General features: G+C 55.4%; 99 protein-coding genes, 2 pseudogenes and 2 riboswitches (1 of these 103 only partly in view). Of the genes and pseudogenes, 70 read left to right on the top strand and 31 right to left on the bottom strand.

What is annotated here, in order from left to right; genetic code table 11:
• Positions 1-968 precede the first annotated feature (968 nt).
• Positions 969-3,350 (top strand): DUF4832 domain-containing protein, encoded by a 2,382-nt coding sequence (locus BM235_RS07885; RefSeq protein WP_158543694.1) that lies wholly within the window; start codon positions 969-971, stop codon positions 3,348-3,350.
• A 486-nt stretch (positions 3,351-3,836) separates the two neighbouring features.
• On the opposite strand, the gene BM235_RS07890 is transcribed toward BM235_RS07885, so the two are convergent.
• The 6 genes from BM235_RS07890 to BM235_RS07915 all read right to left on the bottom strand — a co-directional run bounded on the left by BM235_RS07890 (position 3,837) and on the right by BM235_RS07915 (position 11,146).
• Entirely contained in the window at positions 3,837-4,673 is an 837-nt protein-coding gene (locus BM235_RS07890; protein WP_090111382.1) for a carbohydrate ABC transporter permease, read from the bottom strand.
• Positions 4,674-4,686: 13 nt separating this feature from the next.
• Entirely contained in the window at positions 4,687-5,568 is an 882-nt protein-coding gene (locus BM235_RS07895) for a carbohydrate ABC transporter permease (RefSeq protein WP_090111384.1), read from the bottom strand.
• Positions 5,569-5,660: 92 nt separating this feature from the next.
• Positions 5,661-7,004 carry an ABC transporter substrate-binding protein gene (locus BM235_RS07900; protein ID WP_090111386.1) on the bottom strand — a complete coding sequence of 448 codons (1,344 nt, stop codon included), beginning with the start codon at positions 7,002-7,004 and terminating at the stop codon, positions 5,661-5,663.
• A gap of 95 nt (positions 7,005-7,099) precedes the next feature.
• Complete coding sequence (locus BM235_RS07905; protein WP_090111388.1) at positions 7,100-8,701, bottom strand: response regulator; 1,602 nt, start codon at positions 8,699-8,701, stop codon at positions 7,100-7,102.
• Positions 8,694-10,493 (bottom strand): sensor histidine kinase, encoded by a 1,800-nt coding sequence (locus BM235_RS07910; RefSeq protein ID WP_255374280.1) that lies wholly within the window; start codon positions 10,491-10,493, stop codon positions 8,694-8,696. The genes BM235_RS07905 and BM235_RS07910 overlap by 8 nt, the downstream gene beginning before the upstream one ends.
• Positions 10,494-10,597: 104 nt before the next feature.
• Positions 10,598-11,146, bottom strand: a complete 549-nt coding sequence (locus BM235_RS07915; protein WP_090111393.1) for a TetR/AcrR family transcriptional regulator — start codon at positions 11,144-11,146, stop codon at positions 10,598-10,600.
• A gap of 186 nt (positions 11,147-11,332) precedes the next feature.
• Between BM235_RS07915 and BM235_RS07920 the strand changes: the two genes are divergently transcribed.
• From BM235_RS07920 to BM235_RS07935, 4 genes are all read left to right on the top strand, one after another.
• Complete coding sequence (locus BM235_RS07920; RefSeq protein ID WP_090111395.1) at positions 11,333-11,728, top strand: (R)-mandelonitrile lyase; 396 nt, start codon at positions 11,333-11,335, stop codon at positions 11,726-11,728.
• Between the two features lie 320 nt (positions 11,729-12,048).
• Positions 12,049-15,426, top strand: a complete 3,378-nt coding sequence (locus BM235_RS32840; protein ID WP_158543695.1) for a fibronectin type III domain-containing protein — start codon at positions 12,049-12,051, stop codon at positions 15,424-15,426.
• A gap of 192 nt (positions 15,427-15,618) precedes the next feature.
• Positions 15,619-16,107: a DinB family protein gene (locus tag BM235_RS07930; RefSeq protein WP_090111398.1), complete on the top strand. Its 489-nt coding sequence runs from the start codon at positions 15,619-15,621 to the stop codon at positions 16,105-16,107.
• A 222-nt stretch (positions 16,108-16,329) separates the two neighbouring features.
• A complete protein-coding gene (locus BM235_RS07935) occupies positions 16,330-18,702 on the top strand; it encodes an alpha-L-arabinofuranosidase C-terminal domain-containing protein (RefSeq protein WP_255374202.1) in 2,373 nt (790 codons plus the stop codon).
• A 13-nt stretch (positions 18,703-18,715) separates the two neighbouring features.
• Here BM235_RS07935 and BM235_RS07940 read toward each other — a convergent pair whose 3' ends face one another.
• Positions 18,716-19,996 (bottom strand): adenylosuccinate synthase, encoded by a 1,281-nt coding sequence (locus tag BM235_RS07940; RefSeq protein WP_090112207.1) that lies wholly within the window; start codon positions 19,994-19,996, stop codon positions 18,716-18,718.
• 111 nt (positions 19,997-20,107) lie between these two features.
• On the opposite strand from BM235_RS07940, the gene BM235_RS32910 reads away from it, so the two are divergent.
• Positions 20,108-20,290, top strand: coding sequence for a helix-turn-helix domain-containing protein (locus tag BM235_RS32910; RefSeq protein ID WP_369803486.1), 183 nt, complete (start codon positions 20,108-20,110; stop codon positions 20,288-20,290).
• Positions 20,291-20,436: 146 nt separating this feature from the next.
• Positions 20,437-21,014: pseudogene (locus BM235_RS32915) on the top strand (LysR family transcriptional regulator substrate-binding protein).
• A gap of 30 nt (positions 21,015-21,044) precedes the next feature.
• Here the strand turns inward: BM235_RS32915 and BM235_RS07950 are convergent.
• Entirely contained in the window at positions 21,045-21,926 is an 882-nt protein-coding gene (locus BM235_RS07950; protein WP_090111401.1) for a LysR family transcriptional regulator, read from the bottom strand.
• 109 nt (positions 21,927-22,035) lie between these two features.
• On the opposite strand from BM235_RS07950, the gene aroC reads away from it, so the two are divergent.
• The gene (gene aroC / locus BM235_RS07955) at positions 22,036-23,091 is read left to right on the top strand and encodes a chorismate synthase (RefSeq protein WP_090111403.1); all 1,056 of its coding nucleotides are present in this window, start codon (positions 22,036-22,038) and stop codon (positions 23,089-23,091) included.
• Here the strand turns inward: aroC and BM235_RS07960 are convergent.
• The 3 genes from BM235_RS07960 to BM235_RS07970 form a co-directional block, all read right to left on the bottom strand.
• Complete coding sequence (locus BM235_RS07960; RefSeq protein ID WP_090111405.1) at positions 23,088-24,380, bottom strand: glycoside hydrolase family 27 protein; 1,293 nt, start codon at positions 24,378-24,380, stop codon at positions 23,088-23,090. The two genes, aroC and BM235_RS07960, sit on opposite strands and share 4 nt — an antisense overlap.
• Before the next feature lie 116 nt (positions 24,381-24,496).
• Positions 24,497-25,381, bottom strand: a complete 885-nt coding sequence (locus BM235_RS07965; protein WP_090111407.1) for a helix-turn-helix domain-containing protein — start codon at positions 25,379-25,381, stop codon at positions 24,497-24,499.
• A gap of 30 nt (positions 25,382-25,411) precedes the next feature.
• Positions 25,412-26,278 carry an AraC family transcriptional regulator gene (locus BM235_RS07970; protein WP_090111409.1) on the bottom strand — a complete coding sequence of 289 codons (867 nt, stop codon included), beginning with the start codon at positions 26,276-26,278 and terminating at the stop codon, positions 25,412-25,414.
• A 124-nt stretch (positions 26,279-26,402) separates the two neighbouring features.
• Between BM235_RS07970 and BM235_RS07975 the strand changes: the two genes are divergently transcribed.
• The 6 genes from BM235_RS07975 to BM235_RS08000 all read left to right on the top strand — a co-directional run bounded on the left by BM235_RS07975 (position 26,403) and on the right by BM235_RS08000 (position 32,890).
• Positions 26,403-27,938 carry a glycoside hydrolase family 31 protein gene (locus tag BM235_RS07975; protein WP_090111411.1) on the top strand — a complete coding sequence of 512 codons (1,536 nt, stop codon included), beginning with the start codon at positions 26,403-26,405 and terminating at the stop codon, positions 27,936-27,938.
• Positions 27,939-28,095: 157 nt separating this feature from the next.
• Positions 28,096-28,815 carry a gamma-glutamyl-gamma-aminobutyrate hydrolase family protein gene (locus BM235_RS07980; RefSeq protein ID WP_090111413.1) on the top strand — a complete coding sequence of 240 codons (720 nt, stop codon included), beginning with the start codon at positions 28,096-28,098 and terminating at the stop codon, positions 28,813-28,815.
• Positions 28,816-28,922: 107 nt separating this feature from the next.
• Positions 28,923-29,546, top strand: coding sequence for a zinc dependent phospholipase C family protein (locus BM235_RS07985; RefSeq protein WP_158543696.1), 624 nt, complete (start codon positions 28,923-28,925; stop codon positions 29,544-29,546).
• A 13-nt stretch (positions 29,547-29,559) separates the two neighbouring features.
• Positions 29,560-29,958, top strand: coding sequence for a VOC family protein (locus BM235_RS07990; RefSeq protein WP_090111417.1), 399 nt, complete (start codon positions 29,560-29,562; stop codon positions 29,956-29,958).
• Positions 29,959-30,019: 61 nt separating this feature from the next.
• Positions 30,020-32,164 (top strand): winged helix-turn-helix domain-containing protein, encoded by a 2,145-nt coding sequence (locus BM235_RS07995; RefSeq protein ID WP_090111419.1) that lies wholly within the window; start codon positions 30,020-30,022, stop codon positions 32,162-32,164.
• 66 nt (positions 32,165-32,230) lie between these two features.
• Positions 32,231-32,890, top strand: a complete 660-nt coding sequence (locus BM235_RS08000; RefSeq protein ID WP_090111421.1) for a DUF4386 domain-containing protein — start codon at positions 32,231-32,233, stop codon at positions 32,888-32,890.
• Between the two features lie 6 nt (positions 32,891-32,896).
• On the opposite strand, the gene BM235_RS08005 is transcribed toward BM235_RS08000, so the two are convergent.
• Positions 32,897-33,274: a hypothetical protein gene (locus BM235_RS08005; protein WP_090111423.1), complete on the bottom strand. Its 378-nt coding sequence runs from the start codon at positions 33,272-33,274 to the stop codon at positions 32,897-32,899.
• A 160-nt stretch (positions 33,275-33,434) separates the two neighbouring features.
• On the opposite strand from BM235_RS08005, the gene BM235_RS08010 reads away from it, so the two are divergent.
• The 3 genes from BM235_RS08010 (at position 33,435) to BM235_RS08020 (ending at position 35,598) form a co-directional block, all read left to right on the top strand.
• Positions 33,435-34,427: a cation diffusion facilitator family transporter gene (locus tag BM235_RS08010; protein WP_090111424.1), complete on the top strand. Its 993-nt coding sequence runs from the start codon at positions 33,435-33,437 to the stop codon at positions 34,425-34,427.
• Between the two features lie 143 nt (positions 34,428-34,570).
• Positions 34,571-35,023 (top strand): hypothetical protein, encoded by a 453-nt coding sequence (locus BM235_RS08015; protein ID WP_090111426.1) that lies wholly within the window; start codon positions 34,571-34,573, stop codon positions 35,021-35,023.
• Positions 35,020-35,598, top strand: a complete 579-nt coding sequence (locus BM235_RS08020) for a hypothetical protein (protein ID WP_090111428.1) — start codon at positions 35,020-35,022, stop codon at positions 35,596-35,598. Before BM235_RS08015 ends, BM235_RS08020 begins: the two co-directional genes overlap by 4 nt.
• A 77-nt stretch (positions 35,599-35,675) precedes the next feature.
• Here BM235_RS08020 and BM235_RS08025 read toward each other — a convergent pair whose 3' ends face one another.
• Positions 35,676-37,115, bottom strand: coding sequence for a serine hydrolase domain-containing protein (locus tag BM235_RS08025; RefSeq protein WP_158543697.1), 1,440 nt, complete (start codon positions 37,113-37,115; stop codon positions 35,676-35,678).
• 745 nt (positions 37,116-37,860) lie between these two features.
• Here BM235_RS08025 and BM235_RS08030 point away from each other — a divergent pair.
• The 12 genes and pseudogenes from BM235_RS08030 to BM235_RS08090 all read left to right on the top strand — a co-directional run bounded on the left by BM235_RS08030 (position 37,861) and on the right by BM235_RS08090 (position 47,887).
• The gene (locus tag BM235_RS08030) at positions 37,861-38,394 is read left to right on the top strand and encodes a VOC family protein (protein ID WP_143106650.1); all 534 of its coding nucleotides are present in this window, start codon (positions 37,861-37,863) and stop codon (positions 38,392-38,394) included.
• 300 nt (positions 38,395-38,694) lie between these two features.
• A complete protein-coding gene (locus BM235_RS08035; RefSeq protein WP_090111434.1) occupies positions 38,695-39,234 on the top strand; it encodes a histidine phosphatase family protein in 540 nt (179 codons plus the stop codon).
• A gap of 43 nt (positions 39,235-39,277) precedes the next feature.
• Positions 39,278-40,066 (top strand): class I SAM-dependent methyltransferase, encoded by a 789-nt coding sequence (locus BM235_RS08040; protein WP_255374282.1) that lies wholly within the window; start codon positions 39,278-39,280, stop codon positions 40,064-40,066.
• A 64-nt stretch (positions 40,067-40,130) separates the two neighbouring features.
• Complete coding sequence (locus BM235_RS08045) at positions 40,131-40,934, top strand: class I SAM-dependent methyltransferase (protein ID WP_090111436.1); 804 nt, start codon at positions 40,131-40,133, stop codon at positions 40,932-40,934.
• Between the two features lie 531 nt (positions 40,935-41,465).
• On the top strand, positions 41,466-41,927 hold the full coding sequence (locus tag BM235_RS08055) for an NUDIX hydrolase (protein WP_090111438.1): 462 nt from the start codon (positions 41,466-41,468) through the stop codon (positions 41,925-41,927).
• Between the two features lie 88 nt (positions 41,928-42,015).
• A complete protein-coding gene (locus BM235_RS08060; RefSeq protein ID WP_090112220.1) occupies positions 42,016-43,041 on the top strand; it encodes an aminoglycoside phosphotransferase family protein in 1,026 nt (341 codons plus the stop codon).
• Positions 43,042-43,184: 143 nt separating this feature from the next.
• Positions 43,185-43,714, top strand: a pseudogene (locus BM235_RS08065) (HAD family hydrolase).
• A 185-nt stretch (positions 43,715-43,899) separates the two neighbouring features.
• On the top strand, positions 43,900-44,313 hold the full coding sequence (locus BM235_RS08075) for a type I phosphoribosyltransferase (RefSeq protein ID WP_199408922.1): 414 nt from the start codon (positions 43,900-43,902) through the stop codon (positions 44,311-44,313).
• Positions 44,314-44,554: 241 nt separating this feature from the next.
• Positions 44,555-45,094 (top strand): hypothetical protein, encoded by a 540-nt coding sequence (locus tag BM235_RS31620; RefSeq protein WP_143106651.1) that lies wholly within the window; start codon positions 44,555-44,557, stop codon positions 45,092-45,094.
• Positions 45,095-45,287: 193 nt separating this feature from the next.
• A complete protein-coding gene (locus BM235_RS08080) occupies positions 45,288-45,842 on the top strand; it encodes a 2'-5' RNA ligase family protein (protein ID WP_090111445.1) in 555 nt (184 codons plus the stop codon).
• Between the two features lie 428 nt (positions 45,843-46,270).
• A complete protein-coding gene (locus BM235_RS08085; protein WP_090111447.1) occupies positions 46,271-46,831 on the top strand; it encodes a hypothetical protein in 561 nt (186 codons plus the stop codon).
• Between the two features lie 690 nt (positions 46,832-47,521).
• Positions 47,522-47,887, top strand: coding sequence for a DUF3221 domain-containing protein (locus BM235_RS08090; RefSeq protein WP_158543698.1), 366 nt, complete (start codon positions 47,522-47,524; stop codon positions 47,885-47,887).
• 140 nt (positions 47,888-48,027) lie between these two features.
• On the opposite strand, the gene BM235_RS08095 is transcribed toward BM235_RS08090, so the two are convergent.
• Positions 48,028-49,374 (bottom strand): amidohydrolase family protein, encoded by a 1,347-nt coding sequence (locus tag BM235_RS08095; protein ID WP_090111451.1) that lies wholly within the window; start codon positions 49,372-49,374, stop codon positions 48,028-48,030.
• Between the two features lie 157 nt (positions 49,375-49,531).
• Between BM235_RS08095 and BM235_RS08100 the strand changes: the two genes are divergently transcribed.
• Positions 49,532-49,960 carry a MarR family winged helix-turn-helix transcriptional regulator gene (locus BM235_RS08100; RefSeq protein WP_090111453.1) on the top strand — a complete coding sequence of 143 codons (429 nt, stop codon included), beginning with the start codon at positions 49,532-49,534 and terminating at the stop codon, positions 49,958-49,960.
• Positions 49,961-50,076: 116 nt separating this feature from the next.
• Here the strand turns inward: BM235_RS08100 and BM235_RS08105 are convergent, their stop codons facing one another.
• From BM235_RS08105 to BM235_RS08120, 4 genes are all read right to left on the bottom strand, one after another.
• Positions 50,077-50,856: an SDR family NAD(P)-dependent oxidoreductase gene (locus BM235_RS08105; protein ID WP_090111455.1), complete on the bottom strand. Its 780-nt coding sequence runs from the start codon at positions 50,854-50,856 to the stop codon at positions 50,077-50,079.
• 90 nt (positions 50,857-50,946) lie between these two features.
• Positions 50,947-51,294 (bottom strand): ArsR/SmtB family transcription factor, encoded by a 348-nt coding sequence (locus BM235_RS08110; RefSeq protein ID WP_090111457.1) that lies wholly within the window; start codon positions 51,292-51,294, stop codon positions 50,947-50,949.
• 120 nt (positions 51,295-51,414) lie between these two features.
• A complete protein-coding gene (locus BM235_RS08115) occupies positions 51,415-51,849 on the bottom strand; it encodes a VOC family protein (protein WP_090111459.1) in 435 nt (144 codons plus the stop codon).
• 22 nt (positions 51,850-51,871) lie between these two features.
• Positions 51,872-52,447 carry a helix-turn-helix domain-containing protein gene (locus BM235_RS08120; RefSeq protein WP_177244211.1) on the bottom strand — a complete coding sequence of 192 codons (576 nt, stop codon included), beginning with the start codon at positions 52,445-52,447 and terminating at the stop codon, positions 51,872-51,874.
• 159 nt (positions 52,448-52,606) lie between these two features.
• On the opposite strand from BM235_RS08120, the gene BM235_RS08125 reads away from it, so the two are divergent.
• On the top strand, positions 52,607-52,954 hold the full coding sequence (locus BM235_RS08125) for a VOC family protein (protein WP_090111463.1): 348 nt from the start codon (positions 52,607-52,609) through the stop codon (positions 52,952-52,954).
• Positions 52,955-53,126: 172 nt separating this feature from the next.
• The gene (map, locus tag BM235_RS08130) at positions 53,127-53,873 is read left to right on the top strand and encodes a type I methionyl aminopeptidase (protein ID WP_090111465.1); all 747 of its coding nucleotides are present in this window, start codon (positions 53,127-53,129) and stop codon (positions 53,871-53,873) included.
• Positions 53,874-53,993: 120 nt separating this feature from the next.
• Here map and BM235_RS08135 read toward each other — a convergent pair whose 3' ends face one another.
• Positions 53,994-54,821, bottom strand: a complete 828-nt coding sequence (locus tag BM235_RS08135; RefSeq protein ID WP_090111467.1) for an SDR family NAD(P)-dependent oxidoreductase — start codon at positions 54,819-54,821, stop codon at positions 53,994-53,996.
• 157 nt (positions 54,822-54,978) lie between these two features.
• Here BM235_RS08135 and BM235_RS08140 point away from each other — a divergent pair, with 157 nt between their 5' ends.
• The 4 genes from BM235_RS08140 (at position 54,979) to BM235_RS08155 (ending at position 57,241) form a co-directional block, all read left to right on the top strand.
• Positions 54,979-55,881 carry a LysR family transcriptional regulator gene (locus BM235_RS08140; RefSeq protein WP_090111469.1) on the top strand — a complete coding sequence of 301 codons (903 nt, stop codon included), beginning with the start codon at positions 54,979-54,981 and terminating at the stop codon, positions 55,879-55,881.
• Positions 55,882-55,999: 118 nt separating this feature from the next.
• Positions 56,000-56,356, top strand: a complete 357-nt coding sequence (locus BM235_RS08145) for a YciI family protein (RefSeq protein WP_090111471.1) — start codon at positions 56,000-56,002, stop codon at positions 56,354-56,356.
• Positions 56,357-56,387: 31 nt separating this feature from the next.
• A complete protein-coding gene (locus tag BM235_RS08150; protein WP_158543699.1) occupies positions 56,388-56,846 on the top strand; it encodes a VOC family protein in 459 nt (152 codons plus the stop codon).
• A gap of 56 nt (positions 56,847-56,902) precedes the next feature.
• Positions 56,903-57,241 carry a VOC family protein gene (locus BM235_RS08155; protein WP_090111475.1) on the top strand — a complete coding sequence of 113 codons (339 nt, stop codon included), beginning with the start codon at positions 56,903-56,905 and terminating at the stop codon, positions 57,239-57,241.
• 98 nt (positions 57,242-57,339) lie between these two features.
• Here BM235_RS08155 and BM235_RS08160 read toward each other — a convergent pair whose 3' ends face one another.
• Positions 57,340-58,152 carry a DeoR/GlpR family DNA-binding transcription regulator gene (locus BM235_RS08160; protein ID WP_090111478.1) on the bottom strand — a complete coding sequence of 271 codons (813 nt, stop codon included), beginning with the start codon at positions 58,150-58,152 and terminating at the stop codon, positions 57,340-57,342.
• Between the two features lie 205 nt (positions 58,153-58,357).
• Here BM235_RS08160 and BM235_RS08165 point away from each other — a divergent pair, with 205 nt between their 5' ends.
• From BM235_RS08165 to BM235_RS08185, 4 genes are all read left to right on the top strand, one after another.
• Positions 58,358-59,269: an aminoglycoside phosphotransferase family protein gene (locus tag BM235_RS08165; RefSeq protein ID WP_090111480.1), complete on the top strand. Its 912-nt coding sequence runs from the start codon at positions 58,358-58,360 to the stop codon at positions 59,267-59,269.
• Positions 59,270-59,515: 246 nt separating this feature from the next.
• A complete protein-coding gene (locus BM235_RS08175) occupies positions 59,516-59,947 on the top strand; it encodes a GNAT family N-acetyltransferase (RefSeq protein WP_090111495.1) in 432 nt (143 codons plus the stop codon).
• Between the two features lie 119 nt (positions 59,948-60,066).
• On the top strand, positions 60,067-60,486 hold the full coding sequence (locus BM235_RS08180) for a MerR family transcriptional regulator (RefSeq protein ID WP_090111497.1): 420 nt from the start codon (positions 60,067-60,069) through the stop codon (positions 60,484-60,486).
• A 119-nt stretch (positions 60,487-60,605) separates the two neighbouring features.
• Positions 60,606-61,802 (top strand): MFS transporter, encoded by a 1,197-nt coding sequence (locus BM235_RS08185; RefSeq protein ID WP_090111500.1) that lies wholly within the window; start codon positions 60,606-60,608, stop codon positions 61,800-61,802.
• 24 nt (positions 61,803-61,826) lie between these two features.
• Here BM235_RS08185 and BM235_RS08190 read toward each other — a convergent pair whose 3' ends face one another.
• On the bottom strand, positions 61,827-62,414 hold the full coding sequence (locus BM235_RS08190) for a LysE family translocator (protein ID WP_090111502.1): 588 nt from the start codon (positions 62,412-62,414) through the stop codon (positions 61,827-61,829).
• Between the two features lie 136 nt (positions 62,415-62,550).
• Here BM235_RS08190 and BM235_RS08195 point away from each other — a divergent pair, with 136 nt between their 5' ends.
• Entirely contained in the window at positions 62,551-63,465 is a 915-nt protein-coding gene (locus BM235_RS08195; protein WP_090111504.1) for a LysR family transcriptional regulator, read from the top strand.
• Between the two features lie 641 nt (positions 63,466-64,106).
• Here BM235_RS08195 and BM235_RS08200 read toward each other — a convergent pair.
• Positions 64,107-65,636 (bottom strand): hypothetical protein, encoded by a 1,530-nt coding sequence (locus BM235_RS08200; protein ID WP_090111506.1) that lies wholly within the window; start codon positions 65,634-65,636, stop codon positions 64,107-64,109.
• A gap of 352 nt (positions 65,637-65,988) precedes the next feature.
• A complete protein-coding gene (locus BM235_RS08205) occupies positions 65,989-68,781 on the bottom strand; it encodes an endo-beta-N-acetylglucosaminidase (RefSeq protein WP_255374207.1) in 2,793 nt (930 codons plus the stop codon).
• A 277-nt stretch (positions 68,782-69,058) separates the two neighbouring features.
• On the opposite strand from BM235_RS08205, the gene BM235_RS08210 reads away from it, so the two are divergent.
• Positions 69,059-69,802 carry an EcsC family protein gene (locus BM235_RS08210; RefSeq protein ID WP_090111508.1) on the top strand — a complete coding sequence of 248 codons (744 nt, stop codon included), beginning with the start codon at positions 69,059-69,061 and terminating at the stop codon, positions 69,800-69,802.
• Between the two features lie 134 nt (positions 69,803-69,936).
• Positions 69,937-70,605 carry a TetR/AcrR family transcriptional regulator gene (locus BM235_RS08215; protein ID WP_090111511.1) on the top strand — a complete coding sequence of 223 codons (669 nt, stop codon included), beginning with the start codon at positions 69,937-69,939 and terminating at the stop codon, positions 70,603-70,605.
• A gap of 61 nt (positions 70,606-70,666) precedes the next feature.
• Here the strand turns inward: BM235_RS08215 and BM235_RS08220 are convergent, their stop codons facing one another.
• The 5 genes from BM235_RS08220 to BM235_RS08240 all read right to left on the bottom strand — a co-directional run bounded on the left by BM235_RS08220 (position 70,667) and on the right by BM235_RS08240 (position 75,905).
• Positions 70,667-71,467 carry an SDR family NAD(P)-dependent oxidoreductase gene (locus BM235_RS08220; protein WP_090111513.1) on the bottom strand — a complete coding sequence of 267 codons (801 nt, stop codon included), beginning with the start codon at positions 71,465-71,467 and terminating at the stop codon, positions 70,667-70,669.
• 145 nt (positions 71,468-71,612) lie between these two features.
• Positions 71,613-73,544, bottom strand: coding sequence for a right-handed parallel beta-helix repeat-containing protein (locus BM235_RS08225; RefSeq protein ID WP_143106653.1), 1,932 nt, complete (start codon positions 73,542-73,544; stop codon positions 71,613-71,615).
• 1,035 nt (positions 73,545-74,579) lie between these two features.
• Positions 74,580-75,011: an SRPBCC domain-containing protein gene (locus BM235_RS08230; protein WP_090111517.1), complete on the bottom strand. Its 432-nt coding sequence runs from the start codon at positions 75,009-75,011 to the stop codon at positions 74,580-74,582.
• Between the two features lie 29 nt (positions 75,012-75,040).
• Positions 75,041-75,574: an SRPBCC family protein gene (locus tag BM235_RS08235; protein WP_158543700.1), complete on the bottom strand. Its 534-nt coding sequence runs from the start codon at positions 75,572-75,574 to the stop codon at positions 75,041-75,043.
• Positions 75,561-75,905, bottom strand: coding sequence for an ArsR/SmtB family transcription factor (locus tag BM235_RS08240; protein WP_199408923.1), 345 nt, complete (start codon positions 75,903-75,905; stop codon positions 75,561-75,563). Before BM235_RS08240 ends, BM235_RS08235 begins: the two co-directional genes overlap by 14 nt.
• 226 nt (positions 75,906-76,131) lie before the next feature.
• Here BM235_RS08240 and BM235_RS08245 point away from each other — a divergent pair, with 226 nt between their 5' ends.
• On the top strand, positions 76,132-76,575 hold the full coding sequence (locus BM235_RS08245; RefSeq protein ID WP_255374210.1) for a hypothetical protein: 444 nt from the start codon (positions 76,132-76,134) through the stop codon (positions 76,573-76,575).
• Between the two features lie 103 nt (positions 76,576-76,678).
• Here the strand turns inward: BM235_RS08245 and BM235_RS08250 are convergent, their stop codons facing one another.
• Positions 76,679-77,083 (bottom strand): VOC family protein, encoded by a 405-nt coding sequence (locus BM235_RS08250; RefSeq protein ID WP_090111521.1) that lies wholly within the window; start codon positions 77,081-77,083, stop codon positions 76,679-76,681.
• Positions 77,084-77,341: 258 nt separating this feature from the next.
• On the opposite strand from BM235_RS08250, the gene BM235_RS08255 reads away from it, so the two are divergent.
• The 4 genes from BM235_RS08255 (at position 77,342) to BM235_RS08270 (ending at position 79,317) form a co-directional block, all read left to right on the top strand.
• Positions 77,342-77,911, top strand: a complete 570-nt coding sequence (locus tag BM235_RS08255) for a dihydrofolate reductase family protein (protein WP_090111523.1) — start codon at positions 77,342-77,344, stop codon at positions 77,909-77,911.
• 164 nt (positions 77,912-78,075) lie between these two features.
• Positions 78,076-78,447: a hypothetical protein gene (locus tag BM235_RS08260; protein WP_090111525.1), complete on the top strand. Its 372-nt coding sequence runs from the start codon at positions 78,076-78,078 to the stop codon at positions 78,445-78,447.
• Between the two features lie 29 nt (positions 78,448-78,476).
• The gene (locus BM235_RS08265; RefSeq protein ID WP_090112228.1) at positions 78,477-78,860 is read left to right on the top strand and encodes a nuclear transport factor 2 family protein; all 384 of its coding nucleotides are present in this window, start codon (positions 78,477-78,479) and stop codon (positions 78,858-78,860) included.
• A gap of 73 nt (positions 78,861-78,933) precedes the next feature.
• Positions 78,934-79,317, top strand: a complete 384-nt coding sequence (locus tag BM235_RS08270) for a YkvA family protein (RefSeq protein WP_090111527.1) — start codon at positions 78,934-78,936, stop codon at positions 79,315-79,317.
• A gap of 187 nt (positions 79,318-79,504) precedes the next feature.
• On the opposite strand, the gene BM235_RS08275 is transcribed toward BM235_RS08270, so the two are convergent.
• The gene (locus BM235_RS08275) at positions 79,505-79,834 is read right to left on the bottom strand and encodes a YnfA family protein (RefSeq protein WP_090111529.1); all 330 of its coding nucleotides are present in this window, start codon (positions 79,832-79,834) and stop codon (positions 79,505-79,507) included.
• A 253-nt stretch (positions 79,835-80,087) separates the two neighbouring features.
• A riboswitch (guanidine-I (ykkC/yxkD leader) is annotated at positions 80,088-80,192 on the top strand.
• Between the two features lie 66 nt (positions 80,193-80,258).
• Here BM235_RS08275 and BM235_RS08280 point away from each other — a divergent pair.
• The 6 genes from BM235_RS08280 to BM235_RS08305 all read left to right on the top strand — a co-directional run bounded on the left by BM235_RS08280 (position 80,259) and on the right by BM235_RS08305 (position 90,133).
• Complete coding sequence (locus BM235_RS08280; RefSeq protein ID WP_090111531.1) at positions 80,259-81,602, top strand: APC family permease; 1,344 nt, start codon at positions 80,259-80,261, stop codon at positions 81,600-81,602.
• A 112-nt stretch (positions 81,603-81,714) separates the two neighbouring features.
• Positions 81,715-81,866: riboswitch (guanidine-I (ykkC/yxkD leader) on the top strand.
• A 76-nt stretch (positions 81,867-81,942) separates the two neighbouring features.
• Positions 81,943-82,647: an urea amidolyase associated protein UAAP1 gene (locus BM235_RS08285; RefSeq protein WP_090111533.1), complete on the top strand. Its 705-nt coding sequence runs from the start codon at positions 81,943-81,945 to the stop codon at positions 82,645-82,647.
• Positions 82,648-82,670: 23 nt separating this feature from the next.
• The gene (locus BM235_RS08290) at positions 82,671-83,321 is read left to right on the top strand and encodes an urea amidolyase associated protein UAAP2 (RefSeq protein WP_090111536.1); all 651 of its coding nucleotides are present in this window, start codon (positions 82,671-82,673) and stop codon (positions 83,319-83,321) included.
• A gap of 47 nt (positions 83,322-83,368) precedes the next feature.
• Complete coding sequence (gene uca, locus BM235_RS08295; protein ID WP_090111538.1) at positions 83,369-87,010, top strand: urea carboxylase; 3,642 nt, start codon at positions 83,369-83,371, stop codon at positions 87,008-87,010.
• Positions 87,007-88,869: an allophanate hydrolase gene (gene atzF, locus BM235_RS08300; protein WP_090111541.1), complete on the top strand. Its 1,863-nt coding sequence runs from the start codon at positions 87,007-87,009 to the stop codon at positions 88,867-88,869. The genes uca and atzF overlap by 4 nt, the downstream gene beginning before the upstream one ends.
• 409 nt (positions 88,870-89,278) lie before the next feature.
• Positions 89,279-90,133, top strand: a complete 855-nt coding sequence (locus BM235_RS08305) for an alpha/beta fold macrolide esterase (protein ID WP_090111543.1) — start codon at positions 89,279-89,281, stop codon at positions 90,131-90,133.
• Between the two features lie 29 nt (positions 90,134-90,162).
• Here BM235_RS08305 and BM235_RS08310 read toward each other — a convergent pair whose 3' ends face one another.
• Entirely contained in the window at positions 90,163-91,125 is a 963-nt protein-coding gene (locus BM235_RS08310) for an AraC family transcriptional regulator (RefSeq protein ID WP_090111545.1), read from the bottom strand.
• Positions 91,126-91,205: 80 nt separating this feature from the next.
• On the opposite strand from BM235_RS08310, the gene BM235_RS08315 reads away from it, so the two are divergent.
• The 16 genes from BM235_RS08315 to iolD form a co-directional block, all read left to right on the top strand.
• Entirely contained in the window at positions 91,206-93,263 is a 2,058-nt protein-coding gene (locus BM235_RS08315; RefSeq protein WP_255374218.1) for an alpha-L-rhamnosidase-related protein, read from the top strand.
• 262 nt (positions 93,264-93,525) lie between these two features.
• Positions 93,526-94,731, top strand: a complete 1,206-nt coding sequence (locus BM235_RS08320; protein WP_090111548.1) for a multidrug effflux MFS transporter — start codon at positions 93,526-93,528, stop codon at positions 94,729-94,731.
• A gap of 58 nt (positions 94,732-94,789) precedes the next feature.
• Positions 94,790-95,095, top strand: coding sequence for a DivIVA domain-containing protein (locus tag BM235_RS08325; RefSeq protein WP_090111558.1), 306 nt, complete (start codon positions 94,790-94,792; stop codon positions 95,093-95,095).
• A gap of 131 nt (positions 95,096-95,226) precedes the next feature.
• A complete protein-coding gene (locus tag BM235_RS08330; protein ID WP_090111560.1) occupies positions 95,227-98,169 on the top strand; it encodes a DUF4962 domain-containing protein in 2,943 nt (980 codons plus the stop codon).
• A gap of 895 nt (positions 98,170-99,064) precedes the next feature.
• Entirely contained in the window at positions 99,065-99,457 is a 393-nt protein-coding gene (locus BM235_RS08340; protein ID WP_090111565.1) for a VOC family protein, read from the top strand.
• Between the two features lie 944 nt (positions 99,458-100,401).
• On the top strand, positions 100,402-100,950 hold the full coding sequence (locus tag BM235_RS08345; protein WP_090111567.1) for a PadR family transcriptional regulator: 549 nt from the start codon (positions 100,402-100,404) through the stop codon (positions 100,948-100,950).
• Positions 100,947-101,348, top strand: coding sequence for a hypothetical protein (locus BM235_RS08350; protein WP_090111569.1), 402 nt, complete (start codon positions 100,947-100,949; stop codon positions 101,346-101,348). The genes BM235_RS08345 and BM235_RS08350 overlap by 4 nt, the downstream gene beginning before the upstream one ends.
• A gap of 67 nt (positions 101,349-101,415) precedes the next feature.
• The gene (locus BM235_RS08355) at positions 101,416-101,922 is read left to right on the top strand and encodes a DinB family protein (protein WP_090111571.1); all 507 of its coding nucleotides are present in this window, start codon (positions 101,416-101,418) and stop codon (positions 101,920-101,922) included.
• A 237-nt stretch (positions 101,923-102,159) separates the two neighbouring features.
• On the top strand, positions 102,160-104,412 hold the full coding sequence (locus tag BM235_RS08360) for a helix-turn-helix domain-containing protein (protein WP_090111573.1): 2,253 nt from the start codon (positions 102,160-102,162) through the stop codon (positions 104,410-104,412).
• Positions 104,413-104,890: 478 nt separating this feature from the next.
• Positions 104,891-106,528: an extracellular solute-binding protein gene (locus tag BM235_RS08365; RefSeq protein ID WP_090111576.1), complete on the top strand. Its 1,638-nt coding sequence runs from the start codon at positions 104,891-104,893 to the stop codon at positions 106,526-106,528.
• Between the two features lie 93 nt (positions 106,529-106,621).
• Positions 106,622-107,524, top strand: coding sequence for an ABC transporter permease (locus BM235_RS08370; RefSeq protein WP_090111578.1), 903 nt, complete (start codon positions 106,622-106,624; stop codon positions 107,522-107,524).
• A gap of 27 nt (positions 107,525-107,551) precedes the next feature.
• Positions 107,552-108,424 carry a carbohydrate ABC transporter permease gene (locus BM235_RS08375; RefSeq protein ID WP_090111580.1) on the top strand — a complete coding sequence of 291 codons (873 nt, stop codon included), beginning with the start codon at positions 107,552-107,554 and terminating at the stop codon, positions 108,422-108,424.
• Positions 108,421-109,428, top strand: a complete 1,008-nt coding sequence (locus BM235_RS08380) for a sugar phosphate isomerase/epimerase family protein (protein WP_090111582.1) — start codon at positions 108,421-108,423, stop codon at positions 109,426-109,428. Before BM235_RS08375 ends, BM235_RS08380 begins: the two co-directional genes overlap by 4 nt.
• A complete protein-coding gene (locus BM235_RS08385) occupies positions 109,425-111,179 on the top strand; it encodes a hypothetical protein (RefSeq protein WP_369803487.1) in 1,755 nt (584 codons plus the stop codon). The genes BM235_RS08380 and BM235_RS08385 overlap by 4 nt, the downstream gene beginning before the upstream one ends.
• Positions 111,180-111,214: 35 nt before the next feature.
• Positions 111,215-113,512 carry a glycoside hydrolase family 88/105 protein gene (locus tag BM235_RS08390; protein ID WP_090111586.1) on the top strand — a complete coding sequence of 766 codons (2,298 nt, stop codon included), beginning with the start codon at positions 111,215-111,217 and terminating at the stop codon, positions 113,510-113,512.
• Between the two features lie 55 nt (positions 113,513-113,567).
• Positions 113,568-115,343, top strand: the 5' portion of a protein-coding gene (gene iolD, locus BM235_RS08395; RefSeq protein WP_090111588.1) for a 3D-(3,5/4)-trihydroxycyclohexane-1,2-dione acylhydrolase (decyclizing). Its footprint extends 69 nt past the window's final position; only the first 1,776 of its 1,845 coding nucleotides appear in the window; the start codon lies at positions 113,568-113,570; its stop codon lies beyond the right edge, outside the window.

Genomic DNA, 115,343 nt, shown 5'->3' on the forward strand with positions numbered 1-115,343 from the left:
AGAAGTCGGCATCGCCTGCTGAATAGCAGGCGTTGGGCCTGGGGTGGGCGGAGAAGTCGGCATCGCCTGCTAAATAGCAGGCGTTGGGCCTGGGGCGGACGTAGAAGTCGTCATCGCCTCTCGTAGTGAAGGCGATGGACCCTCCGCGGCCCGCAAAACCGTCATCGCCTCTCGTAGTGAAGGCGATGGACCCTCCGCGCCTCGCAAAACGGTCATCGCCTCTCGTACTGAAGGCGATGGACCCTCCGCGCCCCGCAAAACGGTCATCGCCTCTCGTAGTGAAGGCGATCGACCTTCCGCGGCCGGCAAAACCGTCATCGCCTCTCGTACTGAAGGCGATGGACCCTCCGGGGCCCGCAAAACGGTCATCGCCTCTCGTAGTGAAGGCGATGGACCTTTTGTGGTCGGCGAAGCCAGCATCGCCTCTTGTAGTGAAGGCGATGGACCTTCCGCGGCCCGCAAAACCGTCATCGCCTCTCGTAGTGAAGGCGATGGATCTTTTGTGGCCGGGAATGCCAGCAACGCCCCCGTATAGCAGGCGACAGGCTTCCCGAGGGCCGCAAAACCGAGTCGAAGAACAAGCCTGGGTGTGCGGTTGCCGGCAACCCAGCAATCCAGCGATCTCCTACACCCGGCAACTGGCTGTTTCTAAAGGTCCTAAAGTGACCCGAGAGACAGCCTTTGTTTTGTTTGCCAGGCAACGCCCGATCCTGGATAGCGGATCTAAAGAATCTGGTTTCGATCTTAAAATCGGGGCCTATCAACGCGCAAAACGCGTGATTTATGATGATATCGTAAGCGCTTACGATCGCTTGCGGAGTCTTATGCGGTGCGGATCCGTACGTTGGCGTTGCGATCTGGACGCAGACGCGTGGCCGCGCCGGAGAGGGGGCGAGGAGCAGGGACGGCGGGCAGGCTCGCCGGTCGCTTCGGCAACATAACCCATGCGAACAGGAGTGAACGATGTAATGTCGAACGCAAGACCCGCAAGGCCGGCGCTCATCATGATGGTATTTGTCCTGGTCGGTACGATGCTGTTCATGAACCTCCGGCTGCCTCATGTCGCCGCCTCGGGCGAATGGCAAGCCCAGACGTACGACCCGAACAAGCTGGGGCTGGAGCAAAACCCGCTGAAGGGCTTCCTGCCTTTCTCTAAGCAGCCCTCGGAAAGCGTCGATCCGAATAACAGCTTCCCGCACAGCATGGAGTGGTTCTACGTATCGCTGCGGGATCTCATGACAGGCCCTAACACGTACAATTGGGCGCCGTTGGACGCCTATCTGAACGATATCGCGAGCCGGGGCAACCAGGCGGCCTTCCGCGTATACGTCGACTATCCGGGGCGCACGACCGGCATTCCGCAGTTTCTGATCAACGGCGGTCTGCTGACGCGAGATTACGACCAGAACGGCAACCACGACACGTCGACGCACAGCCTGGCGCCCGACTGGAACGACGCCAATCTGAACACGGCGCTGCGCCAGTTCGTCGCCGCGCTCGGCGCCCGCTACGACGGCGATTCGCGGATCGGCTTCGTGACGGCGGGACTGTACGGCTTCTGGGGCGAGTGGCATACGTGGCCCTACAATGCCGCCCCGAACGACTGGCAGATGAACCAAACGAATATGGACGGTCTGTTGACGGCGTTCAAGGACGCATTTCACACGACGCAGGTATTGGCCCGTTACCCGTACTCCGCGAGCACGGCGACGCTCAAAAACGCCTTTGGCTATCATGACGATTCGTTCGCCTGGGAGACGTTGACCCAGACGACGTGGGATTTCTGGAGTCTGATCACCCAGAACAACCTGCAGAACATTTGGCAGACGCATCCGATCGGGGGCGAGCTCTATCCGCCGCTCCAGCAGGATACGAGCTTCTGGCAGACCTGGCCCAACCAGAACGGCCAGAACTTCCAGACCTCGGTCGAGACGACGCACGCCTCCTGGCTCATGTACGATAAGGTGTACAAATCAACTCTTCCAAGCACGACCGCCACGGCCAATGCGCTTCGGGCGCACAAGATGCTGGGCTACACGCTGTACAACTCCGGCGTGCAACTGCCCGATTCGCCGGCCTCCTCGCTGACGGTCAACGTTAAGCTGCAGAACAAGGGCGTGGCGCCGTTCTACTACAACTGGCCGGTCGAATTCGGCGTGCTGAACGCCTCCGACGTCTGGGTCAAGTCGCTCGGCACGGCGAGCTGGAATCTGAAAAGCGTGCAGCCGGGCGGCTCGGATTATAGCTTTGCCTTCAGCGCGAGCCACAATCTCCCTGCCGGCGACTATAAGCTGGTCATGCGCGTCGTCAACCCGCTATCGAACGGCAAGGCGCTTCGCTTTGCGAACACGCGGCAGGACGCGAACCGCAGCGGGTGGCTGACGCTGTCTGGCTTCCATGTTACCGCGACCGCCACGACGTCCACGACGCTGGCCGACCCTCCTTTAACGGGCGGGGCGACGCCAACGCCGACACCAACGCCAACGCCAACACCGACACCGACACCAACGCCAACACCGCCGACCGGCACGACCTCCTATGAAGCGGAAGCTTCGGGCAACACGCTCGTCAGCCCAGCCGCCGTCTCGAGCTGCGCGACCTGTTCGGGCGGGAACAAGGTCGGCTACGTGGGCAATGGCACCGGCACGCTGCGGTTCAACGGCGTCACCGCGCCTGCCGCCGGCGATTATACGCTGACGATCTACTACCTGAACGGCGACGCGAGCCGTTCGGCCTCGCTCAGCGTGAACGGCGGCGCGGGCGCGTCGATCAGCTTCCCGAGCTCCGGCGGCTGGACGACGGTCGCGGCGAAGACGACGACCGTGCATCTGCAGGCGGGCGCCAACGCGCTGCTGTTCTCGCAGCCGACCGGCTATGCGCCGGACTTCGACCGTATCGTACTAAGCGCTAACGGCGGGGGAGGCGGCACGCCGCCGCTCATCTTCGATAACTACGACAATGCTTCCCAGTACAATACGCTGCTGAAAAACGATATGGGAGGCGGCTATTGGGGAGACGGCACCAGTTCGAGCAACGGCTCTGAGCTGACGCTCAGCGGCGTCAGCTGGTGGGACGCCACGTTCAGCGCCGCCGAGACGAACGTCGACCTGTCCGCCTATACGTACCTTGTATACGTCGTCAAGAGCACCACGAACGGCGCCTCCTTTAATGTGACGATGTGGGATGCTGGAGGAGCCAAGGGGACGAAGACCGTCACCGCGACGACCGCCTATCAGACGATCCGTATCCCGCTGGCCGACTTCACGGGCTTCGACAAGTCGACGGCGAGGAAGTTCAAACACGGCGCATTCTCGGGCAACTTTACGATCGACGAGATCCGGTTCGAATAGGCTTGTTTCAAAAAAACGGCAACCCGACTCGGGAGGCAGCGAATCGTGGACAGGTAGCATGCGGACGGCGGGTCAAAAAAACGGCATCTGTACATGTATTTTCAACCGACTCGAGACATCGGATGAAATGCATGCAAATATGCAGGTAAATTCAAAGCACATGCCGGAAATCCGGCCGGTAGAGGAAAATAACTGCGTTTTTGCATCTTTTATGTCCAAAAGGGTCGACATCGGCAAAAATAGATGTATATTCGCAGGTTTTACGGCGAAGGGTCGACGCGGGCGACGATCCCGTGCACTTATCCGCTGGCGACGATAAGCAGGCCCATCGGAACGGCTGTCGGATGAGCCATCGCTAGGCGATCCGCGCGAATCGAGTTCGGATATCCACCGAATTTAAAAGAACCGTCAGGGCGATCAACGATCGATCTCCCCTGACGGTTTTCTTGCGTTTCGCAAACCCGTTTCGCAAGCGCAGGACTGCAATCAACCTTTTACCGCCGAACCGACGGTCATGGCCTTCTCCACCTGTTCGCTGAAAAAGACGTAAATGAGCACGGTCGGAAGGGACGCGATCATCATGGCCGCACCCATGGCGCCCCAATCGGTCGTGAATTGTCCCTGGAAGAAAAGAAGGCCGAGCGGCAGCGTTTTGAGCGTCTCTTTGGAGATCAGCATCAGCGCGATCGGAAACTCGTTCCACGCCGCCAGGAAGACAAAGATGACCATGGTCGCAATGGACGGCTTGACGAGCGGCAGCATGACGATGCGGAACGTCTGATAGATCGTAGCGCCGTCGATGCAAGCCGATTCCTCGAGATCGTTCGGGATCGTGCGGAAAAATCCGTAGAACACCATGGATGCGAACGACACGTTAAACGCGATGTAGGGAAGGATGAGCGACAAATAGGTGTTGGTCAAATGAAAATCGCGTACCAGGATGGCTAGCGGAATCATGATGACTTGCACGGGCACGAACATCCCGATGACGACGTACATTTGCGCGGCGGTTTTGCCCTTCCAACGCAGCCGGGCGACCGAGTAGGCGAACATGATCGCCAGCGCGATCGTGCCGACGACCGTCGCGACCGATACGAGCACGCTGTTGAGAAAGTACTGGGGGACGTTGAATTGCGACATGGCCGCCCTGTAATTTTCAAATCGGAGATGGGTCGGGAAGCCGAACGGGTTGGTGACGAAAATCTCGTTGTTGTCTTTGAGCGAATAGAACAGCATCCACACTAACGGATAGAGGGAGATGAGGGCGTAAACCCATAAGAACAGCTGGAAGACCGGTTGCTTTTTGCGAATTCTTTTTAACATGGGGCGCCTCCTTCTAGTACACGATTCGCTCGCGGGCGATCAGCTTGTTGATGGCGAACGTGACGATGAGGCACTCGATAACGAGGAACGCCGCCGAGGCGCTTCCGTAGCCGTATTCTCCGACGCGGAAAGCGGATCGGTACATCATGTAAGTGAGCGTATAGGTCTCGGTGCCGGGGCCGCCGCTGGTCATGATGTACATGTTGGCGAAGGCGTTAAGGCCGCCGGTAATCGCGAGGACGAAGCAGAATTTATACGTTTCCGCCATGAGCGGGATGGTGACCTTCCAATGGGCTTTCCAGCGTTCCGCGCCGTCGATCCGGGCGGCTTCGAGATATTGTTCGGGAATGGAACGGGCAGAGGCCAGCAGCAGGGCGAAGTGGTAGCCCATGTACTGCCAAGCGTTGACGATCGCGATCGCGTAGATCGCAGTCTTCCCGTCGGACAGCCAGTCTTGGCGGTAGGATAAGCCGAGTACCTCGAATATTTTGTTGATAAGTCCGTATTCCCCGTTATACATCGCCAGCCACAGCTGACAGACGACCGTCACCGACAGCACGACGGGGATAAAATAGCTGATCCGAAGAAACTTCTTGCCCTTCACGGCCGTGCCGGCGATCGTCAGCGCCAGTATCGTGCCGATGCCGATTTGCAGTACCGCAAGCACGGCGGCGAAGATCAGGCCGTTGTACAGGGAGGTGTAAAATAGCCGATCGCCGAACATGCGCGCGAAGTTGTCCAGGCCGATAAACTGTCCGACGGTCAAGCCGTCCCACTCGTACATGCTCCGATAGAACACTTGCAAAATCGGCCAAAATACGATGACGGTAAAGAGAAGCAGCGTCGGCAGCGTGAACAGCGCGATCGCGCCCTTGTTTCCAAGAAATCGATTCATCAGGTTCCCTCCTTGCTCTTCCAATAGAGAGAGCCATTTATCGCGGGCGGACCGCATAAATGGCTCCCTTCCATGAAGTCGATACGTACCGCTTACTTCAGACCCGCAGCCACGTCCTCGATAAATTGATCTGCCGTGTAGGAGGATCCGCTGAGCAAGTTCTGGGAAGCATCCTCGATCGCCGCTTTGAACTTCGCGTTAGACAGTCCCCAAGCGAAGGCCGTCGTGCTCGTGATGTTCGGGATGTCCTTCGCCAGCGTCTCCATCATCGGGTCGAATGCTTTGACGACCGGCTTGTCGACTTTGGTCGAGACGATGGGACTTCCTTTTTCCGTGTACTTGAATTCGGCGTATTTCAGTGCCAGGAGGCTTGCGACTTCGGCCGCCAGATCTTTGTTTTTCGTGTTGGCGGATACTGCGAAGCCGCCCGGCGTACCGCCGCCGCTGAACGCGAACTTGTTTTTCTCGTAAGTGGCCGCGTCCGATGCCGGGTAGTACATATAACCTGCCTTGTCACCGAGCGCCTTGGTCGAAGCTTCGATCTCCCACTGTCCGTTGATGAACATGGCGGCTTTGCCTTCGTGGAACAGCGCGGCAGCCTGGTCATAGTTCATATTCGTCGAGCCCTTCGCGAGCAGGCCGGCCTTCACCAGATCGATGATGTTCTGCGCGGCTTCTTTATAGCCCGGATCCGTGATTTTCGCCGTGCCCTTGTCGAGAGCGCTGATGCCGCCCGTATTGTAGCGAGTCGCGAACATATCGTAGAAGCCGACGTCGGGCCATTTTTCCTTCGCGAAGATCGACATCGGCGTGATGCCTTTGCCCTTGAACGTATCGACCGCCTTTTTCAGATCGTCGAACGTCTTGGGAACTTCGAGCCCGTTTTGCTGGAACAGCTCCTTGTTATAGAAGATCAGCATGAACTCGTTGCCTGCATAAGGGAAGGCGTAAACGTGCTGGTCGTCCGTGTAGAGCGTATTGAGCGTACTCGGCTGCATTTTGTCCTTAAAGCCGAACTTGTCCACGTACTCGTCGAGCTGGAGAATGTTGTTGGATTTGCGGAACACGTTAATCTGATCCAGTCCGGTATTAAAAATGTCCGGCAGATTTCCCGTCGCGGCGTAGGTTTTAAGCTTCTGGCCGTCGTCCTGCGCCTGAATCTCGAGCTCGAGCTCGACGTTCGGCATTTCCTTGGCAAGTTCTTTGACCGCATAGTCGTAATAGCCTTTGGTGTCGTCGTCCGAGTATTGCGCGTACACCCGCAGCTTCGTTTTTTCGGCAGGCGCGCCGGCGCTTGCGCTGCCTGCCGCTTGCGAGGCCGGCTGGCTGGCCGGCGCGCTTTCCGACGCCTGATTTTCTTTGTTGCCGGACCCGCATGCGGCCAGTGCGGTCGACAGCATCAGACCGGTCATGCCAAGGGCGAGAGCTTTTTTCATGGATGGAACCCCCCGTGGAAATGTTCAAGTTAAGCTGTTCTCAGTATAGCGGGGCGCCGTTTCGATCTGAATGGACGGAACGCTACGGATTTGGACTATCCGCGCTTGTTTGGTTCGAATTCCTTCGGGGATTTGCCGAAGAACTTTTTGAAGGCCCGGCTAAAGTAGGCGGGATCGGAATAGCCGACGCTCTCGGCGATGTCGGACAGCTTGCGCGTCCCTTCCTGGATCAGCGCGCGCGCTTGCTGCATGCGCTTCTGCGTCAAGTAATCCGTGACGGTCATGCCGTGAACCTTCTTGAAGAGGCTTCTCAGGTAGCTGGGATTGATAAATACCTGCTGGGCGATCGTCTCCACGCGGAGCTCCGGTTCGGCATACCGCTCGTCGATGATCTGAAGCGCGGCTTCGGCGATATGGCCGGACTTGGTCTGGCGGTGCAGCTTCATATATTGGATGGCGTCCGAATAAAGCTTAAGAATCCAGCGCTCGGCTTCCTCAAGCGAAGGCAGCTCGGTAATCTCGCTGTACGGGTAAAAGTGTTCGCCGAAGCAATCTTCGATCGGATGTCCTTGCTCCGAGAGCGCAGACAGGCAGTCGGAGACCAGGCCCATGCAAGCCGTATAGACATATTCGATCGACACCTGCTTGGTACGGAGACCCGAAAAGACGGCGCGAATCAGTTGTTCGGCGGCGTCCCCGTCGGTCTTGCGCAGCGATAAGAGCAGCTCTTCGTTAATCTGCGCGTTGAGCAAGTCCGCCACGTCTTCCCAGGATCCCGCCTCTACCGAATCGTAAGTAATGACGCGTCCGTTCCCGATCACGAACTTGTGCCGCAGCGCCTCGAGCGCTTCCGCATAGGATTGCCTAATACCCGCATAGCCTAGTGCGCCGTGGAGCGTGCCAAGACCGATCGTGACTTCGAACCGGAGATATTTAAGAATGAGCGCGCGCAACCGTTCGAAGCCTGCCGCATAATCGACGTCGGCCGCATCGGCGCCCTCCGGCTCGTAGACGCAGATGATGCGTCCTTCGGGGCCGTTAAAAATCATTTGATTGCCCGGCGCGTCGATCGTTTCCCCCAATATGTTCGCCACGGCAAACTTCCATAGTCCCCGATCGTTCGTATCGCTCCAACGCGCGTCCATCCGATCGATCTCGATGCAGGCGACGCGAAAGGCGCCCGAGGCCGGCGGGAATCCAAGGCGTGAAAGCTCGCGCCGCGCGTCGTCTTCGCGGACCGGCTCGCCTGACAGCAGCCGATTCAAAAAGGCTTCCTTGCGCAGATTGTCGTTCTCGCGCTGGGTGACGCGTTCCTCCAACGCTTTATGGATATTGCTTTGCAGCTTGAGAAGCGTCAGCAGCAATTCATCCTTGGAAAAGGGCTTCAGCACGTAATCTTCGACGCCAAGCTTGAGCGCGCGGCGCGCATATTCGAATTCATTGTGCCCCGTGACGAGCACGATGCCGATATCCGGATTCAGCTGTTTTAAGTGAGCCGTTAATTCCAGGCCGTCCATAAAAGGCATGTTAATATCGACCAGCGCAATGTCCGGCAGACGAGCTGTGGCCGCTTCCAGCGCTTCTACGCCGTTTCGCGCTTCGGAGACGATGGCGAAGCCGTATTCCTCCCATGGCAGCACGACTTTCAGATAATCTCGAAAAATAAGCTCGTCGTCGACGATCATCACTTTAATCATGGTCGGTCGCTCCTTCGGCGTGATCGGGAAGAATGAAAGGCAGCCGGATCGTCACGGTCGTGCCCACGCCCTCGCTGCTGTCGATTTGAAGTCCATAGGCTTCTCCAAAAGAGAGCCGGATGCGTTCGTTCACGTTGCGCAGGCCGTACGATCCGTCCGTGTCCGCTTCGGCGGACCGCAAAAGCGTCGGCAGCCGCTCGGCGGATATGCCCGCGCCGTTGTCGATGACTTGGAGCACGATGCAGTCCGTCTCCTTGAATCCGAGCACGCGCAGCATGCCTTTGGACGGCTTCAGCTTTAGACCGTGGTAGATGGCGTTTTCAATCAGCGGTTGGACGGTGAGCTTGAGAATCGGGTAGCCCGCAATGTCGGGATCCACATCGATTTCAAAAGAGAAGACGTCCGCGTACCGGATATGCTGGATGGCCAAGTAATCGCGGGAGATCTTCAGTTCCTCGCCGATCGTGATCATTTCGCGCCCTCGGCCGAGCGTGCCGCGGTAAAAGTCCGCCAGCGCCTTGGTCGCCCGTTGGGCTTCCTTCGCCCGGCCCATCTCGGTCAGCGCATAGACGACATCGAGCGTGTTATATAAGAAATGAGGCTTGATTTGCGCTTGAAAAAGCGCCAGCTCGTATTCGCGTTTTTTCCGTTGTTCCGTCTGAACGTTGTCCAGCAGCGCCTTGACGCGGCGCGTCATCTCGTTGAAGCCGGTAGCGAACAACCCCATCTCGTCGCGCGATTCGACGTTAAGCCGGGTGTCCAGATCCCCTTCCTGGAAGCTCTTCATGCTTCTGGCGAGCCGTACGATCGGATTCGCGATCCGCTTGGATAGCTGCAGTGCGCCGAGTACGGCAAAAAAACAACAGATCCCCGCGATGATCCAAAGGGTTTGCCGGATACGGTCCAGATCCGTGGTGAGCGATTGAAGCGGGGTCGCGCTGACGAGCTTCCAGCCGAGCTGCGGAAAGCCGCGAATGGCAAGCAGCATGCGCTCCCCGCCGATCCGTTCGACTCCGGATGCCGTGACATGCGCGTTGACCCATTCGCGCAGGCCGACATCGGCGATCGGGCGCAGGAGCGGTTCGCGCGCGGAGGATACGACGCTTCCCCCGGCGTCCGCGATAAAATAGCTGGCGGAAGGCTCGGCGTTCATGGCGCTGAGCACGGCGGAAATCCGGCTCTCCTCCATATTCAGAAACAAAACGCCGAGCGTCGTGCCTGTATTGATGTCGACGATCTTCTTTCCCACGGTAAGGAGGGGGACGTCGGGGTCGACCGCCCACCCCTTGCGTTCGCGCATGGGGAGCCATACGTTAATGCCGTTGGTCCGATCGAGATCCCCATACAAAAGAAGCGCTTCTTCGGAAGCACTTTGCGTCTCGAGCCGGGGATGAGAGCCGTACGTCCTGCCGCCGGCGTCGACGAAAATAGCGGAGTCTACGTCCGGGAAGACGAGGCGGGCAAGGCTGAGCTGCGTCGTGATCGCCGTATAGCGAGGCAGATCGAAGCCTTCGTCCGAAGCGGGCTTGCCGGCTACGGCACGATTCAGATTCAAGGACAGCATATTGGCGCAGCTGTCCAGATTGCCCAGCATGCCGCTTAGGCGATTAATGATCAGCGCCGAATTGTCGGCAAACGAATTGGCCGTCTTTTCTACGATGATTTTCGAATACGTCGCGTTTGCGGTGTACCCGAGCACGATAAAGGGCAACACGAGCAGCGGCAAATAAACGAGCATGATCTTGGTGCGGATCCGCCGGTCGCGGACCCAACTATTTAACGTGCGAAGCATGGAAAGCAAGGCAGCTCACTCCCGGGTCCAGTAGCGTATCGATCCATGCAAAATGGGGGGGCGCCGAAGGGCGGCGCTTATGGGCGTGCGTGCCTTCCGGCCGTCTACAGACTTCTCCCCAGCAGCGTTCCGACTTGCTCGGCCATGACTCGCGGCGGATGGGGCATGCCGTTTTTGATCCACCATTCAATGATGCCGACATAGGCGGTCCCGGCATACTGCAGCATGACATCGTCCGTCAGATTCGTATTTCTGCCGCTATCCCGGTCGATCTCGTATTTGAAGCCTTCCATAAAAGAAGTGAGCAGCCGGGTTCGGAACGACGACGGGGCGCCCTTGCTAGCCAGCATGGTCGAGAAGAACAAATAATTTTTCTCGAAATATTCAAAATAAGGGACGAGCGCGTCCTTCCATTCCAATTCGCATGCCCATTCGTCCATTTCGCCCATTTCATTCAGGTGCGATTCGATGAGCCGATCCAGCAGGTCGAATTTGTCCTGATAATGAAGGTATATGGTGCCGCGATTTACGTCGGCCCGGTCCGCGATCTCCTGAATGGTGATGTCGTCGAAATTTTTCTCGGTCATCAGCTCGATCACGGCTTTTTTCAAAGCCTCCTGCGTTTTCGCGATTCTCCGATCCACTTTAACCATCGTCGTTCACCTAGCTTTCCGACATACTTAACACTTTTCGCAGATGCGTTCATCAATGAACAGATCCCGGCGGATTGACCATTGAAACCGATGAATTCGATTATATAATAATAGACATGAGTTGACTATTCGAAATGTTTCGATTAGGTTATGGAAAAGAATACAATTCGAACGGAGGAATGACGCATGGAAATCAGGAGAGTAGGGTCGCAGCCTTCCGGCAAAGGACCTTCCGATTATTTTACCGGCACGGTGCGCATCGATCCGCTGTTCGAAGCGGGCGAGCCCGCTCGGGGAGCCGGCGCGAGCGTGACGTTCGAGCCGGGGGCGCGGACCGCATGGCACACGCATCCGCTCGGACAGACGCTGATCGTGACGGCTGGCGCGGGACGAGTGCAGCGCTGGGGCGGCGAGATCGAGGAGATCCGTCCCGGCGACGTCGTCTGGTTCCCGCCCGGCGAGAAGCACTGGCACGGCGCTTCGCCGACGACGGCGATGACGCATATCGCCATTCAGGAGCGGCTTGACGGCAAAGCGGTCGAATGGTTGGAGCATGTGAGCGACGAGCAGTACGAGGGTTAAGACGCAGCGACTGAAACGAGGACGGCAATCGGCCGCTCCTCGTTTTTCCTGCTTCGCCGTTGCGAGCTTTCCCCCTACTGCCGATTTGGATAGGGTGCAGGAATATACAACTTTCACAGCGGAGCCTCATACCTTTTGTCGTTATTCATAGTTACGTTTTGCGCATTTAAATGTCAAACTGAATCTCGGAGGGGGGTGTAAAGTCGATTTGTCGCAAGCAACATGCAGGACAGTCCCAACCGCAACAACATATGACTCTAACGAAGCGAGGGAACGAACTGATGAGGCGAGAAATGCCTAGGAATGAGCGGACAGGCACCATGAAGTCCAAATTGTTCGGCTTGATATGCGCGGCGGCGATCGTCGTGCCGGTCATACCGGCGCCGAGCGCTTTTGCCGCGACGATAAATGTAACCGCTTTCGGAGCGAGCGGAAGCGACACGGCGGACGATCTGACGGCGATTCAGAACGCCGTCAATTCGGCGGCCGTCGGCGATACCGTGTATCTCCCTGCCGGCACTTATTATTTATCCGCCAACGTGAACGGCAAGACCGGCGTCAAGATCGCCGGCGCGGGACGCGATTCGACGACCGTAAAGATGACGTCGGGCTCCTCTTTCGACAAATTCTTCTACCTGCACAACGTGTCGAACGCGGAGATCGCGGACATGACGCTAGACGGCAACGGCAGCACGACGCTGCTGTCGGCCATCACGTCCGAGTCGGGCGACGGCAATAAGATGCGTCATCTGCGGGTCAAGGACCTGGCCGCATCCGCGGGCTTCGGTCCGTTCGCGCTGTACGGAATCGGCTCCACGCATCTCGAGATCTCGGACAACATCGTAACGAATACGGGCGTGAACTCCGATTGGGGCGGCGGCGTCCGCGTCGGTTGGGGCTCCAGCTATGCCCTCATCGAGAACAATACGATCGCCAATACCGGACGCGGGGGCATCTTCGTCAACGACGACAGCGCCTATGCGGTCGTACGCGGCAATACAGTGACGGGTACCGGCAAAAAGATGGAAGGGCTCGGTATCGAGCTGCATACGAACGCAGACTACTCCATTATCGAGAATAACAACGTCGACCACTGGATCAGCGCCGTGCGTTCCAAGTACATCGCCGTCCGCAACAATGTCGTCAAGGCGAACGACGGTTCAGTGGGCAACATGGGCCTTGAGGTGATGGTCGATCACGGTGTCACGTCGGGCAATCTCGTAGACGGCGGTCAGCAGGTCGGCATGCAGCAGTCGCCGGGCACCGGCTACCAGCTGTGGAACTACAATACGGTCCAGAACATCGTCATGTGGGGCATGCAGCTCCAGGGCGCGGGGACCGGCCAGACGGAGCAATATCAATATTTCTACAAGAACACGTGGAAAAACGGGGCAGCGGGCAATCCTGCCGCCGCTTATCCCGGTTATGACGGCAACGCGGTCCGAATTCACGGCGATACCAAGAACATCGTATTCGACGGCAACCAGATCTTGAACAACGGCCGCAAGGCGATCGAGATCACGACGGCCACCGGCACCGACCGGATCAGCTTTATTAATAATACGATCACCGGAAACGCCGGTCCGTCGATCGACCAATATCCGTCGTCCGCGGCGGATCTGGAGTGGAGCGGGAATACGGTCAGCGGCAACGGCACGAACACGCAGCTGACGAGCCGCGGCTTCTCCGATCCGAAGCCGGTCGCGAACTTCACCGCGCCGCTCACGGTGCAGCTCGGCCAGCCGATCACGTTCACGAATACGTCGACCGACAACGGCACGATCGTCGAGAACCTGTGGGATCTCGGCGAAGGCATCCCGGTGACGACGGCCAGCCCGACGTACACGTATCAGAAGGCGGGCACGTACAAAGTCATCCTGGGCGTCTGGGACAACGGCGGCCGCGCGAGCGTCAAGGAGCAGACGGTCACGGTCAACGCCGGACCGCCCGACACGACGGCGCCGTCCGCGCCGGGCAGCCTGAGCGCTGCGTCCAAGTCCAACGTGACGGTCACTCTCTCCTGGACGGCATCGACGGATAACGTCGCGGTCGTCGGCTACGATGTTTACAAAGGCGGCGTGTTGGTCGGCTCGACCACCGGCGCGACGACCTATACCGTGACGGGACTCACCCCTAGCACGGCATACAGCTTCACGGTCAAGGCAAAGGATGCCGCGGGCAACGTGTCTGCGGCGAGCAACACGCTGAACGTCACGACGGATGCCGGCGACACGCAGGCGCCGACCGCGCCGTCGGGCCTGACCTCCCCGGCGAAGACGGATACGAGCGTCAGCCTGTCCTGGACGGGCTCGACGGACAACGTGGGCGTCACCGGCTACAACATTTACAACGGCACGTCCTTGGTGGGCACGACGACCGGCGCGACTGCTACGACCGTCACGCTGACCGGCTTGTCGACGAACACGACCTATTCGTTCACGGTCAAAGCGAAGGACGCGTCGAACAACCTGTCGGCCGCCAGCAATACGTTGACGGTGACGACCGATCCGGCCGCGAACTGGGTGAACTGCGCCGGAGAAAACAACCTGTGCTCGTTCTCCGGCACGAAGCAGGTGCGCTACGGCGCCGCAGGCAGCTACGCCTACGGAACCTACACGAATTCGGTCATGTGCTCCAACAACGCTTTCGGCACGGACCCTGCCCCAGGTCAATACAAGACCTGCGACGTGAACCTGGCAGGCGGCGGCGGAGACACGCAGGCGCCGACGGCGCCAAGCGGCCTGACGTCCCCGTCCAAGACCTCGTCCAGCGTGAACCTGTCCTGGACCGCGTCCACGGACAATGTGGGCGTCACGGGCTACAACATTTACAATGGCAGCAGCCTCGCCGGATCGACGACCGGCGCGACGACGTATACCGTCAGCGGCCTTAGCGCGAACACGGCATATGCCTTCACCGTCAAGGCAAAGGATGCCGCGGGCAATCTGTCGGCGGCGAGCGGCACGCTGAACGTGACGACGAACGCTTCCTCCGACACACAGGCGCCGACGGCGCCGAGCGGTCTGACGTCCCCGTCCAAGACGTCGTCCAGCGTGAATCTGTCCTGGACCGCGTCGACGGACAACGTAGGCGTCACGGGCTACGATATCTACAACGGCAGCACCCTGGCCGGCTCCACGACGGGCGCGACGACGTATACCGTCAGCGGGCTGAGCGCGAGTACGGCATATACGTTCACCGTCAAGGCGAAGGATGCCGCTGGCAACCTCTCTGCGGCAAGCAGCGCGCTGAACGTGACGACGAACGCCGGCTCCACGCCGACGAACGGCCTGATCGGCACCTACTACGCAGGCAACTTCGGCACGCTGGCGATGACGCGGACCGACGCGACGATCGACTTCGACTGGGGCGACGGCCGGCCGACCGGCGACGTGCCGGGCGAATGGTTCACGATTCGCTGGACGGGCAAAGTGCAGCCGCAGTATTCGGAGACCTACACGTTCTACACCGATACGGACGATGGCGTCCGCCTGTGGGTGAACGGCCAGCAGTTGATCAACAACTGGGTATCCATGAACGGCGAGCTGAGCGCCACGATCACGCTGACCGCAGGCACGAAGTACGACATCGTCATGGAGTATCTCGAGAACGGCGGCAACGCGCACGCCAAGCTTTCCTGGTCCAGCGCGTCGCAGGCCAAACAGGTCGTACCGACCGGCAGATTGTTCACGAGCTGATCTCCGATATCGAAGAACCGCGCATGTTTACGCGAATTTGCCGAACTAGCCGAATTCTGCCTTCGGGCGGATTCGGCTTGTTTTCTGCGCGAAGCATCCGAGCGCGGCGCTTTTTTTGAATCGAGCAATCTGAAAGAAACGGCTCGCCCGGGCTGGGCTTATAATCGGACTATGACAAAGGAGGAATGATTCATGAGCCTGATCAAGCTGTTAAAGGAAGAGCTGCACCGTGAGGCGGCGTCTACCCGCCGTCTCATCGAGATTATACCCGAAGCAAGCCTGGCCTGGAGACCGCATGCCAAATCCATGTCGCTGGGACAGCTTGCCCTGCATTTGGCCGGCTTGTCCGAGGCTGTGGCCGCGATGCTGGCTTCCTCGTCGCATGAAGTTCCGACCGTTCCGCTGCCCGAAGCCGAATCCGTCCCGGAAATATTGGCGCTGTTGGAGCGTTCCACGGCGGCAGCGGCCGGCAAGATCCGCGAGTGGAGCGACGATGATCTCCAGCAGCCCTTCAGCTGGACGCTGGGCGGCAAGGCGATCGCCTCGACCTCGCGATACGAGCAGGTCCGTTCGACGCTTCTTAACCACTGCTATCATCATCGCGGGCAATTGACGGTCTATCTCCGCGTGCTCGACGTGCCGATTCCCGGCATTTACGGCCCGAGCGCAGACGAGCATTAGACCCGCCGCCTTTCTCGCTTGCCTCTCAAATGAGACATTCACGACAGCCCAGTCGTCCAGTCGGACGGCATGGGCCATTTGTCTTTTCATGCCATTAAATTTCGCATCATCGGTCAGGTTTTTCTCGATCATCGATCATTTACGGTGCGAAATAAAGATGAGATTCTATTGATACAGAACACGCGTTGCATGCGGCGAATGACACAAAGGAGCGAATCGAAGTTGACTATTCCAGGCAGATTGACGGTAAAAACACGGCAAAAAGGAGCGCCGCTGAGCGATCTTTTCGGCATCTTTTTCGAGGATCTCAATCACGCCGCGGACGGCGGGTTGTATGCCGAGCTTGTCCGCAATCGCTCCTTCGAGTTCGATCCGATCGATCATCCGGACTATCGCGCGCTGACGGGTTGGGAGAAGATCGAGCGCGGGGCGGGCAAAGCGGACCTCGCCGTCGAACAGGCGTATCCGATCAACGATCGCAATACCCACTATGCGGTCATCGACATCAAGCAGGGAGGAGAAGGCGTCGGCCTTACCAATCTGGGCTTCAATAACGGCATACCCGTTCGAGCCGGCGAGCAGTATCGGTTTTCTGTCTATGCGCGGCGGGATGCCTCCTTTGAGGAGCCCGTGCGTATCGCGGTCGAGGGCGAAGACGGATCGGTCCATGCGGAGGCGGCCATCCAGGTCGATTCCTCCGACTGGAAGCGGTACGAGGCGTCGCTGACTGCGCGCGCCACCGACTTCGGCAGCCGGTTGACGATCCTGACCCAAGGAACGGGGAGGCTGTATCTGGATATGGTGTCCCTGTTTCCTGCGAAGACATTCCGCGACTGGCCGAACGGGCTTCGTGAAGATATCGCGCAGCTATTGGCCGATCTGAAGCCGAAGTTCATGCGGTTTCCGGGAGGCTGCCTGGTGCACGACGGTTCGCTGAATGCGGAGGACCGGGATTCGATGTACCGGTGGAAAAACACGATCGGCGACGTCGCGCAGCGGCCCTCCAGACGCAACAACTGGCGGTATCATCAGACGCTGGGACTTGGCTACTATGAGTATTTTCAGTTCTGCGAAGATATCGGGGCGAAGCCGATACCGATCCTGCCGGCCGGCTACGATCCGCATCACAAGCGAATCGTGCCGATCGCGGAGCTGGGCCCGTGGATCGACGATGCGCTTGACCTGATCGAATTCGCGAACGGCGATTCGTCTACCGAATGGGGGAGCCTCCGCGCGAAGCTCGGCCATCCGGCGCCCTTCAATCTCGAATACATCGGCATCGGGAACGAAGAGGTGGGCGCGCCGTTTTTCGAACGGTATGCGCACTTCCACCGGGCCATCAAGGACAAGCATCCGGCGATAAAAATCATTAATTCCAGCGGCCCCTTCGCTGCGGGCGGCGAATACGAACGCGGCTGGCGTTCTGCCAGAGAGCACAAATCGGATCTGGTAGACGAGCATTACTACCAGTCGCCGGAGTGGTTTTTGGCCAATGTCCGCCGGTACGACAGCTTCAAGGCGGACGATCCGAAGGTGTTCCTGGGCGAATACGCTTCGTGGGGCAATGCCTATTACAATGCGTTGGCCGAGGCCGCCTTCATGACGGGACTCGAGCGGAATGCGCATGCGGTCGGTTTGGCGTGTTATGCGCCGCTGCTTTGCAACGTCGATTACGTGAATTGGAAGCCCGATCTGATCTGGTTCAACAACCACGAGGCGTTCGGAACCGCTAATTATTACGTTCAGCAGCTGTTCATGCGCCATCAAGGCGACTACTTGCTTCCCATCGAGGCAGCCGGCATGAAGGCGCCCGAGCCTATTCGGGAAGCGACGCCCATCCGCGGCAAGTTCGGGCTTGGCGCGAACGCGAACGCGGTCGAGTACACCTCGATCCGCTTTATCAACCATGCGACGGGCGAGACCCTCTCCTTTGCGGATACGGCGCTTGACCGGACGGGCGCGGGCGACAAGCAGACCGCCATGCTGGGCGCCACCGATTGGGAGGATTATACGCTGTCGCTCAAAGCCAAGAAGACAGGCGGCGGTCAATGGGGATTCGCCATTTACTTCGGGTGGGCCGACGACCGGCATCATTTGCAGTGGGACATCGGCGGCTGGCAGAACCAGGATTCCATGATCCACGCCGTAGTCGGCGGCAGAGGTTCGGTACTGACCCAAAGCTTGTTCGAAGTACAGAACGGCGTGGAGTACGACCTAGCGCTTCGCGTTACGGGGAGAAAAATCGTCGCCTCCATTGACGGAGTCGTCGTCGCGGAGACCGAGGACCATATGCCGTATATCGAGCCTCTCTATTATTCGGCGAGCTTGGAGGAAGCGACGGGCGACACGATCGTGAAGATCGTCAACGTCCGCGGCGCGTCCGAGACGGTGGAGCTAGCGTTCGAGGGCGTGGCAAGCGACCGTGCGCTCGTCGCGGAAGTTCATGAACTGAGCGGCTACGATCTCGAAGACGAGAATTCGTTCGAACAACCGGCCAAGATCGCGCCGCGCACGAAGAACCTCACGGTCGAGGGGCCGGCATTCGCGTACGAATTTCCTAAGCATTCGGTGACGGTTATTAGGGTGCGGGGGTAATCAAGCTACCCTCCTAGTTAATCCATATTGTCTGCTCTCTTCGAGGCCCTACGGACACGCATCCGACTTTGACGCCGGCCGTCTCTTCAACGAAGGAGATATAGCCGCGCGCTGCGGCCGGAAGCTCCGACAAATGGCGTGCGCCGGAGAGATCCGAGTTCCAGCCGGGGAGCATGCGATATACGGGCTGGGCTTCGTCTAGCTTGGCGGACACGGGAAAATGCTTCGTTACGCCCTCCGGCAGCTGGTAACCGATGCATACCGGAATTTCAGGAAAATAACCTAATACATCCATATTCGTCAGTGCGATCGTCGTCGTGCCTTGAAGCCGGCAGCCGTATCGCGTCGCTACCGCATCGAACCAACCGACGCGGCGCGGTCGGCCGGTGGTGGCGCCGTACTCGCCCGAGTCGCCCCCAAGTCGACGAAGCGTCTCTGCTTCCTCGCCATGAAGCTCGGTTATGAACGGCCCAGCCCCAACGCAGCTGGAATAGGCTTTGACGACGGCGATGATGTTGGTAATGGCGTAAGGCGGCAATCCGGCACCGACAGAAGCATAGCCGGCCAGCGTCGAAGACGACGTCGTGAACGGATAGATGCCGTGGTCGGGGTCTCGCAGTGCGCCTAACTGACCTTCGAGCAGTATCGTTTTTCCCGATTCATAAGCTTCCTGTAAAAGCACGGTCGTGTCGTCTGCGTACTGACGCAGCTTCTCTGCAAGCACCAACAGCGACGGCATTACCTTCGCAGCTTCGACTGTCGGAGCGCCATACAGATTTTCCAGCAGCACGTTTTTCGCCGTTAAGCTTTTTTCCAACCGCATCCGCAGCCGATCCGCATCGAATAGATCCGACATTTGAATGCCCAGCTTCGCATATTTGTCCGAATAAAAAGGCGCGATCCCTCTGCGGGTAGAACCGAATCCCTGGCTGCCGAGCCGATCCTCCTCCAGTCCGTCTAAAGCCCGATGCACCGGCAAAACCAGCTGCGCGCGATCCGACACGCGAAGCTTTGGCGCAGGAACGCCCGCGGCTTTTAGCTCCGCCAGTTCTGTTAAGAGGGTCTCGGCGTCAAGCGCGGCGCCCGGACCGATCACATTCGTGACCTGCGGATGGAACACGCCGGAAGGCAGCATATGCAGCGCAAATCTGCCGTATTCGTTCAAAATCGTATGACCGGCATTGCTACCGCCTTGAAACCTTACGACGAACGCCGAATCCGCCGCCATGGCATCCGTTATTTTTCCTTTTCCTTCGTCGCCCCAGTTCGCCCCAACGATCGCCGTCGCACTCACGATGCTCACGCCTTCCATCTTGTAGTGGTTTTACGTCTTTGAGTATACTTGGAGGATTGATATCAATAAAATTGATCTTAGTAATATAAGATATAAAGTGAGGTAATGAATGTGGATCAGGATATCAGCTTGGACTGGTACCGGGTGTTTTTCTGGACAGCGAAGACGGGCAGCCTGTCCCGAGCCGCCGAACGGCTCTACATCACGCAGCCGGCAGTGAGCCACACACTGAAGCTGCTCGAGAGCAAGCTGGGCGGACAGCTCTTTTTCGCACCTCAAGAGGCGTTCAACTGACCGCTGAAGGACAAGAGTTGCTGCGGCACCTGGAAGTCGCTTTTCTCGCGATCGAGAGCGCGGAGCGGCAATTAGCGGAAAGGCATGGATTGAGCAGTGGGGAGATCCATATCGGGGCGAGCGATACCTTATGCCATCATTACCTGTTGCCGTACTTAGAACGGTTCCGCAGGGAGTATCCGGGCATCCGAATCAGCGTGACGAACAGGACGTCGCCGGAGACGGTAAAGCTACTGAAGGAAGGCCGTATCGATTTTGGCATCATCAGCCTGCCGGCATCCGATCCGGCGATCGACGTCCGGGATAGCATGCAACTCCATGACTGCCTTGTTGCCGGGCGCGCCTTTTCGGACTTGGAGGGGCGCCTTTTTTACTGGCCGAATTGCGCGATTACCCGCTCTTGCTGCTTGAGCCGGGCGGGACGACGCGGCAATATCTCGATGCCTATGCGCATGCGCACGGAGAGACTTTACAGCCTGAACTTGAGCTGGGCAGTCTCGATCTTCTGGCGGCGTTTGCGAAGAGCGGTTTTGGACTCGCTTTTGTGATCAAAGAATACGTCTTGGAAGAGCTTGCTGCAGGCCGACTCGTCGAACTGGCGCTCGAGCCTCCGGTTCCCTCTCGACGGATCGGCATCGCGACGCTAAAAAACGGATCTGTGTCCGCGGCAGGCAAGGCGTTTATCGCCCTCTTGCTCGATGAAAAAAAGGCTGGGGCCGATTGAAGCACTCGGTTTGTCCAACGGGGGGAGACGTCAGTGATCCAGCATTTCGATAAAGGCTTTGGCTGAGAGCGAAGGCGCCGAATCCTTTCGCGAGGCCATTCCGAAGTGCCTTGCCGGCAGCGGAACTTGTGTGTTTAGCTCCAGCAACGAGCCGCTTGCAACGCGGGAAGCGATGAAGGCTTTTGGCACGAAGGCCACTCCGTAACCACGCTCCGCGAATTCTGCAAGCATCTCAAGACTGCTCAGCTCGAAGTCGGCCTCCGCCTCGATCCCATGCGATCGGAGCCAGCTTTCGATGAACAGCCGGGTCGAGCTGCCGGGAGACAGCATCAGAAGGGGGAGCTCCGCTAGCCGTCCCATCGACAGCGGCTCCTTGGCCCAATCGGCATGAACTTTTCCTACTACAGCACAATAGGGCGAAGCATGAGAGGCGCCTACCTTGATCTCTTCGTCCTCGAGGGGCAAATGAACGAAGCCCAAGTCTAGCGAACCCTCCTTTAACCTTTCCACAATGCGGCTGGTCCGTTCTTGCGACAATTGAATACGGATAGCGGGATATCGGGCGTGGAAGGCGTCTAGCGAGGGGAGTAGAAAGTCTTTAATGATCGCTCCGTTCGCACCGATCCGCAGCCGGCCCTCCTCGTATTGCTTCAACTGCTTCATATGATGCTCTGCCGAATCAAGTTCAGTAAATGCGTGCCGGATATATCGGTACAAGGCTTGTCCTTCCGAAGTTAACCGGACCCCTTTGGACAGCCTGTCAAACAAGACAACTCCCAGTGCCTCTTCCAGCTGCTTGATCGCATAGCTTACCGAAGGCTGCGTCATGTGAAGGCTTTGCGCGGCTTTGGTTAGATTGGCGGTCTCTGCGGCCTGTAAGAAAACGCGATACCATTCCATATTCGCGATCATGTGATATCGATCCTCTCTATGGCAAACGCCGATTTTTCTGATTTCATTTATTGCAAGTATATCTCTAAACTCATAGAGAGGGAATCTTAACGCGTCGGGAGGCGGCGGCATGGCTGGAAGTACATTCGGGGAACGCTTGAAAATGACGACGTTTGGGGAGTCGCATGGAGTATCCGTAGGCGTCATTGTGGAAGGCGTTACGCCGGGCGTTGAGCTTGACGAGGCTTATATCCAGGTTCAAATGGACCGGAGGAGGCCGGGTCAGTCCTCGGTCACGACCCCAAGAAAGGAATATGACAAAATTCGCATCCTGTCCGGCGTCTTTGAAGGGCGAACGACAGGGACACCTTTGTGCATCATGCTCAACAATACGGATATGATCCCTTCGGCGTACGACGATATCAAGTCGATGTACCGGCCCGGTCATGCCGATTTTACTTATGATATGAAGTACGGCTTTCGCGACTATAGAGGGAGCGGCAGGGCTTCCGGGAGAGAAACGGCAGCGCGGGTGGCGGCCGGGGCAGTTGCGCGCAAGCTGTTGGAGCGAAGAGGCGTGTCTATTCTGGCGTATACGACTGAGATCGGCGGCATCCGGTGCGAGACATTCGACGCGAATGCGATCGATCGCAATATCGTGCGAGCGTGCGACGCTGAAGCGGCGGTACGCATGATCGAACGCGTTGAACGATTAGCTGATGAAGGGGACAGCTGCGGGGGCATCGTGGAATGCAGGATCGGCGGCGTCGCGGCGGGGCTTGGGGAGCCTGTGTTTGACAAATTGGACGCGGAACTAGCGAAGGCGATGTTGTCCGTCGGCGCGATCAAAGGGATTGAATTCGGAGCGGGTTTTCAAGCCGCTTCGATGCGAGGAAGCGAGCACAACGACCAGATGGATGCAGACGGATTTGTGACCAACCATGCCGGCGGCATCGTCGGCGGCATCAGTACCGGTTCGGATATTGTGTTCCGCGTCGTCGTCAAGCCCACGTCATCCATCTCCCTCGCGCAAAGGACCGTTGACGCAGAAGGCCGGGAGCGGGACATCTCGACGATCGGCAGGCACGATCCGTGCATTTGTCCTCGGATCGTGCCTGTAATCGAAGCAATGGCGTGCATGGTCATCGAAGATCATTACAAGAGACAGGCTGCTTTATTAGATTAGCGCGAGCTCAGCCTCACCAGCCTCGCGCCATGCGACGCGACCTCCAGCTCCAGCTGCTCCCCGACCGGCGCAAGCGCCGACGAAGCCCACATATCGAACACCGTAGTGTCGGAGCCTCCTCTCAAGCCGAGCGCTTCCAGTGCGACGTCCACCTGCAGAGGCGCGTCGCCGGTGTTGAACAACGCGACATACCGCACGCCGTCCGGCCCGTTCGACGTCCAGACGATGCGGTCGCCGTCCCGCGACACCAGCCTGGCGTCCGTCCCGTCGCGATGCATCGCGAGCACGTCGCGGTTCGTGAGCAGCGACAGCGTCCAATCGTCGTTGTCGTTCAGTTCGCCGCCGAAGAACAGGGGAGAGCGGAACAGCGTCCATAGCGTCATCATCGTCACCTGCTCGTCCTTGGTGAAGCGCGTCCAGCGGTCCGCGCCGCCGCCGTCGACCGAACGGATGCCGATATGCCCGAGCGGCAGCATGTCGCAGTCCGGCCAATGTCCCGGTCCCGTCCGGCCCTGCCACTTTTCGCAGCGGTCGAACATGTCGAGCAGCAGCTCCCATAGGTCCCAGAAGTCGTCGGTCATCCGCCACATGTTGGCGTTCGCCTCCAGGAAATCGGCGTGCGCGATCGGCGCCGGTCCCGGCGACAGGCTCAGCGTCATCGGCCGTCCGCAGCGGTCGATCGCCGCCCGGATCATCGCGATCTCCGGCAGATGCGTATCGTACAGCCGGGATGCGGCGATATCGTCCACCTTGACGAAGTCGACGCCCCACTGCGCATACAGCTCGAACAGCGAATCGTAGTAGGCCTGCGCGCCCTCCTTGGATGCGTCGACGCCGTACATGTCGGTGTTCCACGGGCAGATCGAGTTCGGATGCGCGATGTCGCGCGCGGTGGCGGATGTGCCTTTGATCGGCGTAGCGGCATGCGCGGCTTGGCGCGGGATGCCCCGCATGATGTGGATTCCGAATTTGAGTCCGAGGCTATGAACGTAATCGGCGAGCGGCTTGAAGCCTTGGCCGTCTGCAGCGGAGGGGAACCGGTTCGCGGCGGGCATCAGCCGCGAATACGCGTCCATCTCGAGCGGCACGAACGAACGGTATTGCGAGGAGACGGCGCCAGGTTCGTACCACTGGATATCGACTACGACGTATTCCCAGCCGAAGTCCTTCAGGTGCTTGGCCATGTAGTCGGCATTGGCGCGGATTTCTTTTTCGGTCACGGCGGCGCCGTAGCAATCCCAGCTGTTCCAGCCCATCGGCGGCGTCGGGGCGATCAGATGATGATTCAAGCGGAGACACTCCCTATCCGAAGAGATATAATTGCGGTTGTGTCCTCATCATAATGCCGCCGGGACTTGCTGAAAACCGTAATTTTGGACGATGGATAGCACAAAATTGCTGCTCGTTATGAGTCGTAGAACAACCGGCTGTACGGGAGCTGACGGCCTTCGCGATACTGGCCGGGCGTCTGACCGGTCAGCCTGCGAAACACTTTGATAAAATAACTGCCGCTCGAATATCCGACGGCGGAGGCGATCGCTTCGATGCTCCAATCGGTCCGGCCGAGCAGCTCGACGGAGCGTTCGATCCGCACGCGGTTCAAATAATCGTTGGGTGTCTGGCCGACGTAACGCGAGAAAGTCCTAAGGAAGTGATACTTGGACAAGCCCGACTCGGCGGCCAGCTGCGATTGGCCGACCATCTTGGCGTAGTTCGCGTCGATGTAGCGGACCGCCGCGCGGACGGTATCCGGCCAAGCCTCCCGCTCCCGATCGGGAGCGGAAGCGAAGCGGGCGAGCGCCATGACGAATTGATAGACGTGGGAGGAGGCGGTGTACGGGTCCGTTATCTTGCCGTCGCGCGCTTCCTCGAAGATCGCCCGCAGCTTGCGGATGGGGGCGCTGCCCGCCGGCAGCTCGATGACGTCTCCCAGCTTGGACTTGATCGCTTCCCAAGCGGGGAGGAGAAGGCGCGGTCTGAACAGCAGAAAATAAAAGGCCCATTCCGCCTTGTCTGCAGGCAGGTAGTAGCAATGGTCCCCGGGAATCTCGACGAGAAAGGCCGAGCCCGTGCCTACGTCTTCCCGGCGCTCCCCGATCTCGACGGCGCCTTCGCCTGCCAGCGTATATTGAAAGAGCAGGAGTGGTCCGTCGTCGCGTTTCAGGCCGTCCCAGCGATACGTAACGCTGGTCTCCCGTTCCCGTCCGACCGCAAATAAGCCGCAAAGCGGCAGCTCGGGGGAATCGGCGAAGCGGAAGCCGTAGGTTCCGTATTCGGCGGCTTCGGTCATTTCATCGTCTCCTTTCCGCACCCCTCAAGGTCAATCATAATAGATGGCATCGTACGGGAACTCCAGCTTCTTCTTCCGGTACGCGACCGGCGACATCTTCATATATTCCCGGAACACCTTGCCGAAGTAGCTCGGACTGTCGAAGCCGCACCGCCTGCCCACTTCCTGAACCGGCAAATCCGTCGTTCGGAGCATCGCAATCGCGGCTTCCACCCTACGGTCCCGCAGGTAGGCAAGCGGCGAGGTGTGCTCGGCCTTTTGGAACAATCGGCAAAAATGATATTTGTTCACCCCAAGCGTCCGGGCGATCTCATCGAGCGTTAACGGCGAGGCGAAGTTCGCCTTCATGAACTGCTTGGCTTCTTGCAGAAGCGTGTGAGACTTCGAGCTGACTTCCCGCCCCGATTCCCGGCTCGATTGGAGCAGCGCGAGCATCCACTCGTAGGCGAGGACGGACAGCCGGTACTTATCCGTTATCTTTTCCTCGGAGATCGCCCGATAGAGCTTCCACAAATGCAAGATCAAAGGCGAATCCGCATCCCTGCGAATGACCGTCCCTTCCTGCTCAAGGACGAGGTCCCAGATCCGGCTGGCTTCGTCGCCCCGCAGATTGAGCCAGATGACTTCCCAAGGGGCGCCGTTCTCCTCGTAATAATAGCGGTGGCTGCTCGGAATTCGGACGAGAAACGCAGACCCTTTCGGCAAGGGAACGCGCTGCTGCTCGTATTCGATATAGCCTTCTCCGCTAAGCGTATATTGGAAGATGACATGCCCGCAATCCGGGCGGTTATCGCCCGAAAAGGCATATTCGGCGCTCCGGATGCGCTGCCAGCCGATCGAATCGACGGTCAACATCGCATGCTCTTCATGGCGGAATCCGTAGACGGATGGCTCCATCTTCTCGTTGTCTCCCATTTCACATAAGTCAATTTTGTTATAGTATAGCGCACAATCTTAAGATTGTCCTCCGAGGGGCCGGGCGGTAAGATCGAGGTGCGAAGCAGTCCCTTAAGGAGGCCGTATGGATAACGAAACGATCCGAATCAATTTGCTGGAAAACGAATATTGGTGGGGCGGGGCGGTCAGCGACGGCGTGCAAATGCCGTTCGGCGAGCGGGACCACCAAAGAGACTTGTTCGGCGACGCCGGCTACAACCAAGCGAGTCCGCTGCTGCTCTCCAGCCAGGGGAGAAGCGTCTGGTCGGAAGCGCCGTTCCGATTCGCGTTCGAGGACGGGGCGCTGATCGTCGAAGGACAACGGGGAACGATCAAGATCGAGCAAGGCGGGGAGAATCTGCGGGAGGCATTCGGCCATGCGTCGCGCGCGTATTTTCCGCCGTCGGGAACCTCTCCGGACCCGCAGTTTTTTAACGTGCCGCAGTACAACACATGGATGGAGATGAGCTACGATCCGACGCAGGAGAAGGTGCTGGCGTATGCGGAAGCGATCGTCGCGAACGGATTTCCGCCGGGCATTCTGATGATCGACGACAATTGGCATGAGGATTACGGCACGTTGACATTCCATCCGGGACGCTTCCCGGACCCGAAGGCGATGGTCGATCGGCTGCATGCGCTCGGCTTTCGCGTGATGCTGTGGGTCAGCCCGTTCATCAGTCCCGACGGGGAGGTGTTCCGGTATCTTCACCGGTACGGGTACCTCTTGCGCGAAGCGGACGGCGAGCCCGTCGTCCGGAAGTGGTGGAACGGCTACAGCGGGATCGTGGACGGTACGAACGAAGCGGCTATGAATTGGTTCATCGGGAAGCTCGATCGGCTCATGGAGACGTACGGAATCGACGGATTTAAGCTGGATGCCGGAGATCCGCAGTACTACAAGCCGTCGGACGTCAGCGCCCGGCCGGCGACGCCGAACGATCAGTGCGAAGCGTGGGCGCGACTGGGACTCCGGTATGCGTTCAACGAATACCGGGCCTGCTGGAAGCTGGCCGGCCAGCCGATCGTCCAGCGCTTAAGCGACAAGAACCACAGCTGGGACGGAGACGGCTTGGCCAACTTAATCCCGAACGGCCTGGCGCAGGGGCTGCTCGGCTACGCATTCAACTGCCCGGACATGGTCGGCGGGGGGCAGTACGAGGATCTGATTCGTCCCGACTTCGAGGTGGATCAGAAGCTGTTCGTCCGATACGCGCAATGCTCGGCGCTGTTCCCGATGATCCAGTTTTCCACGGCGCCTTGGCGAGTCTTGGACGATCGGCACTTGGCCTATTGCCTGGAGGCAGCCAAGCTGCACTGCCGGCTCGGGCCCGAGATCGAACAGCTCGTCGCGCAGTCCGCGGAGACAGGCGAACCGATCATGCGGCATATGGCGTACGTATTTCCGGAAGGCGGCTTCGAGAAGGTTTCCGATCAGTTCATGCTCGGGAACGACATCTTGGCCGTGCCGGTATTGGAGAAGGGGGCAACCTCGCGAAAGGTCGTCTTTCCGCAAGGAACGTGGCTGGGAGACGACGGCAGCACAGTTAACGGCCCCATCGAGATCGTAGTAGAAGCGCCGCTGTCCAGGCTTCCCTGGTATCGACGCGCTTTATCGTAAGAAAGCGAAAGAGCCCTCGTCGCAGAGGGCTCTTTCGCATTTCCCGATTGATAGGCGGAATCGTGCAAAAGGTTCGCGTAGTTGTCCGAAGGCCGAGATGATAAAATGGATGAAATAAATAGATACATATATAACGATAGGCGTGGAGGCAGCGGACATGGAGAGACCAACGATTGGCGTACTGCCCTTGTATGACGGAGACAAAGATAGCTATTGGATGCTTCCCGGCTATATGAAAGGAATCGAGGATGCCGGCGGAACGCCGTTCATGCTGCCGCTTACCTCGGATGTCGAGCAAATTGCTCGGATCGCCGATCTCTTCGACGGCTTTCTTTTCACTGGCGGACATGATGTGAATCCCGAGCTGTACGGGGAAAAAGCGGAAGCGGTATGCGGGGAGACGTGCGGCGAGCGGGATGCGATGGAGGCGGCCTTGTTCGACCAGGTCGTACGGCAAGACAAGCCGGCGTTCGGCATTTGCCGCGGACTGCAGCTGTTTAACGTTCTACTCGGCGGGACGTTGTACCAAGATATTCCGACGCAATTGCAGTCTGACTTGAAAGTCGCCCACAAGCAAGCGCCCCCTTACTCGAAGCCGGTCCACCCCGTATATGTAGCGCAGGAAACGCCATTCTCCGGCATCGTCGAAGCGAAAGTTTTACAAGTAAACAGCTGCCATCATCAGGGCATCAAGCGGCTGGCCCAGCAGCTTCTGCCTGCAGCCAAAGCCGAAGACGGCTTGGTCGAAGCGGCGATGATGCCGGACAAAAAGTTTGTTGTCGCCGTTCAGTGGCATCCTGAGTTTAACTACAAGACGGATGCGCCTAGCTTTAGACTGTTCGAGGCGTTCGTGAAGGCGTGCAAGAGCAAGAGTTAGGAAAACGATGCTCTATGCGATTCAAGTCCACCCATCAAGGTGGGCTTTTTTTGCTTGTTCTGATTCGCATGCACGTAGTGGCAGAATATGGTCATAGGAGGTGTCCGATGGGATCTCGGTTGATGCACTTAATCATTGGCGAGATGGTGGCTTCCAGCCTTGATTTAGCGGACAAAAAAGACTTTTTAATCGGTTCTATCGCGCCGGATGCGGCTTTCTCGCCTGAAAGGAAAATCGTTACTCACTATTTCGAAGGAGATGTAGACAAAAGAACGAGGCAGGTCAATTATCAAAGATTTATCGATACATACTTAACGGAAGCAAGGGATAGCTACTCGTTAGGCTATTTGACTCATTTAATCGCTGATAGCGTATGGATGGAATTCATCTACTACCCCAACGACTTTAAAGAGAAGCAAGATTTAGACCCGACTTTTCTCCCTAAATGGCACTCGGACTTTAGGAAACTGAATACAAAATTGCTGAGTCATTTTAAAATGGAATACCTTAAAGATTGGTTGACGGTCGATGCTCTCCCAAGAGAAATCGATGATATTACGCGGGACGACCTGCAAAAATTTATTGCGTGGATGTACGATGATTTTGAAATGGTAGAACAAAATAAAACTTGCGACCTTGAAGTGTACCATTTCGATCAAATCCTCGCGTACATCAACTTATCGAAATCAAAGGCTTCTGCCGTCCTTCAGTTACTCGAGAGTAAAAATTAAAGGAGGAACACAGATGACGGTGATCGTTAAAAATTACGCGGTCGTTCAATTGCCGGTTCGCGATTTGGAAGCTTCGATCGGGTGGTATAAGGATGCGCTAGGCATTCCGTTCACCTTCGCATACACACCCGGAGATCAAGAGGCATGGCTTAACGTCGGCGGCGTCGGTCTCGGGCTTATTCGCTGTCTAGAGGTGCCGAGTTTGAACTTCGCGAACAGCAGGGGAGAGCCTCAGCCGATCATTTCGCTGCAGGTCGACAATATTCACGAGGCTTACGAAACGCTGAAAACGAAGGGGGCAGACGTGGGCGAACTGGTGTACAAGCCGCAAGGCGGCTACAGCTTTACTTTCCGCGATCCGGACGGACATCTGGGTAATTTGTGGGGCGGATGGCCGAAGGAGGAACGCTAGAATTCAATTACTCCGGCAGTCCGCTCTTTGAGGAAGCCATCCCCGATGGTAAGATATAACTATGTCGACCACCATACTAGCCACCAAATTTCATTTACCGCAGCGCCGCCCCGGAACGGTGCTTCGCCAGCGGCTGATCGATAAGCTTCGGCAAGGCCTGCACCGCAAATTGACCCTGATCTCCGCGCCCGCCGGTTATGGGAAAACGACGCTGGTCGTCGAATGGATCGCCGATGGCGGCCGGCCGGCGGCATGGCTGTCGCTGGACGAAGGAGACGGCGAGCTTACGCGCTTTTTGACCTGCTTCATCTCCTCCCTGCAGACGATCGGGGAGAAGATCGGGGAAGGCGTCCTTGCCGTGCTTCAATCTCCGGCTCCGCCACCGGTGGAGTCGATTCTCGCTGCGATCGTTAAGGAAACCGCTGGCATGCCTCCTTTCATACTCGTTCTTGACGATTACCATGCAGCGAGTACGAAGCCCGTCGACGAAGCTGTATCCTTCCTGCTTAACCATCTTCCCGCACAGGTCCATCTGGCGATGATCACGCGCGAGGATCCGCTCATTCCGGTAGCCCGGCTGCGGGCGCGGGACCAGATGACCGAATTGCGCTTGGACGACCTGAGATTTACGCCCGAGGAGATCGAAGGATTCCTGAACGGCGTCATGGGACTCCATCTGCCCCCGGACCAAGTCGACGTACTGGAATCCCGTACGGAAGGCTGGATCGCCGGACTGCAGCTGGCTGCGCTCTCGATCCAAGGAGACCGCGGCACGGACCGTTTTATGCAATCGATCTCCGGCAGCCATCGGTTCGTGCTGGATTATCTAGTCGAAGAGGTTCTGCAGCGGCAGCCGGAAGCCGTTCAGGACTTTTTGGCCCGGACCTCCATCCTCGACCGCTTATGCGGCTCGCTTTGCGATGCGCTGCTGTCCGAGCCCGAGACACCGGGCGCGCAGCGGCTGCTTGATCTTGAACGCCAGAATCTGTTCATCATTCCCTTGGACCATGAACGACGGTGGTATCGTTATCACCGCTTGTTTGCCGAGTCCTTGCAGAGAAAGCTGCAGGACCGTCTCGACGCGAGCGGTATCGCGGAATTGCACGGCCGAGCTAGCCTATGGCATGAGGCGAATGGCTTCGAGATCGAAGCCTTCGGCCATGCCGCGGCGTCTGCCGATATCGACCGCGCCGCACGGCTGCTCGAGGGCAACGGGATGCCGCTGCATCTTCGCGGAGCGGCAAGCCTTGCGCTGCAATGGCTGGCTTCGCTGCCTCGAGCCGAATTGGACGCCAGGCCCGCATTGTGGGTCATGTACGGATCGGCGCTGCTGATCACGGGCAAGCCGACGCATATCGAGCCTAAGCTGCGAGCGGCGGAAGCGGCGTTCGAAGGCGCCCCGCAGGACGTCCGCGTGAGAGACTGGATCGGCATGATCGCCGCGACCCGGGCCGCGGTGGCCTCGCTCGCGATGGCTGCGACGCCAAGCGGATCCGAGCTCAAATTGCAGGCAGCCGAGGCGTCCATGCGAACGACGAAGCATGACGACAAGACCGAGGACTTGATCGGTCTGATCGCGCCTGCAAAGGATTCGGGAGCGGACCCGAACGGCGAGATTCTGGACCAAGTCATCGCCCAATCCAGCCGCGCGTTGGAGTACCTCCGTCCGGATCAACTTTCCGTTCGCACGTCTGCCGCATGGATGCTGGGCGTCGCGAGCCAACGGCGGGGAGACGATGCCCAGGCCAGACAGGCTTATCGCGAAGTCATCTCCTACAGCGGCCAGTTGGGCCATACGCTGATGGCCGTCCTGTCATGGATCGGACTCGGTCAAATTGATGAAGCGGACAAGGAACCGGATTCGGCGGCAGCGTGCTACGAAGAGGCGCTTCGGCTAGCCGGCGACGTGCCGCTTCCGGCGCTGCGCGAAGCGCAAGCCGGTCTTAAGCGCGTGCGGACGGACCGCCAGCCGGGAGCGAAGGGCGGCCTGATCGAGCCGCTCAGTCCGCGCGAGCTCGAGGTGCTGGCGCTCATCGCCGAGGGACTCTCCAATCGGGACATCGGCGAGCGGCTGTTCTTGGCCCTGGACACGGTCAAAGGGCACAATCGGAGGATTTTCGAGAAGCTGCAGGTGCAACGACGAACGGAAGCGATCGCGCGCGCTCAAGCGTTGAATCTGCTCCAGCCTCCCCAGGAACCACACTAAAGTGTCTACTGGCCGCCACGCGCCCTTCGCTATAATTCGTGTATCACAAGCGAAGGGGAGATCGGCATGAGCGGAATGGCAAGGGCGGCAGGGGCGTTGTTTTTATTATCGACGGCGGTCTATATGATCGGGAGCGGTCTGCTGAATCCCGTTCTTCAAGGGTCCGACGTCCTCGGGCATATCGAGGGAGAACGAACGAGCGTAATCGCGGGAACGCTGCTGGAGCTCATCAACGCCGCGGCGGTCGTGGGGATCGCGATGCTGCTGTACCCTATTTTAAAAAAGCAGCACGAGGCGTTTGCGCTGGGGTACTTCGGCACGAGGATCATCGAGTCCGCGATTCTGATCGTCAGTTTGATCGCTCCGATCGTTCTTCTCGCGTTCGGCGAGGACGATGCGGCGGCGTCGGCTTCCGATCGTTCCGCCTTTCAAGCGATCGCCGACTTCGCGGTAGAAGCGCATTTTATGCTTTTTCAGTTGGCGATGATCGTGCTGGGTTTAGGCAGCCTGCTATTTTGTTGGATGCTCTACCGTTCCAAACTGGTTCCTCGATTTTTGCCCGTGATCGGCTTCGTCGGGTATGCCGGGTTATTGACAAGCAGTTGTCTGTCGCTGGCCGGCCGGGATATGGGGGCCGTACTGTTTATTCCGGGCGCTCTATTCGAGATTGCGCTTCCGCTCTGGCTGATCTTTAAGGGCGTTAAGCTGAACGCGGAGAAAGCCTGAAGACGCCTATTCGTATACGCCTTGCTGTTTGACGTCATTAACGATATCCAACGCTTCGCGTAGATTGTCAAGATTTCCGTCGTCGTTGTATTTCTCCACCAGCTTCGCGGCGTACGACAGATCGTTGGATGCCCCATAATCGGTAACGGCATTCGCCAGCGCTTGATATACGGCAGGGTCAAGGGCGCGGCTATCGATACGAGCGATAGACGAACCCCGGTTCGCGACGATTCGCTCCAGCCGCGCGCTTGCCTCTTCCAGCGATAAAGTCACGGCGGGCCTGCTTGCAAAAGCGTCGGGCAGCAATGTTTTAAAAGCGATTCCCCCGACGATCGATAAGGAGAGAAGGAGCGCGATTCCGTCCTTCCACAAATGCTTCATCATGAAGAGATCCTCTTGAAAATTATAAATTAACCATATATGGGTAATGCCATTATAATGGATGAATGGTCATGCGCAGAATAAAAAAATAGAAGTTAGCGCGACATTCATCGCGTTTTTCGCTTAAAAAGTTTTTGAAATCAATTAGGAGGGACTTTACATCGTGGAATCGGACAGTCAGAGGACAAGCTTTATCGCATTGTTGAAAAAAGGAAATACCTCTTCGGCGGCGGCCGCCATCGGCAATACCGGGGTTGCGATCGTCAAAGGGATCGCCGCGGCCACGACGGGCAGCGGGGCGATGTTCGCATCGACCATGCACTCGATCGCCGATGCCGTAAATCAAGCCTTTGTCTTCGCCGGAAGCGTACTGGCGGAGAAAAAGCCGACGCGCCGTTTCCCAACCGGGTTCGGCCGGGTCATCAACTTGTTCTGTATGGTGGCCGTCATCGTCGTCACCATAATGGCATACGAGACCATGCTCGAGGGCTTCCACTTGCTGAAGCACCCTTCGGCTGAATCGCACGGTTTCTGGTTTAATCTCATTGTGTTGCTCCTATCCATCGCGGTCGACGGATTTGTGCTCATAAAAGCGATGAAAGAAATCGTCCATGAGTCGCGCGCGGAAGCGAAGGGGCTGGCGATCATCCCCCAAGCGTTCAAAAACGTAGGGCGCGCCGCGCCGCCGACGCGTTTGGTCTTTTACGAGGATCTCGTAGCGACGACGGGTGCGCTTTTGGCGCTGCTGGCCGTTGTGGTGACGTCGCTGACGAGCTTTCATCTGCTTGACGGCATCTCGACCATCCTCATCGGCTTATTAATGGTCGGGGTCGCGTTCAAGGTCGGCTACGATAACATGGTCGGGCTCATCGGCGTATCCGCGCCTAGGGACGTGGAGGATAAAGTCGCGCAGATCATTTTCTCCAACAGCTACGTGACCGATATTTATCAAATGCGCATTCTGCAAGAAGGCCGTTACTACCACGTCGAGGGACTGATCGAGCTGCGACCCGGTCTGACGCTTGCGGACGCGGACGATATTAAGTTCAAGATTCGAGATCGTCTGCTGCTGGACGCCGACATTGCCGACGTGACGATCGGGATCATCGAAGACAATGGCGTGAAGAACTGGAATCCGGAACCTGTTAACTCTTAAGAACGTTAACGAACGGTGATTGCTACTTGAATGTGTTTAGCCTGCCGGCGCAAACCGGCGGGCTTTTTTTATTGATGAGCGGTTCAAGCAACTTTTGATCCGAATGGATTCGTTCTAACTCATAATGGAAGGGGATGGATAAGATGAGAATCCTTATGCTTGTCATTTTGCTTCTGAGTATCGCTGCGACAGGGTGCGCGAGCGGTACAGGCGCGAATGGAAAAGTCATGCTGGACGGAAAAGAAATCGTGTCCGTCAAGCTGGAATGCGCGGACTTTTGTAAGCGTGCGGGGACGCCTCCGTTTGCGGAAAAGACTTTTACGAAGGAAAATGGCGATGCGCTGAAGGTATTCCATAAGGCGATCGTTAACGCGGAAAAAATGAATGGCATGCTGGATTATGGCGTCACTTTTTTCATGTATCTCGCGTTCGAGGACGGCACGCAAAAGAAATACGTACTCAACGTGGCAGACGAAGACGGGATGAATGGCTTGCTCGTGGATACGGAGGAGAGCAGCCAGGGATATACGATATCGAAGGATCTCACGAGTGAGTTGCGAAGCGTTATTTATGGGGGGAGTCGTAGCGAAGGATGAAATTGAGAAGAAATTTACTTGCCGCCGCTTTTGCACTTGTGGTCGCTATCCTCATCAGCTACAGCTATTACAATCAGCATTATTCCGAAAAAGCCATCTTAGCTCATGTTACAAGCCGAGATGGATACAGGCTTGATATGATTCAAGAGCAAGTGCCTATCGAAGTCTTTATCAAACCTGAATGGATCGCTTTTCAACCCGATGAGCGAAAAGACTTGGAAATAAGCTTAGTTCAGGCTCATCACACAACGATTCTTCTTGACGACGTATGGCACAGAGGGAAATTCGCAAACGACATCTATTTTAGCTCTCATGCTGTTTTTAACCTGAAGTTCAAATCCGGAGAGTTCTTGTACAATGGCGTTTTTCATGAGAACGGTTCTTTTTCATCGCCATCCCCGGGAGAAATAACGATTTACGATATCAATAAAAACAAGATACCAGTGGGCCAGCTAGGATTCGGTCCGGGCGCCGATTTTTCCTTTGGGATCTCGCTTGAAGACCAGAAACGGATTGAGAACGGATTTTATGTCAAATACACGGGTTATATGCTATACCATTATTCGAAAACCTGATACAAGGACGCGAGCCAATCCACAGCCTGCCTTTTTTCGGCAGGCTGTGGATTGGCCCGGGGACGGATCGCCGGAACTTATCGGCTTGATGCTGTCTCCGCTTTGCCTTCGAGCGTCAATTCCTTCGGGACGAACAAACTGTACTCGCTATTATAGGCGATCCGTAGAGCGTCTCCGTCGAAACGGCATCGGTACGTCTGCACGAAGGCTGTCTCGACCGGCCGAACGGCGAGCAAAAAGGTTTCCTCGTCTATCCAACCTCCGCTAGCCGCTACTATCGTGACACCGTCCGATGCCTTCCATTCATTTAACGTCCATGCCGGACAGCCGTACTTCAATATGCGCTCCTGTCCGTTATGCGTCCATACGACGGAGCCGCCCTGCTCGTCTTCGCGCAACTCCACTTCCGAGAGGCCTAAAGCATTGTCGGCCAGCCGGTAACGGACGCCCGACTTGTCTTGCCGCCCGCGCGGCGAGATTCCGGAAAGCCCCGCCATATGAAGCGAGGCCAGCCTGTCTACGAGCGCTTGGCTTGCCTCTGCAGAGGACTCGATCGCATCCGTTTCTTTATTCAGCGCCGGCAGCAGGCCGTCCCATACCGCATTCAAGACGGGCTGCATGTCGTTTACGGCGCTCGTAATCGCGAGCACCGCATCTTCCTTGGGGAATACGAAGATGAATTGGCCGAAAGCGCCATCCGCGCGATATGCTCCATGCCGGCATCGCCAGAATTGATAGCCGTAGCCTTGATGCCAGTCGTTATCCGGTTCGCTGCCGTTCTCTACGCGTTTGCCCGTAGATGCCTCGACCCACTGCTCGGATAGGATGCGGCGGCCTTGCCACTTCCCTTTGTTCAGATAGAGCTGCCCGAGCTTCGCTAAATGCTCCGTCTTCGCGCTAAGTCCCCATCCGCCGACCGTGATCCCCTTCGGACACGCTTCCCATTTGACGCCATGAATGCCAAGCGGCTCGAACAATCTCGTACGTGCGTATTCGAAGAGGGATTGGCCGGTCGCCCGCTGAACAATAGCGGACAGCATATACGTGGCGCCGCTGTTGTAGACGAAAACCGTACCGGGCGTATGCGCGACCGGCAGCGCTAGAAAGGCGCGCACCCAGTCCTCATCCGCCGTGATCGCGGGAACCGTGTCCGCTTGATGTCCGCTCGACATGGTGAGCAGATGCTCTACCGTCATGGACGCGAGGCGCTCGTCCGGATTCTCCGGCGCAAACTCGGGGAAAAACGAGAGCACCTTGTCCTGAACGGTCAGCAGCCCCTCATCCACCGCGATGCCGACGCAAGCCGAAGTAAAACTTTTGCTGATCGAATTGGTCAGCCTAAGCAGATCGGGCGAATACGGCTTCCAACCGCCTTCCGCAACGACCGTACCGTGACGGAGCAGCATGAACGTATGAATTTCGCCGCTGTATTCCAGGCGATCCAGGAACGCAAGCAGATCAGAAGAGCGGACTCCCTGCGCTTCGGGGGCGCTACGCTTTAATTCGAGACTTTCCATTTTGAATTGCCCTCCTTCGAAATCCATCGAAATATATAAATGATTCGAAACTTATCGAAATATACTATCAATCATAACCTTTCTTCTGGTTTGAATCCATGTCTAAATTTCGAATTCCATTGAAATATCCGCGCGCAACGGCAGTCACTGCAAGGGTACGGAGTCGGCTCTTCGCAACGAAGCTCGCCGGCCAGTACGATCGATGGTTCCGCGAGATCGAGCAAATGGACTGCGACGCCGCATCGTTCTTTCCATCAGTTTTGAAAGTCTGACATGGCCGCTCCTTTACTTTTTGCTTTTATGAGAACGAAACCATGGTAACATTGCTTTATAGGAAGTGGAAATTACTGGGCGAGAAGGTTTTAAGGAGGAAACTCGTTGAAGCTAATCTTTGTGGAAGGAATCCCTGGATCGGGAAAGTCGTCGACTGCCAGATTCATATCTCTGCAATTAGAAAGGAACGGCATCCACGCCGAACTCTTTCATGAATCGACTTACCCGCACCCGATTCGGCAGCCATAAACTAATGCCCAGAGACAAAAATAAATTTTACTTAAGCAACATTAGTTTGTCGTTAGAATTTTTGCCGAATGAACCTTTTAGCCCGCGTGAAGTTATTCTCTATGAGAAAGATATTGTCGGTAACCGTGCTGACACTGGAACAAAATTTATGAGGATAGAGGAATTGTAAGGAGGGCTTGATTGAGCGTTTACGGTGGGGATCGGGCGTTCGGAGCTTACTTTTGTGCTGACCCATGACGCCGAGGACCCTTTTTATCATTTTGCATTCGACATCCCTCGCAATAAAATCGATGAATCCATAGCTTGGCTACGATCGGCCGGCGTTAACATCTATGAGTTCCCGGACCATAGCGACAGGGTGTATTCTAAATCCTGGAATTCAACCTCCGCCTATTTTTGTGACCAGGGAGGAAATATAGTTGAGTTTATCGCCAGACATAACTGCGGCCATGACATACATACGCCATTTACAGGTGAAAGTCTTTTAAGTATTAGTGAGATCGGGCTAGCCGTTACCGATATCAGTGATATTAAAAACGTGCTGCACGCTAATTATTTCTTGAATGAGTTTAAGGATGGCAATGAGTCGTTTGCTGCGGTAGGCGACGAAGAAGGATTGTTTATCTTGTCGGCGATCCAAAGAGTCTGGCTGGGTTCCGATAAAAAAGCGCAAGTTTTTAAAACTGAAGCAATCGAAGGTACTCATGCAGGTGCATACGCGGTTGGAGAATATCCATACAAGCTCATTTTTAAGTAATGTTCCCGCATGAGCCGGGAGAATTGTCCAAGCCGACATAAGTCGCCGTGCCGTAGCGGCATTGTCGTAGAACATGTACCGGAGCGCCCATAGGATGGCGTAAACCCCAGCGCCAGGGTGAGCAGCATACTCGGCAATATGAATACGTAAGGTTGGATTTTTTTCATGGTCCTGCAACCCTCAAAACATGCAGAGGATTATGGGGTGTTGGATCATGCGCCTATAACAAAAAATTCCCGTTTTTGCGTTTTTAGCTGGGTCACGCGGAAAAATGCGATATTGAAAACGAGGAGGGAACGAATGACGCAATTTTATTTAATTCGCCATGGAGAACCTCATTGGGAAATCAATGAGCAGTATAAATTAAAGGGTCATGGCCGGGACTTGGTGCCTTTAACGCCTAAAGGGATTGAGCAAGTATACGCGGCGGCAAAGGATGACCGGCTGCAGACGGCTAATGCGATTGTTTCGTCCCCGTATACGAGAGCGCTTCAAACGGCTGCGATATTATCGAAGGAGCTCGGATTGGATGTTGTTGTCGAATTTGACTTGAGAGAATGGCAACCCGATCTGACTTTTGAATTCGATTCGTTGGAGAGGCTCAAAGAGCTTGGAGATGATTTTGACCGTCATGATGGAGTTTATCCTTCAGGCGAAACCAAACTGTGGGAGTCGAAGGAACTCCTAAAAAACCGCATAGAGAAAGTCATTCATAAGTACCTAGCATATGAAAAGGTGATTATCACTGGTCACGGCATGGCATTCCGCACTTTGGTCGGCGAGATCGGGGAGATCCCGCACGCATCGATTATCGAATATGCTGTGAAGCAAGATGACTAATGTCAGGGCAACTATTGCAAAACAAGGAGATGGTATTTTGAAGATGCTCACGGACCCTACGACACATGAAGACTGGATACCCCCGCATACGCTTCCTTGGTACGAGCAGCTGGGCAGATTGTCCGGGCAATATTCCCTCCCATGGAACGCATCCATCCCAGAGCCAAACGCTGAAGCTATTTTTGAAGAAGAGGTTGCTAAACTGGTTGAAAATCAAATGGTATTGGACATCGGCTGCGGTCACGGGGACTTCACCGTCCGGTGGGCGCAGCAGGCTAAGGAGATAGTAGGAATCGATATTACAAGCGACTTTATCAAAACGGGGAATAGCCATTCCTTTAAAAACGTTGCTTTTATCGTCGGCGATACAAAAAACAAGCTTCCCTTCAACGACAATGAATTCGACTTCGCTTACAATCGCAAGGGGCCGACTTCGGCTTTTCTTGATCTAAAAAGGGTCATCAAAAGCGGAGGTCGGATTATTTCTCTTCATCCCGGCGATCGGCTTTCCCCTGAACTGTCTCGACTTTTTCCTCATTTGTTTGAACCGTCGTCCGAAGAAAAGCCGATCTTGGAAAGAATCAAACGGAGTTTAGAGAGCGGGAGACTTCTTGAGCAGACGACTATCGAAATGATTATCGGTGCGTCTTATTTGAAATCTCCTCTCGACGTCATTAAGGTACGCTGCTTCGGTCAAACCTCAGCCGTTCACGAAATGGTTATTAGGGAAAGCATGAACGAGATTGAGGAGATATTCTGCAAGCATGCCACTAGCGATGGTCTAGCTGTCACTAGCCAAGCTTATATTGTACGTGGAACTGTTAAGAAATGACGGCTTCAAATGGATCATATCAAGTTTGATCCGTCATTGAACAAGGAACGAAGGAGACGACGGCATGAACAAAAATTCTGCGTATAGAACAAACATAATAGGTGGTGATGAGGTTAGTGCCGTCTCGTTCGACTTGGATAAGCGCATGATTCATGAGACAAACACCTTATTTTGGGATACAGAAGGTAATGATATTTTAGGAGCAATCTCGCTTCCGTTATACGGAGCATTTATTTCAGAAGAAGTGTGCCAGCTTTTTGGCGATGTTTCGGGAAGAAAGGTGTTGGAAATAGGCTGTGGAAGCGGACAATCCTTGCAATACCTGGGGGAACGCCAAGCATCCGAACTATGGGGGATCGATCTATCGGAAAATCAAATCGAAAAGACAAGGCAGCACTTGACGGGGCACGGACTTTCAGCGACATTAATCTGTTCTCCCATGGAAGAAGAATGTGGCATACCAGAGGATTATTTCGATTATGTTTATTCGATATATGCCATAGGTTGGACAACCGACCTTGAGGGAACTTTTCGTCGAATTGCTACTTATCTAAAAAAAGACGGTGTTTTTATCTTTAGTTGGTCTCACCCGATACACAAATGTGTTGCTGTTGAAGATGATAAGTTTGTTTTTAAAAAAAATTACTTCGATGAATCTTGGTATTCGGTAACTCTCGGCGAAAATACGCTAACGTTATCGGACCGCGAACTATCCACCTATGTGAATGCTTTAGCAAAAGCGGGATTTGTCATAGAGCAAATGATTGAGGATTCCGATGAAGAAATTATGCAATCGCAAAACAACGATTTTGCAAAAAAAGCGAAGATGCTTCCAGTGACCTTTGTCATCAAGGCACGAAAGCTATAGTCATTATAGTAAGTGGAGGACGGAGGAATTAAGGATGCCTGAACAAACAGTAGCCGGTAGGCTAGAAGCGTTAGGAATCATTCTACCCAGCGCCAGCGAACCAGCAGCAAAGTATGCAAACTTCGTAAATGTAAACGGGCTATTGTTCGTTTCGGGGAAGGGCCCTACAGGAAACCCAAAGGGTAAATTGGGCGAGAAATATACGACTGAGGAAGGGTATCAATTTGCAAGACAAACCGGGCTCGAAATGCGGACGCTAACTTTGAAGAACACCATAAAGTGTTAAATGGTTGCTCCGATCTTATGCTTGATGTTTTTGGAGAAAAGGGTATTCATGCACGTTCAGTTTTTGGAGCTATTTCCGTTAGAGATAATCTTCCCATCATCATTGATACCATATTTGAGGTTGAAGAGTAGGATGGTAGTGGTGGTTTCGAATTGAAGAACCATTTGATGTGTCCACTGCGCAAATCGAGAACGATATTATGGAAGAAAGAAGAATACATATCCTATTATTAAGGAGCTATCATCATGGGTTATGTCATGGAGTTAAGACAACTTATAGGGACATATCCCATAATCATGGCCGGCGCTTGTGTGTTATTAATTGACGATAAGAATCGCTTATTATTACAACGTAGATCCGACAATGGTTTATGGGGGTTGCCTGGTGGCTCATTAGAGCCAGGAGAGAGCCTTGCACAGGTAGCTAAGAGAGAACTTTTTGAGGAGACTGGTTTAATCGCGAACTCATTAACCTTGTTTGATGTGTTTTCGGGAAACGAGTTTTATTATAAATATCCTCATGGTGACGAAGTGTATAATGTCGTGACTGCTTATATATGCAATGATTATGTCGGCACTTTAGAATCGGATGGTGAAGAAGTGATGGAATTACGTTTCTTTGATTCTAAGGAAATTCCATCTGAAATCAGTCCGCCTGATTTACCAATCATCGAGCAATACCTGTTAAAGCGAGGAACTATTGTATAAAGGTAAATCACAAGGCTGCCACGAAATTGTAAGGCAGTCTTGCTTCGTTTTAAGAAGGATTTGCGATGCTAGGAAAATGGAGGAATACATGGATATTAAACTTGATAAGCTGATTTATGCTTTAAACCAACAGTTCAAGAAGGATATCATCGCTGTCGACTGCCAGACTATGCCGTTACAGGGCGGAACCGTGGGAAATGTGTACTTGGTATCGGGGACGGCAGAAACCGCGAAAGGCGAAAAATTGTCGTACCGTATCGTACTGAAAATCCAGAAGAAATGGGAGCGTTACGGCGATCCGGGTTCCTGGCGTCGAGAATATGATCTCTATTCGTCTGACTTGGGAGCGACTTTCTCGGAAGCCCTCCGCTGGCCGACATGTTATCATGCCGAGTTCAATGCTGAAGTCAATGAATACGATCTGTGGCTGGAATATATCGATGGCGTAACCGGTTTAAACTTGACCGGTGACATGTACGAGAAGGCTGCGCTTGAGTTAGGGCGGTTTCAAGGCAGGCTGTATGCAGAGCAACCTTCCGTGCTGCAGAGCCTGACCAACCTGAGCCACGCAGATCTCATGAAGAATAAGTATTTGCATTACAGGTCATGGCCGGTCGTCTACGACTATATACGATCGGAGGATTGCGAACTGCCGCTGCACGTGCGGCAAATGCTCATCGACATCGATGAGCAAGCAGACGACATATTCGCCCGTATTGAAAAATTGCCCCTCGTACTATGTCACCGGGACTTCTGGGTAACCAACCTGATCTATGCGGACGGGAGCTTCGCGCTCATTGATTGGGATACCAGCGGATGGGGCTATCTGGGCGAGGATCTCGCAAGCCTGATCGCGGACGAACCCGATATCGATCACATGATCGAAAGCTACCAACGATGTATCCCTGCGTATTACAAAGGCTTTTTGGAGCATACAGATGTAGCTCGAATCGAGGATCATTGTGTCTACGAGATCATCCTTCTCGTATTCGGATACAGGCTTGTGGAGGGATATCTCCACGCAGAGACTGATCAAGAGAAGATGAATTATGTTCGTACTCTCCAAAAAATCTATGAAATGAAGACCATACCCTTGATGGTCACATCAGCCTGAACTAACAGGGAAGCATATCTCGATCGAGCAGCCTGCCAGATTTAGCGGGCAGGTCAGTTAATCGGCAGAATGAGTAGTGATTGAACTGGATATTTTAAGCTTGGGGGTAAAGGCGAATGGAAGCCATAGCAGTCATTTTCGATATGGATGGCGTTATTATTGATTCTCATTCCGTAGCGTACCATCTACTATGTGCGACCGCAAATGTATTTGGATGTCCCATTGCTGTGGATGAAATAAAGTCATGGGGAAGTTTGAGCGCCAGACAATTTTGGAAGAAAGTCAAAGATGATTACGGATTACCGCATGATCTCTCCGAGTTGATAAAATCCTATGATCAGGATAAAGAAATTCAAATGTATAAGGACATGGCACCAATCGAAGGGGTAGTACAATTTATTTTGAAGCCGTTGTTTGCGACGAAGAAGTTACAAAATCAAAACCGGATCCTCAGATCTTCTTGCTCGCAAGTCAAAAGCTCTCCGTAAAGCCGAATCGTTGTATCGTGATCGAAGATTCTGAGAATGGAAAAGTAGCGGCTAAATCCGCTGGGATGAAATGCATTGGCTTTAAAGGACTGCCTCATGTTAATGAAAATATGGATGGCTGCGAGATGATCATTACCGATTTTGATGACCTCAAAATCGATCACTTCATACAACTTCTCGCATGAAAGGACCTAGAGTCTGTTCTTGATGCTGCGGAAGCATTCCAATTTATAGCGTTTGATCAAAATTAACGCTCCGCGGCAGCCGACCAAACGTCGACTGCCGTTTTTATTGAACGTAACGGACAGGTTGCTTCCAATATGTGCTAACATAAGTAAGAATAAACCTATATTTAGGAGGCAGAATTTCAATGAGTTTTAAAGGCGGATTTATTGAATTTCTATTCAAATCAAACGTTCTTATATTCGGTGATTTTGTAGAAAAGCGGCAGAGAGACACCTTACATGATAAATACAGGGAACTTGGTCCTGCCTATAAAGGAATTCCACTAGCAGTGGCTGCATCGACTGCTCTGTACAATAAATACAAAAGAGATATATCCGTCACTTTTAACCGAAAGGAAAAGAAAGATCATGGCGAGGGTGGACAAATCATCGGTCATATGCCTCAAAGCAACGATCGCATCGCAATTATCGAAGATGTTATCACAGCGGGCACTGCTGTAAGAGAAAGCTTGGATTTGATTGGAACTATTGCGGAGGCTAAAGTAAGTAACGAACTTAATTGTTTCTGTCGACCGTTTGGAAAGAGGACAGAAAAATAAAACGACTATTGAAGAATTAAATGAAGATTACGGTATTCAAACCAGTGCAATTGTGACGATAGAAGAGATTCTCGCTTATCTTCATAATCGAGAAATTGATGGGAAGATTGCGATCGATGGATCAATGAAAAATAAAATAGAAGAATATCTTAACCTCTACGGAGTTCGTTAACTAAATTGGTTTTCTGTTTGGGGGGGGATTGGAACGAAGACAAGGCTAGGAGTGGCAAGTGCTATTTTAATGGTGTTGGTCACGTTATTTTATTATTTTGGCGGGTACAAATTAAACGCATTAAGCGCTGCAAGAGCGAACCCATTTGTACCGAAAGATTCAGTTTTATTAGATAAAGTTAACTATTCATGGGGAAAAGTATTCATTTTCGATTCATCGGATAAGCCAGTTACAGCAATAAGTTACAAGCATCTTGGGTTTTTGTGGGTTTCAACAATGTCCACGTATTCTTTTCACAACGATGACTCCATTAAAACAATCGGCGGAATCATATATTCGGACGATAAAGGCAGAGCAGCGACCGTTCTAAGCGTTTTATCGAATGAGCCAGCGATATCTTATTTAGAGGTTGGACCTGAGGGGAATAGATTAAGAAAGAAAGCCGTATTAAATGAACCGATCACTTTTTATTGGGATCAAGCAATCCCGTGGAATGATTATAATGCTAAGGCTTTTAATGAAAACGGAAAGATCCTTTACGAATATCGCTATCCTGAAACTAATTATTTTAGATCTGAAGACTTAAAATGGTACCCCGTTTCGGCATGAAATTCGCAAGAAGATTAATCTACTGGGGAACATTGGATGACATCAAATATACGACGGCAGCTGATGTGTGGTTGCCGTTTCTTTTAAAGGACAAATAACGTTGGCAAAACCAAGCTGAGAAAGAAGGAGCACTAAATGCTAGATGATCGACATGATTTGGGAGTAAGGTAATAAACCAATAAAGGGGAGTAAAATGGCGTTTTTCATAGGAATCGTTCCACCTGAAGATTACAAAGAACAAATTTCGGTATTTCGTAATAAATGGGCTAGGGCATTTCGAAATCTTTGGGATAATAACGGATTTAGGAGTCCTGTAGAGCCTCATATTACTGTTAAACTCTCAAACGGACTTACGGAGGATATGAATTGGCTGGAAAAGGTAAGAGAAACGTGTTCTTCGTTTCCAATCTTCCAGTTAGCTTTGTCTGAACCAGGAACATTCGGAACAGCGGTTACATTCCTTAGCGTTGAATCGAAAGAGATATACAATCTACACAAGAATTTGGTAGATGCGCTTTCCCTTCCGCCCGAACTTATTGACAGTACTATAGAGCTGGATAACTTCATTCCACATTTGACTTTGGGTCAAACAAAATGGGGCATGAATGAAGCAGAAATCATAGAAATGAAATGGGCTGCGAGAGAAGCATTACCTCCTTTTCCAAGCTTCGATGTAACATTCGTGAGGGTATTTGATATCAAAACAAACGCACCTTTTGAAGATATCAAACTTGCCAAGTTATTCTAATCAGATCATTGAGCGATCCCCTCTAAATTATGAGAAATGAAGGTGACACGTATTAATGAGGGTGAATAATATTAATAAAAACAAAAAAAATGTTATTCTCTATCCTAACTTCAACAGCATTTTCGATAATTGGACTTATATTAATATTTAACGGGTTACTACACGGAAAAGATAATGCAATTAATAACTCGAGACCCCAAGGAGCATCCAGTTGGACGACATCCAATGAAGCAATCAGAGCTTATACATACATTCCAGTTATAAGTGGCGGACTGTTGCTTTTATTCGCAGTAATCATATTTTCCGTTACATTTTATTTTTAGATGAAGCATATACCAGAGAGCTTAAGCAAAGATTAACAAATTGACGCATCGAACTAACAGGATGCCTTCCTTTAACACTGCTTTTAAATAGGGGGCGTTATGAATATGAGAAAGGTATTATTTTCGCTCGCAGTCATCATCACTCTTGGTGTTGGCTATCTATACCGAACTTCCGTGACATATTCCATAAACAATAGTAATAAGGCTATTGACGTAGCGATCGAAAGCTTCTTGAATAAGGGAAGGATTAACGAAGAGCCAAAAACGATTGATATTCGACTTACAAAGGATATCGCAAACAAACGCATTGTCCTGTTTACATTGGATGACCAGACTGGCGTTGCAGAGTTAAGCCGTGGGAAAAACGGCAAATACAAAATTGGGAATGTCGGGTATGGGACCAATTGGATTCGTCACCGTGTTATTCAGACGAACAACGGAGTCTATTACCGAGCGGCAGGTAAAAGAGAAGGCATTGGCCGGATCCGCGTATATCTTGGCGAGGAAACCTTTGATATGCCCGTTGGAGACAGTGAGTATTACATAACTTACTTCAAACTTCTAGAGAAGCCCAAAGCTTCAATTGCGAACCGTATGGTCGTTTTTGGTACAGATGGAAGCGAATTGGCGCGATTCGGCATATCGAAAGATGAAGTCATACAATAGATCAACATCCCTGCTGAAAAATAATAGGGATCAATAAGACAGCGCGGCAGCTGGCCACTTGATCGGCTGCTCATAGAGGCAGCTTAACGTAGTGCCTGCCTAGAATATACTAATATCAAAATGAAGCAACAGGCTGGTCGACCAACGAACGATAGATAAATAAAGATGAGGTTGCCATCATTAACGACTGTTTTCACTCACCTAATTTGTAGTGATTGAGGTAAGAGAACACCCATGAAGAAGTCATTAACTATTTTCCTTTTTGCCATGATTCCAAGCATTGCAACTATGGTTTTATTAGTCGAATTCTTCCCATACACGGGTCTTGGAAGAGTTGTGAGCATCCCTGCAACAATATTTGCTAACACCACTTTTTTCATTTTGGTCCTAATTTACACGCGTCGTTTAAAATCCAGAGCACCCAAATATTTATTCTGGATTTTAGCCATATTATTAAGCGTATTATTGACTATTGTCTTACATCCCCAAGAATATTTGCCTAGCGTATTAACGCAACTTTGGGAATTGATGACGCAGGGAGTCTCAATACGTTAACGGGAAACGAAAGTTGACTTCACAGCCTGCCGGATCTTGCCGGCAGGCTATTCAGCTAAAGGCAGGTTGGTGGAACAATCTTCCTTATTAAAGCGTCTTTAAGAAATGTGGAAAATTGTAACGGAGTGCATAATTATGAAAAAGAAAATGATCATTTTAGGGGCTACCCTTTGGATTGTTTTATGCATGATTAGTGGTTGCAGTGCTTCTTCTCCTGAAGCTGAAAAAGGAGACTATGTTATTGATAAGGAAGAACAGAAAATTTTAGTGGCGACGGATATTTCCTCGAATGATGCTGAAAATCACACCTTTTTTGATTTGAAGAAGAGACATGTTGAAATGGTTTATTATATCGTAGAGGATGCGCAACTTTACAATGAAGTGACGATAGGTGATAAAGTTAAAATAACACCTAAAACGAATGACAAAGGCGAATACGTTGTAATGCAGTCTGACCCCCCGCAAGTTATTGCTGGAAAAATAGAAAGGCTGAGCCAGTAAGCGCTGCGCTAACGGGAGAACTAAAAGAAGTAGAACGAATGTGGAATGAGGATGTTTAATTACGCTGACTGGGAACGACCGCGGTATGTTTTTGCGATAAACAAAGGAGGCAGCCGATCAAAGGATCGGCTGCCGTTCATTTACTCGACAGGTTGCTGTTCGGCCGCTTCGGCTTTGATTATCGTTTTTTTCGCGCCTTCGAACCATACGGCTTTAATGGAGAGGGTATCCGAGATATGGGTTGTCGGATCGCCGTCGACCAATACGAGATCGGCACGCGCACCTTCGACTATACGGCCACGATCATGAAGACCGAACCGACGGGCCGGCTTTGAGGTAGCCGACTGCAGCGCTTCGATCGGCGTGAAGCCGGCTTTAACCAGCAACTGTAATTCATGATGCACGCTGGCTCCATGAGCGAGGCCGCCGAGATTCGGAACGGGAACAGGGGCGACATCCGTCCCGACCAGGATATCCACGCCGGCGCGGTGGAGGTCCATCACGTTATTAAAGCTATTTTCCAGTTTGCCTTGCGGAAAGGTATTAAAGCTTGCGTTCAGTATATCGATCCAGTCCGGGCTTAATTTGGAATGAACGCGAGCATCATTCGCCAACTCCGATGCCGGATTCCCAAGAATGGATGAATTCAATACCAGGCATGGCGTGACAAATGCGCCGGAATCGACGATGGATTGCACGACCTCCGGCGCGTACGTAGGCCTGTCGATAAACAGGTGACCCAATCCGTCCACGCCCAGATCGATGGCAGTTTGCGAAGATTGAGCAGTTAATACGTGAGCGATGACCAATTTATCGAACTTGTGGGCTTCTTCCACGGCTGCTTTTAGAATCTCGTCGCTTAATACAGGCAGACCGGGAGCGCCCATGACTGTTCCTTCTTCAATCATGATCTTGATATAGTCGGCGCCATTTTCCACCTGGGTATGCACATGTTTGATCGCTTCTTCCACGGTCGTTACTTGCGGCACTTCTTCATGATCGTGCGCATAAGCCGCTAGCATCGCTTCCCGGTCTTCCTCCGATAGCTTCTCTAATTCCTTTAATATGAAATCCGGAATCTCGCCATCATCGGGCAGCAATTCATCCGGATGTCCACCCGGAGCCGTGATTGCCATTCCTGCAGAACGGACATCGGCGACGTCATCCACGTTTTTCAATTGAATCGCGCGTCCTCTTTCCGTAAAATCACCGTTCATTTCGAGTTCTGTCGTTACGCCGAAAAGCAATGCGTCTCGTAATCCGCCGATGGAAGTGTGGACATGCGCATCGATCAAGCCGGGCAGTAATGTTGCACCCTCAGCATCGATGATCGTTGCATTCGCCGGAATTTCGCCGCCCACCGCAATAATCGTTTCCCCTTTAATGACAACGCTTCTTGATTCGATCACTTTATCGCCATCGAAAATACGCGCATTCGTAATCGCCGTGACTTTTTCTACAGTCGAGCTTTGGACTGAATCGTTCATTTGGTTGTTCCTCCTTGGCGTTATCATTGGAATACTTCGGAGTATAATTGTTAGATATCTAACTGTCAATAAACTAATTATTATTTGACACGAATGCTGGATCTCGATATAGTTTATTTGCTTACAGTTAGCCTTCTAACAATATGGGGGGACGATCATGAAGCCTCGCAAGGATACGCCTTATCTGGATTTGTTCCAGATTATCGGCCTTAAGTTAAAGAAAAAAGCGGACGAGAGCATAAAAGAGCTAGGATTAAACGCTCAACAAGGAAAAATGATCGGCTATATCTACGAGAACCAAGAAACGGAATTAATCCAAAGGGATCTTGCCGATCGGTTTCATCTGCGCGGGGCCAGCATTACGAGCATGCTTCAAGGTCTTGAGCAAAGAGGATATATCGAGCGGAAAATACCGGCTAATAACGAACGGCAAAAAAACATTTATGTTTTGCCAAAGGCCGTTGAATTGATCAAGGACTTTAACGAATCCTTCCAAAAGGTGGAGGATGAAATCGTTCAAGTTCTTTCGGAAGAGGAGAAGCAAACGTTAAAGGACTTGTTGGTTAAAATCAATGAGCGGTTATAAGAAAAGATGGCAGCGGACCTAAGAAGATCGGCTGCCATTTTGGTTTGAACGGGCCTTACGAATAGTGAGGTATTATCGTCCTCGATACTTCCGGCAGGCGTCTTCGGGCTGGCATGTTATTGTTGCTTCCGCTCCAGCACGCTTCGCGTGATTCGAGTGACAAACTTTCTTGGAAAGAAGCGCGGCGCTTGGGTGAGCAACCGGTTTTGGAGTCCCGGGACAACAAACGTCTTTTTTTTCATCAACGCCGCGTATCCAATTTCGGCAACGATTTGCGGACGCATGAGCGTTTTCGAATCGGCAATCTTTTGGCCGTCCATCCTGGATCTGCGGAAAAAATCCGTTTGGGTAGCCCCCGGGCAAAGTGCGGTGACGGTGACTCCGGTCCCTTGCAGCTCATTTGCAACGGCTTCGGTGAGCGAGAGGACGAACGCCTTAGAAGCGGAATAATTTGCGCTGAGTGGGCAAGCGTAAAACGAAGTGGTCGAGCCCACGTTCAGCACGTACCCGCTTCCGCGTTGAACCATACCCGGCAGAAACAACATCATCAGGTGGGAGAGCGACTGGACGTTGACCTGCAGCATCTCCAGCTCTGCGCTTGCGTCTTGCTCATGCAGGAGGCCGAACGAGCCGCTCCCTGCATTGTTGATGAGTACGTCGATCTCGATTTTTAGTTCTTTCAGTCGTTCGTGCAATAATACGGGGCCGGCACGCTGTGCCAGATCAACAGGGATGGTAAGCGCAGTAATTCCATACTGGTCCCACAGCTGCCGAGCAATACGGTTAAGCTTTTCGTTGCGGGATGCAAGTATGACGCGATCATTCTTCCGCGCGAACAGTTCGGCAAATGCTTTGCCGATTCCGCTGGACGCGCCAGTAATCAGGACGGTTTTCATGTCGAGATGCCTCCTAAATAAATAATGTATCTAAAGACCGAATAACTAAATATCTAATTATTTGGTTATTTAGCATGAAAAGAAAGGGCCTCATTCCGCCCCGGCAGTTTTCATTTCTATGATACGTTCCGTCGTTGCGAGGAATTCCTTCAGCTGCTGTACCGGTCCTTCAATATCCAGGGCGTAATAAATCTCGGTGGCTACCTTGGTCGAAGTGACGAGTTTGGCTTGTTTTAAAATTTTCAGATGATGGGAAATGGCGGATCGAGACATCGGCGATCGTTCAACGATCTGAGCGACGTTAAGCGAGTCGTGCTTCGTCAGCATCATAATGATATCTTGGCGGATCGGGTCGGCCAAGGCAAGGAAAACCGGGCTGCATTCCCTCAGTTGCCGATGAACGAGTGACTCCAGCTGCGACGAATGATCGGTTTGCATGTGTGCGTCGTCTCCAAACTTCGTTCAACTAAATAACTAATCTCTTGGTTGTTTGATCTTAAATCAAATTGGCTATAAGTGTCAAGAAATTGCTTTTATGGCGAAGTACCCGCTTTATCATCAAGCGCACGAAAAGGTGACCTCCAAACACAACGCATTGTTATCAAAAAATACGAACGATCCTAACTCAGGGATTTCAATGATTGTGACATCGGCATTGCTCAAGCGCTCGCGTAAGGCTTGTGCGCTGCCTCCGTCCGGCAGCCGTAGAGCTACATGAGGCACGAGGCTTTGCGGATGCGCGTCCGAAGCGCCGAGCGTCGTTTTTTCGATCTGGCGTTCGAAGAAATGAAAGCCCAATGCGTCTTCGTCGTTTGGCTTGACGAAAATGAGACAATGCCGGCCGCGCCCCTGTCGGGAAGGGAAGATCTCGCTGACCTGCATCCCCAACACATCCCGATAGAAGCGAATCGTTGCGTCCAGATCCGCCGTTAGCAAGGCAATGTGATGAATACCTTGCCAGGGGAGTTCGAATGATTGCGCTGCGAGAGACATTTTGCGCCTCCTCCTTCTTTTGTTAGACCATATATAAAGGCATCATGGCATGGCGAAGATCGGGAACGATTGGACCTTGCATTTTTCTCTGTTTGGCTCTTACGAGAAATGCTGTCGGCGTGCAGCCCGCCCATGTCTTGAATTCGTGGATGACGTGGGCTTGATCGTGAAAGCCAAGACGGGAAGCGGCGTCGGCGAATGAAAAAGCGGGCTCTCGAATAAAGGCGTCAAGCAGCGCCTCGAAACGGAGGATTCGTGCGAACATCTTGGGCGATAGGCCGATGCGCTGCTTGAATCGCCGTTCGAATTGGCGCAAGGAGAGCGCGCAGTCGGCGGCAAGTTCATGCATACGAATGTGACCCCGCGCCTCGTAAAGCCGTTCTAGCGCAGACCGCAGAAACATCAAATCGGCATCCGTCCAGCGCGTTCGCGCGTCGTTAAATGGTTGCGAGCCGAGGATTTGCCTGGCATAAGGGCTGCGGCGTACCGTTCCCTCCAAGGTGTGGGCAAGGCCGAGCCAGATTCCGTCGCGCGGGACAGCGAGCGGCATCGTTCTTTCCATGGTACGCCACCTCATCTTTTCTCCTAGAGCGATCATAACAAAGAACGGCATCGGACGTATTGTGAAAAAACGACGTTTTTTGTTTCCAACGTTGCGGCTGCTTGGCAAGATTGATTGTTAAAGGAGTTTGTATTTCGATCTCGAATACCTAAGCAACCGGATTTCCAAAATTTGATGAGTTAGGAGTCGGATGCTGTGATAAAGGGCTTTGGAGGCGTGTTTTGGAGAACCAACGAAGTTGAAGCGTCAAAGAAATGGTACAGCGAAGTGCTGAAGATCGAGATCGATAATTGGAACGGGACGATCATACAGCCGCAAGAAGGCAATCAGACGATCTTTTCCTTCTTCGCCGCGAACGACGGCTATTTTCCCGCCGAACAACAAGTGATGTTGAATTTTCAGGTACATGACCTGGACGAGATGCTTCAGCACCTCGAGCGGATCGGCGTGCCGCTTGCCAAAGAAAAAGAAGTCGGCGATTATGGAAAGTTCGCTTGGATTCAAGATCCGGAAGGTCGACTGGTCGAGCTGTGGGAAAAGTAACGAACTGATTTATATAGGCGGTTGAACCAACGGGGATCGTTCGTTCAACAAGTTGGGGGAGCAGATTGTCGAGGAGGCAACTGCTCCTTCTATATTGAATGAGGAGCCGCTTTAAGGAAACGAGCTTTCATGTGGTAAAATAAATGGACCTGGAAATGTGGAGGGGAATCATATGACGATCGGATCTCAGGACGATATCGACGCGCTCAAGGAAATCGGCAAAATCGTGGCCACGACCATCAGCGAAATGAAGCGTCAAACCCGCGTTGGAATGACGACAAAGGAACTTGATGAAATCGGTGGACGAATTTTGAAAAGTCATGGCGCCGTGCCGGCACCTAAAGCGACTTACGATTTCCCCGGTTACACTTGCATTAGCGTGAATCAAGAGGTTGCGCATGGAATACCGGGAAGTCGAATCATCCGACCCGGCGATTTAATCAACATCGACGTTTCCGCTGAACTGGGCGGCTATTATGCGGATGCGGGGCATTCTTTTCCGATCGCTCCCTACAATCCATCCTTAAAGCGTCTATGCGATTATACGCACCAGACGATGATGAAGGTCATCTCTTCGCTTAAACATGGCGTGAAGTTGAACGAGATCGGAAGGATCATTGAAGCCGAGGCTAAAAAGGGCGGCTACAATATCATTCAGAATCTGTGCAGCCACGGGATCGGGAAATCCCTGCACGAGGCGCCCACAGAGATTCTGCCCGTTTATAACAAGCACGACAAACGCGTATTAAAAGAAGGCATGGTCATCACGATCGAGCCCTTCTTATCGACCGGCGCAGGGTATGCCGTCGAGCAAGGGGACGGATGGACGTTATGCATGCCGGACAACGGCTATGCGGCACAGCACGAGCACACCATTATTATTACGAAGGATCGGCCCATTATCGTGACCGCGGCATAGATCATCGGCATAAACGCGTTTGTTCAATAATCAAGGAGCAGATTGCCGACGCGGCAACTGCTCCTTTTATGATGAAGCTTTTTTGACTTGCACCGTTTACGCGGTTCCATATAAGACTGTTTATCGGCCGCCTTGCGCCGCGTTCGATACGGACTCCCATGCCTCCCAAGCCGCTAGACGCTCGGTAAAGGCTTCGCGTATCAAAGGCAAGACCCCTGCGCCGACTGCGAACCGAAGAGGCGGGTCTTGGGCATCTACGATTTGGAGAATCGCTTCGGCCGTCGCTTGCGGATCGCCTCGTTCTGCGGTCGATAAACGGCCGACCACCCGGTCTCGAAGTTCGTCGTAGGCCTCCAATCCCCGGGATCTCTTCATCGACAAGGCGCTTCCAAAATCGGTTGCAAAGGCGCCGGGCTCGAGCAGCGTCACCTTTATGCCGAAGCCTTTTACCTCTTGCGCGAGGCTATCGTGAAGCGCTTCGAGCGCCCATTTGGAGGCGCAATAGAAGCCGATGAGCGGCGCGGCCACAAGGCCCATGGCGCTCGATACGCCGAGGATGTGCCCGCTGCCCTGTTGCCGAAGCAGCGGCAGGGCGGCTTGGATGACCCGAAGCGTGCCGAAGTAATTGGCGTCGAACAGATCGCGGACGTCGGATTCGTCAGCTTCCTCGGTCGTACCGACCAGCGAGTAGCCGGCATTGTTAAGGACGACGTCCAGCCTGCCGAAATGCGCGTGAGCCTGCCGAACGACCTGTTCAGCCTGCCGGCGATCCGTTACATCGAGCGCTAGGGGGAGGACGGCGTCACCGAAACGCGCCTTCAGATCGGCGATGCTCTCCATTGTGCGGGCGGTCGCGGCAACCTGATCCCCGCGCGAGAGAGCGGCCTCGGCCCAAATGCGCCCGAATCCGCGAGAGGCTCCTGTAATGAACCAGACTTTGTTTTTCATCGTGTATTCCTCCGTTACTGTTAAGTGGCATTGGCTAAGCTTCTGATGCCCGTTCGTTCTCCTCTAATGTTACGACGCAGCCGCTTGATACGGAATTTCAAAAAGGTTAGCATGGTGTTAACTATTGGTTCATGCAAAAAAGGAGAGCCGATCTGAAATGAATGAGCAACTGAAGACGTTTGTTCAAGTGGCGGAGTCCGGAAGCTTCTCTAAGGCGGCCGAGAAGCTATTCATCTCTACGACAGCCGTGATGAAGCAGATGAACTTGCTGGAAAAGCAAGCCGGCGTTCCTCTCTTTAACCGTACCAACCACGGCGTCCGGCTTACGCAGGCAGGCTCCGCCTTTATCAAGGATGCGGAATTTATGCTGCGGTACTATCAGGAATCGCTCATCCGCATGCATCAAGCCGCACAGGCGAATCGGCTTATGATTCGGGTGGGCACATCCATGCTCAACCCTTGTAAAGTTTTGATCGATTTGTGGAATGGCGTCAGCGACCGATTTCCGCAATTCGGAATCAACATCGTTCATTTCGATGATGACGCACATACGCTCCCGACCGCTTTCCGCACGCTTGGTCAATCGTTCGATATCATGGCTGGGCCGTTTCTTACAGATCGCTTGAACGATTGCTATCAAATGCTTGAGTTGGGGAGTTACCGCGTTTGCTTTGCCGTATCCCGGCACCATAGACTGGCCTCTAAAAAGATTCTTACTGCCCAAGATTTGTACGGGGAAAAGTTGGCGGTGGTAAACGGCGGCGAAAGTGCTGCGATCCAAGGCATTCGTGATTTCTTGGTTAGTAATCATCCGCGAATACGAATAAAAGATATTCCGCGCCTCTTTGATTTGGATGTGTTCAATCGCTGCGAGGAAAGCAATACGGTGATGCTGACCTTAGAGGCGTGGGCAGATATTCATCCATCCTTGGCGACGATTCCAAGCGATTTAAATTTTTCGGTTCCGTATGGTTTGCTGTATCCGCTGCATCCGTCCGAAGAGATCCGGCAGTTCATGGAGATCATAAGAGAAATGCAGCGGATTCCAACGCCTGGCTGAATGCAAGAAAAGAGCAATCGAAAAGAAATGAGAAGGCGCTATAAAGGATATATTTAGGACGCGGGAATTTTCGGTTCACAGGGCAATTCACAGAGCAAGCCGCGAAGGAGGAAGATTCATGCTATTTATGTTGATCGTCAAAGCCTCGAGGAATTCGGAGGCCGGAGGTCTCCCAAGCGCCGGGCTCCGTGAAGCCATGTCGAGGTACAACGAGGAATTGATTAAGGCAGGCGTGCGGATTATGGCGAAAGGGCTTCACCCAAGCTCGAATGGGATGCGCCTTTTGTTCCCCCATCCAGGCGGACAGCCGTTGGTTACGGAAGGTCCCTTTTCGGAACCTGAAGATGTGATTGCCGGGTTCATTCTGATAGACGTGAAGTCGAAGGAAGAAGCCGTCGAGTGGGCCATGCGGATGCCGGATCCGCAAGGAGACGGGGAAGGCCGGATTGAGCTGCGTCAAGTATTCGAACCTTGATCGAGGAATGAACTGGAGGGAGGACATGGCTATGCAGGACAATCAGGAACGCGATGAAAAGCTGGAGGACATTACGGGCGTAACTTGTATTTACGTGCCCGTGAATGACGTGTATGCGTCGATTCAATGGTATCGAAAAAATCTAGGGTACCAGCCGGCGAACGACGACCAAGTAGAGCCCGGTATGACGACGGCTATATTAAATGTGCCCGATCAGAATGGCAACCTGCCTTCGCCCGGGTTAAGGCAAGTCGTCCCTGCGCTGTTCCTTCGCCAATCCGATGAAGCTGGCGGTCGATTGCGCTTTTCATGGTCTTTGGACCAAGGCAGACCTCATGCCATCGCATGCTTCATATCGCCGCGGATCGAGGAATTGCTTGAGCGCTTCAAGAAAAACGGCGTACAAATTATAAGCGAACGGGTCACGAGCGGACCTAACATCACGTTCGCGGATCCGGACGGGAACCTCTGGGAAGTCTGGCGGCCATAATTCGTGTCGGTCTCCGCCTTCCGTTGTTACTACCTTTTGAATAAAGGAGTGCGGCCGTGAAGTTAAATCATCTCAATCTAACTGTCAGCGACGTTCAATCCACTGCGGATTTCTTGGTTCAATACTTCGGCATGCAAATCAAACACACGCGCGGCAGCGGCTTCGCTGTCCTATTTGACGATAGCGGGTTTGTGCTTACGTTGATGAAAGGCAAACAAGTCGCGTATCCCGACACCTTTCATATCGGCTTCATTCAACCCAACGAAGAGCAAGTGAACCAGATCAACCAGCGACTGAGAGACGATGGTTTCGACGTGGATCTACCGCAACGCTCCCATGCATGGACGTTCTACGTCAAAGCGCCGGGCGGGTTCTTGGTCGAGGTTCTTCATTAGTGAATGTTTTAAGTTGAAAGAATGGTTCCAAAGCGAGGATTACCATTTATAATGGAAAAGGAGCTGCCTCGCAGCAACTCCTTCGCAGAGGGGATAGATCATCCGGGCCAATGGATCTGATCTATTCCTTTTTTTAATGGGTCTTCGTCGGTTACTCGTGCGATGCAGACCTTGACGCCTTTGCTTTCTATTTCTTCGATGGCTTCCATACTCGCTTCTTCATCCGTGATCAGAAGGTCGATATCGGTAATCGGTCCCTCTTTTACAAAGAAATCAATTCCAAGTTTTTCGTGAGGCGCCAGACAAATCGTTCTCTTGGATATCTCGACAGCTGATCGACCAAGCATGGCTACTTCAGGCGTGGCTGTACTTACGCCATTTTTAGAAATGCCGCCTCCCGTTACAAAACAAATATCTAAAGTGAATTGTCTCAAAAATTCGTTCGCTAACGCATCGGTGATGCTGCCGGAACTTTTTACTTTACCTCCAAGCAAGTACACATCGAGCGCACTGCGATCCTTCAAGGTATTCGCGACCTTAATCGAGTTCGTTACAACTGTAAAAGGCACTTCGGGCAAATACTTAAGCATGCCATAGTGGATTCCCGCGCTGCCGATAAAGACGGTGTCGTTCTCCTTAATGTAGGAAGCGGCGAATTTGGAAATCGCATTTTGATGCGGGGAGCCGTCCTGGTAACGCAATTCAGGCGGAAGAGGCATGTTGCGCACTTTTGAAATGGGAATGGCGCCTCCGTGCGTACGTTTGAGAAGGCCCTTCTCTTCCATAATCGTAAGGTCCCTTCGAATGGAATCGATGGATAACTCGAACAGTTCGGCTAACTCTTTAGCCAGAACACGGCCGTTGTTTTGAAGCAGCTCCAGAATCTTGTCCCGACGCTCATCAGAAAACAATAACACCGCCTCCTTATGGAATTTGTCATCAAGTGACCATTCCAGTATATTCATGTATATTCCGTTTAGTCAACGAATTAATTCGATTTTTGTTCTGTTTTATTCATGTATTAGCGGTTTTCAAAAGGTTAGGCTGAATATTCGGGCAATTCCTCTTATACTATTATGAAGTACCGTAATCTCGCCGAAGGGAGCCATAACGCAAATGATTGCGATTCCCGAACCTTTTTTAAAAAGAATGAATCAACTCCATGGTGAGCAGGGATTGGCTTGGGCGAAGGCTTTGCCTGGATTGATCCAAGAATTTGCCGGCCGCTTCGACTTTATCCCGGAAATGCCATTCCCCAATTTATCCTACAACTTCTTGCTTCGGGCAAAGCGCAGCGACGGTAAGCCGGTCGTCCTTAAAGCCTCTTTCATGAAAGACGAGCTATCGAGGGAACTCAGCGTTCTTCGCGCCTATGAGGGGAGAGGAGCTATTCGCGTGCTGGAAGAAAACGAGGAGGGCGGCGTGGCACTGCTTGAACGCGTAGAACCGGGCACGCCGTTGTCGGCGATCGAGGATGATGCGCATGCGACGAACATCTTCTGCGACGTCTTCAGCCGCCTTCAGCTTCCTGCGCCGACCGACGCGCTGTATCCCTCCATGAAGCGGCACTTCGCGGGTATAGAGCGATACCGTGAGCGATTAGAAAATGGGGACATCCAAACTCCGTTGCCGGAAAGTTGGGTGGAAAATGCAGAGGAATGTCTGGCCTACCTCATCGCGACAACGAGCGATAACGTCCTTTTGCACGGCGATCTGCATCATGAAAACATCCTTCTGCAAGGCGAATCGCAATGGGCGGTCATCGATCCGAAAGGCATCATCGGCGACGTTCATTTTGACACGATTCAATACCTGCTTAACTACGAAGATCGAGGCGGCGATCGCGGGCAAGTGTTGCAAAACAGGATATCGATCATGGCCGAGCGTCTCGAGCTAGACTCGCGCCGAATTGCGATGTGGGGCGTAGCGCGAGGCGTGCTTGAAGCATGTTGGACGATTGAAGACGGGGGAACGGACTGGCTGAGGGGCATCCAAATATCGGAACGCTTCGCGAAATATTTAAACTGAGTTGGAGGACGATGCCTATGTTGGCTTTTCTTTTTAGCTCCATCTATCTTGTGCCGCTATTTAGTTTCGTCTTCATCGTTACATTATTGAGAGCGATTGAAAAAATCGTTAATAAAAGACGTTACGGCGCAGTGATGTTTTGGTGCGGTATATTTTTTGCTTTAGTAATGTGGTCTATTAGTGTATCAGCATCCGCAGAATCTTTGAACTGAGGGGAAGCTGAGGCAATCGGGAAAGGGGTATAGGATGATTAAACCTGATGTTTCTTTTGGAAGTAAAGAAGAACGTGATTATATTAGAAAAAGGCTTATTGAATATAACGCGCAGCATGTTCCTAAGAATTTAAGTTCACGCTATGAAGAAATCACGCTAACCATCAGGGATGAGGGGGGCGGGGTTATTGGTGGAATGCTAGCTACGCTTTGTTGGAATTGGATTGAAGTTGATATTCTTTGGATTGAGGAGTCGCAAAGAAAGATGGGTTACGGTACCCGACTGTTAATGCGAATTGAGAATATCGCTAGGGAAAATAGTTGTTCATTTATTAAGCTAAATACCTTCAGCTTCCAAGCTCCCGAGTTTTATGTTAAAAACGGCTATAAGGAAGTCGCAGTATTCGAAGAGGCTCCCGTTGGGAGTAAACATTATTATTTCAAGAAGGCTATTATACAGAATTAACTGGGAACGATAGCTCAGTTACACAGCCTGCCGACGAGTCGGCAGGCTAAGGATATGTTTGGAAAATCTCTACAAAAAATGCTTGCGTTCGAGTTTACTCGAAGGGATATACTGGTGTCATGAATAAGTCACTGACCATTCGGCAAGTCGCCGCTCTTACTGGCCTTAGCGTCCATACGCTTCGTTATTACGAGCAAATAGGTCTGCTCACTTCCATTGATCGAAATGATCATGGACATCGTTGTTTTACTTCTGAAGACGTAACTTGGATCGAGTTTATTAATCGTCTTAAAGCTACCGGAATGCCATTAACCAATATGCTCCAAATTGCGGAGCTAAAAAGGCAGGGCGATCCAACTCTCACTGCAAGAAGAATTCTTCTAGAAGAACATTACTCAGACGTCCAAAAAAACCTCATGGATCTTCAGACTAATCTTCATTTACTCGCAGAAAAAATTACCACTTACAAGGAATTGGAGAACAGGTACGCATTAAAGCAAAAGTTAATCGAACAACCAACAGACCGTTCAGCTGAATAATACACTGACAGAACAAGAAGTAGCTAACTTCTATGTGGCATAGGAGATGGCTCTCCACTAAAACCAAGTATAAACATATGTATAGTATACTATGTCCGCGGTTGAAAGGATGAAAATAATTGCAAACGAACAAGTCTTTATTTATCTTCCTTATCGCTCTTGGCGTATTTGGTATTGCCAATACGGAGCTTGGCGTAGTAGGGATTTTGCCTCAAATTTCTGAGCGCTTCCATGTCAGTGCTTCTCAAGCAGGTTTGCTCGTTAGCATGTTTGCATTGATCATTGCCATTTCTGGTCCGTTTATGACTCTTTTATTTTCCGGTATTAACCGAAAAAAGATTCTGTGCGGAGTACTTGCTGTTTTCGCCATTTCTAATCTGATTTCCGCCTTTGCCCCAACCTTTACTGCCTTATTACTGTTTAGACTGCTGCCTGCATTTCTTCATCCCGTTTATTTTTCCGTTGCATTTGCAGCAGCCGCCAACTCGGTTCCGAAAGAACAAAGTACCAACGCAGTGGCCAAAGTTTTTATGGGGTTAACGGTCGGGATGGTACTAGGCATTCCGGTCACATCGTTTATTGGGGATCGGTTTTCACTTGAAGCCGCTTTTCTATTTTCGACCGGAATAAATACGCTAGCCCTGTTCGGCATTGCTGCGCTCGTTCCATCGTTACCCGTACAAGGTAAATTGACCTATGGCCGACAATTGCGTATATTGGCAAAGCCGCAGCTATGGCTTAACATTACTACGGCTTGCTTCATCCTGGCGGCTTTATATTCTGTCTATGCCTATTTTGCTGCGTATCTCAAGATGGTGACAGGAATGAACGGTGAAACCGTCAGTTTTATGCTCGTTCTTTTTGGCATCAGCGGGATACTTGGGAATCTGCAAACGGCAAAATATTTAAGTAAGGACATGGTCAAAACCACCGTTTTTTATCCCATTGTGCTTATCGGTATGTATTTGCTGATATTTTGTCTTGGACGTTACTCCATTCCGATGATTGCCATCGTACTGGTATGGGGAGCCGTCTTTACCGGCGGTCTCATTATAAGCCAAACATGGTTAACCTCGGAGGCCCGTGAAGCACCTGAGTTTGCTAACAGCTTATTTGTCTCCTTCGGAAATCTGGGCATCACACTCGGCACTGCCCTAGGCGGATGGTTTCTATCCCATATGGGACCACATAACATTACGTGGAGCGGAATATTGTTTCTGCTGATTGCATTGTTGTGTATTGGATTGAAAATTAAGTTGTTTGATCTCAAAGAGGATAAAAATTTAAGCGTTAAGGAATCTCCAAGCATTCCATAATTCAACTAAATAGCCTGCAGGATCTCAAGTCGAAAACAGAAGAAAAATGGCCACAATAATCAACGATCCGCCCATCACCAGGTTTAAAACCTTAATGCCGTTCTTCGCTTTTATAAGAAACTGTAATTTCGATCCTAAAAGGGCCCAAGAGGCAAGTGAAAGATAACAAATGAGAAAATAAATACACACAAAGACAAGAAGCATTGAATAGGAACTATTCGATGCAAAGGCAGAAACACCGGAAAGACATGCAATCCAAGCTTTGGGATTAAGCCACTGCATGAGAAAACCGTGATAAAAGCGTGGCAGCTGTTCCTCTTTTAATTCGATTTCTGTATGTGCAATCATAACTTTGTAGCCAATATAACTCATATATCCTGCCCCTATATATCTTAGCACTTCATAGAATATAGGGGCTTGCGCTACGATATTTGATATCCCTAAACCCACAGCGGTAAGCAAGCATGTAAACCCGATTGTTGAACCGGATACGAAAGGTAATGAGTGCTTAAAACCATAATTGACTCCAGAAGAAAGAATTGTTATGTTCACTGGGCCTGGAGAGATCGACATGGATAATGAAAATAAGCACATGGCAATGAAAATAGACATCAGGGTAACTCCTTATATCATTTATCTGGGTTTACTATAGCTCAGCATAATTAAAACCGTCCAATTTCATGTTCTGATCGGACCCATCGGGAAAACGAAATGCTTCATGCAAACGCATCTGAGGAGGTTTAGATCGTTGGAGCTTTATCAATTGAAAACCTTTATAGAAATTGCCCGAACTGGCAACTTGACCGAAGCGGCAGCGTATCTTAACACAAGTCAGCCGGCTGCAAGTGCACACATCAAAACTTTGGAGAAGGAAGTTGGTTTTCCTCTCTTTTATCGAACTTCCAAAGGAATGACGATTACAGAAAAAGGTTCGAAAATGTTGTTGGAAGCACAGAAAATACTCAACTCCCTAGATGATTTCTATCTGAAGGCGAGTGACTTGAAGGCAGATTCAGACACCATTCGGATCGGGTTAAATACAAACGAGCAGCTTCTTCGAATAGAGAAATTGATCAGGATGATTTCGGAATGCATGCCGCAGGTAGAATTGCATTTTATCGATATTAAAAGCGAAGATTTCACCCAGGGTTTGACCAGCGAGAAAATAAGCGCGGGTTTTTATTATGGGAATGTCGCACATCCGTCCGTATGCTCCATCAAACTCCATACCTTCAAGATGGTTGTGGTCTATCCCAATAGTTGGGATAGACCGCCGAAGAATAGGTTGTCTCTGGAGTATTTTGCAGAGAAGCCGTGGATTTGGACAACACAGGGTTGCCCCTTCTATAAGCAATCCATCAATTACTTCCTGAAACAGGATATTGTTCCACAAAAAATCATGTATGTCGATGACGAATCCCTGATAGGGAAATTGGTTCAAGGAGAACTTGGTTGTTCATTGCTGGCGGAACCAATAGCTATGCGGTTTGCTCATGAAAACATGTTGCAGATCTGGGAGGGTATCGATCTCAATATTGATCTGCATTTTGGTTATCTTAAGGATAAAAAGAGCGATCCTTTGTTCCTTGAAATAGGCTCAATAGTAGATAGGATATGGAACGCGGATGGGATCTCGATAGTAAACAATTGTTTGTTGGATTAGGATGAGATTCGAGTTTAGGTATAATAGAACCAATAACCAATTTCAAAGAGAATCAATCGCGTATTACGGTGAGGTGCTAATGAGCTAATTCAAACAGGTTTTAAAATTGAAAAGGTAGTTGAAGATGTTGTCATCCAAGAGGAATTTAAATCGGGAGATCCGGCAGTGTGGTACACACATAAGAAGGCATCATTAATTCCTCCTGCTTTTATATAAAGTGCACTAAATAAAGCGCCACGTTTAACTAACGGAAGACGTTAGTTCAATAAACCAGCGGCAGTCTAGGACTTATTTTTCAGGTTCCAGAATGCCGTTGTTTTATATTTGGATCATTCTAAAACAAAAAGTGATCGGCGCACCGCCTGCTTGCAGATCATGGATAGCTCATCCGGATCCGCGCTCGAGAGCCGACCAGCGGAACAGCTGCAGCTCGCGCTCCTGGTTCGCGCGCCGCCGGCACGGTCGCCTGCAGATCATGGCCAGCTCATCCGGATCCGCCCTCGAGCGCCGGTCGGCGAAGCGGCTACAGCTTTCCCTCCTGGTTCGCGCGACGTCGCACAGCGATCGGTGGGAGCTGTAAAGCCGATTATCCGCTTAACAGCCCCTTTAACTCCTCATAATTCAGCCGATCAAATTGCAAACTAGTTGACGCGCACCATAGGTAGTTTATCAAGTCCGCCAAATCCGGTATCGTCCGCTGTGTTGCCGGAATACACGGTGCCGATGTCTTCGTGACTACGGATTCCGCCGCCATTTCCAGGGCCTGATCCGGTTTCGGATGCGTTCCCGTCACCCATGCCTTCATTCGAGCTTCCGGGAGCTGCCGCTGTTCCTATTGAGCCTTGAGTATCATAACTAGGCTCGAACAGGTTGGTGCCGCCGCCTACATGGTTTGCGCTATTGGTATTGGAACTGGAGTTCGAGCTGCTGGAGCCATTGTACGAATCGCCGTCGTTCTTACCCCATCCAGGAAGGTGGACTCCGATCTGTTCGAGTTTCCCGCCTAGACCGTTATCGGTACCGCTGCCTTCTTCGGGATTAGGTGTCCCGCCGGTGATTGGGCGTCCTTCGTCGTCAAGTTCCCACCTGCCTATCACTTGCCCTGTTTCAGCGTCATATATGGTTACGTAATGTGCGGTATCATCGGATTTATCGTCGTCTCCTTTGCCTTCTCCGTGATAATCATTAGAGGAATGCCCTTCTCCCTCACCAGAAGTTCCTCCTTTTGACGGGCCCTCCGTTTGCGTGCCAGATGAACCTGGTGCGCCTACAGTGCCTGGTGTAACTTGCGAACTTCCCGTACCTTTGGGAAGGCTCCCAATATCAATGCCGATTGTTCCCCCTGAACCTCCGATTGTTATCTTGCCTGCTAAGGTATCCTTGATATCCTTGATTTCGCCGCCAATAACAGCCTTCAAAATATCTTTATCCGCGCCTTCAACACCTACAGTAATGAGATAAACATCGATGAGGCCGCCTGTAAGGTCGTCTGCGAATGATTTGCCTGGATCTTTGCCTGTTGCACCATTTAGAATCGTATCCGCGGCCGTTTTTACGGTCGTCTTGATTATGGATTTGGCAACAACGTCGGCAAGCTTGGAGCTTTCACCCGGAAGCGCCTGCCCTATAATTTCCGTAATTGCAGCACTAGCCGTACCGCGGTCAACCGCGCTAATAATACTGACCTTCTTGCCGTTATCCGAGTCGGCGAGCGCTTCGCCAAAGTTGACAGCACCAGCCGCAGCGGTTGCACCGAGCACCGATGCCGCTCCTTTACCGATTTCCGGTGTAGCAACAACCGTAATAATCACTTTAGTAGCTGCAGAGACTGTATCCTTGATAGTATTGTAGCTGTCAGCAATGTCGGTATAAGTATCGCTAGGCACCCAACCTTTGCCGGGGACATATTCACCACCCAGTCCAGCTTCCCAATTGTCAGCATCTTGAAGTACGCCGCCACCAGTGGTTGTAATCGTTGTTCCATCTGTATTGGTCTTATCTGCTGCCCAGTTCCAGAAAATTCCGATAGGGGAAATTCTATTCCCTGTACTAGCTTGGTTGCTGCCAGCCCGTGCTGTATCAGCCGCAAAGCTGATGTTTGCAAAGCTGGTACTTAATATAACGCCAAGAATACTTCCGACAAACGCGACTTTCAGTGGTTTAAAATTCATTTTCATAATTCCCTCCAAGTTTTTAATTAAAATTTATCCTGCCTAGGCTAGGGCGCTGCACTATTTTCTAACAACTGCCTCCTTTGTATAACTTCGAACACTTTGCGTATTGTGCAAACCCGAATTTCCATGGCCTGAGGTTGATAGGATTATCTTAATCCAGGTCTAAGCAATTCAATATACTCGAATATTTGAGTAGTATCCATTTTTGTTGTTTGACCTATTTACTGGATGGCAAGACATTGGAAGCGCCGATTAAATAGACACTAGCTCGCTCGGAACGCCAAAGGCAAAAACCCGCAAGAAGGCGGCGAAAGCGCGCCTCTTGCGGGTTTTTTCGGCAATCGTTCGGTTAGATGTCGCCTCTAAGAACGACCGGCTCCGAGCGGTTGCCTGCGTAATCCTCGAGAATGACATACACGTTCTCCGCCGTCGAGGAGAAGGCAAGGCTTGCCTTCGTGCTCCGTCCGCGGATGATCCGGTCTTTGTCCCCGACGCCGTAGGTGGTCGGGAAGGACCGCAATACCCCATCCTCATACACGTACAGGTATCGCCAATCTCTCGTCTCCGGCATCGGCAGATGGAGCGTATCGCCCTCCCAGTACCATTTCTCCGCATATGGCTCCGCGACCGTATCGATAAACGAGCCGCTTACCGCCACCGCGTCCGCTCGTTTAGGGGAGATCGTCACCACGTATTCATCCCCGTTGACCGGCATCTTATCGAAGGTGACGGAGGTGGTGTCTTCAGATACGACTTTATTGAGCTTTACCGGGTTTTTGGACGTCACCGCGTTGACCGAATCGACGTTTATTTTCAGATTGCCTGCGGGCTTGGACGGGTTGGTCCAGCGGACCGTCAGCTTGCCGTTTGCCGTGGAGTCGACCCGCACGTCCGACACCGTATTCGTCAGGTTGAACGGAAGAACGGCGGCATCGCCCTCCAGCCCGTCGGCTCCTACCGGAACCACTTTAATCGTGCCGGATCGAGCCGGGAGATTCTTGATGTAGAAGACCTCGTCATACTTGCCGCCGACGAACGTGTCGTTGACGTAGACATTGTACTGCTTGACCTCTCCGTAGTTAGCGTTCATCTTCCAACGGATGTTCATCTCCCCGGTGTCGGCGAACGCCTCCGCGATCGCCAGACCCGACGGCGCCTTAGGGCGGACGGCGGAGCCGTCATGAATCCGGATTTCTCCTACGTTCATCTGGTACGAACCGATCTCTTCCTCTCCCGGAGCGAAGACGAGGCCGAAGGCCGCGATCGACCGGCCTGCATAGGCGCCAAGGTCCAACTCAGCCGTGCGCCAGCCCTTCGTCGCTTCGCCGCTATCCGGAACGGGAATCTTCACGACTTCCTCCGTACGATCCGCGAAGATAAGCCCGATCTGCATCGAGGAAGCATCCGCAGCCGGTTTGTTGAATGCGATCGACAGCTTGGCGTTCTTGTTGACGTTCAGGTCGGTCTCATAGAGATGCAGGAACGTCTCCGCATCCAGCTTGCCGCTGACGACGAGGGAGCTTCCTCCGTCGTATGCGCCGATCTGTTCGTACGTCTGACGGCCCGAATCGCCCAAGTCGTAATCCGGACCATAATCGAAGTCGACGGCAAGACGGCTGCCGGACGTATCCTGCCACCATTGCCAAGTGACCGGCACGTCCTGCAGGCTCATGTTCGACCATTCGTCCTCGTTCGATACCGCTCCGTCGCGATAGAAGGAGAGACCGTGCCCTGTGTTGAAGTCGGTGTAGAAGTTCGTGCCCCCGACGACCGAGCGCTCGGCGATGACCGAAGAGATGCCAGGCCAGTACCGGTTGTCGGCGTACGCGTCGGCGACCGTATTCGTGGCGGAGGTAGCCGTATTCTTCGGATCGACGTTCGGGCCGGACCACCAGAGCTGTTCGCGCAGGCCGGTCATCCACTGGTACGCATTTTCCGAGCGGCGCTGGACCGGCCAGCTCAGGTTCATATCCTCGTCCAGTCCCGCGTGCACGAAGTCGGCGCCTAGCGTCGCCAAGCTCAGACGAGGCAGGCCGTTTGCATCCAGCTTGTTTTTCAGCGCGGTGCCGTTGACGCTCTTGAACCGGTCGCGCCCGGCTTCAAGGCCCGCGAAACCGACCTTTTTCAGGTCGAAGTCCGTACCATATTGGGCGTTCAGGTTGCTCAGGTAAGAGGCTGCCGCGTTAATCTGGCTGTTCCCCATTCCATAGTCGAAGAAGAAAGACTGGGAAACTTGTTCGCCCGTCGCTTTGTCGTATAGGAACGAGACGTTGTTGTCTCTAATCGTCCGGGCGAACGTATTGGCGCCGGTCGCGGTATTCAGCGAGTCGTACCATTGAACGTACAGCCCGCCCTTCTGGAGCGTTTTCATAAACCCTACGTAGTCGGGAATGTCCGCCACGGCCACGTTGGGATTCTGCTCCTCCTGGTTAATAAAGTAACCGTCATAACCGAAATATTCTGCCATCTCGATCAATTTCTCAGCGACGGGGTAGTTGCCATTCTTATCCTTTACGATCATCTGCTTGTAAGTCTGCTGGCCGCGATCGTTATTGGAGGAGAAAATGCCGGCCAGCGACATCACGCCGTTCTTGTGCGCCGCGTCCGTGTAAGTCGGGTTCGGGATATTCAGCATGCCGAATTCGAACCACTTCTGCTGCCAATCCTTCTGGGCCAGCTCGTCGTAATACTCGGAAGGGGTGTAGGCCGTGGCGGTACCGTGCCAAGGAGACCAGTAATCGACATACTGCCAGAAATTAAAGTGATACTGGGCGAACTTGTTGGTGTAAGGCGCGTTCTCGATAAACGCATTCCCGTAGTCGCCGCTGACGTTCGTCATTTGGACGTTCGGGTTCAGATTCGGGTTGGCTTGCGTAGAGGCAAGAGGGGCGATCCGCCGTTGTAGCGGAACGCGGGAGCGGAGCAGAGCCGCATCGGGGTCGCGTTCGGGGCTCCAGTCGGCAATATGGCCGCTCGTGTAGCCATGTACGCTCGGTTGGTTGGCGCCGTGCGCCTGCTCCCCCGTGAAAGGCCACGTGTCCCCGGCCGCCGCCGTAAACGGGAAGCTTGCTGTGAATAGGGCTGTCGAAACGCTGAGCACGGTGAACTTGGACCAGGATTTCTTCTTGCCGAGAATCTTCAATCCATCCATCTCCTTTTCCGCTTTTTCCACATGAGAGCGTCATTCCGTCGTAACCGCTAGCCTCCTTTTCTTAAACGGTATCATTTTGAATCCCTACTACTCTATAATATGAAACCCCTTACAAATAGGGTTCGAATTAAAGGTTTAAGGGAGAAACTAAAGAAATAGTTAGCGCATTTGGGATGGACTTGGATTTGATCCACGTTATGAATCATAAGCAGGGCAGATGCGTAAATAATCAAAGGCATAAATCGACCGTTGGAAGGAGCGGATCCGGATGGACTACGAGGAAAAGGTCCGGCAGGAGCTGGGAAATTGGGAGAACAGTCTTTACAAGACACCCGGCCTGCTTGAGAAAGCATCGAAGAAGGTCGGAGACAAAATCAATGCCATCATTCCTGCCAAAGTGCAGAACACGATAACGGGAACCGTAAAAGCGATTGTCCGGACGACGCTTTTCGGAGCTGAATATACGCCTAAGAGAATGGTTGAGCGTTCGCTTACGTTGGAGCAGGCCGACGAGCAGGCGAGACAGGTCATCTCCCTCTATCAAAAGATCGCCGCAGCCGAAGGCGCCGGTACAGGCGCAGGCGGAATTCTGTTCAACGCGGTTGATTTTCCGGCGCTTATCGCGATCAAAATGAAGCTGCTTTTCGAGCTTGCGCATGTGTACGGCTATTCGACCAACGTTTTCTCCGAGAGAATCTTTATCCTATCGCTATTCCAGTTGACCTACTCGGAGAATAGGAAACGCCGCACGATGCTGAATCGGTTCAAGGACTGGAACAACGAAAAGCTTCAATGGTCGTCGGATGCAGAATATTACAAAGATCTGGACTGGGAAACCTTCCAGAAGGAATACAGGGACGCGATCGACTTCCGCAAAATGCTGCAGTTGGTGCCCGGTATCGGTGCGGTCGCCGGAGCTTGGGCCAACTACAGCATCGTGGAGGAACTTGGCAGGTTCGCGATTAACGGCTACCGGATACGGAGATTGGCGGACAACGCTCATCCCTTATAAGGATAGTAGAATCGGGGGAATGATCATGAATTAATCGATATATACGAATTATATTTAATTTGTATTTAGTGTATTTGATGTATGCGTGGTAATTGACTATAATGGGATTTGATTCTGCAGGAAGGGGGCTCGACATGAATAAAGCCATAGAGGATCAACAGTCTCAGGCGAAAAATAAATTACTAAAAAAATTAATCTCGTCCGTTATGAAAGACGGATTTCAACAATTGCGGATGGACGATATTGCCAAAGCGATGGATGTAAGCCGGGCAACGATGTATAAGCATTTTTCTTCTAAAGAGGAAGTCATCGAAGGCGTCGTACACGTATTCGTTGATTATATAAATCGCCTGGAAGCCCGGGCCTCCGACCAGGATGAAGAATCCTTTGCCGTATGGTTCCAGCAATTATTTGAACAGTCGGTTTCGCTGGTAGGCAATATAACGGACGTGTTTTTGAAGGACTTGCAGACGGCCTTTCCGGATCTGTACGACGAACTGAAAAGCGCGTTAAACAAACGCGAGCAAGAATCTTTGGCATTTTACCGCGAAGGCAAGGCCAGAGGCATCTTCAATCCGATAAACGAAAAATTCATTTTACTTCAAGACGATCTTCTTCTCCGGGAGATTGTCAACGTAAAGTATTTGCTTCATAACCAAGTCTCTATTCAACAAGTGCTTCATGATTTTTATCAATTCAAAAAGATCCAACTGTTTAAAGCAGATAAAATAACATTCGTTGACGACTCGAAAATGGATCCGGTCATTGAACATATCGTCGACAAATTCAATCGTTCCTTGTAGCGAAATAATAACCCGAACCTTATCCGGTTCGGGTTGTTTGTTTTTAATGCTTCATCTTTATTTAAAATGCACCCCGAATCAAACCGCCGTCCACCCGAATCGTCGCGCCGCTGATATATTCAGCATATTCGCTTGCCAGGTACGCCACGGCAGATGCAATCTCGTCAGGATAGCCGAACCGTTCCCTGTCATTAGGAATGAGCGAATTCACGGCGTTCGGCATTATTTCTTCCCAAGTTTCTCCCCAGCCCCGGGAAGGACCGATGTGTTCGACCAGATCCTTAACTGCCTCTACGAGAATCGCTCCCGGGGAGACGATGTTGGAGGTAATGCGAGTCCCCTTCAGCTCGCGAGCCAAGGAGACCGCCAGATTGTGTCGAGCCGCCAGGGTCGCATTGTACTGAGGGTGCGTATTCATGGGTTGAAGCGCGAGACCTCCCCCGATCGTAATGACACGCCCCCAATTGCGTTCGCGCATTTGCGGAACCAGGCGTTGAATCATCCGGACACCCGATACTACGTTGATATTATACGTCTCCGCCCATTCGTCCGCCGATGCATCCGTCCAAGACAAGTGACGATAGAATCCAGCGTTGTTGACCAAAATGTCTACAGGGCCGCCTGCCAGCGCAGCCGATGCAACCGCGTCCGCACCTGAATCCGTGGATAGATCGCCCAATGCGACAACTGCATGGCCTCCATCTGCACGAATGGATTCGGCTACAGCATTTGTACGAGCCTCGTCGCGGCCGTGTACAATTACTTCGGCGCCTTCCGAAGCGAGCAATCTAATCGTAGCCGCTCCCAGTCCGTTGCTAGATCCAGTAACAAGTGCACGTTTACCCTTGAGTTTCAAATCCATAACCTGGCACCACGCTTTCGAATCAGAATAAACACATCATAGCATGGTTTTTATACAAAGTAAACAAAATCAATAAAAAGTGTCTATATTGTACATTTTGTTTGTGCATAATAAAATTCGCTCATGTCATGGACAACGGCCTCTCTCAGGGCGTCGTGCCGTAAACCTGCAGCTCGACGAATTGATTGTACGGGTCGGTATGGCTCCCGCCGATCCAGAACCTCGCGTACCTCGCCAATATCGGCTGAAAGTTGACGGTTTTCCCGCTGGCGCCCTCTGTGTATTCTGCGTCCACGCCATAGCCTTGGCCGGCGCTGTTATCCTTATCGTTATTGAATACGGTCGTTACGTAGCTGCTGAAGTCTGCGGTCTGGGACAGTTGGACGATAACGTCCTTGTACGTTCTCCCCAAGAAGTGCCACATCTTCACTTTGCTGACATCGTAGAGAGCGCCCAGATCGATTTGCGCATAGACTTTCTCATAGGCATCGCCTACGCCGACATAGTAAGTCGTAGCGCCATCCGTCACTGTCGACGGCGAGGTCTCGTAGATTACATAGCTGCTGCTGTACGATGGCGTTCGGCCTGCCGATAGATTGGAGGGAGCTGCCGCCCCTTGCTGAATGGCGCCGATGCTCGGGGTCGTCGAATGCCACGGCTTGCCGTAGAAGTCGACGAAGCCGCTGCCTAGCGCTGCCGCATAAGCATTCGTGCCGGACGCTTTAATAAGCGAGCTGGCGCTTAACCGGAAGTCGCGGTTGGCATAGTCGACGAATCCCGGGTCATTTACTTTTACGTTCGCATCGCACGTGTCCGGCGTCGTATTCGGACATGCGTTAAGCCCGTTGATGTCATACAGGACGGATCTTGAAGGATCCTTGAAGCGAGCGACGTTCGAGCTGGAATCCCAGAATGCGTTGTTATTCAAGTATAGCGTACCCGTCACTGCGTCCGAGACATCGAGCGCGACTTCCCCAATCGCCCCATTCGGGTTGTCGTTGTAGCCATACTGTCCGAAAATATTATTGGCGATCACATTATTCGTCACGTTGCTTGGAGCGGCATTGTAGTCTGTCACCTGTATGGAAAAGTGGTCGGTATTGAGAAACGTATTGTTTACGATATACAGGTCTCGGGCTTCCATCGATCCCCAGGGAGCGATGTCGAGCGCGTAAGGCTGTTGGCTGTGTAGAGGTTGAGGAGTCAGTTTCACCCCCGCAAAAATATTGCTGTAAAAATGGTTGTCGCTTCCTCCGGCATGACTCACGCTCGTGAAATCATGAAAGTAGTTCCGTCTGACAATATTGTCGGTGGTCTCGCCGGGAAGCCCGTAAACGCCGAAGGCGTGCATGTAACCGGAATCGCCTGCCGAAACGTCGTTTTGCTCGACAATGACATGGTGGACGCCATGATAGCTCGTCGACACAGTGGAGGCTAGCTCTATGCCGCTGTGACCGAAATTAACGATTTTATTGCCGCGTATAAGTCCATCCTCTACCGCATCGTGCATATAGATCCCGTCTCCGTATAACTGGATAGCCGGATCGTTCTCATACGTCGTCCACACCTTGTCGATCACATTGTTCGTAATCGTTATATTTGAAACGTGCGCGCTGAAGTTGGCGAGGTTGTTCGTGCCGCTGTTATAAACCCGGATGCCGGTCTGATTGGATTGCCGGATCGTATTGTTATCGATTGCGATATGTGCGCTCGGCGAATCCACGCTGACGACGCCGCCTTTGATGTCGAGGTTTTGAATCGTCACATATTCCGTATTTCCCATCGAGACGGGCGCCGTGTTAGAGGCAAGTATCATCTCTACGTTTTTCGGTCCGACCGAAGAAGAACCGGAATTGGCATAGACCCAACCGGTCGTGGGATTGATGTACCACTCGTAGGTCTGATCGACATGCGTCTCGTTCGCGCCCGAATTGGTCGTAGTGACCAAGTATTTGGAAACGCCGTTTACGAACAAACGCAAAGCGTAGGTATTGATAGGCACCGCGTGCTTCCAACGGTTGCTGCTACCGTCGTAGATCCAACCCGCGTCGTCCAAGAGGTGTGTAGTCGCAATCATCGGCTTCGCTCCGCTGCCATACGCCCCGATCGTGATGGGGTTGGCACTGGTCCCTTTTCTACCGTAAAGAATGAGAGGGCCTCCGATATTCGCTCCGGTGCCGTTTACACTGTTCGAATACCAAGCGTCCCCGCGTTTGAAAAGCACGGTATTCCCTGCCGACATCAGCGCGTTCGCGGCTGAGATGGATTGTTTCGGCGTCGAGGCGGACGTCCCGTTATTGGCATCGTTTCCATTCGTAGAAAAATAATAGGTCGTTCCGGCTGCCGAGACAAGTTTCGGCTGTGGCACGGCAATAGAACCTAATCCGCTGGCCAGCAGCAGGAAAGCAAGACAAACCGACCTCCATCTTAAAACGCTACGAGCAGTAAACATCAAATCACTCCTCCCAAAATGTTCGTTCATGGAACTTAAGTGGGTGCGGACGGTTAACAGCCATCAGGAAGCAATTTGGTACCGCTTGCAAAAGTGGCGATCACCTGCCTTGACGAGTATCTCAAGCCAACCTCGCCGTTCTTGCTCATGGAAGCGAGCAAGCGGGGGAGGAGGCGGGATCTAAATAATATGCGAATGCACCGTATTTGAAAATCAACGATATTGCAGGAAATTAAAACTTTTCTCAGAAACCGGGTAATCGCTCAAATTCTGCGAAAACGACCATCGCGGTTCAACCTGAAAGAAAGTAGTTGACTGCTAACACCGCATTATTTATTAATCAATAAATAATCCTGAAGGAGATGAAGTTTAATGGTGAAAGTCATTTCGGGAAGATATTCAGCTCGTATGGATGGGGATTTCGTCGTCTTTATCATAGGGATGCGCGGCTTGGAGGAATTTTAATCGCCAGGTCGGAACGGATGGAACCGTGGGAATCTACCGCCGTATGGGAGGGGAGAGCGAGCCCGCCGTACCGACGCCGACAAACCCTCATTAATCGTTTATCGTCAATTAACCAGCGGCAGTCTAGGAATTTATTTTCCAGTCCTCGAGAGCCGCTGGTAATGTTGGGCTCAGTGTCCGGCTTGCTCGTCTAACTCAACCATGCACCAAAGCTGCCCGCAATGTCGTAATACCGTGTTCCAGGTAGCCTTTGAGGCAGGTCAACATATACACCCAGCCTTCTTTATTGCCTACGAGCATCGGGATCAAATTCTCGTTTTCCTCAAAACCCTCCTCGTTCACTTCCACAATGGTGCTCATCTTGTCCGTTTGCGTGAATGTGATGGTCACCAGGTGGATATTGCCGTAATCCCATTCGAAGGCGATTTTTTGGTCTTTCACGATTTCTTTAACCGTGATTTCGCCCTCCGCGTTGTATTCTTCATAGCGCAGCTTGATCGTCTTGCCCGTTTCCCATCGTTCGGAACTGGAGGAGAACCAAAAGTTTCCGATTTTTGCGGGGTCGACGAAGGCCTCAAACACCTCATGAGCCGGCTTCGCAATGATAAGCTTCGTCCTGTTATTCATCATATCCCTCTTTCATTCAGTTAGTTATTCTAATCGGCGAGCGTATCGTCAGCTTCGAAAAGCTTCGCATACTGGTCGTGCAGTTCTTTCCAGCCGTAGCGGAATGCGTGGCTTCCTGTCATCGAAGGCATCTGCTCGCCCGCGAGAATACCTGTTAAACCTTTCAGGCAAAGATGCCATCCGGCCGCGTAAGAAGGGGCCATCTGATAATCGGTGAAGCGATGGCGCAAAATGAGGATCGTGTGGCTCCCGATCGCGCTTAGTTCCCAGCGGAGAATGTCTTTGCCCCATCTGAAAACGAGAAGGCGAGGCGCTTCTACAGTCAGTACTTCGCCTTGCCTCTGCTCATCTTCTTCGGGATAGTTCATATGCTTCAATTGTACCGGTCCGACCTCTGTTAGATCCCGATCCGTGGCAAAGGGACCCCAAGCGGGCAACTGCCCGGATTGGGTCAGGGCGGCCCACACCTCTTCGATCGGATTCGCAAGCGTTCGCTCAAGCACGAGCTCCCATTTCTCATCGACACGTGTAAGGCTTGGCTGATTCGTATCAGTCGGATTCATTTTTTTCCTCCCGTAACCGTTTTTGCCGGTCGAGATGCGCTTCCAGCGCGTCGACATGTCGGTTCCATCGTTCGCGATAAGCGCTCAACCAATCGTCCACCCCAGCTAGAGGACCTGCATCCAGTGAATAGATACGACGTTGGGCCACTGCTTTGACACGGACCAGCCCGCTCTCGCGCAACAAGCGCAGATGGCTGGAGATCAGCGGCTGCGACAGGCCTAGCTCTTCGGTCAAATCTTTGACGGTGGAATCAGAACGCAGCAATCGATCCAGAATGCGCCGGCGGGAAGGCTCTGCGATTACAGCATATATGTCGGACAGGGCAATCACCTCACATTCGCATTTATTATAAGTATTCGTTTATATAAATGCAAATTTATGAAAGAGGGGGCGGAAAGTGGCTCGCGATCTCCGGCCGGATTGATGCGAATTGGCAGATTTACAAAAATTACTTTTTGTGATTATATTGGAACGAGGTGGAATTTGTGGCGCTGTTTTATTCTTCCCAACGGATAACGGACATACAGTAGCGTAGCGAAGCAGGAGGAGGAGTGGAATGCGACTAATAAAAGGAATGTATGTATTCACGACGCTAAGTATCGCCCTTACGCTATTTGCCGGGTCTGCTTACGCGAGCTGGGCTTATTCGTTTGTTGTTTATCACGGAAATACATATGTCGTTACGGATGAACGAGTCGAGCCAAGCCAAATTGGTTCGAGAATCGGCAAAGTCACCAAGTACTCGGACGATGAGGGCACCTACTCGGGCAATTTTTCGAATCAATATCCAAAGGGAACGAAGTATTACCATATCATTGGCGTTAAAGTTCGTGATGCTATCGCGGTTAAAGAGGCTGAAGACCTATACGTAAAAGCAACATATCGCGGTAAATATGCAGGCGGCAAAAATAGGGCGGTGGACGGCTGGCCCATTGTTCTAATCGCCCTACTCGTATTGTTGCTCGCTGGTTATTACAGAAAGAAGAAATCGATTCGATAGCTCAAATTCGCAACGGGAACGAAAGGAAGCAATCCTATTTATAGAATGGATGGAGAAACAAAGACGGCAGTCCCCCAGTGGGGGGCTGCCGTTTTTCGTTCAGTTAAGATCGTTCTTTGAACCTCTTCAACGCATCCTCGGTAACCGGAGCGAAGAGGTTGACCAGGTTGCCGTCGGGGTCGCGAAGCAGTGCGGACCGATTTCCCCAAGGCATCGTGGTCGGTTCCTGTACCCATTCGTCGACGAGCGGCTTCAGCCGCGCATACTCGACATCGACGTCTTGCACGCGAAACTCGATAATGAGGCTGCTGTTGTGGGCCGCGCGCGCGGAACCCGCACCGAAAAGCGACACGGTCTGTGAGTGACCGATCGCCAGCGTACAAGAGGGCAGAACAAATTCAGCAAAGACAGGCGCGGGACGCAGAGCCGATACTCCCGTCACTTTTTCATAGAATGCGATCAGTCCATCCAGGTCATCGGTAATGATTCTTACGGATGCAAAATTCATTCAAAATCATCCTTTCCGCTCCAACGAATTTACTTCTTAAGGGTTGATTCCGATTATAAGGAGACACTCCTGACAACGTCATGTCAGGAGTAAATCGTAAACTTAACTGATTAACATTGGCGTCTGCAAAAAATTCAGATTCCCCCCTTGTACCTTACGTAACGTAATGATTTATAGTAAGGTTATCAGCAGGACAAAACACAGGACATCGGCCAAAAAATCGAACAAGATAAATTCGAAATCGGAGGAGAAACGGACATGAGAAAACTCGTATTGTTCATGCATGTTTCGCTGGATGGGTATGCGTCGGATTCGAACGGAGGACTGGGTTGGATTCCGTACAACGAGGAATTCGAGAAATACGCCGAAGAAGTCGTAGCCGAAGTCGGATCTCCCGTTTACGGACGTACGACGTATCGGATGATGGAGAGCTACTGGCCCACGGTGCTGGATGATCCGGACGCGTCGAGGCACGATAAGGAGCATGCTGAATGGGTGCAGGACGTGAAGAAGATCGTCATTTCCGGCACGATGGACAAGGCGGAATGGAATAATACGATGGTGATCAAGGACAATATCGCAGAGGAAATCAATGCGCTCAAGGAGCAGCCTGGCAAAAATCTCGTTATCTTCGGCAGCCCGGGAGCTGCGAAGACGTTGGTTGAGCTCGGCCTGGTCGACGAATTCCTGCTGACGATTTGTCCGGTCGTCCTGGGCGGCGGAAAATCGGCATTCGACGGCGTCGTCGAGAAAACGAAGCTCAAGCTGCTGTCCAGCCGAACGTTCAATTCGGGCATTATCGCAACCCGTTATGCGTTGGAGAAATAGTCGCGCCATCCAAGGTGTTTCGCTTTAACGGGGAACGTTACTTTAGTAAACAGCCTGCCGGCGTGACGGCGGGCTGTTCTGATTTCGAGCATCTTTGCTTAATGAAATTATGTTAAACTTACTCCTACATCGTAAACCATATATTAATAGGGAGGAGTTGAAGGTTGGAGATGAGAAATTGGAAAAACATCGAGGCCGTTAGTTTCGGCGGCGGAGAAACAGATGAGGGATGGAACTTCTGGGAAGTGAATATTTTCGGTGATAACGATGCCCCTGATGACGAGGATGCTAACGACCTCACCGAGCTCGGGATCGTCCGCGTCGTTGCCATCGAAAAAAAAGACGTTTTCGAATTCGTAACGCATTTTATTTACAAGGCTCCAGAAGCAGAAGCATACGAGCCGGTAAGCTCGAAAGTTAAAGCCATCATGCTTGAGGAAAAAGAAAAATTGCTCGAAAGAGCCGCCTACGATATTGAACACGCGGGGGACCAAAAACACGACACTTTATGTGTCGACATCGATGACGTGATTTAAGCCCTAAACATAAGGAGAGGATTATGATTATGGTCAGTAAAGAAATAAGGAACGTCATTGAAAAATATCTCGAAGCATACAATTCTTTTGAAATTGAAAGAATGGTTGAACTCTTGCATAAGGACATCCTATTCAGGAATATTTCCAATGGAGAAACCACAACGGAGACCAGAGGAATACAAGCTTTTAGGGAGTTGGCAGAACAGTCGTCAACGATGTTCTCCAGCCGTCGCCAGACAATTACCGATTACAATGTTACAAATGACAAAGTAGAGGTCGGAATCGATTATGAAGGTATTCTTGCCATGGATTTTCCAAATGGGTTAAAGCGTGGGGATAAGCTGCAATTAAAAGGAAAGTCAACGTTCGGAATGAAGGAAGGAAAAATTTTATTGATTGAAGATTACAGTTGAAGTGACGGCCTGCACCTTTCAACGGCGTTTATTCCTCGAAGGGCATATCATATAAATTGGAGAATGACACCGCATGATTCAACGAATTAAAGCGTGGGCTAAAGCGCTTAAAAGAAAGGTTTTTGTCCTTTATTTTGCATATAGGGATGACCGTTCGCCTTGGTACGCGAAGTTGTTCGCGATATGCGTAGTCGCTTATGCCTTTAGTCCGATCGACCTGATACCGGACTTCGTGCCTGTACTGGGCTACCTTGACGATGTGATTCTCGTTCCGCTTGGCGTCGCGCTTGCTTTGAAAATGATACCCCATGCAGTGATCCAGGAATGTTCTTTAAAAGCCGAGGACCGATTAAAGAGCGGCAAACCGAAAAACTGGCTGGTCGGAAGCTTGATTATCTTGTTGTGGATCGCGGCTTTCCTATGGATTTCTTTTGCTGCCTATCGCTATTTTTCATAATTGAACATGAATAATCAAAAGAGCTTCTATTATTGATCTGACAAGCCCGGTTGCCCTCCCTCGCTTTGCGACCATAGATGGGCTTTTTGGATAATATCCCAGATGATCGGTCCTTTGCCCTCGACATATGCGATTCTCCATTGGCTGTCCATCGTCCGTAGCTTGCTCCTTCGATAAAAATCTAGCGCTATCCGCTTCTCGGCGCCCACAGCATGACCGATACGCCTATGAGGCAGATCGCGGCCCCGATCCAGTCGTACATATCGGGCGCTTTCTTGTCGACGAGCCATCCCCATAAGACGGCCAGGACGACGAACACGCCCCCATAAGCCGCGTACACCCGTCCGAACGAAGGGAAGCTTTGGAGCGTCGGAATAATGCCGTACGCGATGAGTACGAGACTCCCGACGATGCCATACCAAAGCGGCCTCGATTCCCGCAGCCACAGCCAGACCATATAGCCCCCGCCGATCTCGGCCAATCCCGCGAGCACGAATATAAAAACAGCGAACAGCAAGAAGCAAAGCCCCTTTCGAACAAACGCCCAGTAGAACAAGTTTAGCACGCCGGCAGCCATCTGTATTGTGCATTGGCGATCTTTGTCTGGTTCTTTTCCATGAAATGAGACTGCATGTTAGGTATTAGGATGGATATGCGTGTCGTAATCCAAATTAGTGCTTGAAATCCATCGGATATGTGTTATATTAACTAACATAAAAGTTTGAATCGCTTTATTTCTTGTCAGATAACCTGTTAAATCCAACTGCATACGAATTGTTTTCTAGGGTTCCGCGGCAGCTTTCATGCCGGTCTGGTCCGAGAGAAGACGCACGGCATAGCGGCCGTGTCCACGGAGGGATAAAAGCCCGGGAGGATATATTACATATCTTCCCGCGGCTTTTATTTTTTTGTTTTTTGAGACAGGGAAGGGGAGCTAAGGGATGAAACAAGAGGTTACGCTACGCCAAACGCTTACGCTGGTTCAAGTTGTCGCGCTGGGTTTGGCCTGGATGACGCCGATGATTTACTTCTCCGTGTTCGGCATCGCGTACGACGCGTCGAAGGGAATGATCACCGAAGCTTACTCGCTGTCGGTCGTGGCGATTTTCTTCACGGCATACAGCTACAGCATCATGGCGAAAGTTTTCCCCGGCTCCGGCTCGTCGTACACGTACGTGAAGAAGTCGATGCACCCGATTCCGGGCTTCACGGTCGGCTGGGCGATCCTGCTGGACTATCTGTTCTCGCCGATCATCGCATGCCTGACGTTCGGTATCTACCTGCACGCCCAGTTCCCGGCCGTTCCGGCCTTTGTCTGGATCATTCTGCTCAACATCGTGCTGGCCGTCGTCAATATCGCGGGCATCCAGTTTTCCGCCAGCCTCAGCAAGCTGTTCGTCTTGTTCCAGATCATATTCATCGCTCTGTTCTGCGCCTACTTGATCAAGGGCTTCCATGGGTTCGAGGGCGCCGCGCAGCCCTTCGCGAACCTCGATGTCGGCCTGCCGACCATCCTTGCGGGCGCCTCGATCATCTGCTTTTCCTTCCTTGGCTTCGATACGGTGTCGACCTTGGCGGAGGAAACCATACAACCCAAGAAAACGATCCCCCGGGCGATTATGCTCATCATTCTGATCGCCAGCGTGCTCTACGTGGTTACTTCGTACCTCATCCAGGTCTCGTATCCGCATCTGACGTTCGTCAACCTGGATTCCGCCGGCTTCGAGCTGATGAAGATGGCGGGCGGGGCGACGCTGGGCGCGATTTTCACGACCGTCCTGATCTTCGCGATCTTCACGCAGGGGCTGACGTCGGTGACGAGCGTCTCCCGGCTGCTGTACGTGCTCGGACGCGATTCGATATTGCCCAAAGGCTTTTTCGGCAAGATTCATCCGAAGTACCGGACGCCGGTGAACAATATCGTGCTGGTCACCATCGTCTCGCTGCTGGCCCTGGTGATCAGCCTCGATATGGCCGTGAAATTCGTCAGCTTCGGCGCATTGACCTCGTTCGCCTTTGTCAATCTATCTGTCATCGCGGAGTGCTATATCAAGCGCAGACAGCGGTCTTTGAAGCAGACGTTCCAGTACTTGATCTTCCCGCTGGCCGGCGCTTCGTTCATCGTGTGGCTGATCACGCTGCTGGACGCGAACGCGCTGACGCTCGGCTGCATCTGGCTTGCGGCGGGCCTGGCCTATTATCTGTTCCGCACCAGAAAGTCGCGCTCGTTCAGCGCTTCGGCGAACCTGTTCGAGGGCGCGCCTGCCGCGATCAAAAGCGAATAAATAATTATGTTATGTATATTGACATCGAACGGCGAACGGATTTATACTAACCGCATGTTAGAAAACGTGACAATTAAATCAAGGTTCTTGCAAGCAGCACATCGTCAAGAACGAAAAAGCGGTCTAGGGTTCCGTTGATGCTTCTCGCATCAAGACTGGTCCAAGAGACGGCGTATGGCGGCGCGGCCGGCGCAGATCGAGCAGATCATGCGGATCGGCAGGGCGATCCGCCATATGACACGGAAGGATAAAAGCCTGGGAGATGACTCTCCCGGGCTTTTTGTCGTTCGGACGACGCATCGCTAACCATCGAATTCAGCGGGAAAGAGAGAGGATCAGGATGTTGAACACCGTTATCGGCGCAGGGGGGAAATGGTCGGGCCGCATCGGCCGCGGCAAGCTGCTTCGCTTCACGGCACTCGAGGCGGGGGCGAACTTGTCGATGATGCTTTTTCACGCGCACGATCTGACCGAGCGCTACAACATGCCGGATACGTTGAAGGCCCAATATACGGCGCATCTGACGACGGGGCACACGCTCATGAGCGACAACGGCCGGGTGCTTGCCAGCATCGTGCAAGACGACCTCGGCTGGCACGATCCGATGGGCGGCTATACGACGAGGACGCTTACGGACGAACGGTACGGCCGCACGACCTACCAGGCGCTGCGCAACGATTGGCTGCGCAGCGGGCAGGAAAACTTCGCGGTCGAGCTGACCCGCCACGGTATGGGCATGCGGGACATGATGCCGGTCGTCAACCTGTTTTCCAAAGTGTACTGCGACGAGAACGGCGCGATGCACTACGCGAAGGACCACTGCCCGGCTGGATCGTCGGTGACGCTTCGCACGGAGATGGACGTCATTCTGGTACTGTCGAATACGCCGAATCCGCTGGACGGGCGCGCGTCTTACCCTTCGGTTCCCGTAAGGCTGGAAGTAACGCAAGCGGAGCCGGTTCGCGAGGACGACGTCTGCGTCAACCACCGCGGCGAGAACCGCCGCGCTTTCGAGAATACATGGACCTATTATTCGCTTATCTAGTCTAGCAACGGGAGGTAAAAGATATGGGCGCGTTTCACCGAGTCGAGAGTCCGCGCAAGCCGGAGCAGGCGGTCTATGACGACATCATTCTGGCCGGAGACGGATGGATGCGCGATCTGGAGCCCGGACAGGTGCTGCGGATCGTCGATCTGGAAGGCAACCAAGCCGCGGACACGCTGTTTTACGATGCCGATCATCCGGAGGATCATTATGCGGCGGCCGCGACGATCGCCAGGCAGGGCAATATTTACCTCACGACGGGATCGGTCCTGGTAGCGGAGTCCGGGAAGGCGCTGCTCACGATCGTCGCCGACACCTGCGGCAGGCATGACACATTAGGCGGCTCCTGCTCGGCGCAGAGCAACACCGTCCGCTACGCGCACGAGAAGGAACACATGCATAATTGCCGCGACACGTTCATGCTCCAGCTGGCCAAGCGGGGCGGCGACTACGGCAAGCGGGATCTCGCGCCGAACATCAACTTTTTCATGAACGTACCGGTCACGCCCCAAGGGGGGCTGAAGTTCGACGACGGCGTCTCGTCGCCGGGGGCTTACGTGGAGCTGCAGTCCCACGGCCGGACGACGGCGCTCATCAGCAACTGCCCGCAATTGAACAATCCGTGCAACGCCTACAATCCGACGCCGATCCGCGTCCTGATCTGGAACGAGTAACGACGAGCGAACATCAAGAGCCTTGAGGGAAAAAGGAGAGGAACGCCATGTTCACCAAAGTACTGATCGCCAACCGGGGCGCGATCGCCGTCCGGATCGAGCGCACGCTGCGCAAGCTGGGAATCGCGTCCGTCGCCGTCTACACGACCGCCGATCAAGATAGCCTGCACGTCGATCTCGCCGACGAAGCGGTGCTGATCGGGGACGGTCCCGCCAAGGAAAGCTACCTGAACGCGGAGCTCATCCTCCGCATCGCAAAGGAGCGCCGCGTTGACGCGATCCACCCGGGGTACGGCTTCCTGAGCGAAAATGCCGACTTCGCCCGGGCCTGCCAGGAGAGCGGCATCGTTTTCATCGGACCATCGCCGGCGCAGATGGAGGCTTTCGGGCTGAAGCATTCAGCCCGGGAGCTCGCGATGAAGGCGAATGTGCCGCTCCTGCCAGGCACGCCGCTCATCACTGAGCCGGACGAAGCGATCGTGCATGCGGATGCCATCGGCTATCCGGTCATCTTGAAGAGCACCGCCGGCGGAGGCGGCATCGGCATGCGCGTCTGCGCGGACGAAGAGGCGCTGCGCGCGGCGTTCGACAGCGTGCGCCGCCTGGCGGAGACGAACTTCAAGAACGGCGGCGTGTTCCTGGAAAAGTATATCGCCAAGGCGCGCCATGTCGAGGTTCAAATCTTCGGCAACCGGTTCGGCGAAGTCGTCGCGCTCGGCGAGCGCGATTGCTCGGTGCAGCGCCGCAACCAGAAGGTCGTCGAAGAGAGCCCGGCGCCGAGCTTCCCGGCCGACGTTAGAGCCGAGATGCTCGCCAGCGCGCGGCGGTTGGCGGCCGAAGCCGGCTACCGGAGCGCCGGCACCGTCGAATTCCTGTACGATCCGGCCAGCCTCCGCTTTTATTTCCTCGAGGTCAACACGCGCCTTCAGGTCGAGCACGGCGTCACCGAAGAGGTGCTCGGCATCGATCTCGTCGAATGGATGATCCGCGAGGCGGCCGACGAGCTGCAAGGCCTGGAGACGCTGTTCGCGGAGCCGGCCGGTCACAGCATTCAAGCGCGCGTCTACGCCGAAGACTGCCTGCAGCAGTTCCGACCGAGCGCGGGACAGCTCGATCAAGTGCGCCTCTCCGAGCGCGCGCGCAACGAGACGTGGGTGCGTGACGGCATCACGGTGACGACGTTGTACGATCCGATGCTCGCCAAGGTCATCGTGCACGGGACGGACCGCGCCGATGCGATCGCGAAGCTGAAGCGGGCGCTATCGGAGACGCGCTTCTACGGCATTACGACGAACCTGCAGTACGTCGAGGCGCTGCTGGACGAACCGGCCTTCGCGGACGGCGACGTGTTCACGCAGTTGCTCGGCGACTTCGCCCCGAGCGAGTCGGCGATCGAAGTGCTGGACGGCGGCGTGCAGACGACCGTGCAGGATTGGCCGGGCCGCGTCGGCTACTGGGATGTCGGCGTGCCGCCTTGCGGGCCGATGGACCCGCTCGCCTTCCGCACGGGAAACGCGCTGCTCGGCAACCCCGAGGACGCGAGCGGCCTCGAGCTGACGCTGCGAGGCGGCGCTTATAAGTTCCGCGAAGGCATGTGGCTGTGCATCACCGGCGCGAACATGAATCCGGCGCTCGACGATGCGCCGGTCCCGATGTACGAGCCGGTGCGGGCGGAGCGCGGGCAGGTGCTGTCCTTCGGCGAAGCGGGCGAAGGCCTTCGCGCCTACCTGCTCGTCGCCGGCGGCTTCGATATGCCGCTTACGCTGGGCAGCGCGTCGACCTTCACGCTCGGCGGCTTCGGCGGACACGGCGGCCGCGCGCTGCGGGCCGGCGACGTGCTGAACGTGCGCCGGGGAGGCAACGCGTGCCAGCCGCAAGGCGGGCTGCCCGAAGCGTATCGCCCCGCGATCGCGCGGGAATGGACGATCGGCGTCATCCCCGGTCCGCACTGCACGGGCGAGTTCCTGCAGCCGGAATATTTGCGGCAGCTCGCGGACACGCGCTTCGAAGTCCACTTCAACAGCTCCCGCACGGGCGTCCGGCTCGTCGGTCCGGCGCCGCTCTGGGCGCGCGAGGACGGGGGAGAGGCGGGGCTGCATCCGTCTAATATTCACGACAACGCTTATGCGATCGGCACGCTCGACCTGACCGGCGACATGCCGATTCTGCTCGGCCCGGACGGACCGAGTCTCGGCGGCTTCGTCTGTCCCGTGACGACCGCATCGGCGGAGTTCTGGAAGCTCGGCCAGCTGCATGCCGGAGACGCGGTCCGCTTTCGCCTCGTCACGCTGGAGCAGGCGGAGGAAATGCGGCGCGTCCAGGAGGCGCAGCTTCAGGCGATCGCAGGCGGCGCTCGCGAAGCGCTGCCGGTCGCGGCGCCGTCGCGGGACGTCGTCGCGTTCACGCCCGAATATCCGATCCTGCACAGCGAGTCCGAGGGGCGGAACTTCAGGATGACGATCCGCTGCAGCGGCGACGAGAACCTGCTGGTCGAATACGGCTCGCTCGAGCTCGATCTGCTGCTGCGCTTCCAGGTGCACGCGCTGATCGAAGCCATTCGCGCGCAGGACGGCATGCCCGTGCTCGACCTGACGCCGGGCGTTCGATCCGTGCAGGTGCGCATCGATCCGAAGCGCACGACGGTCGGCCGCGTAGCGAAGCAGCTGCTGGAGCTGGACGCCGCGCTGCCGCCGCTCGCCTCCATTCAGGTGCCGTCCCGCATCGTCCGCCTGCCGCTGTCCTGGGACGATCCGGCGACGCAGCTCGCGATCGACCGTTACCAGCAGAACGTTCGCCCGGACGCCCCGTGGTGTCCGAGCAACCTGGAGTTCATCCGCAGGGTGAACGGGCTGGGCAGCATCGACGACGTGCAGCGCATCGTGTTCGACGCCAGTTATCTCGTGCTCGGCCTCGGCGACGTGTATCTGGGCGCGCCGCTCGCCACGCCGCTCGATCCGCGGCACAGGCTCGTGACGACCAAGTACAATCCGGCCCGCACCTGGACGCCGGAAAACGCGGTCGGCATCGGCGGCGCCTACATGTGCGTCTACGGGATGGAAGGGCCGGGCGGATACCAATTCGTCGGCCGCACGATCCAGATGTGGAACAAGCTGCGCACGACGGCCAGCTTCGTGTCCGGCAAGCCTTGGCTGCTCCGGTTTTTCGACCAGATCCAGTTCTACCCGGTCAGCGCCGAGGAGCTGCTCGTCCTGCGGGAGGACTTCCTCCGCGGCCGCTTCGAGGCGGACATCACCGAGACGACGTTCGATCTGGGCGAGTATCTGCAGTTCCTTTCTTCGATAGAAGAGAGCGCCGGGCTGTTCCGCGCGCAGCAGCAGCAGGCGTTCCGCGAGGAACGCGAGGACTGGAAGGCGCGGGGGCTGGCGGAATACGTGTCCGAACAAGAGCCGAGCAAGGCCGCAAGCGACGACGAGCTGCCGGACGAGGTCGACGCGATCCGCTGCTCGATGCCGGGCAGCATGTGGAAGGTGCAGGTGTCGCCGGGAGAGCGGGTGCGGAAGGGCGATACGCTGTTCATCGTCGAGTCGATGAAAATGGAGTTTTCCCAGAACGCGCCGTTCGACGGCATCGTTCATTCGGTTCACGCGAAGCCGGGGGATACGGTGCACGCCGGGCAACTGGTCGTCGGCATCGCCAAGTCGGAGGAGAAGGAGCTGGCGGCCGTATGAGCGACACTGCGTTCGAATTCGCGGATCGACTGACGGTGGACTGGTTAAAAACGCAATACGCGAGCGGCCGGTTGACGCCGCGCGAAGCGGTGCTCGAGATCGTGCGGCGCGCCGAAGCGGATCGGGACATGAACATCTGGATCAGTCCGCCGACCCTGGCGGCGATCGAGCCTTACCTTGCGCGGCTCGGCGAGCTGGATCCGAAGCGGGCGCCGCTGTGGGGCATTCCGTTCGCCGTCAAGGACAACATCGACGTGGCGCACGTGCCGACGACGTCCGGCTGCGCGGACTATGCGTACGTGCCGTCCGCGCATGCGACGGTCGTGCGGCGGTTGGTCGAGGCGGGCGCCATCCCCGTCGGCAAGACGAACCTCGACCAGTTCGCGACCGGACTGGTCGGCATGCGCAGCCCATACGGCGAGGCGCATAACGCGCTGCGGCCGGAGCTGATCAGCGGCGGCTCGAGCTCCGGCTCTGCGGTGGCGGTGGCCCGGGGCCAGGCGGTCTTCGCGCTCGGCACCGATACGGCCGGTTCGGGCCGCGTGCCCGCGGCGTTGAACGGGCTCGTCGGCTGGAAGCCGAGCGTCGGCGCGTGGCCGGCGGACGGGATGGTGCCGGCCTGCGAGAGCCTGGACTGCATTACCGTTTTCGCCCATCGGCTTGACGATGCCGATCTGGTCGACCGGACCGTTCGCGGCCTGGCGCCGGACGACCCCTGGTCGAAAGACATCTCGCGCCGGCAGGGCTCGGAGCGAAGTCTCCCTGCCAGGGTTTATCTCCCAAGCGATCCGCCGGCGTTCTACGGTCCGTTCGCCGAAGGCTATCGTCTCGCCTGGGAGCGCGCCAAAGCGCAGCTCGAGCAGCTCGGCGTCGCGGTCGAATACGCGGACATGGCGTTGTTCGAAGAGGCCGCCGCGCTCTTATACGAAGGGCCGTGGGTCGCCGAACGTTGGGCGGCGCTCGGCGAATTCGTCGAGTCGCATCCGGGCAGCGCGTTTCCCGTGACGGAGCGGATTCTGCGGACGGGCGCAGATCCGGCGCACCATGCCGCGGACCTGTTCAAAGCGCAGCATCGGCTGCAGGCATTGAAGCGAAAGGCGCAGCAGCTGCTATCGGACGGTGCGCTCGTCCTGCCGACGGCCGGCGGGACCTGGACGCGCGACGAAGCAAGGCAAGAGCCGATCGCGACGAATCGCGCCATGGGACTGTACACGAACCATTGCAATCTGCTCGACCTGTGCACCGTTGCCGTCCCCGCCGGACTCGCGGGCGAGCGGCTTCCGTTCGGCATTACGCTGTTCGCGTTGTCCGGACAGGAGGATCTGCTGGTCGGGCTTGCGGATCTGTATGGAGACGGTCGATCGCATGCCCAAGCGCAGACTGCGCCGGAACTTCAATCTGAAACGCGGCGTGAGCCAATGTTGGCGTCGGCGACTCAACCGATTTCGCAGCCGACCGCCGAGTCCGCGACGCTCGTCGCCGTCTGCGGCCTTCATATGCGGGGCTTCCCGCTGGAAGCGCAGATGAAGGCGCACGGCTCGACGTTTATCCGCGAAGCGCATACGGCCGCCAAGTACAAGCTGGTGAGGCTGCCCACGCAGCCGGCCAAGCCGGGCCTGCTGAAGCAAACGGCCGGCGGCGCCGCCATCGCGCTCGAGCTGTGGGAGATGCCGCTCGACCGTTTCGGATCCTTCGCGGCGGCGATACCGGCACCGCTCGGGATCGGCAAGGTGGAGCTGTCCGACGGGACCGAGGTGCCCGGCTTCATCTGCGAAGGCTGGGCGGAGCGGGAAGCCGCGGACATTACGGCATTCGGAGGCTGGCGGTCGGCGATGCTGAGCGAGGTCTCGGCCAAGTAGGTTCAACGAATCGACTGCAGCTAAAATACCTCCTTTGGAAGGGCGGGCCGTTCGGCAGCGCTTCTGGAAAAGTTCCATCTATTGACATCCCGGTATGCGCCAGGTAAGATTTACTTTACTGGATATGAACGGAGGGGTTACGTGTGTTGAACTAATTCTTCGATACGCTAGCGCAAATGAATCAAGCCTCGACTAAGGCTTTTTTGCGTGCATCGTAATCGAAGAATGGTTTGCCTTCACGGAACCCAGCATCGTCTATTTGCGATGGAGATAGAGAGCCGCTCAGGTCTCTCTACCTCTGGGCCGCATTAGACTGGATTTGAGTGAATTCAAATCCTTTTTTCGATTACAGGATGCACAGGCCCGAGGCCTGTGTTTTTTATTTTTAAAATGCGATGGAGGATTCTCTATGAACGAACGATTGATCCAAACGGACGGCATCCAAATATGCGCAGAAAGCTTCGGAGACCCGCGTGACCCCGCCCTTTTGCTAATTATGGGCGCTCAATCCTCGTTGATCTGGTGGGAAGAGCCGTTTTGCCGGCGTTTAGCCGAGGGCGGCCGGTTCGTCATTCGTTACGATAATCGCGATGTCGGTCGCTCGACGACTTATGAGCCGGGAAACCCGGATTATACGTTCGAGGATATGGCGGACGATGCGATTCGCGTATTGGATGCTTATCAAATCGAGCAAGCCCACATCGTGGGAATGTCCATGGGAGGCATGTTGGCCCAAATGATCGCGCTGCGGCATCCGCGAAGAACGACGTCCCTCACCCTCGTATCCACGTCTAATTTTGCCGAGCATCTCCCCCCGATGGAAGAAGAGGTGATGGCGTTTTTCTCGAAAATGGGGACGATCGATTGGACGAGCCGACAGTCGGTAGCTGAATTTGCCGTACAAAGATCCAAAGTATTGGCAGGCTCCAAACATTTTTTTGATCGGAAAAAAACGAGCATGCTGGCCGAACTGGAGTTTGCGAGAAGCGCCAATATGGCCAGTATGGGCAATCACGCCTTGTTGGCCGGCGGCGAATCGTACCTGGCCAGGACGAACGAGATCGGCGTACCCGCGCTGATCATTCACGGCACCGAAGATCCGATTATCCCCTATGAGCACGGAAAACATCTTGCCGACATTATTCCGGACGCTGTTTTGTTGGCTTTGGAAGGTACCGGGCATGAGCTTCCCGAGGGCGACTGGGACCAGGTCGTCCAAGCGATTTTGGCGCACACCGCTACAACGCCTTCTGACCGACGATAGGTCTCAATTCGACAACCGGCCGCCTGCATTTAATGAGGCGGCCGTTTTTTTAACGCTCCTGGACTTCCTTTCCGATATTCGCTCGGACTCATTCCCATCCGGCTTCGGAACACTTGGCGAAAGTACGCCAGGTCCCGATAGCCCGTCATCATCGCGATGCTGGAAACTTTGTGCTCGCTCTCGAGCAGCAGCCTGCAAGCGGATTCGATTCGCCGGAGCTGTACGTACGCAGAGAAGGTGACGCCCGCGTAGGCTTGAAATTTTCGTATAAAATGCCGATTGCTCATGCCGGCTTGCGAGGCCAGGTCGTCCACGGTAAGCGGTTCGGCGGCATGAAGGTCGATATAGGCGAATATCGCAGCCATCTCGATGCGGCCCGAATCGGCCGGCTTCGCGTCATACCCATGAACGGCGTCTTCCTGCAGCAGCCTTGCGAGTTCGACCGTCAGCTCCATCACTCCCGCGAACAAGCTCGCTTCATAACCGAGCCGCCGCGCCGTATATTCGCGATGCAGGCGTTCGAACAGCTGGCCGAGCCGCATACCCCGATCCTTTAACGAGAGATAAGAGGCGTGAAGGCCGTCAAAAAGAGCGTGCGCGTCGCCGCTCGTCGCGTACGGCGCCAGCCAGCCGTTTATCGTCTTCACGAACGCCGGACGAATGCAGAGGTTGTAAACGACGAGCTTCCGTCCGGCCGAAGCGTCCTTCGGGCGCAGCATATGCGAGGTGCCGACCGGCAGCAAGTAAAGGCAGCCTTTGTTCGTGCGTTCGATGCGATCGCCGACGTAGTGGAAACCCTCTCCCGACATGACGTAGACGATCTCCAGGTAGGCGTGGTCATGCTCCTTGAGCGCGAAGCCTTCCTCCCAGCGATTGACGAAGATCGGGAAGTCGCCCTGAAAGTGCTCCGAGATTTCCGAACGGTAGACGGGGGCGCGCGGGGCTCTTTGCGCGTCGCCGGACCGCGGCGCGAAGTCATTAATGTCCATCATTGTTGTCACAACCCCCCGCCTTACAGGATGTGCGTTTAGTATACAATGTGGCTTAACGACAGGGAAGGAGCGATTCGGCCATGACGATGCAAGACACGATACAAGAAACGCCGCAGACCGCGACCTGGATCTGGTATCCGGGCGACTTCGAGATTCGGCTGCACGAAAAAATGTCCGTGAAACGGAGGACGCGCGGGGTTCCGTACCCGGCTTACTGGCGGCTGGACCGGCATTATTCGAATGTGAAGTTCCGGTACGTTTACGACCTGCCTCGCGAGGAGCAAGTCGCGATCAAGGCCGAAGGAGCCTTCTCCCTCTATCTAGACGGGAAGGACAACGACCGCACTGACGAGCCCGTCATCATGCTGCCGGCGGGCAAGCACGAGATCAGCGTCAGCGTCTTTAACGACGTCGAGATGCCCGCGCTGTACATCGAAGGCCCCAACATCCGGACGGATGCGTCCTGGGAGGCGACCTCGTACCAGAACGACTGGGTACCGGCCGGAATGTGGACGTTCGATTCGCCGTCCGCCCCGCCGTCCGCCTTCCGCCTGGCGGTCGAGCCGCAGGAGCCGGCGTCAGCCGAAGAGGTTCAAGGGCATCCGCTGCTTGATTTCGGCCGCGAGACGTTCGGCTACTTGCGCTTCCACAATCTCCAAGGCACGGGCAAGGTCCGGATCTACTACGGCGAATCGAGGGCGGAGGCGCTCTCGACTGCGGAGTGCTACAGCGTGGACCGATTCGATGCCGGAGAAGCGGCGAGGCTGGCCGAAGACGGCGTTTATACGCTGGGGGACGCGAAGGCCTTCCGTTATGCATGGATTCATGCCGACGCAGGCGTCAGCTGGGACCGCGTATCGATGCTGTACGAATACGTGCCCGTCACCTATCGCAGCGCGTTCGCGTGCTCGGACCCGAAGCTGAACGAGATCTACGAGATGAGCCTCTACACGCTTCATCTGAACGCCAGGGAGTTTTTCCTCGACGGCATCAAGCGAGACCGCTGGGTCTGGTCGGGCGACGCCTACCAGGCGTTTCTGATGAACTACTACAGCTTCTTCGATCTGAACGTGACGCGCCGGACGCTGATCGCGCTGCGCGGCAAGGATCCGCTGGTCATGCATTTCAACACCATTCTGGATTATTCGTTGTATTGGTTCGTATCGCTGTCCGACTATTATTTGTACACGGGGGATATTGCGTTCATCCGGCAGTATTACGACCGGGCGGTGTCGCTGATGGACTTCTGCCTCGCGCAGCGCAATGAAGAAGGGTTGGTCGAGGGCAGGCAGCAGGATTGGGTATTCGTCGATTGGGCGGATCTGGACAACAGCGGCGCCGTCAGCACGATCCAGATCCTGCTCGCGCGCGGGCTCGAAGCGATGAGCGCTTTCGCCGCCGAGCTGGGCGATGCCGCCGCGTCTAAGACGTACCTGTCGCTTGCCGACGACCTCAAGGCCAAGACGCTGTGCCTGTTCTGGGACGAAGAGAGAGGCGGGCTGCTGCACCATCGCGTGGACGGCGCCACGCAGCCGATGCTGACGAAGCATGCCAACATGTTCGCAATGACCTTCGGCTATTTGAGTCCCGCGCAGCAAGAGCGCGTGATTCAAAGCGTGATGCTGAATCCGGACGTGCCGCGGATCCGGACGCCGTACATGCGGTTCCACGAGATGGCGGCGCTGTGCGAGAGCAGGCAGCACGATTATGTCCTGCAGGAGGTTCGCGCTTACTGGGGCGGCATGATCGAGCTCGGCGCGACGACGTTCTGGGAGGAATACGACCCGTCTCTCGCGGACGACGCCCACTACGGCATGTACGGGGTAACGTTCGGAAAAAGCCTGTGCCATGCATGGGGAGCGGGTCCGATCTACTTGTTCGGGAAATACTTCCTCGGCGTCAAACCGCTTAGCGCGGGCTATGAGACTTTTGTCGTCGAGCCGCAGCTTGGCGGGCTGGCCTGGATGAAGGGGACCGTCCCGAACTCCGCCGGCGAAGTCGAGGTGGACATGGACGCATCGCGCATCCGCGTCCGGGCGACCCACGGTCATGGGGTGCTGAGATTCACGAGGGACGGCGAGACGGTCGAGGTGCCGATCCCGGCGGACGGCAGCTGGCTGGAAGCTAGCCTTCTTTAATACCGTTCCTGCGGCGATTTTTCAGCAGCGGCACCTTGCTCGGGAGCGAGAAGGAGTAACCACTATATAATGAAGCAAAAAAATTAGCCTGAGAAAAAGCGGCGCGGTCGATTCCCCGATCTCGCCGTTTTTGCGCGTTTTTGCGCGCGCTTGTCATAAATTGTTGTCGGAATTCGCGCGCGATTATGGTAGGATGGACTGGCCTTCAAATTGAGGCAATTACAGACACAGATAAAGATCAGGATTAGGAGATTGCCAACGTATGTCCAACAAGAACAATGCGCATGTCGTCAGACAAGCGCTTTTGCTCGGGCTGTTTTCGACGCTCGGGCCGTTTACGATCGATATGTACCTGCCGGCGTTTCCGGAGATCGTGGAGCGATTCGGCACGACCGCTTCGCTGGTACAGCTCAGCCTTACCGCCTGCCTGCTCGGACTCGGCATCGGCCAGCTTGTGATGGGCTCGCTCAGCGACGTCCACGGCAGACGCACGCCGCTGCTCATCTCGATGGCCGTCTATGTCGTCGCCTCGTTGGGCTGCGCGTTTTCGCCCCATATCGGCGTATTGATCGCCTGCCGGTTCGTGCAGGGCTTCGCCGCGTCGGCGGGGATCGTAATCTCCCGCGCGATCGCGCGCGACCTGTACGAAGGTCACGAGCTCACCCGCTTCTTCTCGCTGCTCCTGCTGGTCGGCAACCTGGGGCCGCTCGTCGCGCCGGTCGCCGGCAGCGGCATTCTGTCGTTCTCCTCCTGGATCGGCGTGTTCGTCGCGTTATCGCTGCTCGGCATCTACCTGTGGATCATGACCAAGTGGCGCCTGAAGGAGACGCTCCCGATGGAACGGCGCAGTCCGAGCAACTTCAAGCAGCAGCTGCGAAACTACGGCTCGCTCCTGCGCGACCGCCAGTTCGTCGGCTACATGCTGGCCCAGGGCATCATGATCGCCGGCGTGTTCGCGTACGTCTCGGGAACGCCGTTTATTTATCAAAATATATACGGCGCTTCGCCGACCTTGTTCGCGCTGCTGTTCGGCTCGAACGGCATCAGCCTGATCATCGGCTCCCAGATCGTCGGGCGGGCGTCGCACCGCGTATCCGAACGCGCCTTCCTGCTGTTCGGCCTCTGGATGGCCCTATTCGCCAGCGTCGCCGTCCTGATCGTGGCCTACGTCCACGGTCCGCTGTTCACGCTCGTCATCCCGCTGTTCGTGTTCGTCGCGTCCATCGGCATGACCTCCACGGCGGCTTTCCCGCTGGCCATGGAGAGCCAGGCGAATATGGCGGGCAGCGCCGCCGCGCTGCTCGGCGTTATCCCGTTCCTGCTGGGCGCGGTCGTCTCGCCGCTCGTCGGCATCGCCGGCGAAGACACCGCCGTTCCGCTCGGCGTCATCATCCTGGCGACGAGCGCGGCCGCGATGCTCGCTTATTTCCTGCTGGTGAGGAGAGGACGCGCGGCTGAGCAAGCTTAAGCTTGATGCAGTCGGCCCGTATCGCTTTTTGCCGCATTACCCTATCGGAGGTGCTCCTATGACCGTTAACCCGAAGCTGCAGCAATGGTTGGCCGAAGAAGGCGTCAAGTTTTCGGCTTTGGATATTTTTAATCAGGCATTCGATAAAGGACGCATGATGTCGCGGCGCTATGATGCCGATCAAGTGGACGCGTTTTTGGACCAGGTCGTGAAGGATTACGAAAAGCTGTACAAAATGCTGGGCGACACGCAGGTCGAGATCGAGGCGTTCCGCGAGTCCATCACGAACAAGGCTGAAATGTCCGTCGAGCATCTGCACGTACGGCTGAGGAAGATCGAGCACTATTTGCAAAGCAACCGTTAAAAGAGATCCATACAAAAATGAAAACATCCGACCAGGTGCCTATCGTTCATAAAACTGCACATTGTTGAGTTGTGCCGCCCTGCTGCCGCGCTTACCATGAGGCTACATTCCGACGAGGAAGGAAGTTTGTCATGGAAAACGCAAGCAAACTCAAGCAGCTCGATGAGGCAGGACCCGCCTGGCCCGCGGAACTGATGGCGAACGCCAATCTCCCGTTCCGGCCGACGGATGCGCTCGTGACGACGCAAAATCCGCCCGACTTCGATTGGCCCTTCGTCCCGGGCGCGGACCGGTACCGGCTGGAGCTCGCGCGCGATGCCGCTATGGACGGCGGCGCGATCGCGGCCGCGGAGCCGGCGATCAACTTTTACAACTTTCCCGAAACGTTAGAAGAGGGAACCTGGTTTTGGCGCGTGCGGTACCATACGCCCGAGGCCGGCTGGTCCGCCTGGAGCGAGGTACGCAGATTCCGGATCGCGGAGGGCAGCGTGCCGTTCCCCGTACCGTCGATCGACGAGATGCTCGCGCGCATGGAGACCGGCCACCCGCGGGTCTGGACGAACCCGCGCGAGCTCGAGGCTTTTCGCGAGCGACGCCTGCACGGCGTCCCCAAATCCGTGTTCGAGCGCGCACGCGCGTCGGTGCAGGCGCATATGGACGATCCGCTGCCGCCGGATCCGACCTTCCCGTACATGGACAGATCCATTTCCAGCGTATCGCCGGAGTGGGTCAAAGCGCTGCAGGACCTGCGCAAATACGCCGACACGACTCTCGACCATTTGCTCAAAGCCGCCTTCGTCTATCTGATCTCGGGAGACCGCGCGATCGGCGAGTATGCCAAGACCCATCTGCTGAACTTCGCCTCCTGGGACCCGGAAGCGGCGACGCGGTTCGATATCAACGACCAGGTCCATCGCGCCGTCGCGTATCGCTCCACCATCGCCTACGACTGGCTGTACGATCTGCTGTCTCCCGAGGAGCGGCAGGCCGTCCAGGACATGGTCCGCACGCGCATCGCCGTGTTGATCGAGCATTATCTGGACCGCCAGCCGATCTATCAGTATCCGTTCGACTCCCACGGCTGGACGATCGCGGGCTACATCGGACTGATGGGCACGATCATGCTGCACGACATTCCCGAAGCCGAGATTTGGGTGCGCCGCGCCGTACCTGCGTTTATCAATCTGCTCCCGCCATGGGGCGGAGAAGACGGCTCCTGGTCGCAGGGCACCGGCTACTGGCAGTGGTCGTCCGGTTCCAACAAGGAGCTGATGGACGTGCTGCTGAGCGCGGGCGCCATCGACGCGTACGCCAAAGCTTTCTCGAGACACGAGGGGCTGTATCCGATCTACATGTTCCCGCATGGCAGCCCGACCGGCGTGTTCGGCAACGACAGCCACTACCTGCCGGATTGGCCCAGCATCGGCCTGTTGAACCGGCTGGCGCAGGCGTACGGCGATCCGCGCATGCAGTGGGCGGCGGAGGCGATCGGCGAGCGGACGGCCGAGGGACTGCAGGATTATTTCTACGGCGACGAGCGCATCGCGCCGCGGCCGCCGGCCGACCTGCCGAAGGCGAAGTGGTTCCCGACGACGGGCCTCGTCGCCATGCACAGCGACCTGACCGATCCGGAGCGGATATCGCTCTACTTCAAGTCCAGCCCGTATGGCAGCTACAGCCATAGCCAAGCCGACCAGAACGGCTTCATCATCCATGCGTTCGGCGAGACGCTGGCGCTCAAGAGCGGGTACTACGATTATTACAACAGCGTGCACCATCGCGGCTATACCAAGCGGACTTACTCCGCGAACGCGATTACGTTCGACGGGCGGCAGGGCCAACCGATCGACGATTTCGACGCCAAGGGCCGCATGGTCGGCTTCGCGTCCCACCCGGCTTTCGACGCGGCGACGGGCGACGCGATCGCGGCCTATCGGGGCGGCGAGCTCTCTCGCGCGCTCAGGCATATCGTCTACATGAAGCCGTCCGTATTCGTCGTCATCGACGATCTGGCAGCATCCGGTCCGGAAGGCGTCTCCTTCGAGTGGAATCTGCATGCCGACGAGCGCCTGACGCTCGAACCTGAGAGCGGCGGCGCCACGATCGAGAAGGGCAAAGCCGGGCTGCAGATCCGTTTGCACGGCGCGGATTCGCGCGGCAGCAAGGCATCGATCGAGACCCGGTTCCTCGATCCCGAGGGGGCGGAGGCACTGCCGGTCGCCTGGGCTGCCGGCAAGTCGCAGGTGCATGCGTCGTTCGCGACGCCGAAGACGGATGCCGCGGTGCTGGTCGCGACGCTGGCGCCTTACCGGCTGGACGGCGTCGCGCCGGCGGCTGTCGCATCGACCGAGCATGACGGCTATGTCCGGCTGTCGTTCGAAGGGGACGCCGCGCTCTACGTTCGTACGACGCATGCGGGCATGGTCGATACCGGTGCCGACGGCTACCGCTTTGAAGGCGCGGCGCTGGCCGTCGCCGGCGATTCGCTGCTGCTCGTGCACGGCACGCGGATCGAGCGCGACGGGGGCGTCGTCTTCGAGAGCGACGCGCCGATGACGGTCGCGTGGGGCGACGGACGGCTGTCGGCGTCAGCCGACCGCGATGTCGCTCTCTCCCTGGCGGTGCCGCCTGGCGATGTCGCGCTGCGCGAGCTCGTCACCGGCCGCGAGCTGCCGGCGGACGGCGATCCGGCGGCACGGCTTGGCGGCCGGGGCGTGTACTGGACGGCGATGCCCGGGCGCTTGGCGCTCCGGCTGGAGCGGGGCCAGCACGCCTTCCGGCTGGACGACGCGCCGCTGCCGGGGCCGCTCGCGCCGGTGACGCTGCCGACCGAGATCGACGGCGTCGCCGGCGAGACGGCGCTCGAAGCCTGGCGCGACGTCGACGGCGACCGCCTCGCTTGGGGACGGCTCGCGCTCGAGGCCGGCGACTACGAGTTGCTCGAGGCGCACGCGGGCTTTACGTTCGCGCGGCACGGGCGCATCGGGCGCGGCGCGCTTGGTTCGAGCGAGCCGGTGCTGCTGCGCGGCGAGCCGGGCTTGCTCCGGCTGCGGCGGGTGGGCGAATCGCGCTGAGCCGCATCGCGAGTGCGGTGCGTGCTTAGGAGAATAGCGCAGTTTTGCGCTATTCCGCGTGCTGCGCAAGCACCGGGTGTGCGAATGCAAGGCGTGCGTACGAGAATAGCGCATTTTTGCGCTATTCCGCGTGCTGCGCAAGCGCCGGGTGTGCGAATGCAAGGCGAGCGTACGAGAATAGCGCAGTTTTGCGCTATTCCGCGTGCTGCGCAAGCACCGGGGTGTGCGAATGCAGGGCGTGCAAACGAGAATAGCGCATTTTTGCGCTATTTTGAGTATCGAGAGAGTAACCCGCATACGCAACAAACGCAAACGGGACGAAGCAGGTCATCTCTGCTTCGTCCCGTTTGGCTATTTCGGCTTGCTCGACTTCGGAGGGCTTTTGAGCCGCGTTAAGCCCGAATATAAAAATACAGCTCGCGTCCGTTTTTCTCGTGCTCGCGCTCCAGGATGTAGCCGTGCTTGACACTTCCTCCGGAACGTTGCGCTGCGAGGCGGGGCAGTCGGCCACGACCTGCAACAGCTGTCCTTTTTGACCGGGCGCTGTCTTATGATCGCGATTGCATATTTTCCAGAGGGACCAGCGAAGCGACTACGAACAGCAGCTGCTCCGGGCCGAACGGCTTGGCGGTGCCAACCGATAGAAAGGTGTCGCCCCGCTGCAGATACCAGGCGGCGGTGCCGGCCGTTTCGATCCAATAGGCCGGGCCGTCCTGCAACACGACCGATCAATTATTTATCAATTGGACGGGATGACCGGAGAAAGGGTTAACGGCGTTGCGTTTTCCGAGCAGGCAACCCTTGCAAAGTGAGCAATTCGTAAGAAACGAGGGAAGAATGGCTATGTTACTTTGAAGGAGGAACTTTAAAAAAAGAATCGGGACGGAGGCGTATCATGGGCACGTTGAAGCCGTTCATCCAGTCGGAGGACGCTAGAGCGCAGGCCGACTTCTACCTGCAGGCGCTCGGGGGCAAGCTAATGTCTGTCGGCACGCACGGCGAGCTGACGGGCGCGCAAAATGAATTCAAGGACAAAGTCATGCATATGTGCATCGCCGTCTCCGGGGAGAACTACGTTTTTCTGGCGGATGCGATCGAGCCGGTCGGTTCCGGCGCAGCCGTCGCGCTGTCGATCGGCTACGCGACGCAGGACGAAGCGCGCGAAGCCTTCGGGAAGCTGGCGGAGGGCGGGCATGTCAAGCATCCGATCGAGATGCAGCCGTTCGGCCTGTACTATGGCGAGCTGACGGACAAGTTCGGCATCCGGTGGATGATTACCGCCGGCTAGATTTTCGCTATCGCTAATAAAACTGCAAGCTGCCTCGAACGCGAACCGCCTGCCAGACTGGGGCGGTTTTTGCATTTGCCTTGGAATGGAGGAACCGCCGCTCTAGCACCACAATGCCGGGAGAAACGGCGTAACTCCGCACAAGCAACCGCAGTAAAACCACTGCCCTGTTCCTAGCTTTGCCGATAAGTGCAAAAGGGAGCTAGCTCCGCCTCCGAGGCGATTCGGGCTGTGCCGATAAGCGCATAAGGGAGCTATCGCCTCCTCAGGAAAGCTTTGAGCGGAGCCGGTAAGCGCGTAAGGGAGCTAACTCAGCCTCAAAGGTGCTTCGGGCTGTGCCGATAAGCGCATAAGGGAGCTAACGCGGCCGCCAAGGCCGCCGTTAACCGAAAAAACCGGCTATCTCAAGCTCGTCCCACCCGTCAAAGCCACCATTAACCGAAAAAACCGGCTATCTCAAGCTCGTCGCACCCGCCAAAGCCATCGTTAACCGAAAAAACCGGCTATCTCAAGCTCGGCCCACCCGTCAAAGCCACCATTAACCGAAAAAACCGGCTATCTCAAGCTCGTCGCACCCGCCAAAGCCATCGTTAACCGAAAAAACCGGCTATCTCAAGCTCGGCCCACCCGTCAAAGCCACCATTAACCGAAAAAACCGGCTATCTCAAGCTCGTCCCACCCGCCAAAGCCATCGTTAACCGAAAAAATCGGCTATCTCAAGCTCGTCCCACCCGCCAAAGCCCCCGTTAACCGAAAAAAACCGGCTATCCCAAGCTCGGCCCACCCGCCAAAGCCCCCGTTAACCGAAAAAACCGGTTATCTCAAGCTCGCTCTTCCGTGCCGCCAAGGCTACCGTCACATGGCGACGTTTTCTTTATTTACATATACCTATTAGGTATATTATACTGAGGCCATCTATCCGCGCGACCGGAGGTGGCACGACGATGGAATTCGTCATTTTAGGCTTGCTCTTGCTCCGCGATCTCACGCAATACGAGATCAAATCCATTCTCGAGCGGAAAGTGTCTCCGTTCTATAGCGCAAGTCTCGGCAGCATACAAGCCGCGTTAAAGAAGCTGGAGAGCGGCGGTCATGCGGACCGGCAGGAGGTCTTGCAAGGCGGCAGAAGGAAGCTCGTCTACGCCATATCGGACGAAGGGAAGCGCCGTTTCCTGGAATGGATGAAGGCGGACGTCCCCCTCAAGCAGCTGGACAAAGAGGTCACGACGAGGCTGTTCTTTCTCGGACTGCTCGCCGCCGAAGATCGGATCCGCGTCGTCGAAGCCGTGATCGGCACGCTGGAGGCAGGAATTCGCGACTTCGAAGCCGCGGGCGTCGCAGCCGGCAGCGTCCAGGTACCTGCCGACTTGACGGCGATCGCCAAGTATCAGTTCAAGACGCTGGAGCTCGGGCTGCATTTTCACCGCTCGATGCTGTCCTGGTTCCAAACGCTGCTGCGGGAAATCAAGGAGGAGGAGGAGGGACTCGCATGAACGAATCGGTCGTCCAGGCTGCCGCCATCATCGGCGCGGCTATCGCGCTGCTGATCGCGGTATTTCACGTGCTTCTCCTGGCAGGTTTGCCGCTGGGCGCCTATAGCTGGGGAGGCAAGTATACGGGCGTGCTGCCGCCGCGCGTCCGATGGGCGAGCTTGCCCTCGGCCATCGTGCTGATTTTGATCGCTTTGATGTTGCTTATATATTCGGACGTGATCCCAACGCGTACCGGCAAAGGCGCCATCATCCTAATTTGGGTCGTGACCGCGTTTTTCGGACTGAATACGCTTGGCAATCTCGCATCGAAGAGCAAGCGGGAAAAAGCCGTCATGACGCCTGCGGCCGGCGTCGCCTTCCTCTGCTGCCTCATAGTCGCGATCTGGGGCGGCTCCTAGTTTGTACCAAGTCGTTTGCGATGATATGCTTGATGCATATCTACGTAGGCAGAGGAGCGATGATGGGATGTATCAATCGATCGAACAAGTCGTGAACGACTGGAACCAGGAAGCGGCGCTGACGCTTAAGGTACTCGAGGCGATGACCGACGCGTCTCTGAAGCAAGCCGTGTCCGCGACCCGCCCAAGGACGCTTGGCGATCTGGCCTGGCATGTGGCCAGCGCGCCCGTCGGCATCCTTGGCAGCGCAGGGCTTCAGATCGCAGGACCGGATTTCAAACGGCCCGTTCCCGCGAACGCAGCGGAGATCGTCGAAGCATACCGCGGCATGAGCGCCGCCGTGGCCGAAGCGATCAAAGCCAAATGGACGGACGCGCGATTGTCCGAGAGCTTGCTCTTGTTCGGCGCGATGAACATGACATACGACGGCGTGGTTACGTTGGTCGTTCGCCATCAGATCCACCACCGCGGTCAGATGACCATCCTCATGCGGCAGGCCGACGCGGTTCCTCCGGGCGTATACGGTCCGAACGAGGAAGAAGGCGCCGCGATCAGAGCCGCGCGCGGCCAGTAATTCAATCAGACATACCTAAATTCCAAAGACGGAGACCTCCGCAGAGGCTCCGTTTTTTTCGTTCCGAGCGTCTGAATCCGCAGCCCTGCTAGCTGTCGCTCCCACCGTTTCCAATGATAGGGAACGGGGGCGGCTCGGTTTCACGGACGGCAAGGCCATGGTACAATAGAGCGATATGTAAGCGTTTGTACCCATGTCAATCCGATACGATCGCCGCATTCGAAAGGGGCGCACCACTTGCAGCAAAGCTGGTTTCGACGTCTGCTGTTATCCTACTTCCCCATTTTTCTGATTACCATCACGATCATCGTCTTTCTCTCGTTCTTGATGGTCAACGAAATCTCCCGCAAAGAAACGGCCAAGGCGGACGCCGTCTCCACCCGGTTCATCATGGAAAACCTGGAGCGGTCCGTGAACGATATCGAGATGAGCGTGCTCAAGGAAATGGAGACGAACGGAAGCTATTCGGCTTACCTGAATCGATCGTCCGGCGACGATGAATCGTTAATCTATTCGTTGGCGCCTCGTCTTCGCGCGCTGAACGAGAATAGCGAGCTGATCGAATCGGTCTATCTGTACCGGGACGCCGACAAGACCGTCCTTACGGAGAGAGGGAGGAGCGAGCTGTCCGCCTTTCCGGACCGAAGTTTCATCGAACAAGCGCTGCAGAAGCCCGATTACCGCGGCTGGTCGGACGTGCGAAGCTTGCGGGAGGTCGGCAGCACCGCCCCGATTCGGGTCATCTCGATGTACAAGCGTCTGCCGCTCCCGTTCGGCAGCCAGGGTATGCTGGTCATTAACGTCAGCATGTACCCGCTCGAGCAGATCGTGAACGCGATGACCAACGACAGCATTTCCTTCTTAATCATCAAGGACGAAGCGGGCGAGCCGATCTTCGAAGCGCACAAAGCCGAAGGCGTGGGCGGCTCCGCTTCGGGCGGCAAGGAGCTCACTACGCTGCACTCCGACCGGCTGGGCTGGACGTTCGAGAGCGGCATCCGTACCGGGCAGCTGTACGCATGGGTATCCGTCATCTCGTATGTTTGGATCGCGATCGGCATTCTGACGGTGCTGCTTGCCGTCGTCTATATCGTGTACATCACGCGCAAAAACTATCGCCCGATCCAACTGGTCATGAACCGTCTGCAATCGATCCAGCTGCGCACCGACGCGCCGCCTTCCAAGAAGGACGAGCTGGCGATGATCGACAACGCGTTGACCAGCCTGATCTCGAGATCCATGGATTACGAAAAGCAGTATCACGAAAACCTGACGCTCCAGCGCAGCCAGCTGTTCATCGACCTGGTCGGCGGGCACAAGCTTGGAGGCGATCTGGCCGACAAGATGCGCAAGCTCAGTCCGCTGCCGCAAGACGCGGAGACCCGATGCTACGCGATCGCGGTCGCCGAGATCGACGAATATCCGTTGTTTCAGAGCCAGTACTCGGCCAAGGACCAGAACGTGCTGAAGTTCGCCCTGATGAACGTCTTCCAGGAGCTCGCCCGCAATGAAAACCTGCATAGCTGGGCGGAGTGGATCGCCGGCGACCGCGTCGCCGTCCTGATCGCGCTGCCCGAAGGCGAAGGGTCGAGAAGCACGGAGGATCTGCGAGGCATCGCGGATCAGTGCCGCGTCTGGGTCGAGGACAAGCTGCGCATTCCGCTGCGCTTCGGCATCGGCGTGGCCGTGCGGCGCCTCGAGGAGGTCGAGCATTCGTTCCGCGCGGCGACCGAGGCGCTCAGGCATAAGCTCTCGCATGGCAAGGGCACGATATTGTTCGGCGAAGAGATGACGAGCGGCGATCTGAGTCCGGTGCTGCCGTACCTCGGGACGATCTCGGAGCTGGTCAAGGACTTCCGCATGAACAACGAGGCTTGGAGAGACGGCCTGCAGGACATGTTCGACCGCTTCCGCAAGGACAGGCTCAAGGACGATGCGATCCGGTCGCTGCTGCAGACGATGATGCGGATGCTCGGACACGAGCTCGATATCTTCTCCGAGGAGCTGAGAGACAGGCTGTCCGGCGATCAAGGAGAGAGCTGGCAGCGCATTCTCGACGCGTCGAGATCGCTTGACGAGCTCGAGGCCGGGATCGGCGAGTTCCTCAGCGAGACCTATCGTTCCTACGTCGTCGTCAGCAAGACGAATACGTACCGCGCGATGATTAACGAGATGAAGAGTTATATCGAGGAGCATTTTTCGGATCCCGACCTGTCCCTGAAGCATCTGAGCGATCGCTTCCAGATCTCCGGGAAGTACGCGAGCTATTTGTTCAAAACGGAGTTCGATATGAAGTTCGTCGACTTTCTCGTGCATCTGCGGATGGAGCGGGCCGAGAAGCTGCTGCTCGAGACGAAGCTGCCGATTCAGGACATCGCCCTGCAGATCGGCTACGCGAATTCGATCACTTTCGGCCGCGTCTTCAAGCGGACCTACGGCGTCGCGCCGGGAGACTACCGCAAGCTGAAGCTGCGTTCGTCGGGCGAATAATCGCGCCAGCCGCGGCGCGACAAGGGAAATACGCATCGAATTCCGTTAAAGTTTACTTCGGGAATTCGGTTTACTCTTCAAGATTTTGGTTGCGAAATGGGTGCGAGCTTCCGGATCGGAGCGCACTCGTTTCGTTTTTTTAATTCGGGAATGGCGTTCCGGTACGGTGCGGACGCCGGAATCCGGTGACGGTCGAACCGGCCGAACGCAGCTGCGAAGGGAGCGTACGGGCGTACCGGAATTCGGTTTAGTTCGGGAAAACGGTGCGCCTTGCCTGTCGTATCCCCGCGGGATGCCCGTAAGATAGCGGTCTCGCGTCTCCCGAATTTAGTTTATTGTCCCCGTGCGGGACCTGAGGGCATACTGGGGACATCCCGATCGAAGCGCTTTCAAGCGGCGGAGCACGCAGCGTTCATGGCGACTCCCCCAAGCGGCGGCGAAATGGGCGAACCTATTCATAAGATAAGGGGTTGTGACAATGGCACCAAAGATGACGAAGGCAGCAAGCCTGTCGCTGGCAGCCGTACTCGCAAGCATGAGCCTGCTGAGCGCATGTTCATCCAATTCGAATTCGAACGCAGGGAACGCCGGAAACGGCGGAGGATCGGCTTCGGCCGGCACCGCATCCTCGCCTGCCGCCTCGGGCAAGCAGGTCACGCTTAAGGTCGAACTGTTCGACCGCGGCAATTCGCCGAGTCCTTACACCATCACGAACAGCTATCTGACGAAATACATTCAAGACAACTTCGGCACGCCGAACAACATTAAGATGGAATTCGTGCCCGTGCCCCGCTCCGAAGAGATCAAGAAGCTGAACGTGCTCATGGCGAGCGGCAGCGACGTGCCGGATATCGTCTTCACCTACGACTCGGCCACGTTCAACCGCTACGCCCAGCAGGGCGGGCTGACCGACCTGACGGACCTTCTGAACCAATACGGCTCCAACCTGAAGACGTTCCTCGGCGACGACGCGCTCGAATACGGCGTCTATGACGGCAAGCAGCTCGCGATTCCCGGCAAGCGTTCGATCCTCGGCAAGTACGCCTCGTTCATCCGCACCGACTGGCTGGACGCGCTCGGCATGAAGGCGCCGACGACGACGCAGGAGCTGTACGATACGCTGGTCGCGTTCAAGCAGAAGGATCCGGGCAAGACGGGCGGCAAGGTGATCCCTTACGGCATGTCGATCGAGCCGGCGCAGTACGATCCGCTCATCTGGTCGTTCATTCAGCCGATGACCGACGAGCAGCGGTTCACGCTGACGCAGAAGCTCGGCTCCAACGAGTATCCGACGCTGCTGCCGGGCTTCAAGGACGCGCTGCAATTCTACAACAAGCTGTACAACGAAGGGCTGATCAGCAAGGACTTCGGTCTCGACAAGGACAAGAAGCAGATGACGCAGGACGTCCAGAACGGCCTGGTCGGATTCCTGACCGAGGATTATCCGAACCTGTACTACGCGGACGGCACGTACGAGAATCTGCTCAAGACGGTGCCGACGGCGAAGCTCGATCCGATCGACGCGTTCACCAATTCCGAAGGCAAGCACGCGAAGCCGGCGTACGCGCCGAACGGCATGTACATCATGATCCCCAAGTCGAGCGAGCGCGCGGCCGAAGCGGTCAAGTATCTGGACTGGATGGCGCAGACGGACAATATGCTGGCGCTGCAAAACGGCGTAGTAGGCGAGAACTACGAGATGAAGGACGGCATTCCGATCGTGAAGACGGACGCGCCGCAGGACGTGATCGACCGCATTTACAATTATGGCGACATCGTCATCCTAGCGAACGGCAAGTTCACCGGCGACGAAGAGAAAAACAAGCAAGCGTTCGCGGCAGGCTTCCCGCCGGCGTACCAGGAAAATCTCCGCAAGGCGCTCGACATCTCGGTCACCGATACGTTCGCGCCGCTCCTGATCGATCGTCCGATCGAGGCGGAGTCCAAATACGGCACGGCGCTGCAGGATAAGTACGAAGAGTTCATCGTCAAGGCCGCGACGGCCAAGCCGGCCAACTTCGAGAGCGCGTACGAGTCCGCCTTGAAGGACTACATGCAGAGCGGCGGCCAGGCGATCCTCGACGAGCGCACGAAGCTCTACCAAGAGAAGAAATAAGCCTAAACATCGGGCACGAGACAAACAAGGGAGAAGCGGCGGCCCCGCGGGGCCGCCCTTTACTTCCAGCCTCAGGAGAGGAGACCGGCAATCATGAGAGGAACCGTTTACTTTCGCCGTTATTGGCAGCTGTACGCTTTGCTCGTCCTGCCTCTCGCCTATTTTATCGTCTTCAAGTACGGCCCCATGTGGGGCGTGCAGATCGCGTTCAAGGACTTTAACTTTTTTCAAGGCATCATGGGCAGCGAATGGATCGGACTGGACGCGTTCCGCGAGGTGTTCCATTCCCATGATTTCTTCAATACGCTCCGCAATACGCTTATGCTGAACATCCTGGACCTCATCGTATCCTTCCCGGCTCCGCTCATCCTGGCGATCATGCTGTTCGAGGTCAAGTTCCAGTGGTTCAAGCGGCTGTCCCAAACGATATTGTACATTCCCCACTTTATCTCCTGGGTTATCATAGGCGGCATCGTGTATCAGGTTTTCGGCACGCAGTCCGGACTCGTCAACAACTTCCTCGCTGCGCTCGGGCTCGGTCCGGTGCCGTTCCTGTCGGACAAACACTATTGGCTGTTCACTTACCTGGCGACGGGCGTGTGGCAAAGCGCGGGCTGGGGCACGATTCTGTATCTGGCCGCCCTTACCGGCATCAATCGCGATCTGTTCGAAGCGGCCGAAGTGGACGGCGCCGGCCGGCTCAAGCGGATCTGGCATATCACGCTGCCCGGACTGAAGACGACGATCGCCACCCTGCTCATCATCAATCTCGGCAATATGATCGCGATCGGCTTCGACCGCCCGTTCGTCATCGGCAACAAGATGGTCATGGATTATTCCGACGTGCTCAGCACCTACGTGTACCGTACGGGTCTGGAGTCCGGCCAATATACGCTGGCGACGGTCGTCGGGCTGTTCCAGGCGGTCGTCGGACTGGTATTCGTCCTCGGCGCCAACTATGCGTCCAAGAAGCTGACCGACGAAGGAATTTTATAAGCTATCTACCGAAAGGAGCGGGCTACCGTGACCGAGCGTACGTCCAACCGCATCTTCGATACCGTCAACGTCATTCTCCTTACGATTTTCGTCCTCATCTGCCTGGCGCCTTTCTTTCACATCGCCGCGATCTCCCTCAGCTCCACCCGCGCGGTCGTATCGGGCGCCGTCACGCTGCTGCCGATCGATCTGGATCTAAGAGCGTATCGCAGCGTCCTGTCGGATATGTCGATGATCCATTCGCTTGGCTTCACCGTCTTTCTGACCGCGCTGACGACCGTGCTTTGCATGATTATGACGGTCGCGGCCGCTTACCCCCTGACGCATACCAAGCTGAAGGGCCGCAAGGTGTTCATGTTCATTATCGTCGTCACGATGTTCTTTAGCGGCGGCATCATCCCGGAGTACATCCTGGTTCAGAATTTGCATCTGCTTAATACGGTGTGGGCGCTCGTTTTGCCGGGCTTGATTAGCCCATTTTATCTGATTATTCTGATTTCTTTCTTCAACGGAATTCCGAACAGCCTCGTCGAGGCCGCCGAGATCGACGGCGCGACCCAGTTCGGCACCCTCTTCAAGATCATCCTGCCGCTCTCGCTGCCGGTCATCGCGACGCTCAGTCTGTTCTATGCGGTCGGGCGGTGGAACGGCTTCCAGGATTCGCTCCTCTATATCACCAAGACCGAGCTCTATCCGCTGCAGCTGAAGCTGTACCAGCTGGTGCAGAACAGCATGATCTCGGACGTGACGCGCAACGAGGGGCCCGGCGTCCTCCACTCCACGCCCGAGAGCCTGAAGGCGGCGAGCGTCGTGTTCGCCACCGTACCGATCCTGCTCGTCTATCCGTGGCTGCAGCGTTACTTCGTCAGCGGCGTCATGCTGGGAGCGGTCAAGGGATGAGCGGCTTGGACAAGGCATTGGATAAAGCGGACTATTCCTTCTCGACCTGCTGGAATATCAAGCGCCATACGCGGGGCAGCGACATGATCCAGGAGATCCGCGGTCTCGGCTTCCGTCAGGTCGAGTTGAATTACAACGTGACCGAGGAACTTCTGACGACGATCGAACCGATGATCGAGCGCGGCGAGATCGGCGTGTCGAGCGTGCACAACACGTTCCCGCACGTCGCGGATCCCGACTATGGCACGGACTCGGTGCTGCTCGGCTTCGAGGACGAGGAGAAGCGCCGCCGGGCGGTCGATCTGCTCGTCCACTCCGCCGAATACGCCCATCGCTATGGGGCGAAGGCCGTCGTCGTGCATCCGGGCGAGGTGCCTTTCCCCTACGATATCAGCCGCAGGCTCCAAGAGATTTACCGCGAGCAAGGACCGGACGCGGAGGCGTACCGGACCTTGTGGGACGAGATGCTGGAGCGGCGCCAAGCGCTGGCCGGCGGCTATCTCGCGCGTATCCGCGACAGTCTGGAGCAAGCGTCGGAGACATTGGCCGCTAGAGGGTACGACCTGATCCTCGGCATCGAGACGCGCTCGCGCTGCAATCAGATCCCGACGCTCGCCGAAGCCAGATGGCTGATCGACCAGCTGAAGGGCTCGCCGGTTAAATTGTGGTTCGACATCGGGCACGGGATGATGATGGAGCGGATGGGGCTGTACGACAACGCGGTCGAGCTGCCGGGGTTGATCGACGACATCGGCGGACTGCACATCCACGAGACGATCGGGCTGTCCGATCACTGGTGTCCGTACGTTCACAGCGGCGACGGCGAGACGTTCGACCTGTTCCTCGAGGCGATCGACCGCGTCCCGCTTAAAGTATACGAGCTCAAAGCGGCCTGCGAGCCGGAGGCGATTCACCGCAGTCATGGGATATTGCAGCAAAAGCTGGCGGCGCGAAAGGGATCACCCGCTTCGAAGCCGGCGGCGGACGGAGGGATTCAAGCGTGAAAAGCGCCTATCGGAACGTGTTCGAGATCAACGACAATTGGGTGCGGGAGGGCATGGACCGCCAGGACCTGGATGAAAAGAGCCGCAGCTACGGCGGCATCGTAAGCGCCGAGTACGGCCTCGCATCGCCGAACCACTCCACCGGAACGCCCATGACGATGGCCATCTGGGCGGCTTCGCTGCGCAATCCGGACTCGCCCTATTACCGGGACGAGGCGCTGGCGGCTAGATTCGCGCTGGCCGCCCGCTACATGGTCGGCGCGCAGCACGAGGACGGCACGATCTCGCCGGGCTGGACCAACTTCCACTCGCCGCCGGATACGGCGTTCGTCGTCGTCGGCTATGCGCAGGTGTACCAGCTGCTCGCGCAGGACGACTGGGCGCCGCTTGGCGAGGCGGCGGCCGACGTCCGCCTGTTCCTCGAGCGGACGATTCCGGCGCTCGTCACGGGCGGCGTCCATACGCCGAACCACCGCTGGGTCGTCAGCGCGGCGCTAGGATTCCTGCATGAGCTGTTCGGCGCGCCGGATACGCTGCATCGGGCGGAGCAGTGGATCGCAGAAGGCATGGACATCACGCCGGACGGCGAATGGACCGAGCGGAGCAACGGCATCTACAACGCCGTGAGCGACATCATGCTCGTCCACGCGGCGCGTCTGCTCGGGAAGCCCGAGCTGCTCGCGCCCGTCCGCGCCAACCTGCGCATGATGCTCTATCTCGTCCATCCGAACGGCGACGTCGTGACGGATTATTCCGGCCGCCAAGATTTTGGACACAAGCACGACCTATCCTCTTATTATCTGCCCTACGCCATGATGGCGCATCTCGACGGGGACGCCGAGTTCCAGGCGGCCGCCGATCTCGCCTATGGACAGCTGCGGCATCCCGGCAGCTGCCCGACGAACGCCGCGGTCCGGCTGCTGCTCGATCCCTCGCTGCAGTCGCAGGCCGTTCAGCCGGCCGCACTGCCGACCGAATACCGCAAGGTACTGCATGCGGACTTCCCGCGGCAGCAATACCTGGCGGCGATGGAAAGCGCGGGCCATAACGGCCGAATCTATCACAGCCGTCTGCATCCGGACTTCGGCGCCGCCGTCGCCCGGGTGCGCAAAGGGGACGAGAGCGTCACGATCAGCGCGGAGACGCCGTCGTTCTTCGCCTTGCGGCATGGCGCCGCGCGGCTGCTCGGCGTTCAGGTCGCGACCTACTTCGCGCCGGGCTTCGTTCCGATGAACAGCCTGGCCGAAGATGGCGGCGGATACCGCCTCGCAGGGGAGCAGCACAAAGGCTACTACGGCCCGGTGGCAGCCGGGCACCTGCCGGCGACGGCGGGCGAGGCGACCAGCCCGTGGTACCTGCTGCCTCACCATGTGCGCGAGGAAACGCACGTGCAGCGGCTTCGCGTCGAAGTCGACGCGCTGGAAACGGCGGACGGCTGGGAGCTCGTCATCCGTGCGAGCGAGCCTGAAGAAGCGATGTCGCAGATCTCCGTCATTCTGGCCGCGGACGGCGAGCTGTCCGGCGGCGAGCTGGCCCCTGCGGGCGCGGGCAAGCAGTTCTGGAAGTCCGGCACGCTGCGGTACGAAGCGGGCGGGGACGTGCTTGAACTGAGCGGCGGCGCGTTCGCGCATACGGCCGGCTTCGTCCGCGAGGCGAACCTGCCATTCGACTGCCAAACGCTGCTGCTGAACGTCGTCACGCCGTTCGAGACGCGGATCCGCATCCGGACCGTGCCGCGCGCGGAAGCTTGATTTCAATTTGCTTAATGAGCCTGGGGTGATCATCCATGACCGAATATATCGAACGGCGCGAGAGCATCGGCTATTGGCTGGGCGAGGACGCCGCCGGCATCCTCGGCGCGGTGGCCGGACGCTACCTGGGCGCGAATCCCGAGATTCCCTTCGCGCTTCGCGCATTTTCTGCGGACGGCATTCTCCAGACCGATGAAGGCTATTACGACTTCGATCTGGCAAGGCGGCTGCCGGAAACGCGGCACGGAGAGATCGCTTATGCGTGCGGACTCGTATGGAGCGACGACGAGCGCTCGCTGGACGCGGGGATCATGCCGTTCAGTCCGGTTCGTTTCTACCTGAACGAAGCGCTGCTGTACCGCTCCGGCGCGGTCGACGAGATGAAGCCCGACGCCAAGGCGGTCGTCCCGCTCCTGCTGCGCAAGGGCTGGAATACGCTCTTGCTCGAAATGCGCAAGACGGAAGCGGGCTTCGGTTGCCGCTTCGGCGCGGAGGAAGGCAAAGTGCGCATCCTGCAGGTGCTGGCGCCGTTCGCCGAGCGCCGGGAGACCGCAGGCTGGGCGTATACCGGCGCGCTGCCGGACGCGCTGTACGGCGAAGGACTCGGGTTCCCCGACTTCGGCGGGAAGGAAGCGGACACCGGCATCGCCTGGCTGCCGGCGCGCGAGTGGCCGGCGGCTGCGGCAGCGCGGCCGAACTTCGAGCGCATCTTCGGCGTTCAGCAGGGCGCTGCCGCGGGCTATGCCTGGAGCAAGCTGCCGCCGACGTCGCGAGGCGCGAGCAGCGTATGGCGGGGCTGGGCTTACGGCCCGCTGACCGTCTGGCTGGACGGCCAGCCGATCATCGAGCTGGCCGAGGCGGGCGCGTTCAAGCGCGAGCTGCCGCTGGCGTTCGCGGACGGCCATGTGCTGGTCCGCGCAGCGACGGGCGAGCAAGGCTGGGGATTCGAGCTGGCCGTGTCCGCGGCGTCCGGCGGTCCGGTGCGCTTTGAGCTGCCGGCGCCGGTCCATGGCGCAGGCGTGGCCGGCGGCTGGCTGTACGCAGGGCCGCTGCCGGCGGATCATAATGAGGCGCCTGCCGCCGTGCAATCGGTCAAGCGGCTGTTCAAGCTGGCCGAAGGCGCGGGCTCGGCGGGGGCCGGCGGCATGACCGGCTGGGCGCTGGACGGCCCGGGTTTCCGGCTGCGTCCTTATTATGAGAACGCGATGCTGAGCAACCGCTGGACGGCGGGCGCCGCGACCAATTTCGGCCGCTGGGACTACCCGCTCGGCGTGACGATGTATGGCCTGCTGCAGACCGCCCGCGAGCTCGGTCGACCCGAGATCGCGGAATATGCCCGCGCCCATATCGACAGCTGCACCGAGTGGTACGAATATTCTCTCTGGGACAAGGCTGCCTACGGCTTTCCTTCGATTAACCACCAGCTCGTGCTGATGAAAATGCTGGACAACTGCGGCTCGTTCGGCTCGGCGATGCTGGAGGCGTATCCGTCCGAAGGCAGCGAAGACTATCTGGCGATCGCGAACGTCATCGCGGACTTTATCGCGAATCGGCTGGAGCGGCGCGAAGACGGCGCTTATTACCGCCTGTGCGTCGGCGAATATTCCGCCGACACCATGTGGGCGGACGATTTGTACATGAGCGCGCCGTTCCTGAGCCGATATGCGGGGATCACTGGAGACCAGCGCTATCTGGATGACGCGGCAAGCCAGTTCCTGCATTACCGGCGCTACCTGTACATGGAGGACCGCGGCGTCATGAGCCATGTATACGACTTCAAATACGGCAAGGCGACGCGCATTCCGTGGGGCAGAGGCAACGGCTGGACGCTGTTCTCGCTGTCGGAGCTGCTGGAGCGGCTGCCTTTGGCGCACAAGGACCGGCCGGCGCTTCTCGCGTTTTTCCGCGAGCTGTGCGCGGGCATCGCGGCGCAGCAGGGCGAGTCCGGCCTGTGGCGACAGGTGCTGACCGATCCGGACGCGTACGAGGAAGCCTCCTGCACGGCGATGTTCGCCTACGCGTTCGCGCGGGGCGTCCGCTTCGGATGGCTGGAGGGCGCCGCTCGCTATACCGACGCGGCACTTCGCGGCTGGCGGGGGCTTGCGACGAAGGCGATCGACCGCAACGGCAACGTGCACGGCGTATGCAGCGGCTCGCGTTATTCTTTTACCGAGGACTACTACAAGTACGATCTGCTCACCGTCGTCAACGACAATCATGGGACCGGCATCATGATGCTGGCGGGCGTGGAGATCTGCCGCCTTGAGAAGTTCCTGCGCGAGCGGGATTCGTCGGGGGCGTCGTCGGCCGCGCAGGCCGGCGCCGGCGCGTGAACGACTGGCCGGGGAGCGGCCGAGAGGAGAGAGTGAATTGACCCTACGATTAACGATGGCCCAGGCGCTGCTGAAGTTTCTGGACAACCAATATATATCGGTAGACGGCGTGGAGACGAAGTTCGTGCAAGGCGTGATGGGGATCTTCGGCCACGGCAACGTGACCGGCATCGGCGAGGCGCTCGAGCGAAGCGCGGGCGAGCTCGTCTACGTGCAGGGCAAAAACGAGCAGGGCATGGTTCATGCGGCCGCCGCCTATGCGAAGCAGAAAAACCGCCGGCAGATCTGGGCGTGCACGTCGTCCATCGGCCCGGGCGCGCTCAATATGGTGACGGCTGCGGCGACCGCGACCGTCAACCGGATCCCGGTGCTGCTGCTGCCCGGCGACAACTTCGCCGGCCGCCAGCCGGACCCGGTGCTGCAGCAGCTGGAGGTGGCGTCCGACTACAACGTCTCCGCGGCGGACGCCTTCAAGCCGGTCAGCCGCTACTGGGACCGCATCGTTCGTCCCGAACAGCTGATGGCGGCGGCGCTGCAGGCGATGCGGGTGCTGACCGATGCCGCCGAGACGGGCGCGGTGACGCTGGCGCTGCCGCAGGACGTGCAGGCTGAAGCGTACGACTATCCGGACGCATTTTTCGTGAAACGCGTGCACGTCGTCGACCGCCGTCCGCCGTCGACCGCGGCCGTAGAGCGGGCGACGATGCTGATCGCCGGCGCCAAGAGGCCGCTCGTCATTGCCGGCGGAGGCGTGCTGTACGCGGACGCGACGGCCGAGCTGGCGGCGTTCGCGGAGCGCTTCGGCATCCCCGTGGCGGAGACGCAGGCGGGCAAGAGCGCGCTGCCCTGGGACCATCCGCTGAATCTGGGCGCCATCGGCGTGACCGGCTCGCTGGCCGCCAACCGGATCGCGGCGGAGGCGGATCTCATTATCGGGATCGGTACGCGGTACTCGGACTTCACGACGGCGTCGAAGCGGGCTTTCCGGGGCGAAGGCGTGAAGTTCGTGAACCTGAACGTGCAAGCTGCGGACGCGGCGAAACTGGAAGGAACCGCGCTTGTCGCGGACGCGAAAACAGGGCTGATCGCCCTGCAGGCTGCATTGAATGCGGCTGACTATCGCAGCGCGTATGCCGAGGGCGAGCTTGCGGCGCTGAAGGCGGAGTGGGATCGCGAGGTCGACCGTCTCTTCGCGGCGGAGCATGCGGACGGCCTGGCGCAGACGCGGGCGCTCGGCGTTATCCAGGAGACGATCGACCCGTCGTCGGTCGTCGTCTGCGCGGCGGGCAGCCTGCCCGGGGACCTGCATCGCCTATGGCGTCCAGCGCAGCCCAAGACGTACCACATGGAATACGGCTTCTCCTGCATGGGTTACGAAGTAGCGGGCGCTTTCGGCGCCGCGCTGGCTGAGCCTGAGCGCGAAGTGTACGCGTTCGTGGGCGACGGCAGCTACCTGATGATGCATTCGGAGCTGGTCACGAGCCTGCAGGAAGGCCGCAAGATTACGATCCTTCTTTTCGACAACCATGGCTTCCAATGCATTCACAACCTGCAGCGCGCGAACGGCAGCGACGGCTTCGGCAATGAATTCCGCTACCGCAGCGTCGATACGGGCCGCTTGACCGGCGCGCCTCTGCCGATCGACTTCGCCGCGCATGCCCGCAGCCTGGGGGCTGTCGCTTACACCGCACGGACGCCGGAAGAACTCCGCGAGGCGCTTGCGCAGGCCAAACGGGAGACGACGACCACGCTGATCGAGATTCCGGTCGTGCCCGGCACGAACACGGACGGCTACGAATCGTGGTGGCGCGTCGAGGTGCCGGAAGTGTCC

Origin of the sequence: Cohnella sp. OV330 (assembly GCF_900112065.1) — a bacterium.
Taxonomy (GTDB): Bacteria; Bacillota; Bacilli; order Paenibacillales; family Paenibacillaceae; genus Cohnella.

Excerpts from the sequence above, each read along its gene's own strand:
- BM235_RS07885 (WP_158543694.1), top strand. The coding sequence starts at position 969 with ATGTCGAACGCAAGACCCGCAAGGCCGGCGCTCATCATGATGGTATTT.
- BM235_RS07890 (WP_090111382.1), bottom strand. The coding sequence starts at position 4,673 with ATGTTAAAAAGAATTCGCAAAAAGCAACCGGTCTTCCAGCTGTTCTTA.
- BM235_RS07895 (WP_090111384.1), bottom strand. The coding sequence starts at position 5,568 with ATGAATCGATTTCTTGGAAACAAGGGCGCGATCGCGCTGTTCACGCTG.
- BM235_RS07900 (WP_090111386.1), bottom strand. The coding sequence starts at position 7,004 with ATGAAAAAAGCTCTCGCCCTTGGCATGACCGGTCTGATGCTGTCGACC.
- BM235_RS07905 (WP_090111388.1), bottom strand. The coding sequence starts at position 8,701 with ATGATTAAAGTGATGATCGTCGACGACGAGCTTATTTTTCGAGATTAT.
- BM235_RS07910 (WP_255374280.1), bottom strand. The coding sequence starts at position 10,493 with ATGCTTCGCACGTTAAATAGTTGGGTCCGCGACCGGCGGATCCGCACC.
- BM235_RS07915 (WP_090111393.1), bottom strand. The coding sequence starts at position 11,146 with ATGGTTAAAGTGGATCGGAGAATCGCGAAAACGCAGGAGGCTTTGAAA.
- BM235_RS07920 (WP_090111395.1), top strand. The coding sequence starts at position 11,333 with ATGGAAATCAGGAGAGTAGGGTCGCAGCCTTCCGGCAAAGGACCTTCC.
- BM235_RS32840 (WP_158543695.1), top strand. The coding sequence starts at position 12,049 with ATGAAGTCCAAATTGTTCGGCTTGATATGCGCGGCGGCGATCGTCGTG.
- BM235_RS07930 (WP_090111398.1), top strand. The coding sequence starts at position 15,619 with ATGAGCCTGATCAAGCTGTTAAAGGAAGAGCTGCACCGTGAGGCGGCG.
- BM235_RS07950 (WP_090111401.1), bottom strand. The coding sequence starts at position 21,926 with ATGATCGCGAATATGGAATGGTATCGCGTTTTCTTACAGGCCGCAGAG.
- aroC (WP_090111403.1), top strand. The coding sequence starts at position 22,036 with ATGGCTGGAAGTACATTCGGGGAACGCTTGAAAATGACGACGTTTGGG.
- BM235_RS07965 (WP_090111407.1), bottom strand. The coding sequence starts at position 25,381 with ATGACCGAAGCCGCCGAATACGGAACCTACGGCTTCCGCTTCGCCGAT.
- BM235_RS07970 (WP_090111409.1), bottom strand. The coding sequence starts at position 26,278 with ATGGAGCCATCCGTCTACGGATTCCGCCATGAAGAGCATGCGATGTTG.
- BM235_RS07975 (WP_090111411.1), top strand. The coding sequence starts at position 26,403 with ATGGATAACGAAACGATCCGAATCAATTTGCTGGAAAACGAATATTGG.
- BM235_RS07980 (WP_090111413.1), top strand. The coding sequence starts at position 28,096 with ATGGAGAGACCAACGATTGGCGTACTGCCCTTGTATGACGGAGACAAA.
- BM235_RS07985 (WP_158543696.1), top strand. The coding sequence starts at position 28,923 with ATGGGATCTCGGTTGATGCACTTAATCATTGGCGAGATGGTGGCTTCC.
- BM235_RS07990 (WP_090111417.1), top strand. The coding sequence starts at position 29,560 with ATGACGGTGATCGTTAAAAATTACGCGGTCGTTCAATTGCCGGTTCGC.
- BM235_RS07995 (WP_090111419.1), top strand. The coding sequence starts at position 30,020 with ATGTCGACCACCATACTAGCCACCAAATTTCATTTACCGCAGCGCCGC.
- BM235_RS08000 (WP_090111421.1), top strand. The coding sequence starts at position 32,231 with ATGAGCGGAATGGCAAGGGCGGCAGGGGCGTTGTTTTTATTATCGACG.
- BM235_RS08005 (WP_090111423.1), bottom strand. The coding sequence starts at position 33,274 with ATGATGAAGCATTTGTGGAAGGACGGAATCGCGCTCCTTCTCTCCTTA.
- BM235_RS08015 (WP_090111426.1), top strand. The coding sequence starts at position 34,571 with ATGAGAATCCTTATGCTTGTCATTTTGCTTCTGAGTATCGCTGCGACA.
- BM235_RS08020 (WP_090111428.1), top strand. The coding sequence starts at position 35,020 with ATGAAATTGAGAAGAAATTTACTTGCCGCCGCTTTTGCACTTGTGGTC.
- BM235_RS08025 (WP_158543697.1), bottom strand. The coding sequence starts at position 37,115 with ATGGAAAGTCTCGAATTAAAGCGTAGCGCCCCCGAAGCGCAGGGAGTC.
- BM235_RS08035 (WP_090111434.1), top strand. The coding sequence starts at position 38,695 with ATGACGCAATTTTATTTAATTCGCCATGGAGAACCTCATTGGGAAATC.
- BM235_RS08040 (WP_255374282.1), top strand. The coding sequence starts at position 39,278 with ATGCTCACGGACCCTACGACACATGAAGACTGGATACCCCCGCATACG.
- BM235_RS08045 (WP_090111436.1), top strand. The coding sequence starts at position 40,131 with ATGAACAAAAATTCTGCGTATAGAACAAACATAATAGGTGGTGATGAG.
- BM235_RS08055 (WP_090111438.1), top strand. The coding sequence starts at position 41,466 with ATGGGTTATGTCATGGAGTTAAGACAACTTATAGGGACATATCCCATA.
- BM235_RS08060 (WP_090112220.1), top strand. The coding sequence starts at position 42,016 with ATGGATATTAAACTTGATAAGCTGATTTATGCTTTAAACCAACAGTTC.
- BM235_RS08075 (WP_199408922.1), top strand. The coding sequence starts at position 43,900 with ATGAGTTTTAAAGGCGGATTTATTGAATTTCTATTCAAATCAAACGTT.
- BM235_RS31620 (WP_143106651.1), top strand. The coding sequence starts at position 44,555 with ATGGTGTTGGTCACGTTATTTTATTATTTTGGCGGGTACAAATTAAAC.
- BM235_RS08080 (WP_090111445.1), top strand. The coding sequence starts at position 45,288 with ATGGCGTTTTTCATAGGAATCGTTCCACCTGAAGATTACAAAGAACAA.
- BM235_RS08085 (WP_090111447.1), top strand. The coding sequence starts at position 46,271 with ATGAGAAAGGTATTATTTTCGCTCGCAGTCATCATCACTCTTGGTGTT.
- BM235_RS08090 (WP_158543698.1), top strand. The coding sequence starts at position 47,522 with ATGAAAAAGAAAATGATCATTTTAGGGGCTACCCTTTGGATTGTTTTA.
- BM235_RS08095 (WP_090111451.1), bottom strand. The coding sequence starts at position 49,374 with ATGAACGATTCAGTCCAAAGCTCGACTGTAGAAAAAGTCACGGCGATT.
- BM235_RS08100 (WP_090111453.1), top strand. The coding sequence starts at position 49,532 with ATGAAGCCTCGCAAGGATACGCCTTATCTGGATTTGTTCCAGATTATC.
- BM235_RS08105 (WP_090111455.1), bottom strand. The coding sequence starts at position 50,856 with ATGAAAACCGTCCTGATTACTGGCGCGTCCAGCGGAATCGGCAAAGCA.
- BM235_RS08110 (WP_090111457.1), bottom strand. The coding sequence starts at position 51,294 with ATGCAAACCGATCATTCGTCGCAGCTGGAGTCACTCGTTCATCGGCAA.
- BM235_RS08115 (WP_090111459.1), bottom strand. The coding sequence starts at position 51,849 with ATGTCTCTCGCAGCGCAATCATTCGAACTCCCCTGGCAAGGTATTCAT.
- BM235_RS08120 (WP_177244211.1), bottom strand. The coding sequence starts at position 52,447 with ATGATCGCTCTAGGAGAAAAGATGAGGTGGCGTACCATGGAAAGAACG.
- map (WP_090111465.1), top strand. The coding sequence starts at position 53,127 with ATGACGATCGGATCTCAGGACGATATCGACGCGCTCAAGGAAATCGGC.
- BM235_RS08135 (WP_090111467.1), bottom strand. The coding sequence starts at position 54,821 with ATGAAAAACAAAGTCTGGTTCATTACAGGAGCCTCTCGCGGATTCGGG.
- BM235_RS08140 (WP_090111469.1), top strand. The coding sequence starts at position 54,979 with ATGAATGAGCAACTGAAGACGTTTGTTCAAGTGGCGGAGTCCGGAAGC.
- BM235_RS08145 (WP_090111471.1), top strand. The coding sequence starts at position 56,000 with ATGCTATTTATGTTGATCGTCAAAGCCTCGAGGAATTCGGAGGCCGGA.
- BM235_RS08150 (WP_158543699.1), top strand. The coding sequence starts at position 56,388 with ATGCAGGACAATCAGGAACGCGATGAAAAGCTGGAGGACATTACGGGC.
- BM235_RS08165 (WP_090111480.1), top strand. The coding sequence starts at position 58,358 with ATGATTGCGATTCCCGAACCTTTTTTAAAAAGAATGAATCAACTCCAT.
- BM235_RS08175 (WP_090111495.1), top strand. The coding sequence starts at position 59,516 with ATGATTAAACCTGATGTTTCTTTTGGAAGTAAAGAAGAACGTGATTAT.
- BM235_RS08180 (WP_090111497.1), top strand. The coding sequence starts at position 60,067 with ATGAATAAGTCACTGACCATTCGGCAAGTCGCCGCTCTTACTGGCCTT.
- BM235_RS08190 (WP_090111502.1), bottom strand. The coding sequence starts at position 62,414 with ATGTCTATTTTCATTGCCATGTGCTTATTTTCATTATCCATGTCGATC.
- BM235_RS08200 (WP_090111506.1), bottom strand. The coding sequence starts at position 65,636 with ATGAATTTTAAACCACTGAAAGTCGCGTTTGTCGGAAGTATTCTTGGC.
- BM235_RS08210 (WP_090111508.1), top strand. The coding sequence starts at position 69,059 with ATGGACTACGAGGAAAAGGTCCGGCAGGAGCTGGGAAATTGGGAGAAC.
- BM235_RS08215 (WP_090111511.1), top strand. The coding sequence starts at position 69,937 with ATGAATAAAGCCATAGAGGATCAACAGTCTCAGGCGAAAAATAAATTA.
- BM235_RS08220 (WP_090111513.1), bottom strand. The coding sequence starts at position 71,467 with ATGGATTTGAAACTCAAGGGTAAACGTGCACTTGTTACTGGATCTAGC.
- BM235_RS08225 (WP_143106653.1), bottom strand. The coding sequence starts at position 73,544 with ATGATTGCGACTACACACCTCTTGGACGACGCGGGTTGGATCTACGAC.
- BM235_RS08230 (WP_090111517.1), bottom strand. The coding sequence starts at position 75,011 with ATGAATAACAGGACGAAGCTTATCATTGCGAAGCCGGCTCATGAGGTG.
- BM235_RS08235 (WP_158543700.1), bottom strand. The coding sequence starts at position 75,574 with ATGAATCCGACTGATACGAATCAGCCAAGCCTTACACGTGTCGATGAG.
- BM235_RS08245 (WP_255374210.1), top strand. The coding sequence starts at position 76,132 with ATGCGACTAATAAAAGGAATGTATGTATTCACGACGCTAAGTATCGCC.
- BM235_RS08250 (WP_090111521.1), bottom strand. The coding sequence starts at position 77,083 with ATGAATTTTGCATCCGTAAGAATCATTACCGATGACCTGGATGGACTG.
- BM235_RS08255 (WP_090111523.1), top strand. The coding sequence starts at position 77,342 with ATGAGAAAACTCGTATTGTTCATGCATGTTTCGCTGGATGGGTATGCG.
- BM235_RS08265 (WP_090112228.1), top strand. The coding sequence starts at position 78,477 with ATGGTCAGTAAAGAAATAAGGAACGTCATTGAAAAATATCTCGAAGCA.
- BM235_RS08270 (WP_090111527.1), top strand. The coding sequence starts at position 78,934 with ATGATTCAACGAATTAAAGCGTGGGCTAAAGCGCTTAAAAGAAAGGTT.
- BM235_RS08280 (WP_090111531.1), top strand. The coding sequence starts at position 80,259 with ATGAAACAAGAGGTTACGCTACGCCAAACGCTTACGCTGGTTCAAGTT.
- BM235_RS08285 (WP_090111533.1), top strand. The coding sequence starts at position 81,943 with ATGTTGAACACCGTTATCGGCGCAGGGGGGAAATGGTCGGGCCGCATC.
- BM235_RS08290 (WP_090111536.1), top strand. The coding sequence starts at position 82,671 with ATGGGCGCGTTTCACCGAGTCGAGAGTCCGCGCAAGCCGGAGCAGGCG.
- uca (WP_090111538.1), top strand. The coding sequence starts at position 83,369 with ATGTTCACCAAAGTACTGATCGCCAACCGGGGCGCGATCGCCGTCCGG.
- atzF (WP_090111541.1), top strand. The coding sequence starts at position 87,007 with ATGAGCGACACTGCGTTCGAATTCGCGGATCGACTGACGGTGGACTGG.
- BM235_RS08305 (WP_090111543.1), top strand. The coding sequence starts at position 89,279 with ATGAACGAACGATTGATCCAAACGGACGGCATCCAAATATGCGCAGAA.
- BM235_RS08310 (WP_090111545.1), bottom strand. The coding sequence starts at position 91,125 with ATGATGGACATTAATGACTTCGCGCCGCGGTCCGGCGACGCGCAAAGA.
- BM235_RS08315 (WP_255374218.1), top strand. The coding sequence starts at position 91,206 with ATGACGATGCAAGACACGATACAAGAAACGCCGCAGACCGCGACCTGG.
- BM235_RS08320 (WP_090111548.1), top strand. The coding sequence starts at position 93,526 with ATGTCCAACAAGAACAATGCGCATGTCGTCAGACAAGCGCTTTTGCTC.
- BM235_RS08325 (WP_090111558.1), top strand. The coding sequence starts at position 94,790 with ATGACCGTTAACCCGAAGCTGCAGCAATGGTTGGCCGAAGAAGGCGTC.
- BM235_RS08330 (WP_090111560.1), top strand. The coding sequence starts at position 95,227 with ATGGAAAACGCAAGCAAACTCAAGCAGCTCGATGAGGCAGGACCCGCC.
- BM235_RS08340 (WP_090111565.1), top strand. The coding sequence starts at position 99,065 with ATGGGCACGTTGAAGCCGTTCATCCAGTCGGAGGACGCTAGAGCGCAG.
- BM235_RS08345 (WP_090111567.1), top strand. The coding sequence starts at position 100,402 with ATGGAATTCGTCATTTTAGGCTTGCTCTTGCTCCGCGATCTCACGCAA.
- BM235_RS08350 (WP_090111569.1), top strand. The coding sequence starts at position 100,947 with ATGAACGAATCGGTCGTCCAGGCTGCCGCCATCATCGGCGCGGCTATC.
- BM235_RS08355 (WP_090111571.1), top strand. The coding sequence starts at position 101,416 with ATGTATCAATCGATCGAACAAGTCGTGAACGACTGGAACCAGGAAGCG.
- BM235_RS08365 (WP_090111576.1), top strand. The coding sequence starts at position 104,891 with ATGGCACCAAAGATGACGAAGGCAGCAAGCCTGTCGCTGGCAGCCGTA.
- BM235_RS08370 (WP_090111578.1), top strand. The coding sequence starts at position 106,622 with ATGAGAGGAACCGTTTACTTTCGCCGTTATTGGCAGCTGTACGCTTTG.
- BM235_RS08380 (WP_090111582.1), top strand. The coding sequence starts at position 108,421 with ATGAGCGGCTTGGACAAGGCATTGGATAAAGCGGACTATTCCTTCTCG.
- BM235_RS08390 (WP_090111586.1), top strand. The coding sequence starts at position 111,215 with ATGACCGAATATATCGAACGGCGCGAGAGCATCGGCTATTGGCTGGGC.